This is a genomic window from Pseudoalteromonas sp. MMG013, from assembly GCF_018100885.1.
In the GTDB taxonomy this organism is placed as follows: Bacteria; Pseudomonadota; Gammaproteobacteria; order Enterobacterales; family Alteromonadaceae; genus Pseudoalteromonas; species Pseudoalteromonas aurantia.
Genome location: NZ_JAGJEE010000002.1, coordinates 1 through 112,471 on the forward strand (window position 1 = coordinate 1; position 112,471 = coordinate 112,471).

Sequence of the window (112,471 nt, forward strand, 5' to 3'; positions counted from 1 at the left end):
GTTTTTTATTTTTGTGTCCTAACCGCCCACCACCGAACTTCTTACCCAACCTTGATCGCCTTCTTTAATGACCCACACATGCTCGGCAGCAATAGACGCCCCCCCCAAAGAAAATTTCCGCTGGCGGTCCCATTGCACTTGAACTTGGTCTCCGGTATTGAGGTTAGTTATTATCTGGTTCACATTTGCGTCTTCACGCATGTTGCAGTTCTTCCGTATTTGACCAGAATTCAAGTGGTTAAATTTATTCCAGTGCCTAGCCAACGGAATCATCGCTTCATATTTAGTATGGTAGTCTCCTGTGACCTTTTTAGTAGTTCTACCCCAAAAGCGACACAAAGCATCGACAACAGAAAGAGCGTCCCCTTGTGATATCCCCCCAACCCAGCGGAGAAACCATAACAGCACAGATGTAGATGCAGATGGACCAGATTTTGTCGGATAGTTCCCTGCAAGTGCATGTAGTTCCAGGGTACTTCCTTGTTCGAAGGTATGGTTTGGTCCTCGCGCAGCTTTACCTTGTTTCCCAAACAGCTCAGAGCTCTTTGTAGTCCCTTCCACTATCCGTTTCCGTTCATATTTCCCCCTCGCGTGTTCATTTCCATTTACATCTTCTATGGTGTCATTCTTCCAGTTCAAGGCGTAATCCATCAACATCGCAGCCGTATCTGAAGCACTAGAGGAGTCCCATGAGTTCAGTACTTGTGTTACAGATTTATCTTTGGCCCAGGCAACCTTGTCATAAAAAAACACATCTCGACCGCGCCCGTTTAAAACTATGTTTTCGTTGTTCACACGTGTCCGTACAAGCCCCAGTACATGTTTAACTCTCTTCCGAACGGATTCTATATCCATACGTTTCGTCATTAAATCATCTATCTGATTGCGACGATCTTTTAACTGTATCACCTCTAAGTTTTTTCGAACCTTGGATGAGTATTTATAATTTTTTAACTTTATAAAACTCGTACTACCTCTGGAACCGCAATTTGTTATAACCTTAATTCCTTTACGCTCAGTCTTCTGAGGAACGAATTTAGCAACCGCCCTACTTTTATTTTCTCTTGATTTCTCTACTTGTTCATACATATCTCAAACCTTCATAAATTGTATTTTATTAATTTTTACAGGCTTTCTTTTATCACCTATAATAACCCAGCAAAGGCACTGTGGACTTTGTCTCGACTATCTCATTAACATTCACAGACCCATCAACACTCCATTAAGCCGTCGATGAACCATTACTTTCAATTCACCACCTTACCCAGCAGTAAACCCATCCCCTCCATACCATCCCAATAACTCTCTAACCTCACGCCCAAGCGCACTGTTAAAGCCTTGCTGTAGACTGGCTGGCATGTTCAAAATTACGCCCCCGCTTACCCAACGTTTAACATACTGTGCGATACCTTTAATTGGGGTACCTTGCTAATAAAGCTGCCGCAGCTTGCTAAAGTGGTTTGCCCAAGTTTTCCAAGCGAGTGTTAAATTCCTCTTTGGCTTAGGGGTTATCTTGTATCCCACAAAATTGTCTGGAACAATTCTAAACAGCGAAGCTGACTCGAAGGGCGTAGGGCAGGATGCCCGGAGTAAAAACCCAAGCCCTTCATTTTTGATTCTCCCTATATAGGTTTTAAATGGATGGTTAGTTTGCTTAACCACTTTTAAGCAGGCATTCATGAGTTTTACAGCCACTCGTAACTGATATCGTATTTTGCATAATATTAACCAGTCATCCATGTAACGGTAGTAACGCCGACCACGTGGTTTGCAGAATTTCGCCAGTGTGTTACCCATTTCTTGAAAGTAAATCAGCCCCTATCCTCACCTACCCCTGCCCACCTAAACGAACCGCCATCTCACCCCAGTCTGTCGCTTGTTGCTCCAGTTTAGGGTCGTCATTGACCGCCACGCCGTTCACTTTGGTGGTAGGTTTTACCATCCCAAGCGCTTGCTGGGCTATGTGCCCCAGTTCATGGGGGAGGTGCTTTTCTTGCCGTGGTGATAAGTAAATGTCCTTGCCCTGCGCATAGGCATGCGCTTGCACCAGCGCGGGTTTAGGCGAGTTATAGTGCACTTGCACATTGGCTAGATTCACCCCGGTGAGTTTTTCCATGCCGCGTTTTAGCCGTGGTGGTAACCCTTGTGTATGTGGGCGAGTGAGTCCTTTCACAAAGCGATGCATTTTACGCTGCATTAAGGGGGTGGCCGTTGTGCTGGGCAAGGCCCTGTGTACTGCGTATTTTGCTTGAGTTAACCACATAATTCGTGTTCGCTATTGTTAATAAGAAGCCGTTTGATGTGAATACTATAGGCAAGATCCAGTGCATGTGATTGGTATTTTTTGTGGAGGTGTTTGGTATATTTTGCTTTTTTATTATGCTGTGAATTGATATGGACCCTGACCTACGTCAGGGAGACGAAATTAGAGATGAGGTAGCTGGGAGACGGTAACAAAATTAGCAGAAGTTGCATGAAATAAAAGACGAATAATGGTGACTTTAATTTGTATGGGCCCTGACCTGCGTCAGGGAGACAAAATTTAGGGCAGGGAGACAAAATTTAGGGCAGGGAGACGAAATTTAGGGCAGGGAGACGAATTGAGGCTTTAGGTGAATTAGGGATTGGGGGAGTAAAGTGCTGGGTTAGTTTATGTGGGCCCTGACCTGCGTCAGGGAGGCAAAATTAGGGTGGGGGATGAAGTCATATGAAGCGGCTGTTATCGGGTCAATATGAATGTGAGTATGGGTGATGATGTCGATAATAAAGATAAAAAACCGCCTTACTCGATTGGGTGAGCAAGGCGGTTTTTGGTGTTAACTGAATAACACGTTGCTGGGCATTAACCCATAGGGGGTTGTTCGTACTCGGTTGCTGCAACGGCTTGGGTTGCTCGTTGCTCAGCCTCCACAGGTGAGTTGTACTCAGCTTCACCTTGTAGTTGCTCAGCGGTTGCGTTGATGGCATTGACAACCGCATTGGTGGCAACTTGCTCGGCTTGTTCCGGTGTGTTGGTAGCATAGCCAGTACTTTGCTCTGCTACTAACTTGTCGGTATATTCAACGGCGTTCGTTGCTTGTTGCTCTTCTTGATCTACAGTGCGCTCTATTGGTTGGCTCATTACGGTATTTCCTTGTTGGTTGGTTAAAAATAACTAAATAAAAAAACCTATGCTAGGTTGGCTTCATCACTTTGGTGCTAAGGGCGAGAAGGGCCCTTCCACCCAGACTTCATTGTGACTGAATAAATCAGTGAGCTGCTGCGCCCGTGAACATGCAAGCTCTGCAAAAGACGTCTCCCAAATATTTCGATGCGATTTTACTTTAATCACTTTATGTTGGTCGGCTAACCAGTCAATCGCTAAAAATACGCTCTTTTCTATCGATTTTTGTCCATAATGCGCATCTTGACCTGATAGGAATACCAGCTGACGTTTGTCCTGTTGCGTGAGGTGCGACTCCCCAACACAGTACCTAATGCATGACCTAAACCACATGGGAAATGCCCGAACTGCCGCGATTGCTTCATCGGAAGGATTGTTGGCGTTTTCTAGTGGCTGCTTTATTACATCATGAACAAGAGCGGGGAGTTGTTTCACGCCGTGTTGCCAGCTATTTAACGCGTCTATTGCAAAGCTGCGATATCCATTGGGTGGAATCTCAGATAGCGGGTGAGCAGGGCTTGTTCCAGTGTTGGGTGTGTTTGTATTTGTTTCCAGAACAGTGTTTTTATGCTGACTTTTGGACTTTGCGCTGTGTGTGTGGGTATAAAATGACAGCAGTTGCGCACTAAATGCACGCCTTGCATTTACCAATGCTGGGCGATTAAGGCCATAGCTGTCAATGCTTAGTTCGCCACGGCTTAAGTGTATTTGGGTTTGGTGATCGAGTGTTGCAAACCAAGATGAAAAATCGCGCTCTTTGGCGGTATCACAAAGTATACCCGTGTAGGCTTGCATGGGGATCACATCCGGTTGTGACCAAATCAACTGCTCAACCTCTGGCGCGGTTAATTGACGGGTTGCCATTAAAAAAGCGGCTACTTTGTCATAGCTATATGCTTGACCGGTAAATGGGTTAAAGCGAATATAGTCACGTGGCTTGTCATGGTAAGGGCTGACCAGTAAAGGATGCTCATTTTCAATAGTAACTTTAGGAAATCGAGGGCCAGTTACAGGGAAAAGCCCAACTTTGTGTTGTTCATTACACGCACTGCACACATAAAGTAAATTCTCTTGCTCGTAGGCCAGGGCATAGTAAGGTGAACATCGAGATTGGATAACTTGTTTATCAATTGCGGCGTTATCAAGGAGGTCTACCGGTCTAAAGTGGCCAATTTCACCGCACTGTGTGGCGGCTAATGGGCTCTCACAGAGCGCGCAGCATCCGTGTGATAATTGCGCAAAATGCGCTTTAATGGTGTTACTGGCAAATAGCGCAGGGTCAAACGCAGCATAATTGAACCCCAACTCGAGGTCATCTTGGCTATCAGGCTGTACCGCTTGACTGTCGTAGCTTTTTGGCCGCGTGAGCATTCGCTCGGTGATAAAAATTAAGTTATCGACCAAATCACGGGCATAGCCTTCTTTAATCAGTAGAGCACGATCTTTTTCTGTGAGAGTGTGATACTTTGGTGCGCTTTCTAAGCGCGACATGAGCGCGCGCATTTGTTTCACTGCGGCCTGCTTTTTGACGTCTTCATCGGCAGAGCATTCGACGCTTGAAAATTCAATGGCTATCATAGTTTAGCCCTGCGCTTGATTAGGTTGTGGGTCTTGGTTATGCGCCTCATGAGATGCTACTTTTTTTGCGACAGACGCTTCATAGTGTTTGCTCTGTGCTAATAATTGTTGCTGCATCTGTTTAATCGCGTCATCCATGGTTTGTTGCGCAGCCTGAGCAGCCTCTAATGCCGCGGTTTGTTGTGTCGTGAAAGAGGGCGTTAAAATATTGCCTGTCGACTCATTTTCTGGCTGCGGCGTTGTTTTACCTAGGGTATAAGTATCGTGCTCAGGCCCCCCTTGGTTAAGTCCTAGTTGGCTGCTACGAACTGGTTCTTGCAGTTGTTCAAATTGTTGTAATTGTTGACGAGAATGCTCTATCAACGCAGTTGATTGTTGTAAAGAGCTATCAATTGTATGCTGTGCATTGGCCAGCATAGTATCTATCCCTGCAAGTAAGTCATTCAACCCTGCTGGCATCGCAGTATTGACTAATTGATCTAAATTATTTTGCATGGCGGTTGATGTGCTTTTTGCTGTGAGTTTATTATCAGTCGGGGTAGCCATTATGCAGCTCCTTTAGGCGTGTTAGAGGCAGTGTTGGCTGGGGGAGTGGTTGGCTTTTTTGAGGGCCTATCACTGTCGATACTTAAGCAGCCATCTGCGTCGACACTCATTGCTACCGTGCGGTCAGTTAATTCAAGTACGTAATATTTCGCCAACCCGGCTTGCCCAACAAATTGTTCGCTGGCGAGTGTTTTGGCCAGCAGTTTTTGTAATGTCGTTATATATAGTTTGGCTTGCGCGACAAGCTCACTGGAGTCTGATAAGTCGATGTGCAACATCATGCAGAGTAACCCAGCAGATACACTGGCAAAACCAAGGGCGTTATCTGCTTCTTGCCATTGCACAATGGCGCGATTTAAGGTGTTTTCGTCTAGTTCAAAGGTAACGGTTGGACAGTTTAAATTGGCAAGCGCCAATGGCATGAGTTGCGTAACCACGGTATCTATGGGAGGCGTTTTAGCTGTGTTGCGTTGCTGCCACATTAAGTGGATACAGTAGTAATGTGCAAATTCACAGAGATTTTGCGCTTGGCTTAACGCCCAGTGGCAGGCATTTCGTATTTGAGTATTGGAGCTTGAAAAGGTTTTTTCACAATACGCTAACGTGCGTTGCAACGTGATCTGACCTTGAAAATCAGCGGCCCATACAATTGAGTTGTCATGCAAATTGTTACGTTTATAAAAAGCATTAACGGCACTAAAGTCGTGCCTATTGAGTAAATGGTACTTTTGTAACAATTGCCGGTGTTTTTCCATCGACAGGTTATTTTCATCGCGATTCATACCATATGACAAATCTCGGAGGTCATTGGTACTTAAATCTAACAGTTTTTTTATGTCTGCAACGAGCTCTGCATTGGGTAATAAAACGAGTGACGAATTGCGAATGCCCAGTGCAAGCTGCTCTACAAAGCTGTCGGCTGAATTAAAGCTGAAGTTCTCATCTTGATTACTAAGTAGCGTTTCAAACGCACTGTCACCGTCGGGGATCAACTGGATTAATGTTTGAACCTTATCAGGTAATTGCTCTAACGCTTTGACTTCACTCTGGTTTATCATAATCGTCATAATATACTCTCTGTTTTATTCTAACTATTTGATGAAGGCGGCGTGTTGGTACCGGTTGGAAACTGATTCAACAATGAACCAGCATTGGTACCCACCGTTTTAAAGTTATCAGCCCCATCTTTTACCATGGTATTGGCGGCGGCAATAATTGGGTTATATTTGGCGACATCCCCAGTGGCTAACATTTGCGCCATGGCAACGCCCATTGCGGTGGTGGCCATAGTATTTATATTACGTAAATTATCGGTCGCGTCTTGTATTGCAATGGCCGAAGATTGCGACACGGCTTGAAAGGCTTTGCCTGCCCCTGATAGCTTTGCGGTTTCACCAGACAATGCATTGTGCTGAATAACCTCCAGTGCATTGACAACTTGTGGGTTAACTTGTGTGGTATTGGACATGGTTAGTTACCTTTTTATCTATATTCACTGAAGTGCGTTTTTTACACACTCAATACCTGTTTTTATTTATCAACGATTTAGGCTAGCTTGTTGCGCTGTCACTTGAACTTGATTTTTTTGTACCGCCTTCACTTGTATTTGAAGGCAATGTGGCCTCGTGTTTTTTAAGCGCGGGCTCAATTTTTTGTACTGCGGTGATTGCATGCGTTAAATCGGCGATCGTCTGTTTTGCATCTGCTTTGAGCTTTTTTTCAGGCAGTGGTTTTGGTAATTCAATGTTTAGCATTTTTGCACAACTGGCAGTGGCAGCGGCGGATGCTGAAGTCTGTGCATTTTGCTGCGCTGTAATGGCGTTAAACATAGACATACCTAAGGTTTCTGTACCCGTTATATCGAGCATGCCCATAGATTGCGCCGCGGCTCCGCCGGTGAGTAATGCATTCAGTTGTGTAATTGAATCTGTTATTTGGTCGTTGACTGTGCTCATCTTTATAGTCCTTACTGGTTTATTTCTTGAGATTGACGTTAACCTTTAGCCGCTTGTGCAGCACCTGCTGATACCATCAGTACACAGCACTGTGTTACCGCCGCGTTCTGAGTTAACTGCGCATTTTTGTCATTACTCACGGCATTTTCCATTAATAAGGCGATGGAATTAGCCATTGCGATGGCTGCTATGTCTACGGAATAGAGTGACTCGGTCATTATGTAGCCCCTTCAGAGTAAGTGTTTATCGCAGTTGGCTAAGGTATTAATATGTTTAAAATGCAGCATTGCCGATTAAAGCTGGGCAATGCTGCGATACTCACTGATTAGCGAAATATCTTATGTGTTGCCGTGGCCGTTGCAGCTGTATCTACGCTAAAGAGTGTATTTACACCTTGAACCAGTGCAGCCTGTGCTGTAATGCCATTGTTCTGTTGCCCAGAAGTAGCGTTATGCGCAGCATTTGACAATGCCTGGCTTGTTGCAATCATAAAATTGCCAGTTGCAAGCGCCGGTGCATCACCGAGTACTTTTGTGTTTACTTGAGATACTGAATCGGTAATTTGACTGTTTACTGCTGTTGGAAATGCCATAGTATTATTCCTTTTTAAAGTTTTAAAATGTAACCATTATGATTACAGGGGTATTTACTGGGGACGAAAAACACCTTAGCTGAAATATTATGAGCCAAGAATTGCTTTTGTCGCCATGCCAGTAGATGCGGTATCAATGGAGTAAAGTAAGCTTACCCCCATTGTGGTGGCGGCTTGCGCCGTAATATTTGCTTGCTGCTGCGCTGTGGTGGCATTGTGGGCCGCGTTAGCAAGGGCTTGTGATGTCGCTTGAAATAAGTTACCCATCGCGACGGAAGGCGCGTCACCCAAAACTTGTACATTTGCTTGTGTTACTGAGTCGGTTATTTGACTGTTCACGGCTGTTGGAAATGCCATAGTAATATCCTATAAGTTAAAATGATTGACCGAGTTATTAACCTAACCCTGCGACTTTATTGCTTGGAGTAAGAATATCTTTGGTTGCGACGCCAGTTGTTGCTGTATCAATTGAGTACAACGTAGTCACCCCCATTGTGGTCGCAGCCTGAGCCGTTACTGACGTTTGCTGTTGTGCCGACGTTGCATTATGTGCAGCGTTTGCCAGTGCTTGTGAAGTAGCTTGAAATAAGTTACCCATTGACATAGCGGGCGCATCACCGAGCACTTTTACATTGGCTTGGGTGACAGAGTCTGTAATTTGGTCGTTCACTGCTGTTGGAAATGCCATAATTAAACCTTTTTGTTTTATGTTAATAATCAAATGAATAAACGTGTTTCTCTTAAGCAATAAAAACCTATTCAGCTTGCCTAAGCACTGAACTCAGTATACGTATTGCACAGATTGGATGATTGGTAAGAACGCGTAAGCTAATTGGTAAAAACAGGGAATAAATAACGGGTCTAAAGTACACGCATTTTGTATTATTCTGACAGAGGAAGTTTAACCATTGAATTACGGTCAAACTTCATCTGCTACTACTTATTGTATATGACTAATGTTTCGCTCTTTGGTCACGGTAAACTCCAGGGCTCACGCCCACCACTGCTTTAAACTTACGAACAAAAAAACTTAAATCAGAAAAGCCAACATCATCGCATACCTCAGTAACTTGGCTGTATGGGTTCTCTTTGAACCGCGCCATAGCGGTTTTGATACGAATACGTAGCAGAGTTTGTTTAAATGATTGACCTACATAACGCTTAAATAAAAACGATAAGTGTGACGGACTGACACATGCACATTCTGCGACCTCGCTTAAGCTCAAGGGTTGTGTGTAGTGTGCTTCTAAGTAATCTAGTGCCCTTTTCAGTGCAGGGTGGGGTTTGTAATGTGCCGTTGCCGCTTCGGTGAGCTGAGGGGCTGTATTGATAGTTTGAAAATCCAGAGTTAATTCACTTTCTAGGTCAGTGTCAGGTTTTGGCAGCTGAGGCTGTAAAGATAGCTGGGTATCACGATTTAGTTCTGTATTTTTTTCAAAATTGGGTGCCATACAAGGAAATACATCGATGAGGGCTTGTGGTGTGATCTCGATGTTGTCGTTAATAAAAGTGAGCTTTTCTAAGCAACGTTTTAACTGCTTTACATTGTCGGGCCAGCTATAGTTATTAAGCAGCGCGATGGTAGACTTTTCTAATTTTAATTGCCCAATACGCAGATCGGTCTTTTGGTAATAACTTATGAGTGGCTCGACATCTCCTTTTCGTTGCGACAAAGAAGGCAACACTAAAGTGAGGCAGTAGTATTGTAGCCACATGAGTGAATCATCAACTTGGCTTGCGTCGGCTCTGGCACATTGGCTGGTTGATGTAATGAGCCTAACTGCATTATTGAGTGGGTTATCAAGTAACCAGTAATCTTTTATCTGTTCAAATTGCGTGCTACTTAGCGCATCAATATTCTTCAGGTAAAGGGTGCCATGACAGGCTTGGTTGAGTAATGAATCAAGTTCATTTCTGATATTCTCAGGTGCCCACAATTTACAACATGAAATTACCAGTTTGCCGTGTTGGTGTGGCGAATATTGGTGTATTTGTTGTACTGCAAGTGACTTACCAGTCCCTGAGTTTCCGGTAATATGGATGGGAATGGTTGAACAAGCTAGTTTCTCAATATCTTGTTTTAGTTTAAAAAGTGCATCACTTTTGCCAATCCACGGGGTTATGTTGGGTGTAACTTTCAACTGTACAGACATGATTTTTCCTTTCATTGAATGTAGGGTAAACATGCGCAGGCAAAAATTTTGCTTATGTGACTGCGCATACTATTTGCTTCAACGAAAAGATATTTTTTTATCGCTTTTTATATTGGCTCAGATCCGGCTCACTTGTGTTATTTGACCTTTTTACACAGAGTTTTTAGCAAATTGAGTATGGTGATTTTTTATGCTCTCCCAAATTAACGGATGTGAGAAACGATATTGATCGGACTCGCGTATGACTAATCCGCTGGCTAACATTTTTTGGGCCAAACACAGTGGTGCACGTATGTGTTGTTTCTGTGTAAATTGACTTAATTGGCTGGCATTAAAATGAAATCCTTGTAAAGCTGAGAATTGGAATAACTCTGCGAGCTCTGCTGGCATATCAGTTAATGTATTGTCTATAAATCGCTGTAATTCAGTGGGAGGGCACGTTTGAGAATGAGGAGACAAGAGTAATTGCTGTAAAAAAGCGGGGTTGCCAGCAGCGCGCTCTATCGCCATTTTTACTCTGGTCTGATATTTCGCAATAGATAATCCTCTTTTGGCGAGATAATGTTTAGCTAAGCGAGTTTGGGCGTCTAGGTTGAGTTGTTTTAACGGCATGGTGTGAGCAAGAGACAGCCACCCTGGGACTGAAGTAAATAGACCTTTTGGCTGGGCAGTAATAATAAATAAGATAGGCTGGGCGTACTCTTCTTCGGTAAATAAACGTAGGAATTGCACTTGTGTATAAGTTAAATGATGTACATCATCGAAGGTGACCAGTGCAATATGTTTGTGAGCAGCGTAACGTATTAAATCATTGGCAATCTGTTTATCTATTTTATTTATTTGCAGCGGTGTTTGTTTTTCTAGCGTGTTATGTTGATTTTGATTGAGTGAAATCGCCAGTAATTGCAAAGTCCTTACATAGCTCAAAGAAGAGCTTACCACTAAATTTACTTTTTCTTTTATCACTACCTCAGTGGCTGTATGGTCAATTTTTAAAAGTTGTTTAATTAAATTAGCGATAGAAAATTTGAGTTTATGGGGGGGGCAATTATGGGGCTGGCCAAACGCTAAATCGTATTTTCCCGCAGCTTTAACACATTCAATAAAGTGGTGAAGTAAATGGGTTTTTCCAGAACCAGTTATACCATAAATGTAAATAGTTTTGGCGCGATGTTGGCTTTCAACATAATTTAGTAATGAATGTAATTGATGAAGTTCCCATTCTCTACCTAAACAAGGTTCTACTGACTGGCTTATTAAGTGCGTGTACAACCAAGCAGGTATAGGTGAATTAGGCAGTAATACATCAATACTGACTTGAAAGAAGCGCGCAAATATCGACAGTGTTCTATAGAGTATTTTTTCTCCAGCTTCGGCTCTTTTTATTGAAGAAACCGAAATTGGCAGTCTTTTATCTATACATTCTTGAGCCAACTGTTCTTGACTTAAAGCTTTTTTTTCTCAGTAACTGTAGTGCGTGCGCATTAATATTGATGCGCCCATTCGTGAACGTTTCCATTAGGTTACTCCTTATAACGCTGTAGTGTTTTTATTAAAATGGCGATAATTAATCGCTCAATAGTGAAAGTTTTTTGGAATTATAAGTTTACTTTTTTGTTAATGTTTTTAATATTACAGTGTATTACGCAGCGTGCTTTACCTTATTTTATTGTCATTTTAATGACAGCATTGAAAAGCGTGCCGGAATATATTGTGGATATGAATATCGCGATTGAGCAACTAGCAATGGTTCCGTTAGATAAGCTAATCTTAAGGCTTTTATGTTTAGTTAATTACTCAGCCAGTATCAATAGCAATGGTCGTATTGTTAAATAAAGTATGCTCGCGTGGAATACCTTATTGTTGTACTTTTTTAGAGCGTGCCATTAGTATGTACTAGTGTGTTAATGTGCTTAGCACAATATTTCCTATGTCTTCATGGGGCCCATTTTGATAGCCTGATATTTTTACATTTAACTTATATATTTCACTAATGGAGAACGTGATGTCTGGTGAAACTGACTTAAAAAAACTAATCGCAAGCATGGAGCCGTCTTTAGACAATGAGTGCTATATATTTGCGACGTTAGAAAAATGGGATTATGCGCTTTTGGCTCAGCTCATGCCGGTGAGCACTTTTCAAGAAAAAGAGGGGTTAACGGTTGTTTTAACAAAAGATAAAGCAAACGAGTATGATATTGCATACTCGAGTGTTTTTAAATGTATTACTTTGGCGGTACATTCGAGTTTAGAGGCGGTTGGCTTAACAGCGGCTATAGCAGCAAAGCTCACTGAAGTGCATGTTAGCGCGAACGTGATTGCGGCGTATTATCATGACCATGTATTTGTGGGTGAGCAACATGCAGACAAAGCGTTAGCGGCTTTACTGTCATTAGTGCAAGAAGGGAGATGATGTATTGCTGTCTTTATTTTTATATATTTAACTATTTAAATGTGTGGTTTTTTGTAGTAGGTTAAATACTCAAAATAAATATAAGGATAATTCCAAATGAAAATAACACTTAATAAAAGAAACTTAAAATCTCTATCACAAAAGCCACTTGATACAGCTGCAACAAAAGATGTTGCTGGTGGATTTGGGATAACAGGGCCTTGCTCCGCAAGTCGATGTCAACCTAATAAATAAACGTTTTTATGTGAGAGTTGTATACTCTCACTTTCTATCGCTTCTCTTTCACAGGGAAAGATCACTCCAACCTATCTAATTAGATAAAAACGTTCTTTCTATATAATAAAGACTCATAATTTTAGTATCTTTTTAATACTACTGCTCAGATTGGGTGCTACTTGATTTATAAGAATCGAATGTTCAATATTTTCTCTGGTTAACCTTTCTTCATGTGCTTTGTAGGCTGAGATTATGAGATTTTTATAATCATGAAACTCAATAATGTATATTGTTTTAAAGTATGCTTTTATTCGCTTTAACAAAGCGATTAAACCTTGTTCAGAGTAGGCGTTAAAGTTAAAGGTGATTTGCCCTTTAGCCGCGAGTGTTTGACTAATTTTATGCCAAAACTTGTCGTGTTGTAAGAAGTCACTTTTTTGGTCTTTATGGATGATATCTAATAAGATCACATCAAATTGCAAGCTTGTTTCGTCGATATACTGTTGAGCACAGCCAATGTGCAATGTCGATGGTGTAAATTCAAAGTGTGCTTGTGCACAATGGGCAACGGCTGCATTGTGTTCCACACTGACGAGCGTATCTAACGTAAAGCGCGTACTATTTGCTAAATGATTCAGTGCTCGTTCAATGGCAGCAGTGCCCAAACCAAGATTAAGAACTCTATAGCTAGGCTGAGGTGCCAATACAAACAATAACAAGGCCTGTCCGACAGGAGCAATAATATGTGATGGATTTGCTAGGCTCATAATGCCCTGTATTAAACCATCTGAAAACGTGAGCCATCGGTAGGAGTGATTTTCATACACAAACAGACTTAACTCTTGTGCATGGTGGCTGGCTTTTAGGTTTTCGTCTGTACTTTCTTGCTCTAAATCATACATTAAATTTTTGCAATATAGGCTTAATCGATGCGGGAATTATGAGCTATTAAACATGTTTTGTCATGCTGATGATGCGTGTTTATGAATGTGTTGATTACGTGTTGTTGTAAACAAAATCCCCTATATTTCTATGGCTTATGGTGCTTTCCCTCTGCATTTCATGCCTAAAAGTACGCTGAGTACGCCATTTACTTGAGTGTTTTATATAGTTTTTTACACTTTTGAATTTCATCTTACACACAGTTACAGAAACCTTAAAGATCCACACTCATATTTTAATTATTGTAATAACCTGTTTTATTTTTAGGGGTTCAAGATGAAGGTTGAGTCGGTTGTTAAGTCGTCTGTTTGTAGTTTGATAAATATTCACGAAAGTGAATTGCATGAGAATACTTTGCTATTTGGCCAATACGCGGAGTTAGATTCTATGGGGGTGGTGATGCTGTTAATGGAGTTTGAAGAAAAGCTCAATTTGAATACCAGTAATATAGAGTTATCAGCGGAGTTGTTTGAGTCATTTGGTTCATTAGTGACAGGTGTAAAATGTGCTATTGGTGAAAAAGTAAATTAATATGAAGCATTTTATTGCCAGTAACTTAATCACTTTTATTGTTTTTTTATTGAAGTTACTCAAGCGAGATACTCGAAAAAGCATTGTTTTTTGGTTAGCTGAAAAAATTATCATGGGATTTGAAAAAACCAAATACAGAGCATTGAGTAACTTGCGTGTCGCATACCCATACAATACCGATGAAGAAAACCTGCGTATCGCGGTGAGGTCATATCAAAATATTGCCTTTGGTGTTGTAGAGTGCTTTTGGTTGCAAGAATTAGAACAGCAAATTGATATTGTATGTGATGCGCAAACACTGGATATATTATCTCGAGAAGGCGGGGTGAGTATCGCAACAATGCATACAAGTTGCTTCGAGCTTGTGCCATTTGCAATACAGCACTTAACTGGTAATGTCACGACACTCTCTAAAATTCCTAAATTTCTATCAAAAGCCAAATCCATTTATCACTCTGCCAATATTGATGTCATCGATAAGCACGACAGCAACCCAATTATTGCACTTTTGAAGGCATCACGTGATAACAGAGCAGTATGTTTGCACTCAGATCATTATGCACAAGAGACCCCAGTGTCATTTTTTGGTTGTAAAACTCAAGCACCAACAGGCGCTGCTTTAATTTCTTCATATGGAAAAATGCCAATACTGATGTGTTACACCGTACTCAAAGATAACAATCGATATGATGTGGTGATTGAACGTTTTGTTGATGGCTACGTTGATAATAATAAAGAAGAAATATCGCTTACCATGGGGAAACTATATCAACGCTTTGAAGAGGTTATATATAAACATCCCGAGCAATGGTATTGGTCATATAACCGGTTTAGGCCTTAGTACATGGGATCAGCAATGCACAATGTAAATGCTCTAATCAATGTGGCAACTGCCGCAGAAGATAAAAATGTGAGTGTGCGATTATATCATTATTTGATGACGCAAAAATGGGTTGTCTTTATTGGAATATGCGCGCTGATATTATTTAGTTTAGTGGATGCAGGGATGATTTATTTTATTAAACCGCTTATTGATGATGGTCTTAATCAATCAAACCCTAATACACTCATTCAAGGAGCCTACTTAACTGTTGCGATATTTGCTGTTCGTGGTGTCGCAAGTTTTGTGTCTAACTATTGTATTTCTTATGCTGGATCAAATGTGACGTATGCGATACGTCAGCAGGTATTTGAAAGGGTACAGTGTTTTTCTATGAGTGTGTTTAATTCGTACTCAAAAGGCACGTTGATCTCTAAGATCACTTATGACGCTGAGCAACTATCAGAAGCGTTTTTAACAGCCATTATTACAGTGATCAGAGAGGGTATTATTGTCATGGTCTTGTTAGCCATGATGCTATATGCGAGTTGGCAGCTTTCATTAATTTTCCTGATCATTGGACCGCTGATCGCACTTATTATAAATATTGTGAGTAAACGTTTTCGTAAAGTGAGCAAACAATTGCAAGATGGTATGGGCGGTTTGGCTAAAGTATCAGATCAAGCATTTAGTGCACATCAAGAAATATTAGTTTTCAATGCAACAGCGCGCGTTAATCAAGATTTTCTAAAAGTAAATAACCATACTCGCCAGCAAACAATGAAACTGGCGGCGGTATCCGCCATCAGTAACCCAGTGATCCAGCTGATAGGGGCCGGTGCAATTGCGATAATCTTGGTCTTTGCGAGTATTGAGTCAATACTTGTTGAGCTGAGCGCAGGCACATTCACAATGATGCTGCTAGCGATGGGATCATTATTGAAACCCTTAAAGCAATTAACCGTCGTGAATCAAAAATTACAAAAAGGGTTCGTTGCGGCACGTAGCTTGTTTACATTACTCGATACACAGGTTGAGCATGATGATGGCAATTTACCTCTGCTCAAATGCAGTCATGAGGTCGCATTTCGACATCTTAACTTCAGCTATGGGAGTCATTCGAGTTTGCATGTTGAAGGGGTATCAGTTGTATTTGAAGCGGGTAAAGTATCCGCGGTGGTGGGTGGTTCTGGTTCAGGAAAAACAACAGTAGCAAATTTGATTTTACGTTTATACCAAGCTCCAGAAAAGTCCATTTTTATTGATGATGTAGCCATTGAGCGCTATTCGCTGCTTTCTCTACGACAAAGTATTGCTTATGTGTCGCAAAATGTCACTTTAATTGATGATACGGTGGAAAATAACCTGCTTTTTGGTTGTGATAAAGCTGTGACTCAACAAGCAATGCATGCTGCGATAGAGTCAGCGAATGTGCATGAGTTTTTGCACACGTTACCAAATGGTTTACAAAGTCAGATTGGTGAAAATGGGTCACAGTTATCGGGTGGCCAACGACAACGGATAGCCATTGCGCGTGCGTTACTTAAACAATCAGAGATTTTAATTCTTGATGAAGCGACGTCTGCATTAGATAACCACTCAGAGCATTTAGTACAGGTTGCACTTAAGCGCTTAATGGTTGGTAAAACCGTGATTGTGATTGCGCACCGGCTCTCCACAATTGTTGATGCAGATAAGATTTTTGTTATGGATAAAGGTCAAATTATTGCTCAAGTGATCCAATGTACGAAAACTATATAGCTAATTGTGCGATAACTGCGGGATTATCCGAGAATGTACGGGACTGAGTGAGACACTATTTCAAAATGATTTGCATATATTCAAAATGAGCGGCGCTTTAAAATTTGCGCCGCTTTTTTGTTTTGTTAGTTAATAGAAGGAACTGCTACAGCCTTTTGGGCTTCAGGATTTTCACTATATGCAGTTTGCGTTTCTTTGCCTGCATCGATCAAAATTTGCATAGCGCCAACAACATCATCAAATGACTCACAGCCACACTTACTTAAAAAAGCAGCTATATAATGTGGGGCCATTTCTTCAGCTATATTACTCTTCATTATTTACCTCATTCATAAGATCCCATATCACTCTATATAAGGGTGGTGTTTCTGGTTTATCTGGAGCTATTGATGGACCGCCATTTCGGCCCCAGTTTGCTGCTTGTTTTTGCGGTGTCACTTGCTCTTCTATATATATGAGTTTTCCAAGCTCATATCCCACCAATAGCGCTGTACATAAAGCTAGTAACAAAAGCCATTTGTTTAGCGTGATCTCATCGTCGTTTTTTAGCATAGTGACGGCCCTTTATCATTTGGCCCTTGCCCTTTTTCACTATCAAAAAGATCACCTTGAACCTCATCACGTTTAACCTTTGTCATTGTACGAACAACGGTATAGATCCACTGTACAGAGCAGCCGAACTTTTTTGATAATTCAACATGATTATCACCTGTAAACTCAGCCCATATTTGATTGCTCAGCATAATTGCATCTATAGAGCGACCTTTGCAGACGTAAACAACTTCGCCACCAAATGTATGACGTATAGATTCAACAACCTTTCTGCCAATGTCTAAAGCCTCTTTTTCGCCAACACTCTCATTTACCCCACATGTGACTAATTCAAGAATAGTCAGTAACATTCCATCACCACGAACTGTTACATTGCCATATTGGTTAGCCATTTTTCACGCCCTCATATTTTCCGAGCATTTGGCCCGTAAAGTTAAGAGCTGCTTCTAATTGATCAACGTTACAGCCTTCAAACTTACCAACGAAACAGAATACAAAACGCTTAGCGCTGAATAGCTCTTCATCGCGCAGCGGTAGCTGTTTTAAATCTGGTGCTAGCTCGTTCATATCTTTTGCCATACAACGTACATACCAGCTTTTTAACTGCTCAATTAGTGCATGAACCATGGATGCGCGTAACCACTCAAGACGTTCAATTGCTACGTTTTTATTCATGCGTTTAGCCTGGGCTTTACTCCAATTAAGTAGTGCAGCTTCTGAACCGTCGCGTAAATAACCACGGTGGCTCATTGCTATCCACACTTGGCGCAGCTTATCTAGGGGCGTTTTATCCTCTGGATCCATATCACGAGTCATTGGCGAGTTGCGAACTTTACCGCGCTTTTTAGTCACCACTTTAAAACCTTTGTCTTTCATGTGAGACAACACTTTGTTTAGATCACCTACACTCATATCTTTGCAGCTATCTTTTTTAGTCAGTTCAACTAAAACTTGACGATACAAATCTTCGTCCCAGCCTAAACTCGTTTTGCCTACATGTATTAATTGGATCAGCTTTGATTTTGAATGATACATAGCGCCACCTATAGAGATTTACTAACCAATGGGATTTGAATCCACTTGCCTAGCTCATTTCGTTCATGAAACAACACGTAAGTTTTCGTGCTTGATAATATAAAAGCATCATCAATTGCTTTCATGGCCTCGGCCCATTCGTCTGACTCGTGACTGTAACGGTATTTACTACGTAGATTCATAATTTTAGCTTTACTATATTGGCCCTCTTTGTTTGTTTCGAATGCTTCTTGCGCAATATCTTTAATGAGCTGAGCTTCTGCACCAACGTGATCTAGTAGCTCATTCACAACACCATTAATGAGTTCTTTTGCGACCAAAATTTCAGGGCCAAAACTTACATCATCAGCAACCCCCACTTTTATACGGCTTTTTCCATCAAACGACGTCAACGTAATATTACCTTTAGTCCCTCCAATCTCAACGTTGTAGCTATGGGCCATATCTGCAATAAAATCATTAACTCGCGTAAACACTCCACGCTTAAAATCATCATGCTCAGCGCTTAACTGTTTTGCACGCTGTACAAGCTCTAATACCAATGTATTTTGTGCTTTATCGTTGTCGCTTACTTTATTAGCGGGGACTTTGTAACCACTTCTATTTGTATAAAATTCTTGTTCCATCATTTCACCTACTGCATTGAAATTTTTTGTTGAGATTTGCCATTAACTGGCCGATTAATTGAATGCTTTTTACCTGCTCTCATACCATCGCTAACAGCACTACCTGTATTCGCTTTTTTACCTCTTTGCATTGCTTTCGTTGTAGTCAAATCTGGGTAGTGTTTTGCCTTGTATGTTTCAACTAATGCAGACTCGCTTTCACTCAATGCAAAATCTTTAACTTGCTGGCTAACGCCATATATCCAACCCAAGGCAAACTTGTCACCCCTTGCCACTTTTGTTACTCGCTTGCACTGTTTAGGCTGCTTTTTAACGTAATCTCTGCGCTCAATTTTTAATTTCGCAAACAGTACTTCCCAGCAATAACCAGCTAGCTCAGGCTGTGGCGATACCCCAATAAATCGAACGTCACTACCCGTAAAACTGCGTGATATAACCACTTCAACGCCAAACGCCCGCTGTATTAAATCGAGTAAACCAGCTTGATAATTCACGATGCGATTAACGCCAAATGCAAAACGCTGCTCATCAATATTGCTCATGCCCACATCTTCAGCACTAATACGGTGCTTATTCATAAGCGCTTGAGCTGATCGCATCGCGGCTGCGGCCTCGTTCTCATTCGTTGCAGACTTAGCCAGCGCTAAGCATTGCTTAATTTTCCTTAAAATTCGTTTATCCACGGGGCACCACCTGTTGAACGTTATAAAACTTAACTGAATGACACTTAGGACAAGCCTGTCTCTCTACACCATTTATCACCACTTGTGCTTTGTCGGACTCATTACCGACCCAACCACAATGATGGTTGCTACACGAGTAACCAGGTTCGGGCTTTTCAATCGTAAACTCGCGTTGCTTCTTGCCGAACACATGGCCCCATTGTTTAACGTCAACCGCATGATGCCGTGTAAGCATGTCTTGTATTCTGCTATCGTCGGCCAATAATGCTTCGGCGTCTGCCTTGGGTAACGTGACTTGTTTTGTGATCTTGACGCTAGCAACGCCAGTCAATGTGATATCTACATGTTCCATAGTGCTATACCTTATGTACAAATTTTTCGTCTATGTGCTTATCGCCAATATAAGCGGCCATATTAAGCGTGTGAGCTAGCCATACATTTATGGCTAGTGGGTACGTTTGGTCTAAGTTCTCATCATCAAAGCCAACGCCTTTACCAACCTTGCCATAGCACTTGCCACGTATTGCGCTCAATGCGTCTTCTGTGAAAATTTTCATAGGGTCAACACCAATGCGAATGAATTTATGTTTCATATAATCAATTGCGTTTAACCCAAGCGGCCTCATTCGAATGTCATCTACTCGCATATTAAATTCGCGCATCGCGTGAGTTTTTACTTTTGTCATCAACTCTGGTTGACCAAATAACACAATGCCAATAACACGTTTAAACCCCGCCGTTGTTTCCCATAAACATTTGAGTTCACGTATAACATCAGTAGTAAGATCTTGCCCTTGGTCGATAATCAATAAATGTTTATGACCACTACGGCTTCTTTCAATCAGAGTCTTTTCAATTTCATCGTCTCTGTCTTCGCTATTATTTGGCACTTTTATGCCAAGCTCTCGGCATATTGCTCTCGACACACCATCAGATGTTACTTTTTTCTTATTCATACGCTTAGGTGATATCACGGTGATTTCTGAAAACTCTTCTCGTACTCTATGTTCGAACAAGCGTCGGATCATTGATTTACCACTGCCTACCTCACCTGTCACTGTCACCATCGAATTCGCACGTGCAGCCGCAATGAGCTCTTCAATTGTCTGCAAGTGTGAATCTACTAAGAAGAAGTCATCTTCACATTCAAACTCATCAATAAACGGGTCTCGTCTGATCTTAAAAAACCTCTTCGTTTCTGGTTTAAGTACAGGCTTTAACATTTCATCTTCCTCACTTTGTGCGTGTTTTGGCTTTGGCTCATTCCAACCAAACAAACCCATTAAGTGGTCGTCAGTTGCGCCGTGCGCCCGTAAATAATCAATAATGTGTTGTTCTATGTCGGCCCGTTTACACTGTTTTGGCCACTCGTTTTGTGTTTTTAAACGGCTCAGGCTGGTTGTGCTAAATTTGAGTCCTTTGGCCGCTAGTGCCCTTACAACTTGGGCTTGTTTTATGCTCAGTACATCAAATACAACGCTGAGCTTGGTTTGTTTTTTCACGGATTATCTCGCCATTTTTAGCACTGGGGTTTCCGCTATCCCGTTGTGCAACTGCTCCAATACGTTATTTAATTCCGTTTCAACAACTACTAGGCTTTGCAGCCATTCAACTTCTGTTGGTCTTAATGCGCGGCCCAATCGCTCGGCAACAATTATGCGCAGGTCTATTTCATCGAGTACCTTGCCTTTACGCTTAGGTGCTTGAGTAATTTGCTTAGCCACAGGACTATCTGGTGTAATCGTTTCGCCCTTGGGCGCAATGCGCGTTTCGTGCTCAACGTTCTTAAGGTGCGAATGGGCAACCAACTTGCCGTTGAACGGCGCGGCTTTGGTTTTTTTAGCTTTCGCTATGTCTTCATCGCTCATGTTGGGGTATGCCAGCCTGTCTGCTGCTTTCACTGCGTTTTGCGTGGCATTATCAGCTTGGCTTGCATAGCGTTCGCCAATCACCGGTGCATCAATGCGGAACCCTGCAACATCAAATTTCAATGGTTTAACCTGGTGATACACCACATCATCGAGGGGGGTTTTAATACCCACCATCAAATCAGGTGACTCGCCCACAATCACAGGGCTCACCTCTATGGTCATGCCATTTAAAATGTGCTCAAGAGCCGATACGTCGTAAATCAACTGAGACTTAGTTATGGGGTGGCGATAAGTCACGGTTAAATCACCTTTTACCTTGCGCGTCTCACCTTCTTTGGTGAGCAGCAAGCGGCAAATTTGCTCGTCAGGCAACTGGCGTAAACGCTGTCTATATTCAGGCTGGTAAATCATTAGCCATGCGTCTAAACGCGGCATTTTATGTCGAGAATGAAAACATTTTTGGCCTTTAATTTTGTTTGCATTATAGGCTTCTTGCCATGCCCAAGCTGTCGCATTTAGCTCGTCTACACTGCTCACAGGCTCCATCAGCAAGCGGCTTTCAAACTGGGTTTCAACCAAGTCGTTACCGTTTTCAACGCTGCCTTTTGCGCGTGGGCTTCCCGCTTTATGCTCTTCACATTTAACTTGCAAACTCTTCAGCACATTCTTAATTGCTTTAGAGCTGTTGGCAGAGCCTTTATCCCATACCAGCATTTCAGGCACGCCCATGAATGCCGAACCATCATGAACAGACCAACACCACATCAGAAAATCAAACAAGTTAGCAGTGGTTTCGCCAGCCGCCTGATAATACTTAACACGCACAGCACCGCTAAAGTGATCAGTGAGCACGTAACGCCACACCCGTAAGTTTTTTATGCTGTCTAAATTGTCGGGTTTGTTCGCATAAAAATGGCTTTCGTCCATGTATGACTGGCGATACCCTTTTACTTTTCGGTTTTTGCGTTCAGGTGGGTAATAAAGCAAACAATAACTGGGGTCTACTTGGTGTACATGATTCGGCCCTAAGCTACGCAATTGCGTGTGTGGAGTCGCTTTATCCAACATATGAATACTTGCATTGTGGCGAGCTAGTACACGGCTGATCTGGCTAGGGCTAACGCTATCGTAACCATTTGCAGCTAAAATAGACTTAGCAACTGGCACATGCATAGTGCGCTTGCCATTGGCCCTCACAGACTGATTAAGTAAAGACACCATAACTTCTAGTGACTCGTCACTCATGCTTGTACTACCTGCATCACTGCGCTTAGCTTTGCCACTTTCCCAACCTAAGCTTTTTAGCCTGCGGTAAAGCGCATCTTTACTTAACCCCAGCGTTTTACAGGCTTCTTCACGTATCGTCCCCTTTTGCCCATGTCCTGCGTTGTCTAGCTGTTGTGCCCAATATTCTATGGAGAGTGCATTCATTCGATCACCTCCGTAGCTTCAAAGCCCATTTCGGCCAGCCATTCACCGCTGGGCTTGGCGTCATCTAAACCACCATAAGTGCGGTATAGTTCATTCCATACATGCGCAAGTTGAGTTAGTAAAATTTTGCTGTCGGCATACATTGCAGATTTAGCAGCGTCGTAGGTTTTGTCGTCCATCGTGATCGTTTCAAGTTGCTCACTCAGCACCAGCATTTGGTTGCAACCTTCGCGGATCTGGTTTTGGGTTTTAGCCAGTGCTTCAAAAAAGCTTTTTGCTTCACCTTTCCATTTTTCAGCGCTGAATTTTTTGCTATCTAAGTCAGCTTTTAACTCAATGATCGTGCTTTCTTTTGACGTTGCACTATCACGCGACACTTTCAGCATTCGCTCTGTTGCATCTAGCTCTTGTGCAAGTTTGTCTTTGTCTTTTTTGTGTTTGGTTTTTAGCACGTCGATGAGTTCTTGAAGTGTTTCTTTATCTCCTGTTTCAACGGCTTCAGACTCAATCACAAGTTGCTGTTCACCTTCATCCAATTGACGGACAGCTCTTAAATCTTTATACGCTAAACCCATTTTTTGCGCGGATTCAAAAAACTGTTCTCCGAAATGACGTAAGTTCAATATACGCTCATCTACATGCTGCCTACTTTCTCCCACGATATGATCACAAACATCCGCCCAAGTGCTGATGGTCAGCAGTTTCCCCTCAGGTGTGTAAATAGTTATCCCCTTGTATTTTTTAGATTTCTTTACCTCATCTAATATCTTCAATTCGCTGACGGTCAGCATTTTTGATGCAAAATTAAAAGCTTGAGCACGACCTAGCTGCATTAAAACTTCTTGCATATCGGCCATTTCAGACTGTTGCTGTACTTTCAAATCAATCATGTCTGTTACGCTTAAATCACCCATAACATCACCTTATTAACCCATAGTTATTACGCTCAATTTGCAATGCACTCAGTGCCGTCGTAAACGTATGTGCAACGGTATTGCTGATTTGCACAGGCTTTTTATGCAATCGCCAACGGTTTTGGTTTGTGCTTAAACGCTCAGCCCAGCCCGCTTGCTCTAAGTTAGTGAGCACGCGAGTCATATCAGAGGCTAAACATTCAAGTTCAGCGGCGAGTTTGCCTGATTCAACGCCCTCGACCTCATGGCCTGCCATGAGTTCAATAACTTTCAATACGCGCTGTACTTGAGGTGAAATATATTTGCTGTTTCTGTCGCTGTTATTAGTCATACAGCCTCCTTTACGTTGTCGCTCATGAAGCTGTCAACGCACTCAGGGCATACGCTTTCAAAGCTAAATTGTTCTGCTTCTATTGCACGCCAGCCCACTCTGTTTGCCGCGTGTAACCACTCTGTTTTAGTAATATTCACTTCGCTGGCGCGTTCTTCACGCTTACAACACATACACTTAACATTGGGCAATTTTTCAACTGAGTGAATGTGGCTAAGCAACATAGGTTTTGCTAATACACTCATACAGCCCCCCCGTACGACTGCGTAGCCAACACTAAAAGTTGCTCAGCACTCATTAATTGCTTAGCTGCATAGCGTGAACAAACCGCATTAATATTGTTGCTTTTTTGCTCTGAAAACCGTTTTTTGGGCGCAACTTGGTCTTTGATATGTTTCATAAGAGTTCCTTATTTATGCAGTGAAGTTATTTCGCTGGGGTGTTGTGATGAGGAAGATATAGCAGCTTGCTCTAATATTTGTGCAAACATATTTTCTGACTGTTTCAACATTTGCTGTGCTTGTAGTGCAAGCTCTGCTGCACTGACCATTGATAACCCTCGGCCATCAACTGGACTAAAATCAATCGGCGCTAATAACGCACTAAAAGGCTCAACTGATCGTGTTGCCCAGCAAAACGCGGGTAAATATTCAGCGGGCATTTTGGTTGGTGCACTGGCACTAAACCACTTACTAAAAATATCTTTAGTGATCATCTTTTCACCGCCAAGGGCTTCGTTCATACGATCTATAACCATTGGGCGAGAAAATGGCCCATTGTCTACAGCGCGCTTTAACGCAGCTAACAAAGCGAATGTGAGATCACACTTTGGTGCATCGTCACTTTTTAACATACTGGTCTCCACTATGTGTTTAGGAGTTAACATTTACTGCCACCTTTTTGTATTTTTTGTTCCTGTTTTAGGCTGGCAAAAGTGCTGGCAAAAATTGCCAGTAGATTTGCCATGACGTTTGCAACGCTCGGGTTTATGCTGTGTTTAAAAGATAACTGGGGTGGCACTTCATTTAATCCCTTAACAACAGTGCTAACACATAAACAAACGAGAGAACGAGGAATAAACATAATGAATAACGACCTTAACCAATCAGTAGATACGCTCTTTGATTCAGTTGCCGCTATAAACTCCTTTATTACAGCGCTGGCCGAGGTGCTTACTCCGAGTCTTGCAGAAGCCATGGTGCCTACTCTTGATCTTTCAATTGATGAGATGGAACAAGACCCTCAGGTGAACCAGAGTGCTCTGCTGTTGTTGAACGGGTGGCGCAATCACCTTGCACAGCGTTCGCGTGCCAAATTGAACGTGCGACGACTGACGACAGTATCGACTTGCCATTAGCGCGGCGGCTTGAAGCAAAGACCGATTCCATCATTGTTGCTGTTGGGGTTTGTGTTGGGTTGAATAAGTTCATGGTCATAACTCCTAAGATGCTAGTAATTGACGAATTTCAGAAACAGCGGCACTTTTCTCTTTGAGTGTGGGCCGCTTAATGATCCCTTCATGGTTCGGGAATACTTCTGCTAAGGGTTTATTTATGACCCTTGAAATACAATCGGCAATTTTTAACGATTTGGAATGACCATTTATTGTGTGAGAAACCGCAGCTAATTTAACGTCCAGAGCCTCAGCTATCATAGATAGTGTGTAGCCCTCGGCTGCAATTGCTTGTTTAATTTCCTTTGCTTTCATAGTAAAGTACCCTTTGGTTAACCTTTTGTATGGTTTTGGCGAACGTTGCAAAAGGTTTGTTTAAGTTGAGTTTAGTATAGGGTTCAAATGTGAACCCTGTCAATAAGTTTCCCACATATGAACCATTATTTAGTTAAAGAAAGAGAACGCTTAGAGCTTCAGCAAAAGCAAGTCTATGATTCTATTGGTGTTGGAAAGTCAACATATTACAGATGGGAGAGTGGAAACCCGATACCGTCAGATAAGCTGGCTGATTTAGCGCGTCTGGGGTTTGATGTTAATTATGTAGTTACAGGACAAAGGCTTAGTAAAAGTGAAGATAGCGTAACATGCTTTACACAAGACAATTTAAAAAAGGCAATTAGCTCGTTTATTTACAACACGGCCGAATTAGGTCTATTAACGAAAGCACCTAATACAAATGTGTCATCTCTAGTCGATATGGCTGTCTATAGCTTATATAAAGAAATTGGGCAGGATTATTTACCTGTCAAAGTTGCTGAAACCGATTTAAAAGCGAAGTAATTAATTATCATCCAAAGGTAGTTTAATTAAATTTGCGGAGCTACCTTGTAGGCTGCTTTCACATAATGCATTGAACTCTTCAGCTTCTTTCTTCCAATCTACTAGTGCGATATATTTCAAGAATTGATCATTAATGTCATCAATTCTGTTTCTTTTTCTTAGTAACATATACGCTTTAGCCCCTAATCCCTCAGCTTCAAATGCATCAGCAAGAGCATAATCTTTCGGCCCTCCCCGTAATCTAAACGCGGAATGTAGAAGTGCCCCGATTAATACAAGCAATAACGCGAAATATAAAGCACTAAACATTTTGATTCCTTTGACTTAATTTATTTTTCCATATGAAAATTAGTAAAGGCATTGTTATTATCACTGTAATTGCGATATTGCCCGTATTTATACCGACTGTATAAAGTTGTGTTAAATGATGAGTGCCAAAAAGATCTAACTCGAAATGTCTTATTGTTTGTAATAACGCTAATAATGAGTACGCAACCATTATGCTTAATGAAGTAAATCCGATACTTATTTTATGTCTCCAATGGACAAAAAAGATCACGAAAATGCAAAGAACATCTAATGTTGCCCAAGTCGCATACCAATAAATAAGGTTGTCATCTGAGCTTGATACAAATTCATTTAGAAAAGGCTCAATCCTAAGATTGATAAATTGTGATAGAACCCAGACTACAGCTGCAATATAGTACGAACGAGAACCTATTTTTATACCATACATCACCATTGGTGCGATGACAGAAACCAACCATATCCATGTATTTATCTCGTGCAACTTATTTTCGTAGTCTGGAAACATCTTTACAACTCAACTCATTAAGGCATTTTTCTTTGAAAAAAATAAGATGGGTAAGTTGGTGCAACAGCCCTAGGTTTATTACCAGGATCATTACCACTGCCATTCCCACCCGATACTAAACTCAATAGCTGATCTGGCAAGGTTGTCGTCAAATTATTCTTTATGTTTTTTTTCATACTTAAAAGTCCTCTAAATTTGGAGCTTGAAGCTTACCACTTTAAATGTACTTATCTTTTAAACTAGATTAAAAAAAACATCTAATGAGTTAGATTCCTTGCTAAACCCACATTATTAATTAACAACAATATAACACTTGGGTTAATGTTTTGTATAGTATGGTTAATGCGTTTTGTAAAAAAATGCAAAAAATTATCTATTAAGCTAAAAACCTAAGTAATTTTTTAACCCAGGTTAAAATACACTCTCTACAGCATTCGGCATTCTGTTAACAAACAGATTGGAGCCGAGACTAATGCTGACACATCAACAACTAGAGCACTACAAACAACAACCCGAAATTGCAGCCGCACTAATTGGCTACAGCGATGCGTTTTGCCGCAGTGTGTTAACAATTTTGTATTTAGAGGGCGGCCTGCGCGATGACGGCGGTATTAACAATATTGCGTCAGACCGTGGCGGCTTAACCAAATTTGGCATTAGCCAGCGCGCATACCCGCAAACCGATATAGCAAATTTAAAAATTGGCACGGCCATTCGCTACTTCTACCGAGATTATTGGGAACCAATGCATTGTGACGAGCTAAACGCAGGTGTTGCACTCATGCTGCTTGACGGCACAGTGCAGCATGGCTTAAACGGCATGACACGCATTGTGCAGCGTACCGTTGATGCTGAGGTTGATGGTGTGTTTGGTTCACGCACACTTAAAAAGTGCCACGCTATTTTGCCTAACCTATTCATTAGCCAATTGATCAGCCGTCGTGGCTACCGCTACGCCCGCATTTGCTTAGACGACCCAACCCAACAGCCCAACCTGCGCGGCTGGATGAACCGCCTAGGCCACATTACCGAGCGCAGCTATGCGGGTTTATATCATGGGGTGTAACTGGGAATGGAGTTTAAACCAAGGCCGAATTAAGCGCTTAAATGCTGAGGTTTTGGCACGTAAAAACGGCCAACCGTTTGATGCTCAAAAGATACCGCTACATAGCCATGACGGCACCATGCAATCAAAATTTGCTCATGGATGGCACTCGGTAACTGAAACCGACATACGCCGAAAACTCAGCCCCGACAATACATACATAGATGTGCGCCGTAGGTTAGCTGAAAAATTTGGTGAACGTGATGAATAACTGGGTGGGCTTAGGCACAGTGCTTGGCAACTTGCTTGATGATGTTTTTACGTCTGACGAAGAGAAGATGCAGCTAAACAATGAGCTAAAGCGCATCGACAATTTAATTGTCAGCGAGCGTTTGCAGCTCGAAAGCAAAGTGATTGAGCTACAGGGCAAAGTGCTTGCCGCACAATCTCAAATTATAACCGCTGAAGCCAAGGGCGAAAGCGCATTACAACGCTGCTGGCGACCCATCACCATGCTCACGTTCTTAGTGCTCATTATATGTGACTCATTCGGTTTGCTCGCGTTTCGGCTCAGCGAGCAAGCGTGGGAACTGTTGCAGCTCGGCATTGGTGGTTATGTCGTTGGCCGAACCATTGAGAAGACCGCTCCCAGCGTTAAAAGCATGGCGACTTCAGCAATTCACAACATAAGGAAACCAAGCAATGGATGAAGCCGACAGAGCCCAAAAAATCATTGAAGAGTCATTGCAGCGCAAGCTCGATGAACATAGCAAAAAGTTTGCGGGCCCTGACATTGATTTAGACGAATGCGAGGAATGCGGTGCTGAGATACCAGCCGCGAGAAAAGCCGCAATTCATAACTGTACAACATGCGTTCATTGCCAAGAGCTGATAGAGCGCGAACAAAGATTATTTAGGACGTAATCATGTATGAGCTTTTTCAGAAGTGGCAAACAGTCATTGTGTGGGCGCTCGGTGTGATGGGTGTATTCATCATGGCATTTTTGTATGTGCGATTCCCTTCGCGCAAAGAGTTTAATAGTTACAAAGTCACCGCACAGCAGCAAGTAAGCGACACGCAAAGCAATGTACAAGAACAACTCAGCAAACACAAAACAGAGTTACACGAGCAACTAGGCGCTCATAAAAATGAGCTGCAAGAGCAACTAGCAGAAGTTAGACGCGGCGTTAGCGATGATGTACGCGAGCTTGAACGGCGCATTGAAAAAATGCCCACAAGTGATGACTTACACGACCTCGAATTAAAAATTGAACGACTAAACACCAACATTGAATCGGTAAAGCCTGGGCTGAGTAATGTGCAAAAGCTCACTGACTTGCTGATGGAAAACGAACTAAGAGAGAAACGTAATGAGTGAAATATTAATAACCCTGTTTGCCCTAATTGGCGCAGGTTTTGGGCTAGGTATTGGGGCTTATTTTGGCGTTACCGTCGTCAGCGTAATAGGCACTTTAATCGAATTTATTTCTTACAAAATAAATAACAGCATCATTAAACTCAGAGGTAAACACAATGCCAATTCTTGATGTACAAGCTGAACACCAACGGATCAGCATATTAATAGCGCTTAAAGAGTCGTCAGACTACGGCGCAAATACAAGCATGTTACGCGACGTGCTTAAACGCTTTGGCCTTGGGTGTAGCCTCGACCAACTTAAAACCCTGCTTAACTGGCTAGAGCAAAACGGCTACGTTAAAAATGAAAAGCTCAGTGAAAATACATGGGTTGCACGCATTACTAGCGCAGGCGTTGAGGTTGCTGAGGGCTCAAGCACTGTGCCTGGTATTAAACGCCCCGCACCTCGGAGCCTGTGACTATGGATAAAGTCAGGCGTAGCAAACCCAGCAAAGTTGACGAGTTGCCCGAAGACATTAAAAAAACGCTAGATGAGATGTTGCGTGATAGTGGCAATTCTCAAGCTGATATTTTGATCGCAATTAATCAACAGATCCTCGATGCGGGGTTAGATGAAGAAGCCACCATTTCACGCTCTGGCCTAAGTCGTCATGCACAAAAAACGGAGGCCATAGGTAAACGATTACGAGAACTGCGAGCAACAACGCAAGCATTGACAGCAGAGCTTGGCGACAAGCCCACTGGCGACACAACCAAAATGATCTTAGAGATGGGTCGTTCTCAGTTATTTAGTGCCATGCAAAAGCAAATGCTCAACCCTGATGAAGATGACGACGTTGACATAGGCATGATTAAAGATGCCATGCTAGCCGCTCAGCGACTTGAGTCTACAGCCATGGCAGCACACAAACGTGAAAAAGACATACGTAAAGCATTCGCTGAAGAAGCGGCCAATGCAGTTGAAGAAAGCGCTATCCAAGCGGGCCTAACAGAGGAAGGTGCTCAGCTCATTAAAAATCAAATCTTAGGGATAGCGTAATGGCTGCCAAAGTTAATCAAGCGCAATTAGCAAAAGTTGAAGAGCAAACGTTAGTTGCAGAGATTGCGCTATCTGACTTACAAAAAAAGTTAGAGCAATGCGACGAGTATGAAAAGAGATTCGGACTGCCTCTTTATATTCCCTTTGATCCTAAAGAGCTGTTGCTTGGTTATCAAAAGCGTTGGATTGCCGATCAGTCCCCACTCAAAATTGCTGAAAAGAGCCGACGCACAGGTATTACATGGGCAGAAGCCGCAGATGCAGTATTAGAAGCCAGTAAAAGTAAAGAAGCCCAAGGCACTAACCATTTTTATGTGGGCTCTAATAAAGAGATGGCACGTGAATTTATTGAAGCTGCCGCCATGTGGGCCAAAGCATTTGATAAAGTGGCAGGCGACATTCAAGAAGAGATCTTTATTGATGACGGCCAAGATGGCAAAGAGATTTTAACGTTTGTTGTTTACTTTGCCAGTGGGTTTAAAATTCAAGCTCTCAGCTCTAACCCTGCAAACTTGCGTGGTATGCAAGGTAACGTAACCATTGATGAAGCCGCATTCCATGAGCGTTTAGCTGAAGTACTAAAAGCAGCACTTGCACTTACTATGTGGGGCGCTAAAGTGCGTTTGATCAGCACACATAACGGTGTAGATAATCTATTCAACGAACTAATCAAAGATAGCCGAGCAGGTAAAAAGCGTTATTCAGTGCATACCATCACGATCTCTGATGCCTGCAAAGAAGGGCTATATCAGCGTATTTGCCAGCGCCAAAAAAAGCAGTGGACGCGCGACACTGAGAGCAAATGGATTGATGACTTAATCAACGATACGGCAAGCGTGGAAGATGCCCGGGAAGAATACTTTTGTGAGCCTAAAAAAGGTGGCGGTACTTACATAGCCCGTGTGCTGATTGAAGCGGCGATGAAAAAAGGCATACCCATCATTAGTTATGATGCGCCTGACGACTTCATTACATGGACTGAGCAAGCCCAGCGCTCAGAGATAGACGCATGGATAAAAGAACATCTTGATCCGCTTCTAGAAAAACTCAACCCTGAGTTTAATCACGCATTTGGTGAAGACTTTGCAAGGCGCGGAGATTTAACCGTATTTGTACCATTAGAAATTGCGTTTGATTTATATAAGCGTGTGCCATTCTTAGTTGAGCTAACTAACCTCACTTACGACATGCAGCGCCATGTAATGCTGCACTTAACCACGCGCTTGCCTCGTTTGATAGGCTTGGCATTTGATGCAACAGGTAATGGTGGTTATTTGGCTGAAGCCGCAGCACTGCACTTTGGCACAGAAATGGTTGAACAGGTGATGCTTAACGACAATTGGTATCGTGAGTGGATGCCAAAACTTAAAGCCGAATTTGAAGATCAAAATCTAGATATCCCCAAACACCAAGACATACTCGGTGATATGCAAAAAATCAGTGTTCGCAACGGCACGCCAAAAATTGATAAGGGTTCAGACAAGGGCAGTGACGGCAGACAGCGCCACGGTGATTTTGCCGTAGGTATTGCTATGGCAAACCGTGCAAGCTGGATGGATGGCAGCGCCATTGAGTATACACCTCTACCCAGCAGCAATGGCGCTTATGATCCTGACAACGATGACGAATACGAATTAGACGCGCTGGAAGCCAGCGGAGGATGCTATTAAATGGCTCAATCAAAAATTGTAGATATTCACGGCCAGCATTTTGAGCTGGATTTAGACGAGCAGCAAACTGACGATAACGCCCGCGTTCAGCAGTTGATGAAGCGCTACAGCGACCACCCAACGCAAGGGCTAACACCGCAAAAGTTAACGCGCTCAATGCGTCGTGTTGAACAAGGCGACTTGGCAGCGTTGGCTGACTTAGCAACAGACATGGAAGACAAAGACAGCCATTTAATTGCAGAACTAGGCAAACGCCGCCGCGCGGTTCGCTCACTCCCTTGGATAATAAAACCACCGCGCAATGCAACGGAGCAAGAGAAAAAAGATGCAGCGCTAATTACTGAGATTTTAGAGGATGCAACATGGTTTAACGACTTGTTGTTTGATCTCACTGACGGTGTTTTAAAATCATTCAGTGCGTGCGAACTGCAATGGGAGTTCTACGAGAAAACCCATGTTATTAGCGCCGCCAATTTTAGAGAGCAAGGCTTGTTCCAAACTGCGCTTGATAACCGCAACGAACTACGATTACGTAGTGACGATCCTAATGGTATTGTGCTCAACCCGTTTGGCTGGGTAACGCATGTTAGCCGCAGCAAAAGTGGCTATCTACATCGAGCAGGATTAACGTCTAACCTTGCTTGGCCGCACTTATTTAAAAATTACAGCATACGTGACTTAGCCGAGTTTTTAGAGATATACGGGCTACCATCAAAGATTGGTAAATACCCCGCAGGCGCAAGCACCAAAGAGAAAGCCACATTGATGCGGGCAGTTTTATCAATAGGCCACAATGCAGGCGGCATAATCCCGCGCGGAATGGAGATTGATTTTAAAGAAGCGGCCAAGGGCCAAGCCGACCCGTTTTTAAACTTTGTTGCGTGGTGTGAAAAAACACAAAGTAAAGCATTGCTCGGTGGCACGTTGACAGGCCAAGCAGACGGCGCAACGTCTACCAACGCACTGGGCCGTGTGCATCAAGATGTAATGGACGACATTATAGAAAGTGATGCAATGGAGCTGGCAGCAACAATCACCCGCGATATTGTTTACCCATTGTTTGCGCTCAATGGCAGCTCATATAATGGCCCGCGGCGAGCACCACGCTTTGAGTTTGATTTGAGCGAAGCGGAAGACATAAAACTATACGCCGAGAGCGTACCAAAATTGGTTGATGTGGGTATGCCGATACCAGTTCGTTATATGCAAGATAAGCTGCAAATACCCGCCCCAGAAAAAGACGAGCCTGTTTTAACACGTGTGAGTGCGACACCCGCAGAGCCAGCGGCACTTAAAACCGCTGCACTCAAAACAACTGAGCGTAATGAACCTGAAGATGACTTGGCTGCAATTGAAGAGCAACTACGCACGGTTGCTGGGCCATTGATAGACACGCTCATAGAGCCAGTTAAACAGGCGGTTTTAAAAGCGCAAAGTTTAGAGCAGTTGCGCGATTCAATTATTGATTTGGCTGGCGAACTAGACACAACAGAACTTGGCGCACAAATGCAATTAGCCATAGCGGCTAGTACGCTATTAGGTCGCATGGAGGTCAACGATGGTCGTTGAGTACGGTGCGCTGCCATTTACCGAAGCGATCCAGTTTTTTAGGGATAAACTCAGCCTACCAAGCGATAGCTGGGATGAAATATGGCAAGAGGCACACGACCACGGTTTTATTATCGCTGGGGCCATTGAAGAAGATTTGATCGAGAGCCTGCGCGAAGCGGTAGACAAAGCGATTGCTGATGGCATTAGCTTAAAAGAGTTTCAAGCCCAGTTTGTTGAGATTGTCAAAAAAGCTGGCTGGGACTACAACGGCACACCGAGCTGGCGCAGCCATGTGATTTACGAGACTAATTTGCGTCAGTCGTACAACGCAGGGCGCTGGCAGCAACTGCAAGCTGTAAAGGAGACTCGCCCGTACTGGATGTATCGCCATGGCGACAGCGAGAACCCGCGTGAATTGCATTTGAGATGGCACACGCTCGTTTTACCAGCGGATGACCCATGGTGGCGTGAGCACTATCCCAGCAATGGCTGGGGGTGTAAATGCAGAGTATTTGCAGTGAATGACCGTGACTTGAAACGCTTAGGCTTGCCTGTTGGCACCGCCCCCAACGATGGCACATACGACTGGGTAAACAAAAAAACAGGTGAAGTACATATTGTACCACTGGGTATCGACCCTGGTTTTGACTATGCACCAGGTGCAATTAAACCAAGTGAGCGACTAGCGCAAATACGGAGCGAGCAATGAGCGGCGTTAAACTCAATATTAATTTTGACAGTAAGCATGTAGCCCGCGAACTCAACGAACTAGTTGATAGCGTGCAAGACCGCACAGCGCTACACCGCGACATTGGCGAGTACATGCAGCTATCTACCGCTGAGCGTTTTGCAAAAGAGCAAGCGCCAGACGGCACACCATGGGAGCCGCTGAAAGAGTCCACCAAAAAGCGTAAAACTAAAAACCGTAATAGCATTTTACGTGAGAATGATTTTTTACGTGACACCCTCGCGTATGACGCTAGTAGTGATGCCATGGAGTTTGGTTCTAATCGAGTACAAGCCGCATTGATGCAATGGGGTGGCACCGATGACATGGCACCAGGGCCAGCAGCAGTAGAAGCCCGCGCGTTTGTGGGTGTGAGTAATGACGATGAGGACGAGATTATGCAACTCGCCGATGATTTTTTAATGCCCGCTGTGCGCCACTAGAGCGCACTCAGCACGTTTATAGCTGCGATGGTGTGACTCAAGCAGAGATAATGGCGTTAAACCCGTTTCGGAACGTTTCTAAGTTGGCTAATAATATTTTTGAGACTACAGTTATTACTAATCAGACTAAAAGAACTTTTTGAAGGATAATTAAAAGGACAGGTGTTCAATGAAGAAACCAACTGGTGTAAGCCGAAGAATTCATCAATCCTTTAAGCATCTTCAAGAAAATGATTTTGAAGGGTCTCTAGTTAATTTATTTCCAGCCTTAGATAAAACCGCCAAGCGCAGGCGTGCGAAAGATGGTGTTGCTAGACGAATTAAAGCGTTCCTTGAAGAAGAGATGCCGCTAATATCAATAATTGCTATGGGGTGCTACATGCCAGTTAACTGTAATGGTAATAGGCTGTCAGACGTTTTATATAAATTCGGACGAACATCAATTGCACATGAAGGGGAATTAGATTCTAGACTTGAGATTAGCGCTAATGAAGATATCGTAATCAATGCGAATAAATGGCACTTACCAAGTGGCTTTATTTTGGGTATGGGCGTTGCGGTTATCACCGCCCCAGAAAATATCGATGAGTTTATTGAAATGCCATTTTCAATAGAAATATATGGAAAAAGGTTTAATACCTCTGAACTATGGGGAAACTCACCTCTGATAAAAGACCATATAGCAAACCACATTAAAAGCACTGAAATTTTCAAGTAAGTACGCATAATAAGAAGGCCGCGTTCACGGCCTTTTTTGGTTTTGTTAAAGTCTATAGAAGTCTTTATTCGTCCAACCAATTACCCCTTTGCACGTGCCTTCAAGTACCTGTACTTTGACAAAATTAGTTATACCGTTTTGATATTCACCTAACAATTTAACGCGCGCGTTTGCTTCTACATTATTACAACCTTTTACTCTTGCCCCCATTATTTCTGGCTTGTAAAGCATTGGAGACGCTCCACCTGATGTATGAATTAAACGTGGTCCTTTCTTGGGGTCAGATGCATTTTTTTCTTGCCATCCTGATTGCACTGAACTTTGCATTATCATTTTAAAAACAGTAAGTTTGCAACTATTACTATCACGCATTGCATCGGCCAGCTGAACTTGATTAACCCCAACCCACTCTTCAGCAACATATTGTGCATTCGCATTGCCATTAAGTTTCGCAAGTTTTTTCAGTACCCCCCCTAAGTTAGCCTTTAGATCTCCTTGTATTTCCAACTTGTGATTACTGCCATATGATTGAGGTGACTGGCAGATCTGGTTTGCGGTTTGTACTGCTAAATTAGCAACATCATGCTCAGCTGTTCGTGCGTAAGATAAGTCAGATAGACAAAGTAGCGAGCAAGCATAGAAAAACGTTCTTTTCATAAAAATCCTTTCAGTAGTTTATTAATTTGCGTTAACAAACATATCAGCAATTACATTTAGAAAAAAACACAACCATTTAATTTTTTAATCCAGTTTAAAATACATTTCCCGCGCTAAATCTGATACTGACCCCACGAACTAACACATGGTGTCAGCAATGCATAACCACAAAAACAAACCTGTCGTCAAACAGCAAGTGAAGTGCGCCCGCGCTATGGATGGCGCTCGTATGGCAGTTTTGTCAGCTCAATATAATGGTGCTGTTGGCACGGCAGTTTGTAAAATCTCTGGCATTGAGATTGACGAACACGGCGTAAGCCCCCGCGTACAAGTGTTGCCAGATGGATTTTTTAGTGCTGGCGATGGCCGCCCGCAAGACACCGAGCATAAAGCATGGCTGATGGATCAAGCTGCTTGGGCGTTGCTAAAGCACCATTTAGATGAGCGCACCAACGACCTACATTTTGACTACGAACACCAAACCATTTTTGCTGAAAGTAACGGCAAAGAAGCCCCCGCCGCAGGCTGGATCAAACCCGTTGCATTTGAATATGTGCCAGGGCAAGGCGTTTACGCGCTCAATGTTAAATGGAACGACAAGGCTGCGGCTTACCTGCGCAAAGACGAATACCGCTTTGTTAGCCCTGTATTTGATTACGGCTTTGATGGTCGCCCCATAAAGTTTAGACATTTCGCATTAACCAACGACCCAGGCTTGGACGGTATGGCTAAGGTCGTAGCACTAAAAACTGAAACAACTGGAGAAAACCCCATGAATGAAGCGATGCAACTGCTCGCGTTGCTTGGCGTAACGGTGGCCGAAGGCCAAGAGCCAACAGCAGAGCAATTTACTACCGCAACAACAGCACTTAAGGCAATGCAAGCTAAGGCTGAAGAAACAGCGACTTTGACGACTCAGTTAAGTGATGCCAACAACCAAGTTGCGGCATTAAAAGCCGCAGGCGGCAACGGTCAAGTTGACTTAACCAAGTGGGTACCGCGCGCTGACTATGACGCATTAGCAACCGAAACAGCAGCACTGCGTACTGAAAACAGCACGCTATCTATTGAACAGCAAATTGAAAAAGCCCATGAAGAGGGCCGAATTTCAAACGCTGAAACCAACTACTTTAAACAGCTTGGCGAACAACAAGGTTCAGCTGTCCTGAAGACTCAGCTAGATGCACGCACACCGATTGCAGCGCTAAAAAGTCAACAAACGACTACCACGCAAACGCCGCCGAAAGGCCAAGGTAATGATGAACTAGACAGTGCTGATTTGGCAGTGCTCAAAGCGTCGGGCCTCGATGTTGAAGCATTCAAAAAACAAAAAGGAGCGCAGTAATGAGCGCAATAGCAACTCGTGATGGTCGCTTTCGTGGCTACCCATTGGCAGGCGGTGAAAAACTCATCGCAAACAAGCCTGCAATTTTGAGCAGTGGATTATTGGTTTCAGTTGGTGCCGTTGGCATATGTGCCGGCGTTATGCGCGAAACCGTGGATAACAGCCAAGGTGTTGATAAAGCGGTCCGTGGCTCGGTTGAAATTGGCGAGCACATGTTCCCGAACAGTGGCGATATTAACGAAGCCCATGTGACACAAACCGCATTTTTTGTTGATGCAACCAGCAACCTTTCTATTGATTCAGCAACCAATACCCGCTCAACGGCTGGGACTATCACCGAAGTGGATAGTCGAGGCGTTTGGGTTAATTTAGGAGTTTAACATGGACATTACAGCAGACGTCGTTCGTTCAATTTACACGGGTGTACAGACCTCATTTCAACAAGGCCGTGCGCTATACACACCTACTTGGTCAAACATTGCCACTGAAGTATCGTCAACAACGGCCACTGAAGATTATGGATGGATGGGTGAGTTCTCAAAACTACGAGAGTGGATCGGTGACCGTGAAGTCAACAAGATGGAATTACACACCTACTCACTTAGAAACAAAAAGTTCGAAGGCACTGAAGGGATTTCAAAAGATTACATCGAAGACAATAGGCTAGGTGGCGTTTTCAAAAAATTTGAAGATATGGGTTATGCCGCTTCATCTCACCCTGACGAATTGGTCTACGAGTGCCTAGCAAATGGTACAAAGAACCTCTGCTACGACGGCCAACCATTTTTTGATGCTGAACACCCTATGGGTGACGGTAACAACAAAACATTGGTCTCTAATATTCAAGATGGTTCAGGTGTGCCTTGGTACTTGATGGATGCAAGACGCCCACTAAAGCCGCTTATTTTCCAAAAACGCCGAGATTACAAACTGACAGCAAAAACGGATGACGGCACGTCTGACCGCGTATTTATGGCCGACGAATATTTGTATGGTGTTGATGCTCGTGTAAATGCTGGTTACGGATTCTGGCAACAAGCATTTATGTCTAAAGCCGAACTCACCGCCGACAACTTCAATGCGGCATTTAAGCAAATGAGGCAGCTGAAAAGTGACAAAGGCCGTCCTCTTGGTATTAAGCCCAATCTTCTAGTTGTTGGTGCTGAGCACTTAGCAGCAGCAAATCAGCTTATCAAAGCAATGCAAAAAGCAGGCGGCGCAAGCAACACCAATTACAACCAGGTGCAAGTTCTTGATTCTGAGTGGTTGGACTAAGCCCAAATACATGGGGCTTAGCCCCCTCTTTTAAAAAGGTAGGAGCATGTTATGGAAACTCGTTTACCGTCTGTCACGGTACATAATCCGCGTCAGCAACATTATCACAGAGCTGGTTTTAAGTTTAAGTCGGGTAAAACCGAATTATCACCGGAGCAACTTACAAAGGAAGCACTGGCGATATTACGTGCTGATCCCCACATTCGCGTCACGGAAAGTTCGGCAACTCAGTTTACTCACGAAGGGTGCAGTTTGGACACATCGAGTGTGGGTGATGATTTGATTATTGATTGTTCAGGTGCACCTGAAGAGCTGGCCCACATCATCGCCGCTATTCATGCGTTGAACGCCGAAACACCACTAACCAAGCCGCCCAAAGTTGCAGACCTCGCGTGCGAAGTTGACGGTGTTGAAGGGCTAGTAACCCCAACCGCTGAGCAACGCGACGCCGCATGGAAGCTTTATCAGGAAAACAAACCAACGGTTGAGGCTGAATGATATGTACTGCACGCGCGATGATTTGATAGCACGGTTTGGTGAGTCTGAGTTAGTTGCGCTCACCGCAGAACGTGGCGAACAGGCGATAAACGAAACCCGTTTAACCAATGCGATTAACAGTGTGAACGAAGTGATTGATGCACATGTTGCCATGCGCTATCCACTACCGCTGCCAACTGTGCCAGGCATTTTAAAAGGCATTGCTGTCAACATTGTGCGTGCAGACATAGACAAACGCCCAGCGGAGCGTGTGACTGATGATAAAAAGTCAGCGATGCAGTTACTGAGCAAAATCAGCAAAGGTGAACTGAGTTTAGGATTAGAAACCAGCGAGCCTGCACCTCAAGCCTTGGATTTGGCCGAAATGCATTCGGCAGGCTCAGTGTTTGGGCGCGATGAAACAGGTGGCTGGATATGAGTTTATCAGCCTACTTGCGCGCAGTCCGCGACAAGCTCGACTCAACATTTCCAGGTTTACGCGAGTGTGAACTGCACCCAGGTACGGTAAATAGCGCTGAGTTGGATCGCATTGGCACAAAAACGCCGAGCATGTTGGTCACGCTCGGGTATGTTGAACCGCCAGAGTACATTCACGAGGGTTACGACCGCGCAATTATTCCCATGGTTTACATCATTACGGGGGGTAACGCAGACCAACAGTTAGAAGATGCCATTAATTATGTTGATGGTATTACCCAGCTCATTGAGGGCGAGGGTTTTGGTTACGAACTGGCACACCGTGCGTCTGACGTTGCCGCTAAAAACCTGTTTACCACCGCAACTGGCCGACACGCCACGAGTTTATGGGTGGTGCGCTGGCGTCAACTGGTGCGCTATGTGGAACCCCAAGCACCAGCAGAGCCAGTACCAACTGATTTATATGTGGGCATCACACCCGAAGTCGGTGCGGCGCATGAGCAAGACTATACGCAGGTGACGCCATGAGTTTTGAAGTAGCAGAATTGATGCGCCGTTTTGCCAATATGCTCATGTTGGGCACGATTGAAGAAGTGGACCATGACACACAAAAAGTGCGTGTTAAAGTCGGTGAATTAGTCACTGGCTGGCTGCCATGGCCCGCAGAGCTTGGGCGTAATTTTATTCGTTGGCGTCCGCTCAAGCCTGGCATTCAATGTTTGATTGCTTGCCCTGCGGGTGAGCCGACACAGGCCGTGATTATTCAATTGTTGTACACAACCGAGTTTCATTCCCCAAGTATCAGCGAGCACATGGACGTGCTCACTTTTAACGATGGCACACAGATTCAGTACGACAGTGAAAACAGCGAACTCGATGTGAACTGCGCTAAAGACGTGACCCTTAATATTGCGGGCAATGTCACTGCCCATGTTGTGGGTGATGTGGTTGCGACTGTGGATGGCTCAACCAGTTTTACCAGCGCCGGTGATTTTAACATTGAAGCTGGCGGCAACTTTAATGTGAAAGCCGCACAAACCAACATCGACAGCCCAGTGACACAAACGGGCGGCGATATGACGTCTGACGGTATATCAGCCCAAAAACACTTACATGCAGGCATTACGGCAGGACCAGGTAAAACAGGAGCGCCCGAATGATGAATGCAAACACAGGCCATGTAATTAGTGCCAAAGACCATTTAAAACAAAGTATTCGCGACATTCTCACAACCCCGCTGGGTAGCCGTGTAATGCGCCCTGATTATGGCTCAAAGCTACCACGATTAGTGGATGCGCCAAGTAACAACCAAACCCTCGTCGAAATTTATGCCGCCGTTGCTGGCGCGCTCAGACAATGGGAGCCGCGCTACAAACTCACTCGTGTAAAAGTAGCCAGCCACGGCAAAGGCCAAACGATGATTGATTTAGAAGGTATGTATTTAGTTGATGGCAAACCATTGATGTTAGAAGGGCTGATTGTATGAGTATCACCAATTTTTCAGCGATTGATTTAGACAAATTACCGCCGCCAAACATCATTGAACCACTCTCGTTTGAGCAGATTAAAAACGAGATGTTGAACGAGTATAAAGCTCGCTATGCAGACGCTGAAATCACACTGGCGAGTGAACCCGCAGTTAAACTCATTGAGGTATTTGCGTACCGAGAACTGATGGTACGTCAGCGCATCAACGAAGGTGCTGAAGCCGTGTTATTGGCAAAGGCCACCGACGTGGAGCTGGACTATTTAGGCACGCGTTTTGGTGTAGAACGCCAGCTCATTGATGCGGGTGACGCTGAGGCTAACCCACCCATTCCACCCACGTTTGAAACCAATGAACGGTATAGAGAGCGTATTCAACTGGCACTCGAAGGGTTTAGCACCGCAGGCCCCATCGGCGGCTATGTATTTCATGCACTCAAAGCCAGCCCACTCGTTAAAGACGTTGCAGTGGATGCACCGCAGTTTACCGTTGCGCAACTGACTGAAGAACAACGCGATCAACTCCCTGCAGGGACTGCCATATTGCAATGCACGTATGACGCGGGATTGAGCGACCCACAACCAGGTGATGTGGCGATTACCGTGTTATCAACTGAAGGTGTTGGCGCACCAAGCACCGAGCTAAACGCCGCAGTGATGGCCGCACTCAGCGCCGATGATGTGCGCCCACTCACAGATCATGTGCGATTGCGTGCAACTGAAATCACAGAATATGAGCTAAGCGCGACGTTACATTTATATCCTGGTCCCGATGCTGAAAGTGTGCGCGCTCAAGCCCAAGAAAGCGCACAAAGTTGGGTGAATGAAAATCATAAATTGGGCCGAGATATAACATTATCAGGGCTGTATGCCGCCCTACATTTACCAGGTGTGCAACGTGTTGAATTACATTCACCAAGCAATGATTTGGTGATGCTCGGTCATCAAGCCGCGTATTGTACAAACGTCGCTGTATTAGTTGGGAGCCGTAATGTCTGAGCAATTACTACCGCGCACAAGCAGTAAAAACGAAAAAGCGTTAGAGCAGTCCAGTGCCCGGGTAAATGACGTGCCCGTAAGAATTGGCGATTTATGGTCAGCGGAGCGATGCCCCGAACATTTATTGCCATGGTTGGCCCACGCACTCAGCGTGGATGAATGGGACAGCACATGGCCTGAAGCCATTAAACGCCGCGTTATCGCACAAAGCATTCCAATGCATCGAATCAAAGGCACAGCGGGTGCAGTTAAAAGCGCATTGGCGGCACTTAATGCCCATATTGAGCTTGAGGAGTGGTGGCAACATGGCGGTGTACCGCACACTGCAAAACTCATTGCATTGGTACGTCATAACTTAAACCAAACTGGCGATTCACTGCTTACACCAGCGCTGCAAGCGCAACTATGGCGCATTGTTGCGGCGATGAAGCCAACGAGAAGCCACATTGATTTTAATGTGGGTGTGCAGATGGACCAGCCAATGTCTATCACCTCTGCAACAACAAGCTGTAATGTACAGCGCATGGATTTTGCGGGTGGGCCTGATAACTCGCTGCACACCAGCGGCCACGTAATTCAGTCAGCGCACAGCAACATTGCCAATAGTCGAGCCGAGTTAACTGGCGCGCCAGACAACACACTACACACTAGCACCCATGTTGTGCAATCCGCTGCAAGCAACATAGCTAACGCCCGTGCGCAGTTGACAGGCGCACCCGATAACACGCTACCTAACGGTTCACACGTTATTGCGGCGAGCCTAAACACTACATGTATTCAAACAAATAGGATGGTATGCCAATGAGCGACTATACACCCATCATCACCCAAGCTGGCATTAATGCCGCCGCGAATGCCAAAGACTCGGGTATTCACATCAATATTAGCCACATTGCTGTGGGCACCGTGGGCTATACGCCAACGCGTGACCAAACTGCATTACGTAACGAACGTGACCGCTCGCCAGTCGTGAGCGTAGCCGATGCAGGCCCAGGGCAAATACATATCACCGCAGAGTTTAAAAGTGCCAGTGAATACCCTGTACGTGAAGTGGGCTTTTTTCTAGAAGACGGCACGCTATTCGCGGCCTGGTCACACCCCGACAACACGTTGTTTTATCAAACACCGCTGAGCACCGTCATTCAAGGTTTTGACTTGGTGCTGAGCGCGGTGCCTGTATCAGCAATTGATGTAACCACTACAGGCGATATCAACATGTTTTACGGCGCTGAGTTTATTGCCATGTGCGACGCACAAACTCGCATCGCAACAGCGCAAATTCAATCGAATCACAGAGAAATTTTACTCAACGACAGACTAATGACATTAGGAGTTTAAAAATGCCAACGTTAGAACAATCCGTGGCTCAATTACAGCAAACTAACGCAGAGTTAGTCAGTGCAAGTAGTGAGCTGACAAACGAGGTCGCATCTAAAATCAGTGGGATTAATGCACGTGTATCATCAGCGATTCAACAACTTACATACAGTGTCACACATCAATTCGATGCGCACATTGTTCGTGAGTTTCATATTTCTGACGCACATAGTGACGACAGTGAAACAAATAATATTCGCACGATTACGGAGGCACTGCGACGCACTCCGGCCACAGGAATTTGTATTGTGCGTTGCAGTGGAAACGTATCAATCGACAATGCAATATATGTAACAAATAAATCATTACACATCATTTTTTCAAACAACATAGATTCGCTGATACAAAATACTGAAACAGCAGGCTTCAGACAATCAGGTCGCTCTGAAATTCTGATTGTGAAAGGTCGCATTATAACTGCGATGGGCACTGGCACAGACGTCAGCGCGTCATTTTTCAAAAATCATAACATGACTACACCGACACTGATGATTTATGAAAGTGACGTTGAATTGGGTGATTGCAATATCGCGACTCTAGGACACTCAGCAAATGCGTTAATATCATTCTCAGTGAGTAGAACAACACTAAAACGTAGAGTTGGTTCAACCAGAAATGCCCTATTGTTACATATTGCAACAGGTTGTGCGCAGATTTCCGCAGATACGATAACAAACGAGACAGGAACGCCGTTTGTTGCTTTATTTGGCGGTATTTTATCCGCAACGAACAGCGCGCCGTACAACGTTATTTCAAACATTAAATTCAAACAGGAGACGTCAGCATGATTAACTTTGAGTACAACGGTGTTGAATACATTAATTACGACACTAACTCAGCAGAGTTTAGAAAAATACCGCCAGCTGCGCAGGACATAGCAAAACAACGTGAGCAGGAGAACGATCAATGAGCAACTATTTACACGGCGTGCAGGTCATTGAATTAAACGATGGTCCACGCCCAATCCAAGTAGCATCCACTTCAGTCATTGGCATTGTCGGCACAGCCCCCGATGCTGACGCCACAACATTCCCACTGAACACACCCACATTAATTGCGGGTAGCAGATTGGAAGCGGGCAAACTTGATATGACAAACGATGGTAAAGGCACGTTGCCCCAAGCACTCGATGCTATTTTTGACCAGTGTGGCGCAATTGTCGTTGTTATCCGCGTGCCTGAAGGCGCAAGCACCGCTGAAACGCAATCCAATGTGATTGGTGGTGTTGATGCGGCAACACAGCAATACACAGGTCTACAAGCTTTACGTGCGGCTAAAAGCTCACTCGGTGTTAAACCCCGCATTTTGATTGCACCAGGGTTTGACCATATTGAAGCTGTGATAACAGAAATGGTCAGCATTGCTGACAAGCTACGGGCGATGGTTTACGCCAGCGGCCCTGATACGTCTGATGCAGATGCCATCACTCTGCGTAACAAGTTTGGTTCTAAGCGCCTGTATCTGTGCGACCCGTGGGTGCGCGTGTGGGACACGGCGAGTAATGGAGAAATCAGCCAGCCCAACAGCGCTAGAGTCGCAGGCGTGCGAGCCAAAGTCGACAACCAGCAAGGATTCTGGCATTCAATCAGTAATAAGTTGGTCAACGGAATGGTCGGCACCACGCGTAATATTGATTTTGAGCTGGGTGATGAGGCAAGCCGCGCTAATCTGCTTAACAAAGAGCATGTAGGCACCATCATTAATGAGAAAGGCTACCGCGTTTGGGGGCCACGTAACTGCTCAGCCGATCCAAAATGGATTTACGAATGTGTAGCACGCACAGCCGATATTATTAACGACTCGCTATTGGCCGCGCATCTATGGGCTGTTGATAAGGGTGTATCGGGCGAAACCTATTTCAAAGAAGTGGTCGAAGGTGTTAACGCGTTTCTACGTCATTTAAAAACAATCGGCGCGATCGTAAATGGCTCATGCTGGGCCGATCCAGAACTCAACACACCGAGCCAGATCGCCCAAGGTAAAACGTATTTCGATTTTGACTTTACCCCTGTGTACCCCGCTGAGTCGATCACATTCCGTTCTCGAATGACCGACAAATATTTAGAGGAGATTTTCTGATGTCACTCCAACTACCACACACTTTAAAAGGTTTTAGCGCATTTGTTGACGGTGCTGGTTACGCAGGGAAATGCCCATCACTGAAACTGCCAAATCTGTCACGTATAACAGAAGAGTATACAAGTGGCGGACTCGACGGCCCAATCTCTATGGATATGGGTCAAGACAAATTGCAGCTTGAAGATTTCACTTTGTCTGAACCCAACCCTGATATTTTAAAAACGTATGGCACGCTAGATATAAACGGCGTAAAGATGCGCTTTAAAGGAGCATACAAAGCAGAAAATGAAGCGTCAGAGAAGCCGTTAGAGGTCACGGTTCAAGGTCGATGGACTGAAATTGATATGGGGTCGTTCGAGCGCGGTAAACCAGGCGAAATGAAGTTAAAAGCGGACTTAACTTATTACAAACTTGTTTATGCTGGCGAAACGTTAATAGAGATAGATTTGTTGAATAGTGTACAAATCATCGGCGGTAAAGACATGCTCGCAGCACGTCGCGCAATTTTGGAGATTTAACATGAAAACTAAACCTAAACACACCTATTGGACGGTTACAACCGTGGTTAGTGAGGGCAAAGCCTATGAAGCTGACGAGTCATTGAGCTTGACAGCCCGCCAAGCGGCGAATTGGTTGGCGGCTGGCAAGATAACAGACCAGCAACCTACAGCCAAAAAGACAAGTAAATCAACAGAGAGTAAATAATGATGACAACAGAAATTACCCTAGATCACCCAATTGAACACAATGGCGAAATGATCAATACGCTACATATGCGCAGGCCTAAAGTGAAAGACATGATGCGCGTTCAGCAGCTCAATGCGGCAAAAACTGCCGAACAAAGAGAGGCCAAGATGTTCATAAATTTATGTGAGATTACGCCCGAATTTTTAGAAGAAATGGACATGGCGGATTACTTCAAACTACAGCAGGCATACAGCGGTTTTTTGCCATCAAGGAGTCAACTGCAAGAAAACTAGTGTTGACGTTGGCACATGTTACTGGTGGTGGGATGGAGCCATATTTGCAGATGACATGTGAAGAGTTGTTGGAGTGGAATGAAGCATTGAAACAGCTAATGCAAGAATCGAAGTAACAATATTCAATGCAAAAATAAGCAAGCCAAAGCCCAGCGCAAAAACAAACCCAATAATGGGGGCACCTATGATGGCCCCCATCACACCCACAGACAGTAAGAAATATAAAGCGCTGATACTCACACTGAAAACATACAGCGTTTTGAAGTTGAGCAAATTAACCAAATAGGTTTGGGCATAAGTTATGACAGTAGGTAGAGATTTAGCAGTTTCAGTTGTCATTGGTGCGGCACTCGCTGGCTCGTTCAAAACAGTCATTGGTCAAAGTGTAAACCAATTTAATCAGCTCGGCGACACAATCAACAAAGTTGAGAGTCAAACAAGCCAACTCACAGGATTTAAAACACTCAACACTAAATTACAACGTGCGCATGAAAACGTTGAGCAAACACAGCAGTCACTAAAGAAGTACCAAAACGAATTAAACCAGGTTAAAAAAGCGCACGGCTCACTTGCACACAGTGTAAAGCAAGCCAGCCAAGATGTTGATAAATCAGAAACACGTTATAAGAGTGCGCAAACAGCACTTGAGCAGTTAAAACGAGAATACGGCCAAGCCAAAGAAAAATCAGCAGCAATGCGCTCAGCGATTGTTTTTTCAAATCAAGCCGTAAAACAAGCGAAAGCTGAGTTTACACAAGCTAAAACTGCACTGAAAAGTGCTACTTCTGAACTCAATAAAAGTGCAGAAAGCAACAAAAAGCTAAAAGACCAAATAGCGCAAACGAACAGACAATTAAACAAACATGTTGAGCAGGTTAATAACTCGCAACGGGCACTGAATGAACACCGTAAAGCGATGAATGCAAACGGTGTCAGCGCTGGGAAGTTAACAAAGAAACAGGCTAAGCTAGGTGACACACTTACTCATCTAAAAGCCCAATACCGCGAAATGAATACAGTGATGCGCCAGCATCAATCTGTGCTCGAAAAACGCGGACACTACCGTTCACAAGCACTCGATGCCGTCGCATTAGGCGGCGCTATGATCACCCCTATTGCTGCGGCGGTTAAATTTGAATCCGTGATGGCGGATGTTCGTAAAGTCGTTAATTTTGAAAGCCCCGCAGGCTTTGCACAAATGGGCCAAGACATACTGAGGCTCAGTACATATATACCGATGGCCGCCGATGGGCTAGGCGATATTGTTGCCGCAGCAGGCCAAGCAGGTATAGCAAGAGAAGAGCTACTCACATTCGCGCAAGATGCGGCCATGATGGGCGTAGCGTTTGATATATCGGGCAAGGAAGCTGGGTCGGCAATGACTGGGCTACGTTCTATCTTCAAGCTAAACCAAAGCCAAGTTGTACAGTTGGGTGACGCGTACAACCATATTAGTAACAATATGGATGCCACGGCACGAGATATGCTGAATATCTCAAACCGTGCGGGCAGCATGGGCAAACTTTTTGGCCTTACAGGTCAGCAAATCGGTGCATTGGGCGCTACGTTCTTAGAGCTAAAAACCCCACCTGAGATTGCAGCAACAGGCATAAATGCCTTGTTACTCAAACTAAAAACAGCAGACAAGCAAGGTAAGAAATTTAGCAACGCGCTCAGTACAATGGGCTTAAGTGCTGAAGGGTTAAAAGCGTCGATAGAGCAAGATGCACAAGGCGCTTTACTCTCGTTTCTGGAGACAGTAAAGCAAAGCGATGATATCACTGGCACACTCGCTGATTTGTTTGGTGCCGAATACTCTGATGATATGGCAAAGCTTGTCGATGGTCTGGACGGTTATAAAAAGGCCCTTAGCCTAATAGGCCAAGAGAGTAAGTATGCGGGCTCAATGCAAAGTGAATTTAAGACCCGCTCGGAAACAACAGCCAATAGCCTAACTCTATTTAAAAACCAACTAAATCGATTGGGTGTAACAGTTGGTTCAGTCTTATTGCCACCACTCAATGCAGTATTGGGTGTTTTAGGTAGCGTGATTAATACCGTTGCTACTGTTGCGCACACATTCCCAACGGCCACAAAAGTAGTGGTTGGGCTAACAATGGGCTTAGCACTATTAAAAGTGGGGTCAATCGCAGGCGGCTATGCGATGACGTTCTTGCAAGGTGGCGCGCTGAATGTGAGCAAAGCGCTGAAAAGCATGGGTATAGCGACAACACTTAATACATTAAAGTTAAACGGGTTTAATGCAAGCGTTGCGGCAACAACGGCAAGTACCACGGCACTTGGTGCCGCATCCGGCGCTACATCATTCGCAACAAAAATAAGTACCCTAGGCGCTACGTTAACCGCGTTTAGTACAGTGACATTACCCGCTGTTGTTGTTGGGATCAGAGCTATGGGCGTAGCGCTAATGACAACCCCCATTGGTTGGGCTGTCATGGCGATTACTGCGGGTGCAACCCTCATCTATAAATACTGGCAACCAATATCATCATTTATGGGGGGCGTGTGGGATGGCTTTGTAACATCCATAAAGCCTGTGATCACCAGCCTCGCACCTGTTGGAAAACTGTTTGGCTGGGTCGGTGATAAGATTGGCTCACTCATCGGTTGGATCGGTGGTCTATTTACGCCTGTAAATCTGGCGAGTGAAAAGTTAGAAAGTTTTGCTAGCACGGGGCAAACAATTGGTAGTGTGTTTGGTGGATTGGTAAATGTAGTAACAGCACCTTTTCGGGGCGCAATGTGGTTTATTGATAAAACGCTATCAAGTATAGGTAAACTTGGTGATGCGGTTGGCGGTTTAGGCAGTTGGTTAGGCTTTGGTGATGATGAAAGTTCAGAACCAAACAAATCCGTAATCGATTTAGTTAAACCTGTTGCACTGGCAAGCACGTTGGCTGTGACGCCTGCGATAGCAGATATTGCTGAGTCACCAAATACCAAGCAACCAGTATTACAGCAATTAAAGCCTGCACAAGCATTGCAACCAAGCGCATTAACACAATCGGTCGTTCAAGAATTAACCCGTGTTGATGCACCGACGTTGCCTGAAGCCAAAGGCGAGGTGCGATATCAAGGGCGTGTTGAACTTGAACCACTGCCAACGGTAAATGCGCCGACATTAACCCAGCCAGTTGTGCAGCATTTAGAGCCAGTGCAAACCGCTCAACCAAGCGTATTAACCCAATCGGTCAACCAAGAGTTAAGTCGCATCGATGAGCCAAAGTTACCTGAAGCCAACGGCGAGGCGCGATACCAAGGCCGCGTTGACCTTGAGCCACTGCCGACGATAAAAACATCGACATTAACCCAGCCAGTTGTGCAACAGTTACAACCAGTGCAAACAGCTCAACCAAGCGCATTAACCCAATCGGTCAAGCGCATCGATGCACCGACGTTGCCAGAAGCCAACGGCGAGGCGCGATATCAAGGGCGTGTTGAACTTGAGCCACTGCCGACGGTAAACACGTCGACATTAACCCAGCCAGTTGTACAGCAGTTACAACCAGTGCAAACGGCCCAACCAAGCGCATTAACCCAATCGGTCAACCAAGAATTAAAGCGCATCGATGCGCCGACGTTGCCAGAAGCCAACGGCGAGGCGCGATATCAAGGGCGTGTTGAACTTGAGCCACTGCCGACGGTAAACACATCGACATTAACCCAGCCAGTTGTACAGCAGTTACAACCAGTGCAATCGGCCCAACCAAGCGCATTAACCCAATCGGTCAATCAAGAGTTAAATCGCATCGATGCGCCAAAGTTACCTGAAGCTAAGGGCGAAGCCAGATACCGAGGCCGTGTTGAATTTGAGCCTCTACCGACGATGACATTAACCCAGCCAGTTGTGCAGCAGTTAGAGCCAGTGCAAGCGGCTGAGCCTAGCGTACTAACACAATCGGTCAATCAAGAATTGACTCGTATCAATACGCCAACGTTGCCTGAAGCTAGCGGCGAGGCTCAATATCAAGGCCGTGTTGAACTACCCACATTAACGGAAGTTAAAACAACGCTACTAAATAGCCAGCAGCCCCTGCGTGACACGCAAAAAAGCCAATACACGGAGTACAACACTTGGCATGTGACAATTCATCAAGCCCCAGGGGAAGACGACAAAGCACTGGTTGATAAATTGATGCGTGAGATTGATAGACGCAAGGCACAAAATCAAAGGGGTAAAATGTATGACGTCTGATGTGATGATGGCACTAGGTAGCTATCGATTCGCGGTGCCCACTGCCGCTTATTCCGAATTTAAGCGCGTTGTTGACTATCGCTGGCAACAACAAGACAGAATAGGCAGAAATCCAGCGATGCAATATGTGGGACCTGGTTCAGAAGAACTCACATTCACGGGGACTATTTACCCTCACTTTAATGGAGGACTAAAACAAGTTGACTCAATGCGTACTGAAGCCGCCAAAGGTATACCACTATTGCTAGTCGATGGGTTGGGGTTTGTTCTGGGTGACTTTGTGATCACGAGAATAGAAGAAAGCATGACCGACATAAGAAAGTCTGGCATTGCTGAAAAGATCGAATTCAACTTATCGTTAAAGTTCTATGGGGGTGATGATGAAGTATAGAACCAAAGACGGTGATCGTATTGATACGATTTGCGCTGCTTACTATGGTCACTTGAATGGCACAGTTGAAGCGGTATATAAAGCTAATCCAAATCTGGCTGGTTTACCGCCAATCTTGCATGTTGGGATCGTTATTGAGTTGCCTGAATTGGCTCCCCAGCAAAAACCAAGTAACTCGATCAAACTATGGGATTAAAAATGACGCCAATATATCATGTGATTACTGACGGCCAAGACATAACAAACAAAATAGCTGTTCGGTTGCTGTCATTAACCCTAGTTGATGAGCGCGGTTTAGATTCTGACACACTAACAATTAAGCTAGATGACCGTGACAACAAAATAGCGCTACCAAAGCAAGGTGCTGAGTTAAAAGTGATGTTGGGCATTGGGAAAGCCTCTAGTGATAAAGGTATTTATACTGTGGATGAAGTGATCTTAACTGGCCCACCTGACACACTAGAGATACGATGCAAAGCGGCTGATATGCGCGCATCCTTGAAAGAGCGCAAGACAAAGAGTTGGGATAAGGAAACGTTAGGCGCAATACTGGAATCACTTGCAGGCAATCACGGCTTAACACCATCTATTGCACCTGAGTTCTCAAGCATTGCCATTGAACACATAGATCAGACAAATGAAAGCGACCTGCACCTAATCACTCGGCTAGCAAAGGAGTATGATGCAGTTGGAAAGGTGGCAGCTTCACACCTATTGTTTACCACTAAAGGCGCATCAAAATCAGCAAGTGGTAAACAATTGCCACGAACAGTGGTAAAGAAAACCCAAGTAAGCGACTTTCAAGTGGTAATAGCGGACAGAGGCAAGTACCAAAGTGCGCAAGCATACTGGCATGAGCTCACAACAGGTGAGCGTATCTCTGTAACTGTTGGAGCTGAACCGCCGTTACTATCTATAAAGGACATATATAATGAAGAAGCTGACGCTAAGCGTGCGGCCCAAGCAAAACTTGATGCACTTAGGCGAGGTACGTCTAGTGGCAGCATCACAATGCCATGCACTGACAAAGTGCTAGATATTATGGCCGAGGGTACTTTAGTTCTTGAAGGCTTTAGAGAAGGTGTTGCAGGTGAATGGGTAGTTACTCGATCACAATACGATTTATCTAGTTCAGGTCTAGTGGTCTCAGTGGACTTTGAGACCCCTAAATAGCTTTTATTATTTGCAAAGGGTTTTCATATATTCAAAATTGCAAAATTCGCAGTTTTCGCACAATTCACGTTAAGTTTTCGCGCGCGGCATCACTCAAGGAACGCATCAGAATTTACTGCACGGCTCAGTGCATTATCAATCACTTTTCAATAAAAAATCAACGGTGTAAACCAGATATATGTTATTACATGAATTAATTGAAACACAGGCAAAGCTCAAGCCTGACGCGCCGGCTCTTGGGTGTAAAAATAGCTGGGTAAATTATCAAACTCTTTCGAATTCAGTTGATCACGTTGCTTGCTTTTTAGCTTCGATAATGGACTCTACACAAGAGAGAGTTGCTATTTATACAACCAAGTCAGTAAGTTGTGTGAGTAGTATATTTGGGGTGAGTAAAGCGGGCGGTGTGGCCGTCGTGATCAACCCTATTTTGAAAAAACCGCAAGTTGAGCAAATTGTCGCAGATTGCGCTGCAACGGTGTTGATCACCAGCGTATCGCGTTATCAACAATTAGACTTAGTGCAGTTACCGAGTATTAAGCACGTTGTGTTGGTTGATGGGAGTATGGGAAATACGGATGCTCAGGTGCATCACTGGCATACAATTCAGTCTTTGGATATAACCGATTTAAGAGCTGATTTACCACAGATGATAGCAACAGACTTAGCGGCTGTTTTTTATACATCGGGAAGTACAGGGCGAGCTAAGGGGGTGGTGTTAACACATCAAAATTTAGTTATTGGTGCTCAGAGCGTGGTGGCTTACCTTCCGACTAAAGCAAATGACAAACTGCTGGCTGTGCTCCCTCTGAGCTTTGACTATGGTTTTAGTCAGTTGACAATCGCGTTTTTGACGGGGGCGAGCTGTTATCTTCAAGATTACTTATTTGTTAAAGATATCGTAGATGCAGTCCGTGATCACCAGCTCACATCAATGGCGTTAGTGCCGCCACTTTGGGTGCAATTGGCAAAAGGAGACTGGCAAGCACAAGAGCTAATGTCATTACGATATTTCTGTAATACGGGCGGGGCTATGCCGAGTGCCGTATTAACGCAATTGCGGCAGCGTATTCCTCATGCATTACCTTATATGATGTTTGGTTTAACAGAAGCATTTCGCTCATGCTATTTACCGCCAGAGCATCTTGATGAGCGGCCAACTTCCTTTGGTAAAGCCATTCCAAATGCGCGAATTCAAGTGATTAATGAACAAGGAAATGAATGTGCGCCGTTTGAACATGGAGAGTTAGTGCATAGTGGTGTTTTGGTAAGCCAAGGTTATTGGAATGATCCCGATAAAACGCAGGCACGTTTTAAACGAGCACCCGTGTGTTTGGCGCAGCGGATGCTGCCACAGTGGGCGGTTTGGTCTGGTGATATTGTCTATCAAGATCACGAAGGGTTTTTCTATTTTGTGTCACGTAAAGATGACTTAATAAAGACCTCTGGATATCGTGTTAGCCCTCAAGAAGTTGAAGAGGTCGTTTATACCTGTGATCACGTGAGCGAAGTGGTGGTGATTGGTGTGCCCCATTCTGAGTTAGGTCAAGCGATTGTCGCCATCGTTAATAGTACGGTGCAAACCGCAAGTCACCTAAGTGCAATGATCCAACACTGTCGAGCACAGCTCCCCATTTATATGGTGCCAAAAAGATTTATATATACCGAGCAGTTACCAAAAAATAGCAATGGTAAATTTGATAGAAACCACTGGCATACACTGTATGGGCGTTTATTTCAGGAGCAATATTGAAAATGGTAGGGTTAAGTAGAGTGCATCATGTTGTTGAAAACAATCAGTTGCAGGTTGCGGGGCTGGCGATTGAAGACGCCATTAAGATAGCAGGTGGTACACCATGCTACATTTATGATGGACAGCAAGTTGTTAATAATATTAAGAATTTAAAGCGATGGTTGCCGAGCAAGGTGAAGCTTCATTATGCAATAAAGGCAAACCCTTTCCCTTCGTTAATTACTCGCATGGCAACAGTGATAGACGGTTTTGATGTTGCATCTCATCAGGAGATGTTACTGGCTTTAGCATCTGGGCTGAAAAGTCACGCAGTCAGTATTGCAGGACCCGGCAAAAGTGATACAGATCTGAGCGCTGCTATCTGCGCGGGTGTCACAATTAACGTTGAATCAAAATTTGAACTAACTCGCCTACATGCGTTAAGTGAGACGCTAAAAAAGCGAGCAAAAGTCGCGTTGCGTATTAATCCTGCTTTTGAGTTAAAGCAATCAGGTATGAAAATGAGTGGTGGAGCAAAGCAGTTTGGTATTGATGAAGAACAAGTCTTGGGTGTACTGGACTATATTAACTCTGACTATATTGATTTTAAAGGGTTTCACATATTTTCAGGCTCTCAAAATTTAAGTGAAGCAGCGATCATAGAATGTCACAACCAAACGTTTGAACTGATAAGCCGGTTGTTAAATGATACGCCTTTTAAAGCATCACATATTAATATCGGGGGAGGCTTTGGGGTTGCTTATTTTGAGCATGAATCGCCTCTAAACTTAGCGCCTATCATCGATAATTTACAGGTGCTACTGACGACATATGCAGCGGTTTTAAAAGGGGTCGATATTCACCTTGAATTAGGTCGCTATTTAGTGGCAGATGCCGGTATATACTTAACGAGAGTTGTTGATAAGAAGGTCTCTAGAGGCACTACATTTTTAGTCGTTGATGGAGGGATGCATCATCATTTGGCAAACTCAGGGAATTTAGGGCAAGTAATAAGAAAGAATTACCCTGTATGTGTTGCCAACCGTTACCAACATAACAACCAAGAACAAGTAGATATCGTTGGCCCTTTATGTACACCTTTAGATATTGTTGCAGCAAAAGTTCATTTACCAACTTGTCAACCCAATGATATTATTGCAGTTATGCAATCGGGTGCGTACGGTGCTTCAGCAAGTCCGCAAAGCTTCCTCAGTCAGCCAACATTACGAGAGGTGCTATTGTAACGTCAGTACCCCCAATGTTTAAAAAGGAATAATAAAGTGTCTATGCGTCGAGTATTGAGAGATAAAATTATACAAGTGTGTAATAAAAAAATAGCACAAAAAGGCGAGGAGGTTGGGGTGTCATTCTATGCTTTTTTCGCAAATAAAAATGATGATCCTGCGCTGTTAATGGAAGCGGCGACTTGGTGGATCCAAATACATGAATTGGATCATTTTGAGAAAGCGGTACGGATATTAGCATTAGTCGAAGCCGAATAGGAGGATATAAAAGGATTCTGTTGATACGGGTTTCTCATTTTCGCGACATAAAATAGCGCCAAGTTAGGCGCTTACTTATGTATATCGGCTGATATTCATCGTGCCTTTTAAATTTCCTAAATTTTATTTCCACCCATAAAAACAATAGCTTGAAGAGTTTTTTTATAATGATTTACAATTGTTTTTTATCTATTTGTTATTTCTTTGGATTTCTTCGGTTTGATTTTATTAGTGAACTTTCTGGCTAAGGAAGCCTCGCTTTTAATAATAATTAACTTAATTTGACGAAGGAAGTCTTATGAAAAACAAACTTGCCCTTTTAACATGTGCAGTATCTGCCGCTTTAGCATTTCAAGCCAGCGCGACCACAGACCGTGACTATGACAATCGATGGATTGATTTAAAGTACGATCCGTTGGTGCAATATCAGTGGAACCTGCTTAACGATGGCACGCGAGCTGGCACAGTTGCCGGAGTAGATTTAAATTTATGGCAAACTCATATTTGGGGGCACTTAGGCCAAGACGTCAAAGTTGCTGTCATTGATACTGGTGTTGAGCTATCTCATCCTGATTTAGCTGACAACGTTATTATCGACCCAAATACCAATGAAAATGTGTCTGGTTCTCATGGCACTATGGTGGGTGGTATTATCGCTGCGGTTATGAATGATATTGGGGCACGGGGTGTTGCGCCAAGCTCAAAAGTCATTTCTTATGCCAATTTTGGTGGAGCTGTAGATAGCCATGCACAGTGGAAACTAAGTCATGGAGACGATGGTGACATCAATGCACACACGATTGCGGATGAAATTCGCATATTTAATCAAAGCTATGGTGTGAGCCAAGCAATCAGTATTCCTTATGAATACTCTCAAACAATTTCAGCTGCATCGGGTGAACAGGTACTCTTAATTGATCAAGCTGATCGGATGCGTGTTTTAGAGCAAGTTTCTACCAGTCATATTCTAGACCCAAGAGAAGCCACATTTGTGAAGTCTGCAGGGAATGGCTATACGGGTACGCGTGTGCATGCTTTTGGCGATAATGGGCTTATTTTTAAGGGACATAGTATCCCTAGTAACAATAATTTTGGTTTGCCGTGGCATAATTCGAATGTAGACTTTGAACAAGCTAATTATTGGAATCTGACGGTCAGTGCGCTAAATGCGGATGGTAAATTATCTTCATACTCTTCTGTTGGGAGTAATGTATTTTTGACCGCACCAGGAGGGAATGACCAAGGGACACCGGGTCACGTTACGCCTACGCTGAGTTGTGAATTACTTAAGCTTCGCGGTGAATTAGATAACAATGTGTTTAACCGTATAGCGTGTGACAATGTGGAGGCGATTGATACTTTATACGCAATATCAGAAAAGTATAGAGCCAACTATGGTAAAGACTTTATGTTATTAGCGCATTTACAGGAAAATGATACACAGGTTTCAGCACAAGATAAGCAAGCTATTTCAGCGGCATTTGCGGCTAATGCGGGTCATTTAGACTACTTGATTCTATTGCAAAATCGTAATCCTACTATTTCTATTGTGGGTTATATGGCAAGCCGAGCTGAATATAGTTATAGCATGAATGGAACTTCTTCCGCGGCACCAAATACATCAGGCGCAATCGCGCTTTTGATCTCCGCAGCAGAACAACAAAATCATTCACTATCTGCTCGTGATATCCGCCATTTACTGGCAAGAACAGCCACTAAGGTAGACCCTTATTACCAAGATATTTTAGTGGGTGATGTTGTGGGGCTAGAAGGGTGGTCACAGAATAATGCCCAAGAGAAAGTCAGCTATTCACCATATTATGGTTTTGGTTTAATTGATGTTGATAAAGCCGCTGAACTTATTCGTCGTTATGCGATCACCGATTTACCCTCAGCGTTAATAATGACGCCATGGCATGGTCTTGAGACGGCAAAAAATATCGTTATTTCAGATGATGCACAAACGGTAACAGACACAGTAACAATTGCTGATGACTTATTTGTTGAAGCGGTTCAAATTCGCTTAGATGTTGATCATACACGGATCTCAGATCTGAAGGTTGAACTGGAATCACCCAGTGGCACGCGTAGTATCTTAATGTCACCACATAATAATTTGGTTGGCCGCGCTATTTCTCAATCACAAGGCATCGATGTAGCAGAAGATGTGTTATATCAGGGATACAATGATCACTTGATGTTAAGTTATAAATTCTGGAATGAAAAGTCTAACGCAGTCAATGGTGAATGGAAACTGCACGTGACCGATGTAAGTAATACAGATCGTAACTTTAGTCTAAGACAAAGCAACGGTGAAACCGTGACAATTAATAATAAGAATAATGCTGTATCAGGCATATTAAAAGGGTGGTCACTGCGGGTAATTGGCCATAAAGAGAAGGTAACGAAGAAAAAATCCCTATAGTGATTATAAATAACCTCAGGTTTGGATAAGGCTTTTGGAATAGGAAATATTGTTGTAAACAAACTTACGTCCAATCCAATGATGATATTTTGTTCAATCTCAAGGCGCTTTTATGCAGTAATAGCGGGCTATTACAAATGAAAGCAACGCCGAGAGTGAGATAAATAGCTTTATTGGGCAAATTCACTTACCCAGAGCTGAGGTTAAATTAGATAAATAAGACGATTGCTATTATGGGTCATCATGAGTTGGTGACCCATATTTTGTTACGATGCAGAATGTGATTAAATCAAGCGATGAGATTTACCTTTGACTTTATACAGGAAGTTTGGCAAATGATAGCTTAGTTATGTGCCTTATTACTTTTGAGCAGTGTGATCGTTGATATATACACTTTATGCATGACGCTTCACTAAATTGCATACTTTTTTGTAACCACTCACTTACACTATGCACGGCTTGTCGACTTTGCGCATGACGGGACAGCCTAAGTGCGTAACTATAACCGGTCAACTTTGACTATTTAGCGACGGGGTGCAACCATTGCTGCGCTACTGTTGAACTTGCAGCTTAATAAATCCCTGCCTTGATCGGTCTGTGTCGCTTGTAAGACGTATTGCTTCTGGGTAAATAATGTGGCATTAAACTCTAGGTAGTTGTATTGAGCGCGCCAATCAAATTTTGCCAAACTTGGGTTATCTTGCCATTGCGTCACAAATAGATTTGTTGGCGTGTGTGAATGGCTATCGTTATGGTTTATCGCGCAATAAATTTGCTGCAGATATTCAGTGGCTTAAGAGTGTCATGAGCTTGCTGATAAACGCCATACGCATTCTTTGTTGATTGCTTACAGTCAGCTTGAGAGAATATGAACGCCGCTCTAGATGCATCAGACACAGAAAAACCAATACGGGTGAAAGTACCCGCATTGGTAAAGCGGTTATCTTTCTAATAAGATTTGTTGTTTTATCCAAGTTCCAGCTTCTTTGAGCTGTCTGTCAGAAAAATTACCCGTACTGCAAGTGTTTTGTTTCCATACTGCTCCACTGCGTGGGTCGTCAGAGTAGTTCCAATTAATCCAACTGATTTTTTTCCGTTTCATCAAATTAATATACGCTTGTGCGCGTTCGAAATCATTGTCGCCATCTCCCGTATAAAGCTGAGTTCCCCACTCTGTGACGAAAACCGGTAATACATCCGATGCTGTATCAAGTGCTTCGAGGTAAGCGTCAAAATGTGAGGCTGCATAAAAATGGAAGGTGTACATGATATTGTCGAAAGAGAGTGGCTTTTGAATAACCTCTTGTACAGACCCGCCATCAGAGATGCCAAATGTGGCCCAGCCGTGAGTGCCTACTAATACAACAGCATCACTTTTTATATTGCGAATAATCGGGATAACTTGCTCAGCATAGTTATGAACAGCATCCCATGATACATTGTTAGGCTCGTTGGCAATATCGTAGAGGATGTTATCTCGATGCTTATTCTGTTGTACAACACGACTAAAGAACTCTTTGGCTAGTGCAGTGTTGGCATTAGGGTCTCCAGGAGACAATTGATGCCAATCCACTAAAACATACATTCCTCTGTCACTGGCCATTGCGATCAGTTCATTGACTTGATTAATAAAGCCAGTTTTGTCTGTTTCGAAGCCCCCTTCTTGTACGTATAAACTGAGCCTTACAATATCTGCACGCCATTCATATGCGAGCGTATCGAGTGACTGTGATGTCAGGCATTTATTTAGTCCATACCACTGCAGACCATGGCTACTCATACCACGTAATTGTATAGGGTGATTATTTTTATTACACAGGTGTTTACCACATACGGAGAGCTTACCATGAGTATCAAAAGCACCTTGGATGGGAGTAGTTGGATTTGCACATATGCCTTCATAGCGCCATGACTGGTGCGAGCCAGGTACCGCCTTTGTCCACCAATTGGCCCTATATAGTTTATTTTCATGCTGCATTAAATCTCCAGCATTAGCATGATCGTATTGGCCTGACCAATTTTTAGCGGTCCAATTTGGGTATTCATTGATTGAACTACAGTTAGCGGCGTATGCCTGTTTCATGACGAGCAGTGATGCAAGTATGTAAAGTACGCATGTCGTTTTTGACAGGTTCATTGAAGTGTTCCTCTTTTACATGTTGTGAACCTTAACTCTATGCGGTAGCTAAATAATCGCCTCATAGACTTTGGTCTAGGGGTTGTTGATCTTTGCTGTTCTATTTTTGTTCTTTTTGAGCACGCTTTATCGCGGCGCTTAATATGTGGCCTAATAATCTAAGCGAATATTAAGCAACAAAGAGAAAGGGTTACTCAAAAGAGCAGGTAGGCAGCGCTTGATTGGCTTTTCTACTATGTTATCGGCTGACTCACATGGAATAACCATGCTACGCAGCCTCGGCCTTGTATAAAACCCAATCAAACGGCTGCAAAAATGAACCTGAAAGATCAACAGCCCCTAGATTTTAGGTAACAAAGAAAAGTTGGGTCATCAAATAATGACCCAAAAAAACATACAAAACTGAAAAATTTGGTGCAGGGGAGACACCTGTATTTGTCGAAAACATTATCGCCTATCTCTGTGACAATTAGATGGCAAATTTAAAGTAGGTAGTGTGATGGATGATCAGTTTATCGAATAGGGGTGTAGTTTTCTGGCGAGTGGATAAAGGAGCAAGCATGGCTGATACATTTGTCTTATTACTTTAAATTTTTATTAATTGAACGTTCAAATAAGTTGTCCCTATTTGTCATATTTATTTCCCATACTGCTTTGCGTTCAGCCATTTAACCTTAAATTAGAAGTTGGGAAATCATGAAAAATACTCTCTCGCTTAACCTGATCACTGCTGCATTATTAACGAGCTTTTCTGCAAGCAGTTTTGCTCAAGGCAATGCTGTTGAAAATAGCTCAGTAGAAGATAACACCATTGAAGAAGTTACTGTCGTTGGACAGAGCGTGTCGTTTGCAAATAACGCCACCACTCAAGAAATGTCAAAACAGCAAGCTGCGATGACCAGTGCATTAGCGATTATTGATAACTTACCCGGTGTTTTAATAAATGAAGGCGATACATTTGGCTCTGATGATTGGTCTACCACGGTATCTATTCGTGGTTTTCAGCTGAGCTTAGATGAGCAGCAAATTGGTATTACGATTGATGGTATTGCCAATGGTAACTCTAATTATGGCGGCGGAGCCAAAGCAAACCGCTATATTGATACAGAAAACCTTGGCACGGTACAAGTATCTCAAGGTACAGCGGATGTCGCGTCTCGTTCAAATGAAGCATTAGGGGGCACACTTAACTTCACAACGATAGACCCGACAAAAGATGCAGGCTTAACTCTTTCATTCACCAACGGGGACTTCGAAGCACAGAAGTATTTTGCGCGCTATCAAACAGGGGAAGTATTTGACAATACCTATGCTTGGGTGAGTATATCTAGTTCGAGTAATTCAGATTGGGTACAACAAGTGGCAAATAGTGAGCGAGACCATATCGCGGCTAAAGTGCTACACAGCAATGGTCCATTAAGCGTTAAAGCATATGCATCTTATGATGATGTAAAAGAAGCGAATTACCAAAGGATCAGCGCAGAACAATTCGCAATAGACCCTACATGGGATAGGTTAACTGACTCAATAACAGGTACTCCCTATGTAGATCAAGTTTTTCGTAATGGCTGGCAAACGTTAAGGGAAAATACCTTTGGTTATGTTCAAGCAAACTATGAAGCGCGTAACTGGGAATTGTCCGGCAATGTTTATTATCACCATAATGAAGGGCGTGGTGACTGGATCCCGCCTTACCTTGAAGATATTTCGGCTGATGGCTTTAATCAACCTCATAGCGAGATCACATCTGATAAATCGTACACTGGGGGTAGCTCTAATGGTCGAATATATTTTGTCGACAAAGCTGGCCGACAACTTAGTCCGATTTCAGGATGTGAGTCGAGCATTACTTTTCCATATGGTGGCGCTGGGGCAGAGTATGATCCAGCTTGTTATCAAGCAGGTGCAATACCAGTGGGCTCATATCGCCATACTCATTATGGTAAAGACCGCTTAGGGTTCAACGCTGATTTTAGCTTTTACGGCAAGCTAGCTGATATGGACAATACGGTTCGAGCTGGAATATGGTACGAAGATTACCAGCGTCAAGAGTGGCGAGACTGGCATAAAAGAATTGATGCACGAGTGAGCGTAAACTTCGATAGTACGCCGTATTGGATACAGTACAACAGAGAATTCAATGTGGATACAACCATGTTCTATATTGAAAATGAATTGGACTTTAAAGTTGCAAGAGTGCGCGTTGGCGCGAAAAAGTTCTTAGTCGACCTTGAAGGTATTAACCTATTTGATGGGAGTAAAAACACCTCGATTGAGTCGGATTCAGAAACTTTATTGTCTGCAGGCATCGTGGCACCGACCCCTATTGAAGGCTTAGAGCTTTTTGCAGGGTATGCAGAAAACTTTGCTGCAATTAAAGATACCGTTTTGGAAAGAGATGCATCCGCATTGGATGAAATTGAGCCTGAGACGGCAGAGAATATTGACTTAGGCTTGCGTTATAGCTCAGATAAACTCAACGCCAGTGTGACATATTATGATGTTACTTTTGAAAACCGTTTAAATTTTATTGCGCCAGACTCACCTGATGGTATTAATTATTCGATAGGTAATAATGGTTCGTTTGAGAATGTCGGTGGTATTGAATCGAATGGGTTTGAAGCTTCTGCGACATGGTACATGACCAATGAATGGGGAATGTATACGTCATATACCTATAACGACTCAACGTACACAGGCGGGTTAAGTACTTTCCCACAAGGGAACACAGTGTTTGGTTCAGCGGAAAACTTAGCTGTTATCTCATTTGATTGGAGCAAAGGTAGTTATTTTGCTGGTTTATCAACAAAGTGGGTTGGAGATCGTTGGATGGATGCGGCAAATACTAAGAAAATTGATGCATATACAGTATCTGATTTTTATGCAGGTGTTGCGATTGATGCACCGATATCAGGGATTAAAGCCATGGAATTACGCTTTACCTTAAACAACGTTACGGATAAAAGTTACTTAGGAGGCGTGGCGAATCAGTCTGCATGGATAGGTGCTCCTCGTACAGCTGCAGTGAACTTTAAAGCTGAATTTTAACCTTTCGCTTGTATCAAAAGGCACATTGACTGTGCCTTTTTTTATTGTGCATGCTTGACATTAATACGCCTAACATTGAGAACGACGGGTTTTTATCGTATCTCATAAAACAAATTCATACTTTAACTCAAGTTCTCGTTTTTGATTAGACGAGTGGTTATTTGCTTATGTAGCAAAGTCATTTTATGCTAAGCCTATATCAATAACGAGGCGACAACATGACTCATCACCATATTAATTACATTGAAATGGCTGCGTGTGATTTAGCGAAAACAGAACATTTTTTTTCTCGTGTTTTTAACTGGCAGTTTGAGCATTTCGGGCCAGATTACCGGGCATTTAGCAGCTCAGGCTTGGCTGGTGGGTTTTATAAGTCAGAGTTAAGAGCCTGCACAAAATTAGGGAGTGCATTAGTGGTTATTTATAGTGTAAACCTGGAGCAGTCTTTACAAGATGTTGAGCTAGCGGGCGGTGAAATATGTGAGGCTATTTTTAGCTTTCCAGGAGGTCGACGTTTTCACTTTATTGAACCAAGTGGTAATGAATTAGCCGTATGGTCTGACCTATGAGTTTGATATAAATTTGGTATACTATTGGTAAATAACACTTTTTATTGGGTATATTGTAATCAAAACCATACTAACCGCTATTATTCTATCAGCCAGCTCAGTATTAACAACGACCTTGGTTGAGGCTCGCCAGATTTATGCCGATTTACCAGATAGTATTGATAAGCACGCGAAATATGTGTTTTATTCTCACGGTTACATTGTTGAGGGAACAAATCCTAAGCCAGTGGATACTCGATTTGGCTGGGGAGTATATGACTTTCCGGCAATCAAGGACGCGTTGTCAGACCCTAGCTATCATTTAATTGCGCACCATCGAAGCAAAAATACGGACCCGTTTGAGTATGCATACACACTGAATGGGCAAGTTCGAACTTTGGTTGAGCAGGGAGTAAAGCCAAGTAACATTACCATTATGGGGTTTTCTCGGGGGGCGTTTATTACCGGAGTTGCGTCTGATAAGTTGTCTGATTTAGGCGTTAATACGATAATTCTTGCAGGGTGTGGTCGTTTAGTTTGGAAAAAGCACACGGATGTTAAAGTGTATGGCCACGTGTTATCTATTTATGAAAAAACGGACAAATCTAATAGTTGCAGTGCATTAGCAGAAAAAAGTACGTCCGTAAAATCATTTACCGAGCTTGAAATTAACACCGGTCTGAGTCATGGCGCTTTTTATCGGCCGAGGCCAGAGTGGGTCACTCCTGTAAAGGCATGGATTAAGTCGCAACGTTAACAACACTGAAAACAGCATGGCTGACTTCCCATCTTTGATGGGAATTTTAGTTTAATATGTGGTGTGTATGTTCTATTTTTGAATAGGTTATTTCTCCAAAAGTATTAGGGGTTGTTGATCTTCCAGGTTCATTTTTGCAGCAGTTTGATTGGGTTTTATACAAGGCAGAGGCTGCGTAGCATGGTTATTCCATAGCCGATAACATAGTAGAAAAGCCAATCAAGCGCTGCCTACCGGTTCTTTCGCGAAGCCCTTTCTCTTTGTTGCTTAATATTCACTTAGATTACTAGGCCACATATTAAGCGCCGCGATAAAAGCATACTCAAAGAGAACAAAAATAGAACAGAAAAGATCAACAGCCTAGGCAATGCCTACATCCAGCTTGCTAAACCACTCTAAAAACTCATTCACCATCTCGCCTTTAAAAATACGACCATGTTGAGGTGCCATCATATTAATCTCAAGCTCTCGAACCCTCGCAACCCAGTTGTTTTTTGCGCGATTTGAAGGCATCCATCGGCGATGGAAGTACTCCATATACTTGATGTGCTGTGCGAAATTTTCAACGAATAATGGCACGTCACCATGCTCTAAAGAAGCGCCAATGTCTCCGCTCATTAAGATCTTTGCCTGGGGGTCGTAAACATTAAAATTGCCCGATGAGTGCAGGTAATGTGCAGGAATAAACTTTAGCGTCGCAGTGCCAAGCTTAATCTCGCCGCCTTCGTCTTTGATTGGCATATATTGGATGTTTTCCATACCAAAGTGACGTATGAACCCTTCCCAAAGCCATGGAGCATATAGCTTAGCGTTGGGCACTGTTTTATCCCATAAACCTAGCGAAGAAATGATGTCTGGGTCTTGATGGGATGCAAATAACGTGGTGATATTTTCTAGTTTTACATGGTGTAAAACTCCAGCAAGCATTGGCGAAAATAATTCAATGCCACCTGGATCTAGAATAATTGCTTCTTCAGCGCTTTTAATTAGGTATTGATTCGTGTCTATTATTTTTTCAGGTTTCGCAGGGTCTCGGCCTAGGACTAGCCACTGATGAGATTCTTCTGAATATAACTCGTTTGATTTCAACGCAGAGCTCCTCGTAATTTATATATTTCTTGTAGGTTATCATTGACGGCTTTTTTTATTTTTTTAGCGGCTTCAGCAATGAAGTCAGACACTGACTCTAGACTATGACTAAATTCTCCGGCATTAGAGGCTTCAACTCGACTGGTGACCGCTATGTATTCGGCACTACGCATTTGTTTTTGAATGTCTTCAAAGTAGCTTTCGAGCGAAAAAATAGCCTGCTCTAAATTGCGCGTTTTTTGCTTTAAGTCCATTAAACTTTGTTGTTGCAAGGTGATAACGCATTTGTGCGCAGAAGTACTTTGTGCTTTTGTTAATTGGTATTGATAGTCAGTACAGCGAACCACGGCTAATGCCAATGTAAACAGTTGATTTGAAAGTTTAGATATCTCAGAAGTGGTGCGAATTGTTTGTTCAGAAAACTCGTCGATAAAGTTTGTTATTGGTTTAAAGCCGTATGCCGCATCACCGGCTCTCAATGCGACGACTCGAGCGTTCTTTGCCGTCAAAGAAAGGTTTTTTGCCTGACTTAAAATCATATCTAAATTTGTAATGATATTAGCAACTCGCACAAAATTATTCATTGCTGATGTGGCTTGCTGAGAATTGATCATTGTATGACTCGGTTGTTGCAATTTTTACAGCATAGATAACTTTTATTTTATTTCCCAATTTATTGCCTATAAAACATGGTGTATATAGTGCTTTATCTTGTTGGAAACTTGATTAATTTTGCTCTGTCGCCAATAGTTTTAGTAGGCAATGAACAGAGTAATGGCTTATTGAGTTGATAAGCATTGGGCAAGTAGCCGACTAAGGTTTACGTGGATGAAACGGCATATATTTTGGGCGATAGGTTACTTAGTAATCGCTGTACTATTTATATTATACGGGCCCCCTCAACGAGTATGGGCTAGTCTTTGGGGCGCGGACCTTTGGTTAATTGCGGGGTTCATGACACTTCAGTACGGGAGTTGGTGGAAAACATCCACGCTTGCGTTAGCATTTACCTTTTTAGGTTACGTTGCTTTTGACTTCGTGAGTGTTGACGCATTCATTGTGTTGACGTTAAATATTTTTGAAGCTTATTTCATTGCTTTTTTCTTTAAACAACATTTTCAATTTCAACAAACAGTTAACCAGCCTAGTTATTTGGTAATGTGCTTAGTAAAGTTTGTGTTTCTCCCTTCATTAATACTAGGTGTAGCCGGTACCCAGTTGATTCCTGTGTTTTCAAACATGAGTGCACAGCGAGTGTTAATGGAGTGGTTTGAAGGGTCCGTTGTCACATTAGTAGTAGGTTTGCCAGTGGTTTTGTTATGTACGCAAAATGATAAATTAAAGTGGTCGTCTATCTATAATTTGCGTGACCTTGCATGGGGCGTGTCAGTGGCAGCTATTGCTATATGTTCCGCTTATATCTCTTGGGCGATGTTTGCAGTATTTACTGTAATTTTGTTGGCACTATGCGCTGTTTTTCGTGGTTTTAAAGCACTGAGTTTGGCGGGACTTATCTTAGCTGTCGTAATAGCTGTTGCGTTTAGTCATGGAGATTTATTAACTAAAGCCGAAAGTGGCACCAAATTGACAGTCTTGGTTACTATGCTTTTGGGCTATTGTAATGCTTTGATAATTTGCATGTATGATTTATCAAATAAATGCTCGTTCACACATATGCGCGCGCTGGATAGTCATTATCAACATACTTTTGAACAAAGCCCTGTCATGTTAGTTACGCTCGATGATGAAGGTAGAATCTTACATATTAGTGATGGGTTTATATGCAACCTTGAATACCGGCGTGAACAACTTCTAAATAAACCAATTACAGATTTTATGACGGATCATTCTGCGAGCTTAATTCATCACCGCGGATTGCAAGGAAACACTCAGTTTTCGATTGAAGAAATTGTCTTAGTGACCAGCCGAAATCAACAGGTGGTGTGTTTATTAGAAGCGGAGGTTTTTAGCGACCATGAAGGTGGTGGGCACACATTATGTTTCTTTCAAGATATGTCAGAGCGGCAAAAGCTGGCCGAAGCGCTATCAAAAGAGAAGGAGCTGCTAGAAGTGACGTTAAGTTCAATTGGAGATGGTGTTATTTGCACTGATGTAGATAGTAATGTGACTTATATGAATCCTGTTGCAGAAGCTATTTTGGCAAAGCTAACAGCTGAGGTTGCTGGGCAGCCATTTCAAGAAGTAATGCCACTTTTTAACGAAGATACATTACAGCCGATAGAAAACTTGACTGATTATTGTATGGGTAACCATCAAACATTAGGGTTACCAGAGCTTACGTGTGTTAAAAACCACTTAGGACTAACATTTGCAATCCAAGATTCTATTTCGCCCATTTACGGTAAAAGTGGCAAAATAATGGGATCTGTGATGGTTTTTCAAGATGTGACTGAGTCACGAATGATGTCGCGTAAAATGAATCATTTGGCTCATCACGACGCATTAACTGGATTGCCTAATCGATTGTTATTGCAAGATCGGTTAATTCAAGCATGTAAACGAGCCCGGCGCTGTAAACATCAATTCGCGTTGGTGTTTATTGATCTCGATAAGTTTAAGAAAATTAATGATTCGTTGGGTCATGATTATGGCGACTTGTTACTGAAGCAAGTATCAGAGCGGCTTGCTGGGTGTGTAAGAGCATGCGATACCGTGTCACGTATGGGGGGAGATGAGTTTGTATTATTGCTCGATGCCATTGAAGACAAACGCCATGTACGTAAAGTGATTAAAAAAGTACTGTCGAGCACGACAGGAGAATATGAGCTTAAAGGTATTCAATTAACAGTGTCTTTAAGCGCTGGTATTGCGATATACCCTGACGATGGTGATAATGCGGAAACACTGATGAAGCATGCCGATACAGCTATGTATAGGGCTAAGAAAGTCGCTAAGACTGATTTTCAATTCTATAGCGCAAAACTAGATCATGAAGCCGAATTGCGTGTGGAGATAGAAAGTGCAATTCATACGAGCATTGAAAAAGGCGAGTTTATTCCTTATTACCAACCTATTGTAAGTGCGAAAACATTTGAGCTTGAAAAGTTAGAAATGTTGGCTAGATGGCAACAACAAGATCAGTTGCTCGACCCAGTTCACTTTATTGCTATTGCGGAAGATGCCAATTTGATTAGCAAGCTCAGCCTACAATTGCTGAAGAAATCATTTCCACAATTTGCTCAATGGTTGTTAATTAAACCAGGCTTAATTTTAAGCATTAATATATCAGTTTTACAGCTCAGTGAAACACACTTTGTAAAGGAACTGCTTGATACAGCTGCTAAATATAATGTTCCGCCGACAAATTTAGAAATTGAAATCACTGAGTCGGCACTGGTATCAAATGTTGACGCGATGAAAAAAACATTACTGGAATTACAAAAATACGGCTTTGCAATTGCGATTGATGATTTTGGTACGGGGTTTTCTAGTTTGAGCTATTTGAAACATCTTAACTTTGACACAATAAAAATAGATGAATCATTTGTTGCAGACATCAGTGGCAGTAAGAAAAATGCTGATTTAGCGATGGTCATTGTTAATATGGCGAAAAGCCTTCAAGTCAATAGTGTTGCAGAAGGGGTAGAAAATGCGATGCAAGCGAAAGCGCTGACAGCATGCGGGTGCGAGCAGCTACAAGGCTATTTTTTCTCAGAACCGATTGATGCACAGGCAATGACCCATATGATTGAGCATGGGCAAGTATTTAGTACAATACATAAAGATAATTAGGTTAAATAGGGCGCGTCAATTTAGAAACCTATGAATTTCCTTCACCGTATAATTTGTCTGTTTTTACATGGCTGTTCGGTCTAGCAGACACGTATTTTCTCAATTATTTTGTGCAATACGCCACAGTACTTTGCTCGGGTCAAGTAAACAAAACTCTGTCATGCCCCAAGGTTGTGTGACAATAGGGGTTACTTTGCAGTTAAATTCTTGCTCTAAATTAAGAGTGAGAATATGCTCATGCCATGCATTCACGTCAGCAACCTGTAAATGCATCATATAATTCTCGCAATGCTGAGGTTCATAGAAATCTTGCAGTAAAAACGTATATGTTTGGTAACGAAAGAAAGCAATGCCTGCGTCTTGAGATTTGAGCTCAAACCCTAACCTTTTATAAAATTGTATTGATACGTCAAAATCTTTAGCTGGAATAAATGGTTTGAGTGATATGACATTTAAATTAAGCATAATTGTTCGAGTATGTTGTGACATTTTCTTATAGACGTTTACCACTATTAGCAATTTAGTCCGAAGTATCCGCTGTTTAGCGTGCAAATTGTCAACGTTAAGTATTAACTCAGAGCCAGCGTTATCATGTGGTCGTTATAAGTACGCTAAATTATGGTTAAGTTACTTGGCTAGAACGCAACTTCATGATAGTTTTTCGCAAAAATTAATTAAGAGAAATACGATGCCAAAGGCCAGTGAAATAAAAAAACATGCAGCGATAGAATATAACAGTCGCGTTATGATCGTCAGAGATATTGAACGTTCAGTACCACAAGGACGCTCTGGCGGCAGTTTATACCGAATGCGCATGTATGATGTTGTAACAGGCGGTAAAGTTGATGAAACGTTTAAAGCAGATGAAATGCTGACGCTTGCCGATTTAATTCGCCGTCCAGTGATGTTTTCTTACATTGACGGTGATGAATATATATTTATGGATGAAGAAGATTATACGCCATATAATTTGAATAAATCTTCGATTGAAGAGCAAGTGCTATTTGTTTCAGAGGATACCAAAGGGTTACTTGCGGTCATTGTTGAAGGCAGCCCAGTTTCAATCGATTTACCATCAAGTGTTGAACTGGTTATCGAAGACACTTCACCTTCAATTAAGGGCGCTTCAGCGAGTGCGCGCACCAAACCTGCGACCATGAGTACAGGCTTAATCGTACAAGTTCCTGAGCACATTTCAAATGGAGATCGCATTAAAATTAATACCGACGAAAAGAAATTTATGGGTCGTGCTGATAACTAATACAAAGGTTAAAAGTGAGATGCCTTAGCGTATCTCTCTTTTAACTATGACGTTTTGTTTTAGAAAGGAATTACGTATGACGAGCAAATGGCTAAGCATCAGTAATGCGCATGCCAAGAAAACCCTTATTTGTTTTCCATATGCAGGTGGTGGGGTTAATATATATGCTGGATGGCAAAAGTTACTGCCAGATGATGTTCGTTTGGTTATTGTACAACCGCCAGGCCGAGGTGGGCATTTTGGTGAACCAGCCATAGATGATATGGAGCAGTTAATTAGTGCGTTACAGGTGCATTTGGATCCCTACATGCAGGGTGATTATGTACTGTATGGTCATAGTTTAGGTAGTCGTGTTGCTTTTGAACTTTTACGTCAAGCATTAAAGCGAGGATTGCCGTGCGCGAAGCACTTTTTTGCATCAGGCAGTGCAAGTCCAAGTTATTGCGGAAATAGAAAAGCAATTTACGATTTACCTTCAGCCGAATTTAGGGCTGAGTTGGCGAGTCTGAATGGCACACCGAAAGAAATCTTAGAGCATAGCGAATTGATGGATTTGTTTGAGCCAATGTTACGCGCAGACTTTAAACTCGCTGACACTTATGGATACCATAAAGCACTGATATTACCATGCGCAGTGAGTGTTTTTGCGGGTACACAAGACCCTATACTTGAAGAACATACACGCCATTGGTTAACTTTTTTTGAGCAAGGTGAGTTTTCGTGGTTTGAAGGTGGACACTTTTTCATCAATGATTATACAGATGAGATTGTTGAGAAAGTTGGCGATAGGCTAGCTTCTATAACATAAAGCTTGAAAGTTGTAGCCTGAAAAAGGGCGTTAATTTTAGCGTATATTGTTGAATTATCTTAAACATCTGCTAACGTTGAATTGACTATAATAGCAACGAAAAGGAAAGTCATGAAAATCAAGCTAACGATCAAAAAGAAAAACCTAAAGGGTTTGTCGGATAATAACCACGCTATTTTTCACCAGCAAACACCGAACATAGTGGGTGGTAGAATGGACCCGCCATCTTTTGGTTGTGATACAGGCTACTTAGTATGTGGTGGTGATTCAATTATTCAGCGTAAGTAGTGCTTAGACTTTAAGCATAATAAGGCAGCGCAGTTAACAGTGCTGCCTTTTATATTTCTACTTATTACAACGTTGCCGAGGTTAGGCGTTAGACAATGCTTGCTTGGCAACTTGTAAGCTGGGTAGACTACCGACGTTTTGTAAAATATGCGCTTTGATTTGGTACGTTTGTGCCAATTGTGCTTCGGTCAAAACTTCATCTGGTTTACCATAAGCCACTACGCGTCCGTTTTCTAACATGGTAATGCTATCAGCAAAACTAGCCGCAAGTGCTAAATCATGTACGACAGCCAACACACCAGCCCCTTTGTTGGCAATATCTCTGGCTAATTGCATAACCTGATATTGATGGTACAAATCTAGACTTGCGGTTGGTTCATCAATGAGTAAGTAGCACGGCTCTTGATTTTCTAATGCTGGCAATAGTTGACATAACACACGTGCAAATTGCACTCGTTGCTTCTCTCCACCAGATAACTGTGTAAATGGTTTATTGATCAAATGCGACACGTTTAACGTATTAATGGCTTGTTTAGAATAAGCTTGTAATGTGGTAAAAGGTGTTGAATCGGCATGTACAAAATGAGACATATCGACAATTTCTTGTACTGTAAATGGGAAGTCACAATCATAGTTTTGCGTCAGAACGGCGCGCATGCGAGCGAACTGTTTAGCGTCATATTCATGGTAGTTTAGCTGTTGATATTCGACTTGCCCAGCCGTCAGTGGTATATCACCACATAGTGACTTTAACAGTGTTGATTTACCAGCTCCATTAGGGCCCAAGATGACAGTCAGTTGCCCGCAGTTTAACGTTAAGTTAGCGTCATGAAGTAACGTATTCTTTGCTACTTTTACGGTAATATTTTTAGCTTCTATCATGCTAAAACCCTCTCGATTTATAGGTTTTTAGTAACATAACTAAGAAAAAAGGCCCGCCAATGGCGCTGGTGATTAAGCCAATAGGCAGTTCAGAGGGCAATATGAGAGTACGAGCAAGAATATCCGCAAGGCTTAACAATATTGCGCCACCTAATATTGAAGCCGGCATGAGATAGCGATGATCAGGACCCATAATTAAGCGCATGATATGAGGCACTATAAACCCCACGAAGCCAATCATTCCAGTAAGGGCGACTGCTGAGCCGGTACACAATGCAGTATAAATAAATGCCTTTTTTTTCAAGGCGACAACATTAACTCCTAAGTGTTTTGCTTGTTGTTCACCAAGCAAGTAAATATTGAGTGGCTTGGCCATTTTAGTTAATAACACACAACATATACAGATGATGATTAATGACGGTAAGATCATTTCAAAACTGTTGCCAGCGAGCGACCCCATACTCCAAAAGGTTAAATCGCGTAATTCAGCATCACTACTTATTAAGGTTAAAATGCCTATTAAAGCCCCAACAATGGCATTTACGGCTATTCCAGCGAGTAATAAGCTGATAATAGTAAACTGGTTGCCTTGACTAGATAGGCGATAAATCATTGCACAAATTATTAAGCAACCCAAAAATGCACCTATGGGGACAGCGTATATACCATATGTGTCACTAAAGCTACTGAGTAAGGTATTGCCCAATACGATGGTGGCAATGGCACCTAGTGCGGCACCACTGGTTATGCCAATTAAACCAGGATCCGCGAGGGGGTTTCTAAATATTGCCTGCATGGCGGCTCCACTAGCACCTAGTCCAGCACCAACCGCCATAGCGAGTAACAATCGTGGTAGTCGAATTTCCCAGATAACAGCATGTTGTAGGGAATCAGATCCGACATTATTTAAAATATGTATCAACTGACTGAACGCGATGTTTACCCCGCCAGTGGCGAGTGCCGTCAAACAAACGACCATACATAGACATAATAAACCGATCAGAAAAAGGCGTTTTACCGACTGAGCAGGCATAAATAATTGGCTAAGGGCTAACACTATAGTGCCTTACTGTTATGAGACGTTTGCGCTGCGCGTAATTGGTAGCCGGCTGGGTAGGTCACATTAGCATGAATAGCCTTGGCAAGTTCGACAACAGCTTGAGGCGTTCTTGGACTCATGCCTAATAGGTAAGAACCATCAAATGTAAACACCTGTTTGTTTTTAACCGCGTTAGAATATTTAAAGTGCGTAATTTTAGATACATCTATGGATTTGTTGGCGCCATGTCGGCCCATGGTAACAATGATATCTGGGTTCATTGCCATTGCAGACTCCGTAGATAGAGGTTTCCAACCAGTGAAGTGAGCGCCGGCTATATTATGGCCTCCAGCTGCGGTGATCACCTCATGTGCCGATGTACCAGCGCCAGAAACAAGTGGTTGTCCGGCTTTTAAGCTTAAGACAAACAGTACGTTAGGTTTTAATTGAGTTTGCGACAAAATGTGCTTAAGCGCCTGGCGATCTGCTTGAATATAGGTATTAAGCATTTGGCCTTTTTGTTCGACATTAAGTAATTTTGCAATTTGACTAATTTTGGTTTCAATACCATGAAAGTTATCATTATTAGAGAAAATATGCGTTTTAAGACCCGTATCTTGCAGCTGCTTTACTACTTTATCAGGACCCGTATCAGCTTCGCCGAGTAGTAAGTCTGGGTTTAAAGATAATACCCCTTCAACATTGATGTTACGTACATAACCGACCTGCGCTTTTTTTGTTGCTATTGCAGGGAAAACACTGGTGCTGTCTACGCCGATAATACGATCTTGCTCGCCTAATGCATAAATAATTTCAGTGATTGAACCGCCTGAAACGACCACCCGCTGATAATTCTGAGCGGCGGCTATTGAGGGGAATAAAATGAATAAACTAACGAAGTAAATACAAAAAACAGAATAACAAGACCAAGCTTTAACTTTCATAACAATTCCAAAGTTGCTATTATAATAATGAGAATAATAACAGTTATCATTATCAGTAATCAACATGAAGATCTTAACCTGTACCAGTATTTCCGTTATAGCGCATAGCTTATTATGGTTAGTAACGCCCTCTCAAAGCATGCAATTTGATGGCGGGGATAACGCCAAATTAATTGCATTAAAAGTTAAAATACAACAGGTTGCGACTTACTCGCTCGTAAAGCAACCGACCGAGTCAGGTTCAGAAGCCGACTTAAATAAAACCATATTTAATGGTGAGAAAAATAAATTAGCCTTACAAGAGCAAGCCGTAATTGCAAAGGCGTTACCTGCTAAGCAGTCCGTAGAGCGAGTCGCTAAGATAGACCACCAGCCAGTTCATCCCGTCGTTGATGCCGTAGCGCCGACAGATGTATCGATAGAGCCACCAGAGCAGAAAAAAATAGATGAAGATACCGTTACTGAGGTTGAAGCGACAGCGATTCAACTTGCGGCGCAGCATAGTGCGAGTAATGCTCCCATTAATGTTACTCAATTGCCGCTTTTTAAAATGCCAAGACCTGCATTGAAATATCCGTTGCGAGCTAAACGCCGAGGCCAGCAAGGCGTCACTATTGTCTCTATTGAATTAGATGAATACGGGGCTATTGTCGCTGTTGCGTTGGTCAAAAGCAGTGGTTTTTCAGTACTAGATAAAGCAGCTCTGAATAATGTAAAACAATGGCAATTTCACGCTGTAGAGCGCTACGGACATGCCGTAAAAGCAAAATTCACTGTGCCTGTCGAATTTAGCCTCACAAGTTAATTTTATCAACTGGAGTAAGTACTATGAATGAAATAATTACGCAGCTAGGAATGATGCAATGGCCATTTCTTGTTTTGTCATCAGTGGCACTGACACTGATTTTAGAAAGAGGGTGGGTGCTGATCGAAGGCGTTTGGCGATTGGCGAGCATTAAAACATCTTTACGGGAAATACAGGCAACTCCCGAACGATTACAACTTCATATTCAGAAACAAGTTGCTCGGTGGCGGAAGCGTTTATCATTGATCAGCCTAATAGGCATGCTAAGTCCACTCATGGGGCTTTTCGGAACTGTTTGGGGATTAGTTGTGATGTTTAAAGGCATTGCAGATACGCAACAAGCGGTTACGCCTGCACTATTGGCTGATGGGTTATGGGGGGCAATGTATTCAACGGTCGTTGGATTAGCCATTGCAATGCCTTGCATTGTTTTCAATGGGGTTTGCCAAGCATTGGTTGAGCATATGCAAACAGAATTGACTTTGTTTGCTAATGAGCAAATTGTTACTACGCAGGCGCAACATGCTTGAATTACCAAAACCCTCAGAGAATGCGTTAGTCCCAGACTTAACAGCGTTGTTGGATGTGTTATTTATTGTACTGGTTTTTTTGCTTTTAAGTGTCGCAGTCCAAGTTAATGTGATGGAAGTGTCATTACCTGATGCTGGAGATAATGGTAGTGCTGTGTTAGAGCAAACGCCAGTAGTACTAAGTCTCATGTATCACGACAATCATGTTAGCTATGCACTAAACGATCAGCCTTTTAGCACCCAAGAAACTTTAATGCAGGCAGTTAAGCACATAGAGTACGTAAGCCCAGTATTTATTGCTGTTGATAAGCATGTGCCTAGTGAGGCTCTGGTGCAACTATTAGCCAACCTTAGCCAAGAAAATCGATCTATTGCGAATATATTAATTGAACGCAAATAAAAATAGTTATCATTATTATTTTGTTGTGATATATTGCGCGCCATAAGTTAAAACCGCGCATCTTTCAGTATGGAGTTAACACCAATGCTTTCGCATTGGTGAAGGAACTGAGTTAAATGGGGCACTGAAGAGCACGGTTTGTTTTTGCTATTAATATTTAATCAGGAGTACCCCATGCGTTTATCAAAAATTAGTTTGTGCTTGGCAACATTTTCCCTTCCTCTGATGGCACACGCTAATACTCAAAATACCAATGATGCTGCTATCGTGACATCGTTAGATGCGGTAACGGTAACGGCTACGCGCACTGAAAAAACCGTGTTGCAATCAGCACAAGCTGTTAATGTCATTTCGAGTGAGCAAATAGAGAAGCAATTAGAAAGTAGCTTATTTAACACCTTGGATATGATCCCAAATGTCAGTGCAAATGGTGGCCCTAGAAATGGTGGTCAAAAGTTCAATATTCGAGGTTTTAGTGATGCTGAAGATGTGTTGGTAACCGTCGATGGCATGGTACAAACATTTGAAAAATATCGAATGGGAAGCTTGTTCACTGATTCTGAATTGTATAGAACGGTTAGTATTAAACGCGGCACGAGTACAGTATTGCATGGTGGTGGTGCATTAGGTGGCGTTGTACAGCTTGAGCTCAAAGATGCAGCCGATTTTTTACGTGATGGAGAAACCGCTGGAGCGAAGGTGAAATTGGGTTACGATAGCAATAACGAACAAAAAAATGGTTCTGTATTTGCTTTTGCAAGACCAACAGAAACGCTAGATTTACTTGCAGCAGTAGTCAAACGAGACAGTGATGATTTTGAACTATCTAATGGTGAAATGTTAGATAATTCAGGGATTGAAAATAGTTCGGTATTACTTAAAGGTGAATACTTCCTTACAGATGACTCTCTATTAGGTGTGACTTACACAACCACACAGGATGCACAACGAACTGAGTTTAATACAACGGATGCTGGCGCATGGGGAACGGTTTATCGAGAAGTCGATCAAACTGCGGCAAACTTAAGTTATGAACTGATGCCAAGTGATAACCCTTACTTAGATTTAACTGCAAAGCTAGGGTTCACAACAAGTCAGGTAACAGAGACTGACGGTGAGGGCATGTTGAAAGATTTTGTCGGTATAAAATCGACATATGAATATAACATTACGACGTTAGATGTAATGAACACATCAAAAGTGGCTGGTCATGCGTTGACTTATGGCGTGCAATATACCGACAAAGAACGTATTGGCGAAAAAACAGCACTGCCCTGTGAGCGTATTAACTTTGAGACCTATGCATGTGAGCAATATGGCACGGTTGCCCAAACAGGTGAAATGACTTCTCAGCCTGGCGGTGACCAAGTACGTACAGGTGTGTATATTCAAGATGAGTTTAAGCTACAGGATTTGACTGTGATTACCGGCGTTCGTTATGAGCGTTATGAAACAAATCCAACAGCCAGTTTTTCGGCAAAGTTCAATGATTTAGATACGAATGTTACGCACAGTGATTGGGCTCCTTCAATTAGCCTTAATTACCAAGTAACGCCTGAACTGGCAATATTTGTGAATCGACAGTCAGGCTTTAGGGCGCCGCTTATTGATGAATTATACGATCAATATGGCGGTCGTCAAAGTGCACTTAATTTAGACATTGAGTACAGTGATAATAGTGAGTTAGGGATGACATATAGCGTTGATAATGTCCTAAACAACACTGACACTTTAAATCTACGAGTAATGTATTTTGATATTAGTGTTGACGATGAAATTACTTCACTAACCAGCGAAACGCAAAACCCAATGCCCAATCCAAGATACGCCAATCGTGCAAGTAACGACAGAGACGGATTTGAACTTGAACTCAATTATGCGAACCAATATTTATATTCGAACCTAACGTACAGCACGATTGACGGGGAAGATAATACAGGTAAAGCGCTTTGGTATTTACCGGCAGATAAATTAAGTGTGGATACTGGGTTTTCAATGCTAGACAACACGGTAATGCTTGGGGCAAAAATTGTTCATACTAGCAACCGAGATGTTGAAAGTTATAACCGCAGTACGCGTCAGTATGGTGTTGTAAAGCATCAAAGCCATACATTGTGGGACTTATATGCCAGCTGGGATGTAACACAAGACGTAAACTTGCGTTTAGCGATTGATAACGTCTTTGACAAAGAATATACAGTGATTGCGGGTACAGGTGGTGGTATTGGTGATTATGGTGTTGGTCGAAGTGTTAAAACTCAAGTGAGCTGGCGTTTTTAAGGAGGATTTATGAGCACGCTATTAAAGCAGTATCAAAAGCTGATCAGTGATAACCCGAAACTTCGGGCTGTAGAAGCGGCAAAAACATTAGGCGTCAGTGAGGCGCAGTTACTTAATGCGCAGGTTGGCCAAGGGGTTGCGAGATTAGACGATAATCAGATCCCCGCGATTCTGAAAAACTTGAAACGACTTGGTTACATTATGGCGCTAACCCGCAATGGCTCAGTAGTAAATGAAATAAAAGGTGTTTACGACAAGTTATATATTTCTGAGCATCAAGACAAAACGATGGGGATTGCTATTAACCCTGGTGGGATTGACATGCGTTTGTTCATTCATAATTGGCGCAGCGTATTTTCGGTTGAAACGGACAGCTATTCTAGTATTCAGTTTTTTGACGCCTATGGCCAAGCAGTCCATAAAGTGTTTACCACAGCTGAGTCAGATTTGAATGCCTTTTTGAATTTACGAGAACGGTTTAAATTAACAGAGGCTCTGGATTTTAGTGTCGACAATGCCACGGAACAAGTTAACGAAGCAGATAGGGCTCAGTGGCATATACCAAGTGAGCAACAAACGTTAGCATTTACACAAGCTTGGTCAGATTTAAATGATGTGCACCACTTCCCTAATTTACTTAGGGAGTTTAAGCTCGCTCGGCTACAGGCATTAGAGCTTGCTGGCGAGCCTTGGAGTGCCGAGGTGATACATAATGTTTTGGAAACGGTCTTGACACAAGCCAGAGATAAGCGCATGGAAATAATGGCATTTGTAGGAAATCACGGTGCAGTGCAGATTTTCTCCGGTACAGTGCAAAACTTAAAACAAGTAGGTCCGTGGTTCAATGTACTTGATGAACGCTTTAACCTCCATGTGAAAATAGAACAGATTAGTCGTGCGTTTGTTGTACGAAAACCGACGGATAATGGCAACACCATCGTGTCATCTATTGAATTCTTTGATAAAATGAATAACACGGTACTGACGTTGTTTGGTCGTCGCGCAGAGGGAAATACACAGAGTTCAGAGTGGCAAGCTTTGTGTGATAAATTAATACAAAACAAGCGTGAAATTGCCTAGATAAAATGTTTTTCGTATGCATATAGCATATAAGTAAAGATGTAAAAGCCAGTATGATACTGGCTTTTTTCATTATTCGCCTTAAAAATAACCAACGGCAAATGAGTACCTATCGGTTACTTTAGGGTTTAAACGGCGTTGGTTTGCTCAATACGGAAAATGCTTATTTATTGAGCTTTATTGTTGTTTTTCTGATGTTTGTTGTTTTATTTTTCGCTTTATTTGGTGATTTAGATGTTAAATGTAATGGAAAGTTCATGTACCTTGATGGTAAAAAGCATTGACTTAGAGTTGCATATCTATACTATTAGGTATAGACAAAAAATATGTCAGTGTTTATAAATCTCCATTACGTTGTTGTATAAGTCTAACTTGTAGTACCGTCCTGAAGTTTTTAAGTACCGTCTAGTTTTTGCTCTATGCGCCCATATGGGCATAGTTATAATTTTTTCAGGATATCAGATATGTCTAATACAGTAACTGGCACAGTTAAGTGGTTTAACGAGTCTAAAGGTTTTGGTTTCATCGAACAGGAAAATGGCCCAGACGTTTTTGCTCACTTCAGCGCTATCAAAGGTGACGGATTCCGTACGCTAGCTGAAGGCCAACGTGTTGAGTTCACTCTAGCTACTGGCCAAAAAGGTCCACAAGCAGAGAACATTACGCTGCTTTAAGCGATAAATGCTGAGAAAAAAAAGCAAGCAGAGGCTTGCTTTTTTTGTGCCTAGCGATAAATGCCCAGTATATATGATGTGATATAAGAGGGAGAGCTTTGTGTCATTTACCAGTTAAAGGGCGAAGAATACTTCCCAGATTATTATCTTTTAACGCGTCAGACAAAAACATTGCGAGGGTATCTCGATAGCAAATTGGTCGGGTAACACGTTCAATCGCGCTTGCCCCAATTGAAGAATGGATATGGATCATCCTGCGTTATGACGGCGCATATATATGCTTGCTTAGCCTCACTCATCATCGTCTGTAATCGATTTACCGACGATAGAAGGTAGCTCTGGGTATCGTTTTTCACAGTGTTTTATTGTGACATGACGCGTTTGTATTCCTTTGAATTTTGCATTGTTTTATGGGCTGCTCTCAGTGCCCGCACAATACTCATAGGTGTTGTAACGCTGGCTGCTAAGTAACCGTTTAGCGTTAACTCAGGGACTTCATAAATAAATCTAAAACTGTCGCCCGGTAACCCAAATGAGCTTGCCAGTGGCGCTAGGTAACGGGCATCGTCTAAAATAATATCGACTTTTTTCGCCATCAATAATTTGTAAGACTGAGCTATGTCTGCTGTCAATATGTAGTCAAACCCGTGAGATTTCAATACAAGTTCTGAAATATCACCTCTTTGTAATGCAAGCCTGTAGGGGATCGCTTGAGCTAGGCTTGCTATTTTTACGTCAGTTCGTTCTTTAAGACTTACAAAACCTAATTTAAAAAGCGCTACAGGCCCAATCCAGTGAAACAGTGGCTCTCTTTCAGTTGTTCTGGCCATACTGTAAATGAGTGTATTGGGATGTTTTTTTGCTAGTAGATAGGCGCGAGCCCAAGGATACATGGTAAATTGTGCATCTATTTGAGCATGTTTTAAAATCTTTTTTACTAATTCAGTACTAGTGCCTGCTACTTCATCGTTTTGTAAGATTTGATTGGGTGGAGAAAGCTCAGTAACAACGTTTAAGCTAATAGTATTGGCATGAGTTTTCCCCAACATGTATTGAGGCATCAATACTAATGCGAAGAGTAAGCATTTTATCATTCACCCTCCTTTTGAGAATTGTAATTTAATTTGTAAGCTATTCCCTAAAGTGTAGCAAACATCGCTATGGTCGCGAATTTACCTATATTCACCATATTTATAAAGACTATTCGATGTTTTGTCGACAATCTGTGGTTTTGAATGTTGACGTAAACGTAAACTGGATCTATATTATCTGCCCATAAGCATCACCAATGAACTTCAAAAGGCAGCAATGGCCATTTTTAAAGAGCAAGCAGTAACAGCATCTGATAAAGCATTCTTTCGGTTGAGAAAAGAAATTGTTGATGGGGTTATCCCAGCGGGCTCTAAGTTGAGTGAAATGGAATTGTCGACAAACTATGCGGTGAGCCGTGCTGTTGTGCGTGAAGCAATTAACCGCCTTGAAGCATGTCATTTAGTTGAGCGTAAAGCGAACGTTGGTGCGCGGGTGGTTTCTTTAACTCCCGACGGGCTAATAGAACTCTATCAAGTACGTGAGTCGCTTGAAGGGATGGCAGCAAGGCTTGCTGCACAAAATATGTCAGAAGAGGAAATTTTAGATTTAAATACCCTGCTGAATAGTCAATCCGATGAAGTGAAAACTGCCGAGCTCTATTATCAAGAAGCGGGTGACCTAGATTTTCATTATCGTATTATTCAAGGTAGCAAAAACGCGTATTTAATCTCAATGTTAGTAAATGGTTTATATCATTTGGTGCGCATGTATCGAGTTCAGTTGGGGATGGCTGGTCCGAGAGTAACGAGCGCATTTGATGAGCATAAAAGCATAGTAAAGGCGATAAGTCTTCGAGACTCAGAGTTGGCAGAAATGCTAATGCGTCGGCATATTATGTATTCAAAAAATAATATAAAAGCAAAACTTCAATCATAAGATTAAGCTAAGAGAGAACATCATGAGCACAGGATTCAAAAGCCCAGGAAAGACTTTTCGAGACGCACTGACTGCCAACCAGCCATTGCAAATTGTCGGTACTATTAATGCCTACAGTGCGATTATGGCTAAGCAGATTGGCCATCAAGCAATCTATTTATCGGGTGGCGGTGTAGCGAATGCTTCTTATGGCTTGCCTGATTTAGGTATGACGTCATTAAATGATGTGATTGTTGATGTTCAGCGTATTACAGCTGCATGTGACTTACCTTTAATGGTAGATATTGACACGGGTTGGGGTGGTGCATTCAACATCGCAAAAACCATTAAAGATATGGAAAAAGCAGGTGCAGCCGCTGTACATATGGAAGATCAAGTTGCGCAAAAGCGCTGTGGTCACCGACCGAATAAAGAAATTGTTTCGACCGAAGAAATGGTAGATAGAATTACAGCTGCGGTAGATGCTCGAACCGATCCAGACTTTTTTATTATGGCGCGCACAGATTCATTTGCACAAGAAGGGCTTGAGGCTGCTATTGAGAGAGCAAAAGCTTATGTGGCCGCAGGTGCCGATGGTATTTTTGCTGAAGCGGTAAAAACAGAGGCTCATTACCGCGCATTCAGTGAAGCGCTTGATGTACCAATTTTGGCGAATATTACCGAGTTTGGTCAAACAGAATTATGGAATAAAGAAGAGTTAGGCCAATGGGGTGTGGACATGGTGCTATATCCACTTAGCGCCTTTCGGGCAATGAACAAAGCAGCCGAAAACGTTTACCAATCAATTTTATCAGATGGCGATCAAAAAGCTGTCATCGATACCATGCAAACTCGTATGGATTTATATGATTACCTTGGTTATCACGTGTATGAGCAAAAACTCGATTCACTGTTCGCTGAAGGTAAAAATAAATAGTAATAGATATTTTTATTAAGGGCCTGTAGATACAGGTCCGTAAAACAGAAAAATTATACAAAATAACTATCAATACCCAGCAGGTTAAAAATTTCAGGAGAAAATACCATGGCAAAAGTACTCAGTGGTGCTGGCCTTCGCGGTCAAGTAGCAGGGAAAACAGCATTATCAACAGTAGGTGTGTCAGGATCAGGCTTAACGTATCGCGGCTATGATGTAAAAGACTTAGCGCAAAACTGTGATTTTGAAGAAGTTGCACATCTTATTTTAAAAGGTCATCTTCCAACACAAGCGGAACTAGACAGCTATAAAAATACACTACGTTCGATGCGTGGTTTACCTGTTGCGTTAAAAGAAGTGTTAGAACGCATTCCAGCTGATGCACACCCAATGGATGTGTTAAGAACAGGTTGTTCAATGCTTGGCAATTTAGAAGGTGAATCTAGCTTTGATATTCAAGGTCAAGTCACTGACCGCATGTTGGCGTGTTTCCCGAGTATCATTTGTTACTGGTATCGCTTTAGCCACGATGGGGTGCGTGTCGAAGTTGAAACCGATGATGATTCAATCGGTGGACATTTCTTACATATGCTGCATGGTAAAAAGCCAAACGAACTGCATGAACGTGTGATGCATGTTTCACTTATTCTTTACGCAGAACATGAGTTTAACGCGTCAACATTCACTGCACGAGTGTGCGCGTCAACGTTATCTGATATGCATTCATGTGTAACGGGAGCAATTGGATCATTACGTGGTCCACTGCATGGCGGAGCGAATGAAGCAGCAATGGAAATGATTGAAGGCTTTACGTCTGCTGATCATGCCGAAGAAGAAATGATGGGTAAATTGGCTCGTAAAGAGAAGATCATGGGCTTTGGGCATGCAATTTATTCTGAGTCAGATCCGCGCAATGAAATTATTAAGCAATGGTCAGAGAAATTGGCCAACGAAGTGGGAGATACTGTGTTATATGCGGCTTCTGAGCGCTGTGAAGCCGTGATGTGGCGTGAGAAAAAGTTGTTTTGTAATGCAGATTTTTTCCATGCATCAGCTTATAACTTCATGGGTATTCCAACTAAATTGTTTACGCCTATTTTTGTGATGTCTCGATTGACAGGTTGGGCTGCACACGTCATGGAACAACGTGCAGACAATCGTATTATTCGTCCATCTGCAGATTACACCGGTGAAGATTTACGTCCAGTAACTCCGATTGCTGAACGTTAATTTGCACGCTTGATACTTTTGGCAAAACACCTACTCTGGTGTTTTGCCTCTTTGCTTTAGAACCGTCACCTTATTTTGCCTGTGGATGTAGTTATGAACACAAAATTCCGTAAACTGTTGCCAAATAGCCAGTTAAGCTTTTACGATACGCGCGAAGCTATTGAGTCGCTAAAACCTGGCGCATACGATACGCTGCCTTACACTTCTCGCGTATTGGCCGAAAACCTTGTACGTCGTTGTGAACCTGAAAAGCTAGATGCGAGCTTGACGCAAATTATTGAACGTCGTCGCGATTTAGATTTCCCGTGGTTTCCTGCACGTGTGGTGTGCCATGATATTTTAGGTCAAACAGCTTTGGTTGATTTAGCCGGTTTACGAGATGCAATTGCCGCCAAAGGGGGAGATCCTTCAAAGGTAAATCCGGTTGTACCTACGCAGCTTATTGTTGATCATTCACTGGCTGTAGAGCATCCGGGTTTTGAAGAAGATGCATTTGAGAAAAATCGTGCAATCGAAGATCGTCGCAATGAAGACCGCTTTCACTTTATAAATTGGACAAAAACGGCATTTAAAAATGTTGATGTGATCCAGCCGGGTAACGGCATCATGCATCAGATCAATTTAGAAAAAATGTCGCCAGTGGTACATGCGCGAGATGGTGTTGCTTTTCCTGATACGTTGGTTGGCACAGATAGCCATACGCCGCACGTTGATGCATTGGGTGTTATCGCCGTAGGGGTCGGTGGCTTAGAAGCAGAAAGTGTGATGCTTGGACGTGCTTCTTACATGCGTTTACCTGACATTGTGGGCGTTGAGCTCATGGGTAAAGCACAACCGGGGATCACAGCCACAGATATTGTACTGGCGATCACTGAGTTTTTGCGTGCTGAAAAAGTGGTGGGAGCCTATCTTGAATTTTACGGTGAAGGGGCTGCCAGTTTAACCCTTGGCGATCGAGCGACCATTTCTAATATGACACCTGAATATGGTGCAACCGCAGCGATGTTTTATATCGACCAGCAGACTATTGATTACTTAAAAATCACAGGGCGCGATGATGAACAAGTTCAACTGGTAGAAAATTACGCTAAGCACACCGGTTTGTGGGCTGATAGTTTAGAAAGTGCTGAATATGAGCGGGTTTTAAAATTTGACTTGTCAGCGGTTGGGCGCAATATCGCCGGGCCTTCCAATCCGCATAAACGGGTAGCCACCGCTGATCTTGCTAAAACAGGAATTGCCGGTAAGGTTGAGCAAGAAGAGGGTAAAATGCCCGATGGGGCAGTGATCATTGCTGCTATTACAAGCTGTACAAATACCAGTAACCCACGCAATGTTATTGCAGCTGGATTATTAGCGCGTAATGCAAATGCGAAAGGCTTGGTACGTAAACCTTGGGTTAAGTCATCGTTGGCACCGGGCTCCAAAGCTGTAAAGTTGTATTTAGAAGACTCAGAGTTACTCCCTGAGCTTGAACAGCTTGGTTTTGGTATTGTCGCGTTTGCTTGTACCACCTGTAATGGGATGAGTGGGGCCCTTGACCCGAAGATTCAACAAGAAGTTATTGATCGAGATTTATATTCAACAGCTGTATTGTCGGGGAATCGTAACTTTGATGGCCGTATTCACCCCTATGCAAAACAAGCATTTTTAGCATCCCCTCCTTTGGTGGTGGCTTATGCCATTGCAGGTACTATCCGCTTTGATATTGAAAAAGATGTACTTGGACATGAGCAAGATGGCACGCCTATCACTTTGAAAGACTTGTGGCCAAGTGATGAAGAGATTGATGCAGTTATTGCGAAAAGTGTAAAGCCAGAGCATTTCCGTCAAGTGTATGAGCCGATGTTTGATTTAACAGTCGATTACGGTGAAGACAATGATCCATTGTATGACTGGCGCAAAATGAGTACTTACATTCGCCGCCCGCCTTATTGGGAAGGTGCATTAGCTGCTGAGCGCACCATGAAAGGCATGCGTCCGCTTGCCGTGCTAGGTGACAATATTACAACTGACCACTTATCACCTTCAAATGCCATTATGGCAAGCAGTGCCGCAGGTGAATATTTGACAAAAATGGGCTTACCAGAAGAAGACTTTAACTCATACGCGACACACCGTGGTGACCATTTAACGGCGCAGCGCGCAACGTTTGCCAACCCTAAGTTATTCAATGAAATGGTACGTGATGATAACGGTGAAATAATACAAGGTTCATTAGCACGCATTGAACCGCAAGGGCAGCAAACACGCATGTGGGAAGCGATTGAAACCTACATGGAACGTAAACAGCCTTTGATCATTGTGGCGGGTGCTGATTATGGACAAGGCTCATCACGAGACTGGGCAGCCAAAGGGGTTCGCCTAGCGGGTGTGGAAGTGATTGCCGCTGAAGGGTTTGAGCGTATTCACCGTACCAACTTGATTGGTATGGGTGTATTACCCCTTGAATTTGCTGCGGGTACAACCCGTAAAACGTTATCGATTGACGGCACCGAAACATATGATGTTGAGGGTGATACAAGCCCTGGTGCAACGTTAACGCTTATTATCCATCGCGCAAATGGTGAACGTGTTGAAGTACCGATGCTGTGCCGGTTAGATACGGCAGAAGAAGTGTCGATTTATGCAGCAGGTGGTGTATTACAGCGTTTCGCGAAAGATTTCTTAGAAGCAAATACGTAGTTTTTACCATGTGAGCACGACGGTCTAGGCTTGAAATACGATGATTTTTTCAGGTCTAACTTCTTTTAGTCATGATATGTAATGGGCTTTTATGCAACAAAAGCTCTACCAAGGAATTCTGATGTCTTATAAACCACAAATCAAAATACCCGCAACCTATATGCGTGGTGGGACAAGTAAAGGGGTGTTTTTCAATTTAACTGATTTACCTGAAGCAGCCCAACACGCAGGCCCACAAAGAGATCAATTACTGTTGCGTGTGATTGGCAGTCCAGACCCTTATGCCAAACAAACAGACGGTATGGGGGGAGCAACATCCAGTACCAGTAAAACGGTGATTTTATCCAAAAGTAGTCAGCCAGATCATGACGTAGACTATCTGTTTGGTCAGGTTGCGATAGACAAACCTTTTATAGATTGGAGCGGTAACTGCGGTAACTTAACTGCTGCTGTGGGGTCGTTCGCTATCAGCAATGGTTTAGTGGATGCACAGCGGATCCCTGAAAATGGCATTGCGATTGTGCGTATTTGGCAAGCCAATATTCAAAAGACCATTGTCGCCCATGTGCCGATCACCAATAATGAAGTGCAAGAAACCGGAGACTTTGAACTCGATGGTGTGACATTCCCAGCAGCAGAAGTGGTGGTGGAGTTTATGGATCCGGCGGCGGGTGGCGGTGCAATGTTTCCATCAGGGAACTTGGTTGACACTTTGGAGGTGCCAAATATAGGCCGCTTTAGTGTGACGATGATCAATGCCGGGATCCCGACTTTATTCTTTAATGCTGAAGACTTAGGCTATGAAGGAACAGAGTTACAAGAAGCGATTAATAATGATGAGCAAGCGCTTCAACGCTTTGAGACCATTCGCGCCTATGGCGCAGTTAAAATGGGATTAATTAGTGATATTGAAGAGGCTGTAACTCGACAGCACACGCCAAAGATTGCATTTGTCAGTCATGCCAAAAGTTATACTTCATCAAGTGGAAAGCCGATTGGTAGTAATAATATTGATGTGTGTGTCCGTGCATTATCAATGGGTAAATTACATCACGCCATGATGGGGACTGCGGCGGTCGCCATTGCTACAGCGGCGGCGATACCTGGCACTTTGGTGAATAGTGCAGCAGGAAGTATTGCACGAGACAGTGTGACGTTTGGTCATCCCTCGGGCACTTTAAAAGTAGGTGCCGTGGCCCGTGAGGTGAATGGCCAGTGGCAAGCAAAAAGTGCAGTAATGAGTCGTAGTGCTCGTGTATTGATGGAAGGCAATGTAAGAGTACCGCACAGCGATTAGTGTCTTTATCAATCAAAATAAAAAAAGCCCTACTGGGCTTTTTTACTTTAATAATTTCATTTTTAGGGTGAATATGCATGGAATCAATAATATCACTCGTGCTTACTACTGCATTGCTTTTAGGCTCTCCAGGCCCTGCGCCGTTGGCATTAGCTGGGGTTGGTGCTAGTTTCGGCTTTAAGCGTGGTATGGGTTTTTTAAGCGGTATATTGTGTGGGTTGTTGGTGGTGATCATTGCTGTTGCCTGTGGGCTGGGTACTTTATTTATGGCTTATCCAACCGCCAGACTATTTTGTCAAACAGTCGGTATTGCGTATTTATGCTATGTGGCATACAAAATCGCGTCGGCACAAGGGGGGATTTCAGGGTTACATGGTCCAGCCCCAAGCTTTAAAGACGGGTTTATTTTAAATTTGATCAACCCTAAGGCATATGCCGCTTTTTTAGCGATTTTTGCTAATAATATACTGGTACTTGAAGACCCTTTCGTTAGCGTAATTGCAACGGGTGTCGTGTGTTTTGTTGTTGCTGTAATCGTGGATGGTCTGTGGATGGCTATTGGAGGAAGCCTACGTCCATTTTTTTCTAAACCAGTTCAGGCAAAGTGGTTACGGTGGACTTTTTCAGCCGCGTTATTAGCGAGTATCATCATAACCGCCATTCAGTAAGTATGCTGAATATGGAAAATGATGTGTTTGTGGCTTTTACTCCGAAATATGAGTGAGTAGCTGAGTTTCAACATTGAGATTAGGCACTCAGATCTTTGTTCGTTAAGTAAAGATTAATAAGCTGTTGCAAGGCTTGTGTGTCTATGGGCTTGGCTAAATGGGCATTCATGCCGATACTTAAGTATGTATTGATATCAGATTCCATAACATTAGCTGTGAGTGCAATGATTGGTAGTTCTTTGCTATTGAAATGGTGTCTGATTTCTTTTGTTGCAGCAATTCCATCCATGACCGGCATTTGAATATCCATGAGTACCAAATCAAACGGTTGTGATAATACTGCATCTATGGCTTGTTGACCGTCCGCTACCATTTCTGGTGTTAACCCCATTTGTTCCAATAAACGTTTGCTAACGAGCTGATTAATCGGGTTATCTTCAACTAGCAACACTTTGTAGCAATTCAACTTTGCACGATTTTCCTCAGGATTATGATAAACCTGATGCTCGGGTTTATCATTATGGATCTGAGAGTTTGGTTCGGTAATAAGTTTATTTAATCGGGACGGATTCAGTTCACTGTGTAATAGCGGTAAGTGTAATTCAGAGAACCTTTTATCGAAAATATCTGTTCGGCTATCGGTTATTTGATATAAGCATGTTGTTACAGAGGGGGTTATTTCTATCGTTTCTTGGAGAAGTTTGGCTTGAATAAATGCAATGGCAGGATTTAGCCCGTTAAGCAGCTTTTTGAAGTGCGTAATGTCTTGCGCAAGATGCACATCATAACGCCAATACAAGAGTTGTTTTTGTAGGGACTTACCCGTTGGAGTATCAGGGTAAAGTAACACACAGCTTTTCTGTGAGTGCGCTTCAGTGGGCATGGGATTTGGCAGTGTCAGAGGTAAAGAAAATTGGAAAACCGTTCCGCTGCCATGCTTACTTTTTACTCTTATGTTGCCACCCATAAGAATGGCGAGTTGTTTCGAAATAGCAAGGCCAAGGCCCGTGCCACCAAATTTTCGTGATGTTGACATTTGTGCTTGTGTAAAGCGTTTAAAAAGCGTACTTTTTTGTGCTTGAGTAATTCCGATCCCGGTATCAATCACTTTGAATAGAATATGCGCGTGCCGTTTTTTGGATATAGTGACTTTTACATCTAACTTCACAAAGCCAGTGTGGGTAAATTTAATGGCATTGTTTAATAAATTCAATAAAACCTGATTGATGCGTCCTTCATCACCATTAAAATGATCATAGCCATGATCATTGATTGTAAAAATCAAATCCAGCCCTTTATCTGTAGCAGACTTAAGTAATAGGTTTTTTAAGTGGTTGAGCACATTTGATAAGCGGAAATCACGAAGTTCAATATCAAGCTTATTTTCTTCTATTTTTGAATAATCTAAAATGTCATTGATGATCCGTAACAAGTTTTTAGTAGAGTAATCGAGCATACCTAAATGAGATTTAATTTTACTTACATCAGTTTCTTTTAAGCAGATTTCACTCAACCCTAAAATACCGTTCATAGGTGTGCGAATTTCATGAGACATATTAGACAGGAATTGACTTTTTGCGATTGATGCTTGTTCTGCTTGGTGCGAACGATATCGTAGCAAGTTGTTTATTTTTCTAAAAATAACGCTCAGCAGTAAGATGAAAAGTAGTGCGACCACAAGAATAAAATAAATGATCTGTTTATTACGCTTCTCTAGGTTTTTGCTAATCCTAATTTTTTTTATTACGATATCTTGAATGAGTGTTTGTTGTGTTAGCTTTAATATTGCATCATTAACCACATGCTGATTAGAAATTAAAAACAGTATATGTTTGTTGAGTTGTTGCCATTTCTGTTGATTAGGGTACGCACTGGCTAGTGTCTTTGTGTGTTTGTTTAAATACAGTTCAACTGATTGTTGGTTAGTAATTGATGGTTTATTATAAAATGAAAGAATTTTACCAAATAAGATATTGGACGCATTGTTTTTGTTCGTATTTTGTTGAGCCTGCGCGATGATTTTTCGAGATGTTTTTAAGACACTTACAATTTGTAAGTACTGGGATATGGTATGACTTAAGCCGTACCAGTTATTGACAATTTCGGTGTCTATAATGGGAGATAACATGAGTTTATCGACGGTAAGCTGTCGAGTCGCTTGCTTGTCAAAATAGGTTACCGTGTCGTTATTAATGAGTAAAGTCTCTATAATTAGTTCATTGAGAGCGGGTTCGAGTTGGGCGTAAATATCACGTTCTGCATAGCTGTGCTTTTGTAAAGCAAGGTCATCAACTGTGGTAATAGAAACCGCTAAAATGAAAATTAGAATGATAATTTCGAGCGCATATTCACGGAGTATCATGGTCAACTCCTTCACTGCTAAAAGCGTGTAATAATGAGACGATATCTTGTTGGGTTTGGGCTGATAGTTCAGTTCCCAGTTGTATTTTAGCCATAATAGTGACCGCTTCATCTAATGTTGCAACCGAGCCATTATGAAAATACGGAGCGGTTAAAGCGACGTTGCGTAAACTTGGAACTTTAAAAATATGCTTATCATTGGGGTTCTTGGTTACATTGTAACGGCCTAGATCTTTTTTTAATACACCATGTATTTCGTCAATACGGCCTAGCTTTTGATACATGTTACCACCAATATTCCTGCCTTGATGGCAGCTTATGCACCCCAATTCCTGAAAAGCATTCCAACCTCTCTTTTGTTGTGCCGTTAATGCATTCAAGTTACCTAAAATGAAGCGGTCGAATGCGGAGTTGGGTGTAATCAAGCTTGATTGATAAATGGTAATGGCTTTACTTATGTTGTGCTGCGTAATGTCGTTTTCATTAAGATCTTTAAAGGCTTGTTTAATCTTTGGCTCATTATTGAGTTTGCCGATTATTTGTTGCCAGTTGCTGTTCATTTCAACCGGGCTATGAATAGGCCCTGCAACTTGCTCAAATAGATCTGTGCTTCTGCCATCCCAAAATTGTCGAAAATTAAATACCGCGTTGAGTACCGTAGGAGAATTACGTTCACCAAGCGCATTGTTAACTCCAGTTGAAAGTGCGAAGCCATCGTCACCGCCATAATCAACAAGGTGGCATGATGCGCAAGAAACAGTGTTATCGTCAGATAATAACTTACTATTAAACAGCGATTTGCCTAACTGTACCCAGGCTTGATCAAAGTTCGCTTTCGCCGGTATTGGTTGAATAGGCCCGTTAACGGTGATAAATTCAAAGTGAGGTTTATTAGAGGTTGGTGTTAATTTTGCGTTAGAATCATTTGCTAACTTTAACCACGCATACCCCGCGATAATCAATACAGTGACAATAGCCATATAAGCCATATGCTGTGCATAATTATTTTTCACTTTTCAGCAAACCCTTTGCCTATGATCTTCTGCTACTAAGTGTAGTCATCTTTTTATTTTAAAGGGGAATTAAAAATAAGATTTAGCTATTTGCAACGAAATAGTTTAGGACGTTCACTACCTGAGCGCATTGAGTTAGAGTGCTTGTAAAATAGGCTTGATCCGAATCTGTTTTATATGGAAAAATCACGTATGTTTATTATTCAATCGTACTCATTTGTTGGTAAACTAGCGGTAAAAAATGTTGTACGTCATCACTTAGGTGCCATTTGAATTATTTAGCTCATCTTTATTTTGCCCAAGAAAATGCGCATTCTTGTTTTGGCAACTTGCTTGGCGATTTTTGTAAAGGCGTAAATATTGAATGCATTGAAAAACCAGTCAAATTAGGGTTAGATAATCATCGGTTGGTTGATGCATTCACTGACAACCATATTGCAGTGAAAGCGGCAAAGCAATGCTTTACACCAAAGAGGCGACGTTTTTCAGGGGTTGTTTTAGATGTACTGTTTGATCACTTTTTGATAAAGCATTGGACATCATACAGTGATGTGTCGTTAAGTGAATTTAAACATTCTCGATATGCCTACTTGATTGAAGCAACGCCTAATATGCCAAATCATATGTCTCACGTTATAACACGCATGGTGGCAGAAGATTGGTTTTCACGATATGAGCAACTCACCTCCTTAAGTGACGTGTTGGATAGCATTGCGCTGCGGATCCGATTTTCTAACCAGTTTGAAGGGAGTATTGAAGAAATTATTGAGAATTATGAGTATTTTAATGATGTTTTCCTGCATTTTTTCCCAGATTTACTTCGCTATGTCACAGAAAAGAGCATCGAAAAACCAACGCAGTATTAGGGGGTGTTGATCTTTGCTGTTCTATTTTTGTTCTCTTTGAGCATGCTTTTATCGCGGCGCTTAAATGTGGCCTAGTAATCTAAGCGAATATTAAGCAACAAAGAGAAAGGGGTGCTCAAAAGAACTGGTAGGCAGCGCTTGATTGGCTTTTCTACTATGTTATCGGCTGTCTCACATGGAATAACCATGCTACGCACCCTCTGCTTTGTATAAAATCCAATCAAACTGCTGCAAAAACGAACCTGAAAGATCAACAGCCCCTAACGTCGCTGGTTTTCAATATGCTTTATTTTTGTCAAGTTAATTACCATTCCCACTGCGTGGTGTATTTGCTGAATTCGGCATTGACTCACGCATACGTTTTTCTCTTTCCATTTCAGCGAGTGTTTGATCTCTAATCAGTTTGGCTTGACGATATCCAGCGAGAAATTCTTTTCGTAATTCTAAAGGGCAAATTGAGTCTGATGTCAGACCGCTTTCACCGATTTTAAATCCATTATCAAAGGTACAGTACTCAATGAGACCATCACTATAGCCATCAACGAAAATAGGTTGTGCAAGTGCAGCTTGTTGTGAGTTACATATTTTTTTAATTTGGTCAAAGACCCTGATACTTTCGCCTTTCATGGCTGAAGAGTAACCTAATTTCTTCCAGTTTTGGGTGCCACATTGTTCTGCTGTGATAAAGGTTTCAGTGCTACTGCAGGCACTTAAGAATAAGGTTAATAAAATTATTGGGTATCGCATTTTTTCTTCCTTAGAGTTGGGTTTTGTTATTAGCTCTTACGAGGCTTTCAATGATTTCAATTTGGGCTTTGATCCCTGGTGTATCAGGATATTTTTGACTGACGTCTATGAGTAACAGATGAGCGGATTTAATGTTGTTGGTATTGATATATATTTGTGCTCTGCCGAGCATTGCAGCTAAGTTTGTGGATTCAAACGCTTGTGCTCTTAAATAAAGAGATTCAGCATCGACAAATTGTTTTATTGTCATTAAGAAATGAGCGTATTGAATGAGCGCTGAGGCATTGTTGTTATCAAAATCCAAAGCATCATTGAAATATTTTATGGCTTTATCAACCTGATTTTTTTGTGCATAAATAGCCGCTCTATATAATGATAATGCACTTTTGTCGACATCAGAAGTGTTGGTTTTGATAAGGTATCGACTAAGAATACGTTCGCTTTCAGAAAAGAGCTTAGCTCGGTTTAACCAATATAAATATTCTTTGATCACATCAATCGGCACGTCATTTTCTTTGATGTTTTTATCAATTAACGTAATTGCTCTTTGAAAACTCTGAGTACGAAGGTGCAGTTGGACGGTTGTTTGTAAATTCTGTTGCGATACATCACCTAATAGCAGGCTATATTCAAGAGAAGTTAGTGCACTATCAAAGTCTTTAGTCTCTAGTTCTATTGCCGCCTTTGTCAGCCAAAATGATTGTTGTTTCGGGTGTTTTTTGATCAACTCATTAAGCAATGCAAGCGCACTCGGGAACATTTTTGATTCTAATAATGCGGTTAACAGACCTTGTTGCCAATCAGGGTTTCTCGGCTCTAATGTAAGCGCTTTTTGATAAGCGTAAATAGCAGAGAAAGCCCCGTCAAGTTGCAAATTTAAATACCCTAATTGACCATGGATCAAAGCACTTGAAGAGCCTAAAGATATGGCTATTGAAAAATGTTTTTGTGCTTTATTAAGTTGTTGAGTAATGAGATACAATTGCCCTAAATCTTCATGCACACGAACAAATTGAGGTTTTCTCTTTAACACACTTAGATAAGTGGCTTCTGCTTTATCGTATGCTTTAATGGTAAAGTATACTTGCGCTTTGAGTGTCAACAAGGCGGGGCTAAGCTCAATATCATAATATGTATCTAGTTTGTTTGAGACAGCTTGAAAATCTTTGTTTGCCAGCAAGGCTTTTAATTCTTCAGCAAGCTCGTATTCCTCAGGTGCAAGCGTGGATTCGCGTTCTGAATATACCTCATTAAATGCAGGTATGACGAAGCGCACAGGATCTAATTCCACGGTGAGTTGGGTTTTAGTTGCGAACACAGGTTCATGAAATAGAGAGAAAGTAAGCGCAAGTATTATCGTTATTATGTGTTTCATATGATTATCCGTAATTAAAGTTAATACCATAGAAATATACGGCTTGAACGGGCCGACCTTCTTTCTTTGGGATCTCAAAACGCGCGTGCCTTACCCACTCTCTAATTGTATCGACCATTTCGGGGTAAACAGCATCGACGATTTTTTTTATATAGGGTTTACCGGTTTGATCGATGATTAACTCTACTTTTGTTTCAATTCTTTTATTACCGTACTTTCGGATGGATTTTGGCGGTTTAATATATTGTTGACGGACGACAATAGGAACCCGGTCTAAATGTTCAACTTGGAGCATCGGAATACTGGACGAAAATGTATCGATGATTTTAAACTCTTTTAAGTCGAGCTCAGGTCGCTTTAAATCACTGACCTTAGGCATAGCCATGGTTGGTGTGTCGCTATATTGCATAGCTACATTGCCTGTGAGTCCAACAACGTTTAAAGCTGCGGTGCTACTGCTTGATTGCTGTGTTTCTAGTATTGGCGGCGGTGGCGGTGGCGGCGGCAATGTTGCAACATCGATTTTAGTATGAATTACGGTTTCTTTTGGGGCCGTTGCAACGCCTTTGATCAGTAACATGATAATAAATAATGTCGCGACACAGAGCAAAGCGCAGGCTCCGATGAACATACGTATTAAAGGCAGTTTATAGCGTTTCATGCTGATTTATTCCCCTGCAACGGTAGCGAGGTTAATATTATTGATACCAGCTAGTTTTGCTTGATCTATCACGCTGACAAGCAATTCAGTGGTAACCGTTTTATCAGCTTGAATTATAAGCGGGCGAGGATCTTTATCGTTGATGTGCCCAAGCGTTGACCTTATTCCTGCAACCCCTATATTTGTGCCACTGTACATCACCTGTCCATCAGAGGTGATAGCAAGAAGCAATACGGTCTTTTGTAAGTTCTGGCTAGAAACTGCGGTTGGTTTGTCGACCTCTACACCTGTCTCTTTAACAAATACAGTTGTAACAATGAAGAATATCAGGAGTATAAATACCACGTCGAGTAAAGGTGCAAGATCGATATCTTGGCTTTCTTGTTCAGTTGTCCGAGCGTCTAATGAAGATTTCATTTTAGCACCATGATTGACTTTTTATATTGAGATGAGAGGTATTGTCGTAACACTACAGCGGGAACGGCTAGTATTAGCCCTAATTGAGTGGTTAATAGTGCGTCTGATATGCCTCCAGACATAATTTCATTTTGGCTAAGACCATGATTAGCAGAAATATAATTAAACGTAGTGAGTAGCCCATTGATTGTACCCAATAATCCAAGTAAGGGGAGTGCTGCGATGAGTGTTGATATCGGTTTACTCCAATAACTCACTCTGGCCAACCACAGCGTGCTAGGGTGACGTACTAATAGTAGTTCAATCAATAAACAGTATGACACCACAGCAACACCAAGCAGCGCTAAAATGACAGGGTTAGTGAGTATGTCAATATAATTACTGCTCATTTTTAAGCTCATTAGAGTTAAACTCAACTTTACTTAATTTGGTTGCAATTGCTTCCAAGCGTATGTCAAAACTTTTAGACTTCTTATTCAGTAACGCACTGGCTATGAGTGCAGGAATAGCAACGATGAGACCTAATTCAGTAGTGATAAGTGCTTGTGAGATGCCTCCAGATACAACCGAGGCATCACCTGAACCAAACACATTCATCATCATGAAAGTGTGTATCATACCAGATACAGTGCCAAGTAATCCTAGCAGTGGCGCAACAGCTGCACACGTCGTAATAATACCTAAGTACTTCTCATTGCGATATTTTTGATCTTTTAATTGCGCTATTAGTGAGTCATCGCGCTTTTGAGATATGGGCGTAGATTGTGCTATTTCAACGAGCGACTTTTGAATCGGTGCTAATGTGGTAACGTATGTTTGTAGCCTTGTTGAATCTTGTTGATGGATATAGGTTTCTATCTTATCGACCATTTCGTTTGCCAACTTGGGTAAACGTAAGAATTGTTGTGCTTTAAACAGTGCAGTCATCAATGCGAAAAAAGCAAATAAAAGTATAGGATATGCCCAAATACCCCCTTTTTGAATATAGGCTGATATTGAAAGCTGCTGTTGATTTAATTTATCTGCATTACCTAGTGTGGGGTCAAAGTGGAGTTCTGTCTGACCTTGAGCGCGTAACTGAGATAAACTGCTAAATAAAGTACCGTTATCATTCAGTGTATTTGTCGAAATACGCAATAGCGCATTATCGTCATTTATGAACCCTGCGCTACTTTCATTTACAGCAACAGAAATAGGGCCAAGGGCCAAGGTTTCGAACTGTTGTAATTGGCTACTATTGTCAATGATTTGCTTTGTTTTCCATGAAGGAGAAAGCTTTTTTTCCAGAAACGCTTTTACTTGTTCAAATTGTATTATGTTGTTGCTATCAGCAAGGGGGGACTGGGTTTGACTTGCAAAGCTTTGCACAAGTTGCTGCTGATAATTTTGTTGTGCTTGCCATGCTTGAACGCGTGACTTTAATGTTTCTAAGCTAAGTAGCTGTTCATCCTCTGCGCGTTGAATGTTCGCTGCTTTTTGACGTAGTGTTTTAATTTTACTTAATTTTTCTTGAATCTGTTTTGCTAGTATATGATGCTCATTATTAATATCTTGTTGTACTTTATGAAGTTGTGATTGTGCAGTATCGATACGTTTCAAAATCTCATCTGACAGAATGTCATTGGCAAAACAGTTGGCGCTGCTGAAAAGCATTAACATGGCAAGGTGCTTTATCATTATAAACTCCCCTGGTCGTTGTTAAGTAATGCCAGAGGCAATTGCACATATTTTGCTTGGGTTGGCGTACGAATAATCGTGGCAACTTGGGCTATTTGGTCCGCTGAAATGGGGGAGGTAAGTAATTCTTGGGCTTCGTTATTGTGCCACCACCGCCAACCATTTTTATTACTTTGGCCATAACCATAAAATTGCTTATCAGCAGAAATGTACCAGCCGTGACTAAGGCCTAAGTAAATTTGATCTACTAATATTTGCTGTGTTCCCCCACTTGTGGGGATATTTAATAGCCCTGTGTGCAATGCGACTCGATTGTTGAAATCATCAGCTTGTTTGAGGAGCTTAGTTATACTCTCTAAACGATTTGAGTTGTCTTTGTTAGCTTCTAAAGTGGGTAATTCAGCAGCCCATAGAGTTTGTACGGGGGCTGGTAGTGTTGGCTTTGTGCGATTGAGGTGCGAAATAATAGCCTGAATATTTATTGTTGATTTAGCTTGATGTTGCTCTAACTTGGTTTGTTCCTCAACAAGTTCAATACGCCGTTCGCTCACTTTGGTACTATTGTTTTTTGAAAATTCAATAAGCTTTTCAAGTGCTTCTTGCTCTTTGTTAAGTAAAGAAAGTTGTTGTTCCAAAGTGACTTTTCGTATTTTCCAGTTGCTTTGAATACTGCCAATTTGTTGCTCTAGGTTCAACCATTGCTGTAATACTTCTTGAGTATCACTTTTTTCGTAAGCGAAACTGTATGATGACATCGCTGTCATTAAGAGTGCAATCCTAAACATGGTGTTCCTTATTATTATTCTCAGCGCGGTTCGACACATAATCGTTTTAATAATCAGTATTATTAAATGGTGCTTTATAAGAAGTCAATAACCATTTTTAGTACCATAGTATAATGAATAAGCGACTTTTATCAGAACAATCACTTTACTACTTACCTTTTAAATGAAAGTGTGGTTAATATTAAATCATTTGGTTTTTTTAGACTCTAAGCTTTTTTCCCTACATAAACGCCAAACATATCTTTCAATAACATCCAGAGATTACACGTGTGTAAAAAGGGGTAATTAATTTCTTCAGTATGGGGGGAGTACTCTATTTATTACCGTCGATGTGGATGGTTACCACTGAGTTACAGTGACCATCTGATTAGAGTTTTATTTAAATAATGTATAATGGAAAAGCGTAAATGGGAAAATCACCTTGTTGATTATTTGTATAAATTAAAGTTGAGTTTCGACTCTAATTTAATTTTTTCATTTGTTGATAGGTCGATAATAAAAAGCAGTTAGCTCTGATTTTTAAACGTGGTGCACTTCAGACTTGAATCTGCGGTGACAATATCTGTATAGAGGTATTCCTATTGTGAAATCTCATCTATAGGTTTTATGAAATCCAATTGGATATTCCACTTCTATAATAAGTGAGGTACAAAACCTCACTTATTTGTGTATTAGAAACGTACAATTGTGGAAACGGCTTCTTCTGTTGCTGTTTGAATAGAGAGTTTTATTTCTCTGTTTTGCCAATCAATGTCTAGCATTCCATAGTTACTACCGGATTTATTGATTAAGTGATGGTCACTGGTTGTCATTTGATTGACATTTTGACTCACGGTACCGACTCGGCCTGTTGGAATAGTGTCGCCTGTTGCTGCGCAGAACCCCCAGTGCTGATTGGTGCCGTTGCCATCGTTATCCAGTTGCGTATAACACCAGGGCTTTTCGCGACCTTCACTAGTACAGCCACGATATGTTTTTCCTGCATGTTTCGCTGGAAACTGACATTGCTGCGTGTAATTATTATCGCCTTTAGCGTCGGCATAAATAGGAAGACGTAATGGATTTTCAATGTGATATGGCCAACTTTGTCCAAAACCTGATGCGGTGATTTCGTAGACTGTTGTCGCTTTACCATGTTCATGACTGGCTGGTATATTTTTTTGAAGTAATTCGCCCCAATGTTGGTCACCAGATAAAAAGATGACGGCCTTGGTTTTACCAGAATTTATTGATTTTTGCACCAAACGTAGTAGGCGCTCTCTTTGCGCAGGCATTTCAGCCCAAGATTCATAGCTTGTTCCTGACATATTGGTTTCACCGAGGGATGAAATCGCATTATCAAATGTTGTGCCTTCTGCATATGCACAGTATTTAGATTTGGGCCTGCCTTGATACAAGGGAGGAAGTACTTGAATGCCACTGGCAATTAACTTTATTTGCGATGGTTTTGCTAATTCATTTTCCAACCATTGCCACTGCGCCATGCCTAAAATAGTGCTACTTGAGCCTTCACATTCACCGTAACTACTAAATGTTGGTGAACGGAAGTATCGGGCATCTAATGTGATAACGTGTGTTTGTTCTCCAGGTTGTCCTAACATTTTCGCTTCATAAATACCGGCTTGTGTTGTATGGCGGGGATCGTCTGCTGGAACATCGAAATGACGTAAGTAAGCGGCTTGAGACTGCGCTCTTTTTGGATAGTGCTTTCCTTCATTATTTAGGCCAAAATCATGGTCATCCCATGTGGCCATGGTTGGAATTTTCGCAGCTAAAAATTGTTGGTAATCTGAATTAAGTTTTTTATCATCATACTTCTGACGCATTTTGCTCATATCAGTCGTATCCGCGTAAATATTATCTCCCAGCCATAAATACAGATCGGGTTTGTGGCCTATTAGGCGAGCAAGGGCATCAGGCATATCGCCTTGTGTTTTGAAACACGAGCCCAAAGCAATACGATCTAACCGTTTACTTTGCTGTGGGTGGGTATGAGAGAGTAATTGTGCCGGTGGCGTGCGTTCACACTCTTCCCAGTTTTTTTCATCAGTGTAGCACCAAGGTGTTGTATGGTTGCGAGATGAACATCCATAAAACTGCTCTCCCATATAAGACGATGGGGATCTGCATGATGTTCCTGATATAGTAGTAAACTTGGGAATGGTCTCGACGCGGACATTCCCCCAACTAGCGCCATCGATAGGCTTTTTCAAGTAGCACCATTGGCTGCCGGTGTTATTTTTGTTTGTTGTGCCTTGATAGTCAGCGCCGAGATAATTAAAACTTGGCTTGCACTCGTTGTAATGAACTTCAGGTTCAGCGTGCACTGTTGTTGATAGCAGGCCAATAAACCAATAATTGATTATTTTCATATTAGAGTCTCAAACTTAAAGCGCATCATCATAAAGAGAATAGATGAAAGTTTTTTTTCAAATTTTTTTCAATATGAATATTTTGATGAATTTAGAGTTACTATAAAATTAGCTAAAGAGAAGTATTGATTGCTATATCTGTTCTATGTTGTTCTAAGGTGATTTACTGCTGTGCTTGAGGTGTATAAATCAGCCCGAAGATTAGCCTATATAATGGTAGTGCGCTGAGTGTTTCATCACATGTTCTTTGTATTTATATATGCGGAAATTTTCAATGGAGTTGTAAGTGTATGAGTATTACATTGAAGTCTGAGATGCAAGCTTTGACTTTCGTTGAAAAATATAACGGGTGACGAACAGTGTAATTAATCACAGCGGGTTTTATATTTAAATTAAGGCCTGATGGTGATATCCATCAATAAGGGAAAGGTGTCACTAGGGAGCTGTATATGGCCCATTGTGTTCTTCAATTTTAGTGATAGTTTTGTTACGTTAATGTCCTTGCTGGAGGTTGTGAGCGGTGCTTTCGAGAATTGCTTCAATGGTGCATGGTTGAAAATTTCATATACGGTAGTAATTTTACCTAGATTGCACATATACTTTGTAACAAAGCAATATTTTTAAGGGAGGTTTTTAGTTAATTTATCTTTATTTCCGGTAACGTGTGACGCTGGCGAGCGTCACTAAATCGAAGTTATTAATTCTGACTATTTCTATTCCAATTAAAAGTATAATTTAATGCGTGACACCTGTTATTTATAATGCAGTTGCGGCACCTTTTTCTATTTTAGTAGGCTCATGTTATAGAGCTTTAAATGCCAGCATAGATAAGTTAGGTTATTGAAACTTAGCTAGGGGGATGTCAGAAGAGCGATATGAAGACCGTGTTTTTGACCTATGTATGGACTATAAGTTATAAGCTTAGGAAATGATAAAGTGTACATTTTGACTTTATATTATTGATTTTTGCTCTGTACTAAGCGTTCTAGTACTGCTATTGAGTCTAAATATATTTGCTTTGACTGCTCGGTATGGCCGCCCATTGCCGTAGATATTTTAAATGTTTCTCGCATATCATTAAGTAAGTCATGCTTTTGGTTAAGGTCTTCGTTCATAGATGTTGGCGCGCCTATAGCCATCATTTGACCTGTGCCAATAAAGCCCCCGTCATATAGGTCTTTAGAGAGTGAGCGCATATCTTTAGCTGTAATACTGTGCACATCATACTTATTGGCAATTTCTTGCCACTTTCCCTGTGCTTGCCTACCAGCATCACTAATTGAAACTTGATCCGATTTACCAGCCGATGTTGTTGTTTGACTACTTGCTGCAATTGGCTTCTGAGATTGTGTTGTATATGAGTGGTTTACATAACTAGTTTGATTGACAATCATTGGTAACTCCTTCCGTGCTAGTGTTTTCAAGATATTATCAAGTGACAATACAAGCAATTTAGGTGCCACCATTACATAATTTTAACAACTGGGCATGTATTGAAGCATTGAGTGCTGTTTGATGAGTATGCCAGACAAGATATCTTGATATCGCAACTTTAGAAGGGAGTTATTATTAAGCTTTGAGTCTGTTGGGGTTTGTTGATGAGGAGGGAAAAAGTACCGACAGCTTTGCTATCGATACTTGTCCATGTGAACACTTAAATTAGTCGAACACTATCTGCGTAGTTCGAGCTAATTTAACTAGACTGGATCTGAGTCGTCAACAAGTTCATTGATACATGTTTTTACTGCCATTCGCGTGGCTTTTTTTCCTTCAAAATAGACTGTAAACTCATCTAAAGTGACATCGCTACTAGTGTCAGAGTCCATTGCAGTGAAAGTATCTGTTCTATGTGTTGTCATTGCTGATGTGATTTCTGATAAGCTTAGACCACCGTTTACATCAGTATCTAATGCTGAAAATTTGTCTTCAGGTGATGCGAATTTATCGACATCAGGTACCGTTATGCTGTTGTCTCCACTGGCATCTTTAGCGTCTTGAACACATTGTACAATAGCTGCAGCATAAGTTGATAAATCTGTTTGGTTGCGCTTTTTAGTCAAAAATTCGCTTAACTCAATTTCAGAGCTCGTATCGGTATCTGCTTTATCGAGTTTTTTCTGTGCGCGACTATCAATGTTTGCAAGTAGCTCATCCAAAGTAATGGTGGTACTTTCGTCTACATCGATGCGTGCAAACATGATTTCAGGGGTTTTCTTTTTACTTTTACCACCTTTACGTGCGTCTACAGGGTTACTGAGCGTAAGCGCGGTTAATGCAGTGCCGATTAATGCGATGTTGATGATTGAAAGTTTCATAGTCATTCTCTTTTTAGTAGATTCAAAGGTTACAACGGTTAAGTCAGTGAATGGTTGACAAAGTTACCGTAAAAAAACTGTTTATTTTTAACTGTATGAAATAAAGGCAATTTTATTTTTCGGAACGCATCTACCAATTGTCTCGTGTTGGTTAAATCTAAAATGAAGGGTAAATGTGCAAAAAATGTGACTCAGTTTGTCAACCATCAAATTTCTGATACGTTTAATAGAATGAGGATCAGTAATGTGTAGGTGGTAATATTCATAAAGCAACAGAGTTAGCGGTGGCTAAAGGAAATAATGGTGATTGCAAATATGGGTGAAACACCTGGCCAAATGTCGTTAAATAGCTTTCTAATGGTGGTTGAGAAAAAAGCGTATAATATGGCGCTTATCTCTTTGGCAAATCATGCTGAAGCGCTAGATATTGTGCAAGATGCGATGTTAAAGTTTACTACTAATTATCACTGTAAACCACAAGAGCAGTGGAAACCGCTGTTTTACCGCATAGTACAAAATTTAATTATGGATTGGCATAGGAAGCAAAAGGTGCGTCGAATTATGACTTTTTGGCGTGAAGAAGACGGGACGCCGGAACCTTGGCTGGCTTCACTTGCCGATTGCCCTGAGCAAAGTGCGCAACAGAAACAACAGAGTGAATATGTGCTGGCAATGTTAAATGAGTTACCAGTGAAGCAGCAGCAGTGCTTTTTATTGCGCGCTTGGGAAGGGTTATCGGTTAAAGAGACGGCTCAGATAATGAAGTGTTCGCAAGGAACAATTAAGACCCACTTCTCTAGAGCGAGTGCAAAACTGAAAGTAGGTATTGAGGTAGGAAATGAGTGATAGACCATTAGCACAGCATGAACAACAGATATGCAATGTGTTGGATCAGAAACTAAATGATACTGATGACTTGACAGCATCTCAGCTCGCAAAGATGCGACTAAAAGCCATCGAAGCAAGCACTGATGTACAGCACCAGCCAATGAAGGTTCAATTAAAGTATGCTTCGGCATTTGCGATTGTACTGATGATTGGAGGAGGATTTTTATCTAATTTGTTAATAGAGTCGCCGATGGCAGTCACGAGTATCCCAACAGCAATGTTACACGCAAATGATATGCTGCCATCGGAGGATATTGCCATGTTAGAAGATATCGAATTTGTGCAATGGTTAGCAAATAGTGACTATGAGCTATAAAATAGCATGGGTGGTGATGTTAAGCGCTTCCAGCTTACTGAGTGCGAATGAAACTAATGAGCACAAGGTTACTGAATTGAAAAAGCAAGATACTGGCGCCGTATCTAAAGGCGCTATTTCGGTAGAATTTTTACTATATTTATCTGATTTAACACTAGTTAATGGTGATATCGTTGGGCCTTTAGATATGACAAAAGTGCAGGAAGCCGATACGCATGAAAATACAGAGAAACGCGTTGAAGCAGAGAGTAAACAGCCATTGAAAGTAAAGGAGGAGGTAAAATGAGAATCATTTTTTTGGTCTTTTTAGCTGTTTGTTTTACCTGTATGAGTGTGGATGCACAGCAAAGCTGGGAGACTTTGAGTAAAGCGCACAAGCAAGTGTTGGTTAATGTTAAGGAGCAATGGGCTGAGCTGGATACTGGCAAACAGCAGCAGCTTATGAGAGGTGCTGACCGTTGGTTAAGCATGAATGAACAGCAACGTACAAGTAGTACTAAACAATTTGAACAGTGGCGAAGCTTGCCTAAAGAACAACAACAAAAATTGCAGATTCAATATGATAAATTCAAAAAGTTGCCAGCCACGCAACAAAAAAAGCTACGCGATGTGCATAAAAAGTTTAATAAGTTGCCAAAAGCGCAGCAGCGTGCGCTTCGAGATAAGTTTCGACAAACGAAGCAGAGAAAGCAAAGAGCAATACAGCGAAAACGTATAAGAAAAGGCGGGGGCTGACATACCAATAGGGAATGACACTAAAACTGATAGCCAAGGCCTATAGACAAATCATTGCCAGAGGAGTCACTTGAAAAGTCTTGGCTGAATGACACATCTATTGTCCAAAATTCACCCAGCAGCAATATAGTGTAAAAACGTGCTTGTCCATAGCTATCAGTACTCAGGTGATCAGTAATGCCAATGTTTGTTCTTGAATTAGTTCGACGTGTATTGCCCTGACGTATAGGGTCGGTGTTTAGCGCGGTTATATTGTTGTCTTTTACTAGTTGGTGCCAACTGACCTGAACACCATAGATAAGTGCGTTATGTTGACCCAATTTAGCATAGCGAGACGCATCAAGCGCGATAGAGGCGAACGTTGTGTCAATTTCTTGAATGGTACGTGCGCTTCGAGTTTTTGGGAGAGTGATAGATTCATCACTTTCCCATTTATTGCTTTGTATTGTTGTGGATACATTGTAATAAAAAGATCCCATTTCTGTACCCCAGCCAAGGGTACCTGTGTAACTATAAGCGCGGTTTTTTTGTTCCAAAGCGTTGCACTTGCGCGCCGTATTCTGTATCTGAATATTATCTTGCCAGTGATCGTAAAAAACAGACCCATACCAGGCATCATCGAAATAGTAAGTAAAGGCAATGCCATATGTATCAACCTCAATATCTGCCTGGAGAGATTCAGTGATCTGGGTGTTTTGTGTCCATAAACCGTAATTGAACGAGATGGTATGTTTTGCTGTGACGTCAAATGAGGCAAGTGCATTCACCCCAATAGGGTCAAAATCAACATGTTGTTGGCGAAATGGTATCGTGTGTTTTACTTGTGAAGCGCTAAGATAAATATCACTTGCAAGTACTTGTTGTATATTAAATAAAAAAATGGTGACCGTGAGATAAATCCATACTTTAATTATCGGCATTTGCGTTCTGTATTTTCTTATTGAGTAATGAATATTAGCGGAGTTTGAAAAAATGCTGAAGTTTTTGTTATATATATCGCTTAATGTTCGCATGTTTGGCGTGTTAAATGCTAGTGTGTTGGCTATTAGTACAAGGAATGACGTATGTCTTAGCATTGTTTTTTGGCTATTCGCCGTAAAGTCATTGTTTGGTGTTGAGTCATACAACTTTTTACAGTTTTATGCGTGACCAGTCCCTGTTCTTTGTATAACTTTCAGTTTTTATATTTAATGAGCTTTTTATGTCTTCCAATAAAATTAATTTGTCACTGGTTCTGTCGGCTTCTGCGTTGGCTGTTGTTGTGTATGGTACGTTTTTTAAACAAGGAGCCTCGGAGGTTAGCGTTATAAATGCAGCGTCCGATCATGAAAACACTCAGCAATGGGGGACAGGGTCTGACAATGATGATGTTGATACGGAAATATTGGAACTACGTCGTTATATTTTAGATTTGGAAGAGCGCATAAATAATATTCAGTATAGTCAAAAAGAGACAGGCATTGTCGCAGGTGTATCTGGGAACTTTGCTGACGCGGTATTAGAAGTATTGGAAAATAAAGAGCAAAAAGAACGTGAAAAACTTCGTGAGCAAAACCCGATGTATGGGTTCTACGAAGATTTACCAGAAGATTATGAAATCAGAATTAAAACAGATCCAGAGTATGCGCGACAAGTTGGTAAGGATCTCAAACGACAGATCATCGATGAGAACTTACCGGTTATGGATAGACTTGCAGCTATGAGCCAGTTACAGATGACAATGTTTATGCTTAATAAGACGGAAATGCCAGAATATGATTATGAAGCTGTTGATGCTATTTTGAAAATTAGTAAAAACAGCAGTGATGATAAAGTTAAAATTCAAGCACTTGAGGTGGTCGCACATACACCTGTTGCTGATTCAAGGGTGTCGGATAGCTTTGTCACTATGTTAGAGAAAGAACAAAATGATTATATCAGAAGTATGGCAGCGGAAGGGCTTGTGGCTCAATATTATAAAGCGCAAAGCAAACAGCCTGAATACAGTAAGAAAGTAGCGGAAGATATTTTAGCACTTTATGACAATGCGCCTGATGCGAAATTGAAACAGTTATTAGAAAGCATTATAGGCGATGAGAGAATGCTTGAAGAATTAAGAAATTCAGCTAACCCATAATGTTTGCTTAAGCTCTGTTGCACAGCATAACATCATGTAATATTACATGATGTTATGCTCACATTACTTGATCAGGTAAGTACAAATAGCTTTCTTTGTTTAATGTCCAAGCGAGATCTTTTGACGTTTTGGTTGAGCATGTTTTTTGCTTCAATACATCGCTTTGTTTAATACTATCAAAAGAAAAAAGTTGTATTGAAATGAGTGGCATGCCACCAATACATTCGCAAACAAACACCAAGTATGCTGATTTAAAGTCTTTTTTTTGCTCCGCTTTACTCATTCGTAGTGTTTCTTTTTCTATACTATGAATAATGGCGGGGGCGAAGGCGAGTTCTTGACCTGAGACATTAATTCCTAACAGTGTTTCAAATAATTTCGGGTGGTTATTTTGACGCAAATCTTGGTGGTTTATTGTCAACTCAATATTTGATGTTTGCACAAAGTAACCCGTTTTATTAATTAACGTTGATAATGCGTGATAATTAAATGCGGAGTATGGCTTTCCTGTTGCAGGGTTCGGTGTTGTCGAAAGTGTTTTCATCATTGCCGAGAATAAACTGACTGCTTTAAAAAATTGCAACTGTACGGCACTCGGTAATGGTTTTCTTGGATCATGATGTGTGGAAAACAAGATATGACCAGTTGCATTAAAGTAAGTATAACGGGGCAGCGTGGTGCAAAGCTGGGTATTGGCTGATGTTTCACGGCTTTTACGGCTAAATAGGCTAAACCATTTCAAAAATAATATGCTCCATCAATTAAAGGCTTAGCCATAAGTGGACTAAGCCTCAAAAAGTATACTTTATGAAGTTGCTATGTTAAATGTTTCAGCACTTTGAGCAACGACATTACCCGACTTATCAAGTACTTCTATAGTAGAAACCGTTGCTTGTGTACCTGACACGGTGAAGTTAATTGAATCAGTACCCCAATTAGCAGCAGTGATCACACCGTCACCATCTGCAAACCTTAACTTTCCAGCCTCTACTGGTAAAAACTGACCTTGGATTTGGTAGGTTGTACCCGTAGAAAGTGCTGAACCAGATTCAATGATGGAGAATGTTTTAGCATCAACGATGTCATTTATTGTCGGTGTTTGTGTCAGCAAGCCACTTAACCAGTTGATTAACTCTAAGTAGTCAGGATCAGAGTTGATGGCATCTAAGTCCCCTGCATATGATTTAATGAACGATGGGGTAACAAACATATAAGTATCTTTATGTAGTGTCCACGTTGTTGAGATTGAAGACTCACTAAAACAAGGACCTAATTTAAGTTGCTGCTTATTTTGCTCGCAATCTGCATAGACGACAATGGCACTCACTATAGGCATACCTAGTAAGTATTCACACACAAAAACGATGTTACCTACTTTACTGCTTGAGTGGCTTTTAGAACCCGATATATTTAGGCCCTCTTTACCAATTGAAGAGACCATGGCTGAGGCAAAGCTCATTTCGCCGGCGCCAGTTGCTAAACCTAGTAGTGATTCGATAAGCTCCTTACTAAAATCAGCACCGAAACTTTTTGTTTCGTATTTTACATCCTCTTCAGTAACATGAACAAAGAGCCCTGAGCCACTAATGATATTTTGTAGGGCTTCGTAGTTATATAGAGAATATGGCTTTTTAGTTGCTGGGTTTTTTGTGGTTGTTATTGCGCGTGACATGCCTGCAAAAAATACAGATACTTCGGCAAACACCTTTTGAACGGACTCAGATAAAGGGGTGCTAGCGTCTATGGTACTAGACATCATGATATTCCCAGTTTCGTTGAAAACATAATATTTCTTTGCTTCAACATTGTTAGGGTTTTTGACTGCTTGCTTTAGAGGGACTGTTTGAGTGTTTGTTGCCATGATACTTCCTTATTATTAAAGTCTACGGATATATAGTTGAACATGAGACAAAATACCACCTAGTTGCATTGGCACATGCCATGCAATTTCGGCCCATTAATTGTTGTTACACAATAATGATTGTCTAAGACGACGGTAATCGCTTTGAGCGGGCAAGTACTTGCTCAAAGTTCAATGATGACCAATTAACAACGAGTGTAGTAATAATAAGCAAATAATGTAATTACAGTGCATTACAAATAAATAGTAGGGAAAGAATAAGAGGGCGTTTTCTGCAGAGCGGCTGTTGTTACTCTGGAGATTCTGATTCATTGACTACTTCGTGTTGCGCTTCTCTTTCAGCTTTCGAAATGTAACGCGGTTTATTACTTTTATGTAGTTTTGCATTGGCGCGCTTGTCTTTTTTCTTTAGTTTTTCGTATATCTTTTTTTTACGGTTCATTGGTGGCTCCTCAATAACAGCCCGCCATTGTATTGCGAATGCATTCACAATGGAAATAATACGATAAAAATTCTCACTGTTAGTTCCTTTTTTACGTTTTTATGTTTTTATTTTGTGTTTTTTGTTATTTATTTTTTACTATAAGTTGCTGTAAATTCGAATAATTGCAAATATTAACATGACAGCGATGTCTTTTCCTGTTGCTGAATTGTGACCTCAGTGTTATGTTTAGTTCCCCTTTCGGGGCTTAATTCTAGGGGAAATAATGAATCATAAAAAAAATATCATTGCAGCAGCCGTGCTTTCTGCAACGTGTGCGGCAAACGCGAACACAGCACCAACACAAGAACTCATAAAAAAAGATCCGCTGACTTACCAACAGTGGCATCTACAAAATACAGGTCAAACTGGTTTTTCATTATCAGCAGGGCAAGTTGGTGAAGATTTAAATGTCGACTTTTCTGACCGAATGGGCATTAAAGGTCGAGGTATTACAGTCTCAGTGATTGATACTGGTGTTGAAATTTCTCACCCAGATCTCGTAAACAATGTTGTAGCCGGTTCTAAAAATTTAATTGATGGTACTGATTCACCAACCGATACCCATGGTCATGGTACTGCTGTTGCGGGTTTAATTGCAGCGGAAGAAGGTAATGGTCTGGGTGGACGAGGTGTTTCACCATATGCAAATTTAGTCGGATTTAACTTTTTAGATGAGCAGTCTATCCAATCTTGGATGATATCTCATGGACTAAATGAAGATTTCCGTGCATTAGATCGCTTTACAGATCCACGTGTATTTAACCAAAGCTACGGCAGCACACCGTCAGCACCGGTCAATGGCAAGTTAGAAAACAATCCGCGTTTTGCGTTAGAAGAGCAAGTAATGCAAGATATTACGTTGGACAGTCATTGGGGACGTGGTGCTGTTTATGTAAAATCAGCGGGTAACTCATTCAGAAGTTATTCGACCTACATTCAAGGTACCCGATTCTTAGTATTACCATATGAAAATAACCAGTTTTTCAATAACCAAGGGTTACCATTTCATGACGCCAATATTACTTTGGGTAATACGACCAATTGGAACCTTGTGGTGTCAGCATTAAATGCAGATGGTAAGTTATCGTCATATTCATCGGCCGGTGCGAATGTTTTCTTGTCAGCACCAGGTGGTGAATATGGTCAAGATAAGCCCGCGATGGTGACGGTGGATTTAACCGGTTGTGACAAAGGCGGTAACGTAGCTGGTGAACACAAAAATGTCCTACATGGTGGCTCAGAGCTTGATCCAAATTGTGACTATCGTGGTACTATGAATGGGACATCATCAGCAGCACCAAATACCTCTGGCGCGGTTGCAACGGTCATGTCGGCTAACCCTGCGCTAGATTCTCGTACGGTTCGCCATTTACTCGCTTCTACAGCACGTAAAACTGACCCAACACATAATGGTGTGACCATTAATTTTGAATCGGCAACAGGCGAGCAAGTGAGCTATGATGCGATTCCTGCGTGGCAAACAAATGCGGCTGGGTATCACTTTCATAACTTCTATGGCTTAGGGGCAGTCAATGTCGATGATGCTGTTTATAAAGCGTTATTTACAGGTGTGTCTTTACCTAAGTTGCAAACACTTGATTGGCAGCGACAAGAAGCGAACGTGACTATTCCTGATGCAAGTTTGGCAGGCGCACAGAGCACAACCGCTGTTGAAGAAAATCTAACGGTTGAAGCGGTACAATTGAAACTGAACATTGACCACGAACGTTTACGCGATATTGCGATAGAGTTAACGTCACCATCGGGTACTCGCAGTGTGGTCCTAAGTGCTCGTACCGGTTTCTTAAATGGCACAGATGGCGGGTTTACAGACGCAATTATGCTAAGCCACCATTTTTACGGTGAGCAGTCGCAAGGTAATTGGACAATTAAAGTAATAGATACAGATAAAGGCACAAGTAACACGCTAATTTATAATCAAAACATTGGCTTATTTGGGACAAATAATGCAAATAACAGTGTAGATGGCGTATTAAAAGATTGGTCTTTAAGAATTTATGGTCACTAAGGGGTCGATGCATATGAAACAACTATTAGTAATGGCTGCTTTGACAGCATCTTCAGTGGCAATCGCAAACACTGATGTGACAA

132 protein-coding genes (1 of these 132 cut by a window edge) are annotated in these 112,471 nt (G+C 42.2%); 72 read left to right on the forward strand and 60 right to left on the reverse strand.

The window, feature by feature from the left end; genetic code table 11:
* Window positions 1-18: 18 nt before the first annotated feature.
* From J8L98_RS01950 to J8L98_RS02015, 14 genes are all read right to left on the reverse strand, one after another.
* Window positions 19-1,089 carry a hypothetical protein gene (locus J8L98_RS01950; RefSeq protein ID WP_210995050.1) on the reverse strand — a complete coding sequence of 357 codons (1,071 nt, stop codon included), beginning with the start codon at window positions 1,087-1,089 and terminating at the stop codon, window positions 19-21.
* A gap of 739 nt (window positions 1,090-1,828) precedes the next feature.
* Window positions 1,829-2,224 (reverse strand): DUF4157 domain-containing protein, encoded by a 396-nt coding sequence (locus J8L98_RS01955; protein ID WP_247682399.1) that lies wholly within the window; start codon window positions 2,222-2,224, stop codon window positions 1,829-1,831.
* Between the two features lie 618 nt (window positions 2,225-2,842).
* Window positions 2,843-3,121 carry a hypothetical protein gene (locus J8L98_RS01960; protein ID WP_210995052.1) on the reverse strand — a complete coding sequence of 93 codons (279 nt, stop codon included), beginning with the start codon at window positions 3,119-3,121 and terminating at the stop codon, window positions 2,843-2,845.
* A 66-nt stretch (window positions 3,122-3,187) separates the two neighbouring features.
* The gene (locus J8L98_RS01965) at window positions 3,188-4,741 is read right to left on the reverse strand and encodes a hypothetical protein (protein WP_210995053.1); all 1,554 of its coding nucleotides are present in this window, start codon (window positions 4,739-4,741) and stop codon (window positions 3,188-3,190) included.
* A 3-nt stretch (window positions 4,742-4,744) separates the two neighbouring features.
* Complete coding sequence (locus J8L98_RS01970) at window positions 4,745-5,287, reverse strand: hypothetical protein (RefSeq protein ID WP_210995054.1); 543 nt, start codon at window positions 5,285-5,287, stop codon at window positions 4,745-4,747.
* On the reverse strand, window positions 5,287-6,354 hold the full coding sequence (locus tag J8L98_RS01975; RefSeq protein WP_210995055.1) for a hypothetical protein: 1,068 nt from the start codon (window positions 6,352-6,354) through the stop codon (window positions 5,287-5,289). Before J8L98_RS01975 ends, J8L98_RS01970 begins: the two co-directional genes overlap by 1 nt.
* Before the next feature lie 20 nt (window positions 6,355-6,374).
* Complete coding sequence (locus J8L98_RS01980; RefSeq protein ID WP_210995056.1) at window positions 6,375-6,755, reverse strand: hypothetical protein; 381 nt, start codon at window positions 6,753-6,755, stop codon at window positions 6,375-6,377.
* Window positions 6,756-6,837: 82 nt separating this feature from the next.
* Entirely contained in the window at window positions 6,838-7,242 is a 405-nt protein-coding gene (locus tag J8L98_RS01985) for a RebB family R body protein (protein ID WP_210995057.1), read from the reverse strand.
* A 38-nt stretch (window positions 7,243-7,280) separates the two neighbouring features.
* Window positions 7,281-7,460: a RebB family R body protein gene (locus J8L98_RS01990; RefSeq protein ID WP_210995058.1), complete on the reverse strand. Its 180-nt coding sequence runs from the start codon at window positions 7,458-7,460 to the stop codon at window positions 7,281-7,283.
* A gap of 107 nt (window positions 7,461-7,567) precedes the next feature.
* The gene (locus J8L98_RS01995) at window positions 7,568-7,834 is read right to left on the reverse strand and encodes a RebB family R body protein (RefSeq protein WP_010366139.1); all 267 of its coding nucleotides are present in this window, start codon (window positions 7,832-7,834) and stop codon (window positions 7,568-7,570) included.
* An 87-nt stretch (window positions 7,835-7,921) separates the two neighbouring features.
* Window positions 7,922-8,191, reverse strand: a complete 270-nt coding sequence (locus J8L98_RS02000; RefSeq protein WP_010366137.1) for a RebB family R body protein — start codon at window positions 8,189-8,191, stop codon at window positions 7,922-7,924.
* 37 nt (window positions 8,192-8,228) lie between these two features.
* Window positions 8,229-8,522 carry a RebB family R body protein gene (locus tag J8L98_RS02005; protein ID WP_010366135.1) on the reverse strand — a complete coding sequence of 98 codons (294 nt, stop codon included), beginning with the start codon at window positions 8,520-8,522 and terminating at the stop codon, window positions 8,229-8,231.
* Window positions 8,523-8,787: 265 nt separating this feature from the next.
* Entirely contained in the window at window positions 8,788-9,987 is a 1,200-nt protein-coding gene (locus J8L98_RS02010) for an AraC family transcriptional regulator (protein ID WP_210995059.1), read from the reverse strand.
* Between the two features lie 150 nt (window positions 9,988-10,137).
* Window positions 10,138-11,421, reverse strand: a complete 1,284-nt coding sequence (locus tag J8L98_RS02015; RefSeq protein WP_210995060.1) for an ATP-binding protein — start codon at window positions 11,419-11,421, stop codon at window positions 10,138-10,140.
* Window positions 11,422-11,607: 186 nt separating this feature from the next.
* On the opposite strand from J8L98_RS02015, the gene J8L98_RS02020 reads away from it, so the two are divergent.
* From J8L98_RS02020 to J8L98_RS02030, 3 genes are all read left to right on the forward strand, one after another.
* Entirely contained in the window at window positions 11,608-11,823 is a 216-nt protein-coding gene (locus J8L98_RS02020; protein ID WP_210995061.1) for a hypothetical protein, read from the forward strand.
* Between the two features lie 169 nt (window positions 11,824-11,992).
* On the forward strand, window positions 11,993-12,400 hold the full coding sequence (locus J8L98_RS02025) for an ACT domain-containing protein (protein WP_210995062.1): 408 nt from the start codon (window positions 11,993-11,995) through the stop codon (window positions 12,398-12,400).
* Window positions 12,401-12,496: 96 nt separating this feature from the next.
* A complete protein-coding gene (locus J8L98_RS02030; RefSeq protein ID WP_192509634.1) occupies window positions 12,497-12,634 on the forward strand; it encodes a hypothetical protein in 138 nt (45 codons plus the stop codon).
* Between the two features lie 113 nt (window positions 12,635-12,747).
* Here the strand turns inward: J8L98_RS02030 and J8L98_RS02035 are convergent, their stop codons facing one another.
* A complete protein-coding gene (locus J8L98_RS02035; RefSeq protein WP_210995064.1) occupies window positions 12,748-13,518 on the reverse strand; it encodes a hypothetical protein in 771 nt (256 codons plus the stop codon).
* 316 nt (window positions 13,519-13,834) lie between these two features.
* Here J8L98_RS02035 and J8L98_RS02040 point away from each other — a divergent pair, with 316 nt between their 5' ends.
* From J8L98_RS02040 to J8L98_RS02050, 3 genes are read left to right on the forward strand one after another with little or no spacing between them, the layout of a single operon-like run.
* The gene (locus tag J8L98_RS02040) at window positions 13,835-14,089 is read left to right on the forward strand and encodes a hypothetical protein (protein WP_192509636.1); all 255 of its coding nucleotides are present in this window, start codon (window positions 13,835-13,837) and stop codon (window positions 14,087-14,089) included.
* 1 nt (window position 14,090) lies between these two features.
* Entirely contained in the window at window positions 14,091-14,930 is an 840-nt protein-coding gene (locus tag J8L98_RS02045; protein ID WP_210995065.1) for a lysophospholipid acyltransferase family protein, read from the forward strand.
* A 15-nt stretch (window positions 14,931-14,945) separates the two neighbouring features.
* Window positions 14,946-16,670: an ABC transporter transmembrane domain-containing protein gene (locus J8L98_RS02050; protein WP_210995067.1), complete on the forward strand. Its 1,725-nt coding sequence runs from the start codon at window positions 14,946-14,948 to the stop codon at window positions 16,668-16,670.
* Window positions 16,671-16,795: 125 nt separating this feature from the next.
* Here J8L98_RS02050 and J8L98_RS02055 read toward each other — a convergent pair whose 3' ends face one another.
* The 17 genes from J8L98_RS02055 to J8L98_RS02135 are packed head-to-tail and all read right to left on the reverse strand — an operon-like array spanning window position 16,796 to window position 25,821.
* Window positions 16,796-16,987, reverse strand: coding sequence for a hypothetical protein (locus J8L98_RS02055; protein WP_210995068.1), 192 nt, complete (start codon window positions 16,985-16,987; stop codon window positions 16,796-16,798).
* Entirely contained in the window at window positions 16,977-17,222 is a 246-nt protein-coding gene (locus tag J8L98_RS02060; protein ID WP_210995070.1) for a hypothetical protein, read from the reverse strand. The genes J8L98_RS02055 and J8L98_RS02060 overlap by 11 nt, the downstream gene beginning before the upstream one ends.
* Window positions 17,216-17,614: a Mor transcription activator family protein gene (locus tag J8L98_RS02065; protein ID WP_210995071.1), complete on the reverse strand. Its 399-nt coding sequence runs from the start codon at window positions 17,612-17,614 to the stop codon at window positions 17,216-17,218. Before J8L98_RS02065 ends, J8L98_RS02060 begins: the two co-directional genes overlap by 7 nt.
* Entirely contained in the window at window positions 17,607-18,257 is a 651-nt protein-coding gene (locus tag J8L98_RS02070; RefSeq protein ID WP_210995073.1) for a regulatory protein GemA, read from the reverse strand. Before J8L98_RS02070 ends, J8L98_RS02065 begins: the two co-directional genes overlap by 8 nt.
* Window positions 18,258-18,265: 8 nt before the next feature.
* Window positions 18,266-18,883: a DUF3164 family protein gene (locus tag J8L98_RS02075; RefSeq protein ID WP_247682400.1), complete on the reverse strand. Its 618-nt coding sequence runs from the start codon at window positions 18,881-18,883 to the stop codon at window positions 18,266-18,268.
* Window positions 18,884-18,891: 8 nt separating this feature from the next.
* Entirely contained in the window at window positions 18,892-19,566 is a 675-nt protein-coding gene (locus J8L98_RS02080; RefSeq protein WP_210995076.1) for a DUF2786 domain-containing protein, read from the reverse strand.
* Window positions 19,559-19,918 (reverse strand): hypothetical protein, encoded by a 360-nt coding sequence (locus J8L98_RS02085; RefSeq protein ID WP_210995077.1) that lies wholly within the window; start codon window positions 19,916-19,918, stop codon window positions 19,559-19,561. Before J8L98_RS02085 ends, J8L98_RS02080 begins: the two co-directional genes overlap by 8 nt.
* A 4-nt stretch (window positions 19,919-19,922) precedes the next feature.
* Window positions 19,923-21,068 carry an AAA family ATPase gene (locus J8L98_RS25135; RefSeq protein WP_210995078.1) on the reverse strand — a complete coding sequence of 382 codons (1,146 nt, stop codon included), beginning with the start codon at window positions 21,066-21,068 and terminating at the stop codon, window positions 19,923-19,925.
* A 3-nt stretch (window positions 21,069-21,071) separates the two neighbouring features.
* On the reverse strand, window positions 21,072-22,868 hold the full coding sequence (locus tag J8L98_RS02095) for a DDE-type integrase/transposase/recombinase (protein ID WP_210995079.1): 1,797 nt from the start codon (window positions 22,866-22,868) through the stop codon (window positions 21,072-21,074).
* Window positions 22,865-23,782, reverse strand: a complete 918-nt coding sequence (locus tag J8L98_RS02100; RefSeq protein ID WP_210995080.1) for a hypothetical protein — start codon at window positions 23,780-23,782, stop codon at window positions 22,865-22,867. Before J8L98_RS02100 ends, J8L98_RS02095 begins: the two co-directional genes overlap by 4 nt.
* Before the next feature lie 4 nt (window positions 23,783-23,786).
* Window positions 23,787-24,113 (reverse strand): hypothetical protein, encoded by a 327-nt coding sequence (locus tag J8L98_RS02105; RefSeq protein ID WP_210995081.1) that lies wholly within the window; start codon window positions 24,111-24,113, stop codon window positions 23,787-23,789.
* The gene (locus tag J8L98_RS02110) at window positions 24,110-24,358 is read right to left on the reverse strand and encodes a hypothetical protein (protein ID WP_210995082.1); all 249 of its coding nucleotides are present in this window, start codon (window positions 24,356-24,358) and stop codon (window positions 24,110-24,112) included. The genes J8L98_RS02105 and J8L98_RS02110 overlap by 4 nt, the downstream gene beginning before the upstream one ends.
* Window positions 24,355-24,513 (reverse strand): hypothetical protein, encoded by a 159-nt coding sequence (locus tag J8L98_RS02115; RefSeq protein ID WP_210995083.1) that lies wholly within the window; start codon window positions 24,511-24,513, stop codon window positions 24,355-24,357. Before J8L98_RS02115 ends, J8L98_RS02110 begins: the two co-directional genes overlap by 4 nt.
* 9 nt (window positions 24,514-24,522) lie before the next feature.
* Complete coding sequence (locus tag J8L98_RS02120; protein WP_210995084.1) at window positions 24,523-24,999, reverse strand: hypothetical protein; 477 nt, start codon at window positions 24,997-24,999, stop codon at window positions 24,523-24,525.
* Window positions 24,993-25,310 carry a hypothetical protein gene (locus J8L98_RS02125; RefSeq protein WP_210995085.1) on the reverse strand — a complete coding sequence of 106 codons (318 nt, stop codon included), beginning with the start codon at window positions 25,308-25,310 and terminating at the stop codon, window positions 24,993-24,995. Before J8L98_RS02125 ends, J8L98_RS02120 begins: the two co-directional genes overlap by 7 nt.
* Window positions 25,311-25,315: 5 nt before the next feature.
* A complete protein-coding gene (locus J8L98_RS02130) occupies window positions 25,316-25,543 on the reverse strand; it encodes a hypothetical protein (protein ID WP_210995086.1) in 228 nt (75 codons plus the stop codon).
* A gap of 11 nt (window positions 25,544-25,554) precedes the next feature.
* Window positions 25,555-25,821, reverse strand: coding sequence for a DNA-binding protein (locus tag J8L98_RS02135; RefSeq protein ID WP_210995087.1), 267 nt, complete (start codon window positions 25,819-25,821; stop codon window positions 25,555-25,557).
* A gap of 117 nt (window positions 25,822-25,938) precedes the next feature.
* Here J8L98_RS02135 and J8L98_RS02140 point away from each other — a divergent pair, with 117 nt between their 5' ends.
* Window positions 25,939-26,346: a helix-turn-helix transcriptional regulator gene (locus J8L98_RS02140; RefSeq protein ID WP_210995088.1), complete on the forward strand. Its 408-nt coding sequence runs from the start codon at window positions 25,939-25,941 to the stop codon at window positions 26,344-26,346.
* Here the strand turns inward: J8L98_RS02140 and J8L98_RS02145 are convergent, their stop codons facing one another.
* Both J8L98_RS02145 and J8L98_RS02150 read right to left on the reverse strand, forming a co-directional pair.
* Window positions 26,347-26,655, reverse strand: coding sequence for a hypothetical protein (locus J8L98_RS02145; RefSeq protein WP_210995089.1), 309 nt, complete (start codon window positions 26,653-26,655; stop codon window positions 26,347-26,349).
* A gap of 522 nt (window positions 26,656-27,177) precedes the next feature.
* A complete protein-coding gene (locus tag J8L98_RS02150) occupies window positions 27,178-27,336 on the reverse strand; it encodes a hypothetical protein (protein WP_210995090.1) in 159 nt (52 codons plus the stop codon).
* 296 nt (window positions 27,337-27,632) lie between these two features.
* Here J8L98_RS02150 and J8L98_RS02155 point away from each other — a divergent pair, with 296 nt between their 5' ends.
* The 13 genes from J8L98_RS02155 (at window position 27,633) to J8L98_RS02215 (ending at window position 35,732) form a co-directional block, all read left to right on the forward strand.
* On the forward strand, window positions 27,633-28,226 hold the full coding sequence (locus tag J8L98_RS02155; RefSeq protein ID WP_210995091.1) for a glycosyl hydrolase 108 family protein: 594 nt from the start codon (window positions 27,633-27,635) through the stop codon (window positions 28,224-28,226).
* Window positions 28,216-28,476 (forward strand): hypothetical protein, encoded by a 261-nt coding sequence (locus J8L98_RS02160; protein WP_210995092.1) that lies wholly within the window; start codon window positions 28,216-28,218, stop codon window positions 28,474-28,476. The genes J8L98_RS02155 and J8L98_RS02160 overlap by 11 nt, the downstream gene beginning before the upstream one ends.
* A complete protein-coding gene (locus J8L98_RS02165; protein WP_210995093.1) occupies window positions 28,469-28,915 on the forward strand; it encodes a 3TM-type holin in 447 nt (148 codons plus the stop codon). The genes J8L98_RS02160 and J8L98_RS02165 overlap by 8 nt, the downstream gene beginning before the upstream one ends.
* Entirely contained in the window at window positions 28,908-29,129 is a 222-nt protein-coding gene (locus tag J8L98_RS02170; protein ID WP_210995094.1) for a TraR/DksA C4-type zinc finger protein, read from the forward strand. Before J8L98_RS02165 ends, J8L98_RS02170 begins: the two co-directional genes overlap by 8 nt.
* A 2-nt stretch (window positions 29,130-29,131) precedes the next feature.
* Window positions 29,132-29,584, forward strand: coding sequence for a DUF2730 family protein (locus tag J8L98_RS02175; protein ID WP_063875339.1), 453 nt, complete (start codon window positions 29,132-29,134; stop codon window positions 29,582-29,584).
* Window positions 29,577-29,753, forward strand: a complete 177-nt coding sequence (locus J8L98_RS02180; protein ID WP_210995095.1) for a hypothetical protein — start codon at window positions 29,577-29,579, stop codon at window positions 29,751-29,753. The genes J8L98_RS02175 and J8L98_RS02180 overlap by 8 nt, the downstream gene beginning before the upstream one ends.
* Complete coding sequence (locus J8L98_RS02185; RefSeq protein ID WP_210995096.1) at window positions 29,740-30,042, forward strand: hypothetical protein; 303 nt, start codon at window positions 29,740-29,742, stop codon at window positions 30,040-30,042. Before J8L98_RS02180 ends, J8L98_RS02185 begins: the two co-directional genes overlap by 14 nt.
* A 2-nt stretch (window positions 30,043-30,044) precedes the next feature.
* Complete coding sequence (locus J8L98_RS02190; protein ID WP_210995097.1) at window positions 30,045-30,623, forward strand: DUF3486 family protein; 579 nt, start codon at window positions 30,045-30,047, stop codon at window positions 30,621-30,623.
* The gene (locus tag J8L98_RS02195) at window positions 30,623-32,293 is read left to right on the forward strand and encodes a terminase family protein (RefSeq protein ID WP_210995098.1); all 1,671 of its coding nucleotides are present in this window, start codon (window positions 30,623-30,625) and stop codon (window positions 32,291-32,293) included. The genes J8L98_RS02190 and J8L98_RS02195 overlap by 1 nt, the downstream gene beginning before the upstream one ends.
* The gene (locus J8L98_RS02200; RefSeq protein ID WP_210995099.1) at window positions 32,294-33,862 is read left to right on the forward strand and encodes a DUF935 domain-containing protein; all 1,569 of its coding nucleotides are present in this window, start codon (window positions 32,294-32,296) and stop codon (window positions 33,860-33,862) included. It abuts the gene before it with no gap.
* Window positions 33,852-34,553: a phage minor head protein gene (locus J8L98_RS02205; RefSeq protein WP_210995100.1), complete on the forward strand. Its 702-nt coding sequence runs from the start codon at window positions 33,852-33,854 to the stop codon at window positions 34,551-34,553. Before J8L98_RS02200 ends, J8L98_RS02205 begins: the two co-directional genes overlap by 11 nt.
* Window positions 34,550-35,014, forward strand: coding sequence for a phage virion morphogenesis protein (locus J8L98_RS02210; RefSeq protein WP_210995101.1), 465 nt, complete (start codon window positions 34,550-34,552; stop codon window positions 35,012-35,014). The genes J8L98_RS02205 and J8L98_RS02210 overlap by 4 nt, the downstream gene beginning before the upstream one ends.
* A 169-nt stretch (window positions 35,015-35,183) precedes the next feature.
* Window positions 35,184-35,732: a hypothetical protein gene (locus J8L98_RS02215; RefSeq protein WP_210995102.1), complete on the forward strand. Its 549-nt coding sequence runs from the start codon at window positions 35,184-35,186 to the stop codon at window positions 35,730-35,732.
* Between the two features lie 45 nt (window positions 35,733-35,777).
* Here J8L98_RS02215 and J8L98_RS02220 read toward each other — a convergent pair whose 3' ends face one another.
* The gene (locus tag J8L98_RS02220) at window positions 35,778-36,389 is read right to left on the reverse strand and encodes a hypothetical protein (protein WP_210995103.1); all 612 of its coding nucleotides are present in this window, start codon (window positions 36,387-36,389) and stop codon (window positions 35,778-35,780) included.
* Between the two features lie 157 nt (window positions 36,390-36,546).
* On the opposite strand from J8L98_RS02220, the gene J8L98_RS02225 reads away from it, so the two are divergent.
* From J8L98_RS02225 to J8L98_RS02340, 25 genes are all read left to right on the forward strand, one after another.
* Entirely contained in the window at window positions 36,547-37,734 is a 1,188-nt protein-coding gene (locus J8L98_RS02225) for a phage protease (RefSeq protein ID WP_210995104.1), read from the forward strand.
* Window positions 37,734-38,114 (forward strand): hypothetical protein, encoded by a 381-nt coding sequence (locus J8L98_RS02230; protein WP_210995105.1) that lies wholly within the window; start codon window positions 37,734-37,736, stop codon window positions 38,112-38,114. Before J8L98_RS02225 ends, J8L98_RS02230 begins: the two co-directional genes overlap by 1 nt.
* 1 nt (window position 38,115) lies before the next feature.
* On the forward strand, window positions 38,116-39,009 hold the full coding sequence (locus J8L98_RS02235) for a Mu-like prophage major head subunit gpT family protein (RefSeq protein WP_210995106.1): 894 nt from the start codon (window positions 38,116-38,118) through the stop codon (window positions 39,007-39,009).
* A 51-nt stretch (window positions 39,010-39,060) separates the two neighbouring features.
* Entirely contained in the window at window positions 39,061-39,507 is a 447-nt protein-coding gene (locus J8L98_RS02240; RefSeq protein ID WP_210995107.1) for an HI1506-related protein, read from the forward strand.
* A gap of 1 nt (window position 39,508) precedes the next feature.
* Window positions 39,509-39,925 carry a DUF1320 domain-containing protein gene (locus tag J8L98_RS02245; protein WP_210995108.1) on the forward strand — a complete coding sequence of 139 codons (417 nt, stop codon included), beginning with the start codon at window positions 39,509-39,511 and terminating at the stop codon, window positions 39,923-39,925.
* Window positions 39,922-40,452 carry a hypothetical protein gene (locus tag J8L98_RS02250; RefSeq protein ID WP_210995109.1) on the forward strand — a complete coding sequence of 177 codons (531 nt, stop codon included), beginning with the start codon at window positions 39,922-39,924 and terminating at the stop codon, window positions 40,450-40,452. The genes J8L98_RS02245 and J8L98_RS02250 overlap by 4 nt, the downstream gene beginning before the upstream one ends.
* Entirely contained in the window at window positions 40,449-41,084 is a 636-nt protein-coding gene (locus tag J8L98_RS02255) for a phage baseplate assembly protein V (RefSeq protein WP_210995110.1), read from the forward strand. Before J8L98_RS02250 ends, J8L98_RS02255 begins: the two co-directional genes overlap by 4 nt.
* Window positions 41,081-41,410: a GPW/gp25 family protein gene (locus tag J8L98_RS02260; RefSeq protein ID WP_210995111.1), complete on the forward strand. Its 330-nt coding sequence runs from the start codon at window positions 41,081-41,083 to the stop codon at window positions 41,408-41,410. Before J8L98_RS02255 ends, J8L98_RS02260 begins: the two co-directional genes overlap by 4 nt.
* On the forward strand, window positions 41,407-42,408 hold the full coding sequence (locus J8L98_RS02265; protein ID WP_210995112.1) for a baseplate J/gp47 family protein: 1,002 nt from the start codon (window positions 41,407-41,409) through the stop codon (window positions 42,406-42,408). The genes J8L98_RS02260 and J8L98_RS02265 overlap by 4 nt, the downstream gene beginning before the upstream one ends.
* The gene (locus J8L98_RS02270) at window positions 42,401-43,213 is read left to right on the forward strand and encodes a phage tail protein I (RefSeq protein WP_210995113.1); all 813 of its coding nucleotides are present in this window, start codon (window positions 42,401-42,403) and stop codon (window positions 43,211-43,213) included. The genes J8L98_RS02265 and J8L98_RS02270 overlap by 8 nt, the downstream gene beginning before the upstream one ends.
* Window positions 43,210-43,746, forward strand: coding sequence for a phage tail protein (locus J8L98_RS02275; RefSeq protein ID WP_210995114.1), 537 nt, complete (start codon window positions 43,210-43,212; stop codon window positions 43,744-43,746). Before J8L98_RS02270 ends, J8L98_RS02275 begins: the two co-directional genes overlap by 4 nt.
* A 2-nt stretch (window positions 43,747-43,748) precedes the next feature.
* Window positions 43,749-44,573: a hypothetical protein gene (locus J8L98_RS02280; protein WP_210995115.1), complete on the forward strand. Its 825-nt coding sequence runs from the start codon at window positions 43,749-43,751 to the stop codon at window positions 44,571-44,573.
* Window positions 44,570-44,695 carry a hypothetical protein gene (locus tag J8L98_RS25000; RefSeq protein WP_282098743.1) on the forward strand — a complete coding sequence of 42 codons (126 nt, stop codon included), beginning with the start codon at window positions 44,570-44,572 and terminating at the stop codon, window positions 44,693-44,695. The genes J8L98_RS02280 and J8L98_RS25000 overlap by 4 nt, the downstream gene beginning before the upstream one ends.
* On the forward strand, window positions 44,692-45,864 hold the full coding sequence (locus J8L98_RS02285; protein WP_210995116.1) for a phage tail sheath subtilisin-like domain-containing protein: 1,173 nt from the start codon (window positions 44,692-44,694) through the stop codon (window positions 45,862-45,864). The genes J8L98_RS25000 and J8L98_RS02285 overlap by 4 nt, the downstream gene beginning before the upstream one ends.
* On the forward strand, window positions 45,864-46,382 hold the full coding sequence (locus tag J8L98_RS02290) for a phage major tail tube protein (protein WP_210995117.1): 519 nt from the start codon (window positions 45,864-45,866) through the stop codon (window positions 46,380-46,382). Before J8L98_RS02285 ends, J8L98_RS02290 begins: the two co-directional genes overlap by 1 nt.
* Before the next feature lies 1 nt (window position 46,383).
* Window positions 46,384-46,569: a hypothetical protein gene (locus J8L98_RS02295; protein WP_210995118.1), complete on the forward strand. Its 186-nt coding sequence runs from the start codon at window positions 46,384-46,386 to the stop codon at window positions 46,567-46,569.
* Window positions 46,569-46,844: a phage tail assembly protein gene (locus tag J8L98_RS02300; protein WP_081251196.1), complete on the forward strand. Its 276-nt coding sequence runs from the start codon at window positions 46,569-46,571 to the stop codon at window positions 46,842-46,844. The genes J8L98_RS02295 and J8L98_RS02300 overlap by 1 nt, the downstream gene beginning before the upstream one ends.
* Before the next feature lie 301 nt (window positions 46,845-47,145).
* Entirely contained in the window at window positions 47,146-51,060 is a 3,915-nt protein-coding gene (locus J8L98_RS02305) for a phage tail tape measure protein (protein ID WP_210995119.1), read from the forward strand.
* The gene (locus J8L98_RS02310; protein WP_063876623.1) at window positions 51,050-51,451 is read left to right on the forward strand and encodes a phage tail protein; all 402 of its coding nucleotides are present in this window, start codon (window positions 51,050-51,052) and stop codon (window positions 51,449-51,451) included. The genes J8L98_RS02305 and J8L98_RS02310 overlap by 11 nt, the downstream gene beginning before the upstream one ends.
* The gene (locus J8L98_RS02315; protein WP_210995120.1) at window positions 51,441-51,647 is read left to right on the forward strand and encodes a tail protein X; all 207 of its coding nucleotides are present in this window, start codon (window positions 51,441-51,443) and stop codon (window positions 51,645-51,647) included. The genes J8L98_RS02310 and J8L98_RS02315 overlap by 11 nt, the downstream gene beginning before the upstream one ends.
* A gap of 2 nt (window positions 51,648-51,649) precedes the next feature.
* Window positions 51,650-52,624 carry a contractile injection system protein, VgrG/Pvc8 family gene (locus tag J8L98_RS02320; protein WP_210995121.1) on the forward strand — a complete coding sequence of 325 codons (975 nt, stop codon included), beginning with the start codon at window positions 51,650-51,652 and terminating at the stop codon, window positions 52,622-52,624.
* 178 nt (window positions 52,625-52,802) lie between these two features.
* Window positions 52,803-54,377 carry an acyl-CoA ligase (AMP-forming), exosortase A system-associated gene (locus J8L98_RS02325; RefSeq protein ID WP_210995122.1) on the forward strand — a complete coding sequence of 525 codons (1,575 nt, stop codon included), beginning with the start codon at window positions 52,803-52,805 and terminating at the stop codon, window positions 54,375-54,377.
* 2 nt (window positions 54,378-54,379) lie between these two features.
* A complete protein-coding gene (locus tag J8L98_RS02330) occupies window positions 54,380-55,600 on the forward strand; it encodes a pyridoxal-dependent decarboxylase, exosortase A system-associated (protein ID WP_210995123.1) in 1,221 nt (406 codons plus the stop codon).
* Window positions 55,601-55,642: 42 nt separating this feature from the next.
* The gene (locus J8L98_RS02335) at window positions 55,643-55,858 is read left to right on the forward strand and encodes a DUF6500 family protein (RefSeq protein ID WP_192510155.1); all 216 of its coding nucleotides are present in this window, start codon (window positions 55,643-55,645) and stop codon (window positions 55,856-55,858) included.
* A gap of 298 nt (window positions 55,859-56,156) precedes the next feature.
* Window positions 56,157-58,283, forward strand: a complete 2,127-nt coding sequence (locus J8L98_RS02340) for a S8 family serine peptidase (protein ID WP_210995124.1) — start codon at window positions 56,157-56,159, stop codon at window positions 58,281-58,283.
* 523 nt (window positions 58,284-58,806) lie between these two features.
* Here the strand turns inward: J8L98_RS02340 and J8L98_RS02345 are convergent.
* Window positions 58,807-58,998, reverse strand: coding sequence for a hypothetical protein (locus J8L98_RS02345; protein WP_210995125.1), 192 nt, complete (start codon window positions 58,996-58,998; stop codon window positions 58,807-58,809).
* 225 nt (window positions 58,999-59,223) lie between these two features.
* Window positions 59,224-60,420, reverse strand: a complete 1,197-nt coding sequence (locus J8L98_RS02350; RefSeq protein WP_210995126.1) for a cellulase family glycosylhydrolase — start codon at window positions 60,418-60,420, stop codon at window positions 59,224-59,226.
* Between the two features lie 696 nt (window positions 60,421-61,116).
* On the opposite strand from J8L98_RS02350, the gene J8L98_RS02355 reads away from it, so the two are divergent.
* The 3 genes from J8L98_RS02355 (at window position 61,117) to J8L98_RS02365 (ending at window position 64,773) form a co-directional block, all read left to right on the forward strand.
* On the forward strand, window positions 61,117-63,468 hold the full coding sequence (locus J8L98_RS02355) for a TonB-dependent receptor (RefSeq protein WP_210995127.1): 2,352 nt from the start codon (window positions 61,117-61,119) through the stop codon (window positions 63,466-63,468).
* Window positions 63,469-63,686: 218 nt separating this feature from the next.
* Window positions 63,687-64,037 carry a VOC family protein gene (locus J8L98_RS02360; protein ID WP_192509645.1) on the forward strand — a complete coding sequence of 117 codons (351 nt, stop codon included), beginning with the start codon at window positions 63,687-63,689 and terminating at the stop codon, window positions 64,035-64,037.
* Window positions 64,038-64,152: 115 nt separating this feature from the next.
* Window positions 64,153-64,773, forward strand: a complete 621-nt coding sequence (locus J8L98_RS02365) for an alpha/beta hydrolase (RefSeq protein WP_247671028.1) — start codon at window positions 64,153-64,155, stop codon at window positions 64,771-64,773.
* Between the two features lie 360 nt (window positions 64,774-65,133).
* Here the strand turns inward: J8L98_RS02365 and J8L98_RS02370 are convergent, their stop codons facing one another.
* Window positions 65,134-65,862, reverse strand: coding sequence for an MBL fold metallo-hydrolase (locus J8L98_RS02370; RefSeq protein ID WP_192509646.1), 729 nt, complete (start codon window positions 65,860-65,862; stop codon window positions 65,134-65,136).
* A complete protein-coding gene (locus tag J8L98_RS02375; RefSeq protein WP_192509647.1) occupies window positions 65,859-66,476 on the reverse strand; it encodes a chemotaxis protein in 618 nt (205 codons plus the stop codon). Before J8L98_RS02375 ends, J8L98_RS02370 begins: the two co-directional genes overlap by 4 nt.
* A gap of 340 nt (window positions 66,477-66,816) precedes the next feature.
* On the opposite strand from J8L98_RS02375, the gene J8L98_RS02380 reads away from it, so the two are divergent.
* A complete protein-coding gene (locus J8L98_RS02380) occupies window positions 66,817-69,615 on the forward strand; it encodes an EAL domain-containing protein (protein ID WP_210995128.1) in 2,799 nt (932 codons plus the stop codon).
* 99 nt (window positions 69,616-69,714) lie between these two features.
* On the opposite strand, the gene J8L98_RS02385 is transcribed toward J8L98_RS02380, so the two are convergent.
* On the reverse strand, window positions 69,715-70,080 hold the full coding sequence (locus J8L98_RS02385; protein ID WP_192509656.1) for a VOC family protein: 366 nt from the start codon (window positions 70,078-70,080) through the stop codon (window positions 69,715-69,717).
* Window positions 70,081-70,303: 223 nt separating this feature from the next.
* Between J8L98_RS02385 and yeiP the strand changes: the two genes are divergently transcribed.
* The 3 genes from yeiP (at window position 70,304) to J8L98_RS02400 (ending at window position 71,972) form a co-directional block, all read left to right on the forward strand.
* A complete protein-coding gene (yeiP, locus tag J8L98_RS02390) occupies window positions 70,304-70,876 on the forward strand; it encodes an elongation factor P-like protein YeiP (protein ID WP_210995325.1) in 573 nt (190 codons plus the stop codon).
* A 76-nt stretch (window positions 70,877-70,952) separates the two neighbouring features.
* Window positions 70,953-71,684 carry an alpha/beta fold hydrolase gene (locus tag J8L98_RS02395; protein WP_192509658.1) on the forward strand — a complete coding sequence of 244 codons (732 nt, stop codon included), beginning with the start codon at window positions 70,953-70,955 and terminating at the stop codon, window positions 71,682-71,684.
* 111 nt (window positions 71,685-71,795) lie between these two features.
* On the forward strand, window positions 71,796-71,972 hold the full coding sequence (locus J8L98_RS02400; protein WP_192509659.1) for a hypothetical protein: 177 nt from the start codon (window positions 71,796-71,798) through the stop codon (window positions 71,970-71,972).
* A gap of 81 nt (window positions 71,973-72,053) precedes the next feature.
* On the opposite strand, the gene J8L98_RS02405 is transcribed toward J8L98_RS02400, so the two are convergent.
* From J8L98_RS02405 to J8L98_RS02415, 3 genes are read right to left on the reverse strand one after another with little or no spacing between them, the layout of a single operon-like run.
* The gene (locus J8L98_RS02405; RefSeq protein WP_210995129.1) at window positions 72,054-72,854 is read right to left on the reverse strand and encodes a heme ABC transporter ATP-binding protein; all 801 of its coding nucleotides are present in this window, start codon (window positions 72,852-72,854) and stop codon (window positions 72,054-72,056) included.
* A gap of 1 nt (window position 72,855) precedes the next feature.
* Window positions 72,856-73,911 carry an iron ABC transporter permease gene (locus J8L98_RS02410; protein ID WP_210995130.1) on the reverse strand — a complete coding sequence of 352 codons (1,056 nt, stop codon included), beginning with the start codon at window positions 73,909-73,911 and terminating at the stop codon, window positions 72,856-72,858.
* Window positions 73,911-74,837 carry an ABC transporter substrate-binding protein gene (locus tag J8L98_RS02415; protein ID WP_210995131.1) on the reverse strand — a complete coding sequence of 309 codons (927 nt, stop codon included), beginning with the start codon at window positions 74,835-74,837 and terminating at the stop codon, window positions 73,911-73,913. Before J8L98_RS02415 ends, J8L98_RS02410 begins: the two co-directional genes overlap by 1 nt.
* A 64-nt stretch (window positions 74,838-74,901) precedes the next feature.
* Here J8L98_RS02415 and J8L98_RS02420 point away from each other — a divergent pair, with 64 nt between their 5' ends.
* The 6 genes from J8L98_RS02420 to J8L98_RS02445 all read left to right on the forward strand — a co-directional run bounded on the left by J8L98_RS02420 (window position 74,902) and on the right by J8L98_RS02445 (window position 80,606).
* Complete coding sequence (locus J8L98_RS02420; RefSeq protein ID WP_210995132.1) at window positions 74,902-75,642, forward strand: energy transducer TonB; 741 nt, start codon at window positions 74,902-74,904, stop codon at window positions 75,640-75,642.
* Between the two features lie 23 nt (window positions 75,643-75,665).
* Complete coding sequence (locus J8L98_RS02425) at window positions 75,666-76,172, forward strand: MotA/TolQ/ExbB proton channel family protein (protein WP_192509664.1); 507 nt, start codon at window positions 75,666-75,668, stop codon at window positions 76,170-76,172.
* The gene (locus J8L98_RS02430; RefSeq protein ID WP_210995133.1) at window positions 76,165-76,572 is read left to right on the forward strand and encodes a biopolymer transporter ExbD; all 408 of its coding nucleotides are present in this window, start codon (window positions 76,165-76,167) and stop codon (window positions 76,570-76,572) included. The genes J8L98_RS02425 and J8L98_RS02430 overlap by 8 nt, the downstream gene beginning before the upstream one ends.
* A gap of 174 nt (window positions 76,573-76,746) precedes the next feature.
* Window positions 76,747-78,852, forward strand: coding sequence for a TonB-dependent receptor (locus J8L98_RS02435; RefSeq protein WP_210995134.1), 2,106 nt, complete (start codon window positions 76,747-76,749; stop codon window positions 78,850-78,852).
* Between the two features lie 9 nt (window positions 78,853-78,861).
* Window positions 78,862-79,932, forward strand: a complete 1,071-nt coding sequence (locus J8L98_RS02440; RefSeq protein ID WP_210995135.1) for a ChuX/HutX family heme-like substrate-binding protein — start codon at window positions 78,862-78,864, stop codon at window positions 79,930-79,932.
* Between the two features lie 464 nt (window positions 79,933-80,396).
* Window positions 80,397-80,606 carry a cold-shock protein gene (locus tag J8L98_RS02445; protein ID WP_192509668.1) on the forward strand — a complete coding sequence of 70 codons (210 nt, stop codon included), beginning with the start codon at window positions 80,397-80,399 and terminating at the stop codon, window positions 80,604-80,606.
* 362 nt (window positions 80,607-80,968) lie between these two features.
* Here the strand turns inward: J8L98_RS02445 and J8L98_RS02450 are convergent, their stop codons facing one another.
* Complete coding sequence (locus J8L98_RS02450; protein WP_247682401.1) at window positions 80,969-81,700, reverse strand: transporter substrate-binding domain-containing protein; 732 nt, start codon at window positions 81,698-81,700, stop codon at window positions 80,969-80,971.
* Between the two features lie 214 nt (window positions 81,701-81,914).
* Between J8L98_RS02450 and J8L98_RS02455 the strand changes: the two genes are divergently transcribed.
* The 6 genes from J8L98_RS02455 to J8L98_RS02480 all read left to right on the forward strand — a co-directional run bounded on the left by J8L98_RS02455 (window position 81,915) and on the right by J8L98_RS02480 (window position 89,370).
* Window positions 81,915-82,574: a GntR family transcriptional regulator gene (locus J8L98_RS02455; protein ID WP_210995136.1), complete on the forward strand. Its 660-nt coding sequence runs from the start codon at window positions 81,915-81,917 to the stop codon at window positions 82,572-82,574.
* A 22-nt stretch (window positions 82,575-82,596) separates the two neighbouring features.
* Window positions 82,597-83,490 carry a methylisocitrate lyase gene (gene prpB, locus J8L98_RS02460; RefSeq protein WP_210995137.1) on the forward strand — a complete coding sequence of 298 codons (894 nt, stop codon included), beginning with the start codon at window positions 82,597-82,599 and terminating at the stop codon, window positions 83,488-83,490.
* A gap of 108 nt (window positions 83,491-83,598) precedes the next feature.
* Window positions 83,599-84,720, forward strand: coding sequence for a 2-methylcitrate synthase (gene prpC, locus J8L98_RS02465; protein WP_192509672.1), 1,122 nt, complete (start codon window positions 83,599-83,601; stop codon window positions 84,718-84,720).
* Between the two features lie 93 nt (window positions 84,721-84,813).
* A complete protein-coding gene (gene acnD, locus J8L98_RS02470) occupies window positions 84,814-87,405 on the forward strand; it encodes a Fe/S-dependent 2-methylisocitrate dehydratase AcnD (RefSeq protein ID WP_210995138.1) in 2,592 nt (863 codons plus the stop codon).
* A gap of 121 nt (window positions 87,406-87,526) precedes the next feature.
* Window positions 87,527-88,702, forward strand: a complete 1,176-nt coding sequence (gene prpF / locus J8L98_RS02475; RefSeq protein ID WP_210995139.1) for a 2-methylaconitate cis-trans isomerase PrpF — start codon at window positions 87,527-87,529, stop codon at window positions 88,700-88,702.
* Between the two features lie 77 nt (window positions 88,703-88,779).
* On the forward strand, window positions 88,780-89,370 hold the full coding sequence (locus J8L98_RS02480) for a LysE family translocator (protein WP_210995140.1): 591 nt from the start codon (window positions 88,780-88,782) through the stop codon (window positions 89,368-89,370).
* A gap of 79 nt (window positions 89,371-89,449) precedes the next feature.
* Here J8L98_RS02480 and J8L98_RS02485 read toward each other — a convergent pair whose 3' ends face one another.
* Complete coding sequence (locus J8L98_RS02485) at window positions 89,450-91,732, reverse strand: ATP-binding protein (RefSeq protein ID WP_210995141.1); 2,283 nt, start codon at window positions 91,730-91,732, stop codon at window positions 89,450-89,452.
* Window positions 91,719-92,744 carry a cytochrome c peroxidase gene (locus J8L98_RS02490; protein ID WP_210995142.1) on the reverse strand — a complete coding sequence of 342 codons (1,026 nt, stop codon included), beginning with the start codon at window positions 92,742-92,744 and terminating at the stop codon, window positions 91,719-91,721. The genes J8L98_RS02485 and J8L98_RS02490 overlap by 14 nt, the downstream gene beginning before the upstream one ends.
* A gap of 269 nt (window positions 92,745-93,013) precedes the next feature.
* On the opposite strand from J8L98_RS02490, the gene J8L98_RS02495 reads away from it, so the two are divergent.
* Window positions 93,014-93,610, forward strand: a complete 597-nt coding sequence (locus J8L98_RS02495) for an ACP phosphodiesterase (protein WP_210995143.1) — start codon at window positions 93,014-93,016, stop codon at window positions 93,608-93,610.
* A 300-nt stretch (window positions 93,611-93,910) separates the two neighbouring features.
* Here the strand turns inward: J8L98_RS02495 and J8L98_RS02500 are convergent, their stop codons facing one another.
* The 10 genes from J8L98_RS02500 to J8L98_RS02545 all read right to left on the reverse strand — a co-directional run bounded on the left by J8L98_RS02500 (window position 93,911) and on the right by J8L98_RS02545 (window position 103,959).
* Window positions 93,911-94,357, reverse strand: coding sequence for a DUF2799 domain-containing protein (locus J8L98_RS02500; protein ID WP_210995144.1), 447 nt, complete (start codon window positions 94,355-94,357; stop codon window positions 93,911-93,913).
* Between the two features lie 10 nt (window positions 94,358-94,367).
* Complete coding sequence (locus J8L98_RS02505; RefSeq protein WP_210995145.1) at window positions 94,368-95,732, reverse strand: tetratricopeptide repeat protein; 1,365 nt, start codon at window positions 95,730-95,732, stop codon at window positions 94,368-94,370.
* 4 nt (window positions 95,733-95,736) lie between these two features.
* Entirely contained in the window at window positions 95,737-96,393 is a 657-nt protein-coding gene (locus J8L98_RS02510) for a hypothetical protein (RefSeq protein WP_192509681.1), read from the reverse strand.
* 6 nt (window positions 96,394-96,399) lie between these two features.
* A complete protein-coding gene (locus tag J8L98_RS02515) occupies window positions 96,400-96,810 on the reverse strand; it encodes a biopolymer transporter ExbD (RefSeq protein WP_192509682.1) in 411 nt (136 codons plus the stop codon).
* Window positions 96,807-97,199, reverse strand: a complete 393-nt coding sequence (locus tag J8L98_RS02520; protein ID WP_247682402.1) for a MotA/TolQ/ExbB proton channel family protein — start codon at window positions 97,197-97,199, stop codon at window positions 96,807-96,809. Before J8L98_RS02520 ends, J8L98_RS02515 begins: the two co-directional genes overlap by 4 nt.
* A complete protein-coding gene (locus J8L98_RS02525) occupies window positions 97,189-98,487 on the reverse strand; it encodes a MotA/TolQ/ExbB proton channel family protein (RefSeq protein WP_210995147.1) in 1,299 nt (432 codons plus the stop codon). The genes J8L98_RS02520 and J8L98_RS02525 overlap by 11 nt, the downstream gene beginning before the upstream one ends.
* The gene (locus tag J8L98_RS02530) at window positions 98,487-99,272 is read right to left on the reverse strand and encodes a DUF3450 family protein (RefSeq protein WP_192509685.1); all 786 of its coding nucleotides are present in this window, start codon (window positions 99,270-99,272) and stop codon (window positions 98,487-98,489) included. The genes J8L98_RS02525 and J8L98_RS02530 overlap by 1 nt, the downstream gene beginning before the upstream one ends.
* A gap of 671 nt (window positions 99,273-99,943) precedes the next feature.
* Window positions 99,944-101,644: an alkaline phosphatase D family protein gene (locus tag J8L98_RS02535; RefSeq protein WP_210995148.1), complete on the reverse strand. Its 1,701-nt coding sequence runs from the start codon at window positions 101,642-101,644 to the stop codon at window positions 99,944-99,946.
* 956 nt (window positions 101,645-102,600) lie between these two features.
* Window positions 102,601-103,038 (reverse strand): hypothetical protein, encoded by a 438-nt coding sequence (locus J8L98_RS02540; protein ID WP_210995149.1) that lies wholly within the window; start codon window positions 103,036-103,038, stop codon window positions 102,601-102,603.
* Between the two features lie 303 nt (window positions 103,039-103,341).
* Complete coding sequence (locus J8L98_RS02545; protein WP_210995150.1) at window positions 103,342-103,959, reverse strand: hypothetical protein; 618 nt, start codon at window positions 103,957-103,959, stop codon at window positions 103,342-103,344.
* 300 nt (window positions 103,960-104,259) lie between these two features.
* Here J8L98_RS02545 and J8L98_RS02550 point away from each other — a divergent pair, with 300 nt between their 5' ends.
* Genes J8L98_RS02550 through J8L98_RS02565 form a run of 4 tightly spaced genes read left to right on the forward strand, consistent with a single transcriptional unit; the run spans window position 104,260 to window position 105,898 of the window.
* Window positions 104,260-104,805: an RNA polymerase sigma factor gene (locus J8L98_RS02550; RefSeq protein ID WP_210995151.1), complete on the forward strand. Its 546-nt coding sequence runs from the start codon at window positions 104,260-104,262 to the stop codon at window positions 104,803-104,805.
* Window positions 104,798-105,163: a hypothetical protein gene (locus J8L98_RS02555; protein WP_210995152.1), complete on the forward strand. Its 366-nt coding sequence runs from the start codon at window positions 104,798-104,800 to the stop codon at window positions 105,161-105,163. The genes J8L98_RS02550 and J8L98_RS02555 overlap by 8 nt, the downstream gene beginning before the upstream one ends.
* Window positions 105,153-105,449: a hypothetical protein gene (locus J8L98_RS02560; RefSeq protein WP_210995153.1), complete on the forward strand. Its 297-nt coding sequence runs from the start codon at window positions 105,153-105,155 to the stop codon at window positions 105,447-105,449. The genes J8L98_RS02555 and J8L98_RS02560 overlap by 11 nt, the downstream gene beginning before the upstream one ends.
* A complete protein-coding gene (locus J8L98_RS02565; RefSeq protein ID WP_210995154.1) occupies window positions 105,446-105,898 on the forward strand; it encodes a DUF3106 domain-containing protein in 453 nt (150 codons plus the stop codon). The genes J8L98_RS02560 and J8L98_RS02565 overlap by 4 nt, the downstream gene beginning before the upstream one ends.
* Before the next feature lie 20 nt (window positions 105,899-105,918).
* Here J8L98_RS02565 and J8L98_RS02570 read toward each other — a convergent pair whose 3' ends face one another.
* Window positions 105,919-106,818 carry a hypothetical protein gene (locus tag J8L98_RS02570; protein ID WP_210995155.1) on the reverse strand — a complete coding sequence of 300 codons (900 nt, stop codon included), beginning with the start codon at window positions 106,816-106,818 and terminating at the stop codon, window positions 105,919-105,921.
* 281 nt (window positions 106,819-107,099) lie between these two features.
* Here J8L98_RS02570 and J8L98_RS02575 point away from each other — a divergent pair, with 281 nt between their 5' ends.
* On the forward strand, window positions 107,100-108,014 hold the full coding sequence (locus J8L98_RS02575) for a hypothetical protein (RefSeq protein ID WP_210995156.1): 915 nt from the start codon (window positions 107,100-107,102) through the stop codon (window positions 108,012-108,014).
* 58 nt (window positions 108,015-108,072) lie between these two features.
* Here the strand turns inward: J8L98_RS02575 and J8L98_RS02580 are convergent, their stop codons facing one another.
* From J8L98_RS02580 to J8L98_RS02590, 3 genes are all read right to left on the reverse strand, one after another.
* A complete protein-coding gene (locus J8L98_RS02580; RefSeq protein WP_210995157.1) occupies window positions 108,073-108,756 on the reverse strand; it encodes a hypothetical protein in 684 nt (227 codons plus the stop codon).
* Window positions 108,757-108,819: 63 nt separating this feature from the next.
* Entirely contained in the window at window positions 108,820-109,875 is a 1,056-nt protein-coding gene (locus J8L98_RS02585; RefSeq protein ID WP_210995158.1) for a hypothetical protein, read from the reverse strand.
* A 289-nt stretch (window positions 109,876-110,164) separates the two neighbouring features.
* Entirely contained in the window at window positions 110,165-110,317 is a 153-nt protein-coding gene (locus J8L98_RS02590) for a DUF2986 domain-containing protein (protein WP_192509696.1), read from the reverse strand.
* A gap of 265 nt (window positions 110,318-110,582) precedes the next feature.
* Between J8L98_RS02590 and J8L98_RS02595 the strand changes: the two genes are divergently transcribed.
* Both J8L98_RS02595 and J8L98_RS02600 read left to right on the forward strand, forming a co-directional pair.
* Window positions 110,583-112,388 carry a S8 family peptidase gene (locus J8L98_RS02595; RefSeq protein WP_210995159.1) on the forward strand — a complete coding sequence of 602 codons (1,806 nt, stop codon included), beginning with the start codon at window positions 110,583-110,585 and terminating at the stop codon, window positions 112,386-112,388.
* 13 nt (window positions 112,389-112,401) lie between these two features.
* Window positions 112,402-112,471, forward strand: the 5' portion of a protein-coding gene (locus tag J8L98_RS02600) for a hypothetical protein (protein ID WP_210995160.1). The gene runs 356 nt beyond the window's last position; 70 of the gene's 426 nt are visible here — the first part of the coding sequence; it begins with the start codon at window positions 112,402-112,404; the stop codon falls past the right edge of the window.

Bases quoted from the DNA above. Each gene is read 5' to 3' on its own strand.
- J8L98_RS01950 (WP_210995050.1), bottom strand. From the start codon at position 1,089: ATGTATGAACAAGTAGAGAAATCAAGAGAAAATAAAAGTAGGGCGGTT.
- J8L98_RS01960 (WP_210995052.1), bottom strand. From the start codon at position 3,121: ATGAGCCAACCAATAGAGCGCACTGTAGATCAAGAAGAGCAACAAGCA.
- J8L98_RS01965 (WP_210995053.1), bottom strand. From the start codon at position 4,741: ATGATAGCCATTGAATTTTCAAGCGTCGAATGCTCTGCCGATGAAGAC.
- J8L98_RS01970 (WP_210995054.1), bottom strand. From the start codon at position 5,287: ATGGCTACCCCGACTGATAATAAACTCACAGCAAAAAGCACATCAACC.
- J8L98_RS01975 (WP_210995055.1), bottom strand. From the start codon at position 6,354: ATGACGATTATGATAAACCAGAGTGAAGTCAAAGCGTTAGAGCAATTA.
- J8L98_RS01980 (WP_210995056.1), bottom strand. From the start codon at position 6,755: ATGTCCAATACCACACAAGTTAACCCACAAGTTGTCAATGCACTGGAG.
- J8L98_RS01985 (WP_210995057.1), bottom strand. From the start codon at position 7,242: ATGAGCACAGTCAACGACCAAATAACAGATTCAATTACACAACTGAAT.
- J8L98_RS01990 (WP_210995058.1), bottom strand. From the start codon at position 7,460: ATGACCGAGTCACTCTATTCCGTAGACATAGCAGCCATCGCAATGGCT.
- J8L98_RS01995 (WP_010366139.1), bottom strand. From the start codon at position 7,834: ATGGCATTTCCAACAGCAGTAAACAGTCAAATTACCGATTCAGTATCT.
- J8L98_RS02000 (WP_010366137.1), bottom strand. From the start codon at position 8,191: ATGGCATTTCCAACAGCCGTGAACAGTCAAATAACCGACTCAGTAACA.
- J8L98_RS02005 (WP_010366135.1), bottom strand. From the start codon at position 8,522: ATGGCATTTCCAACAGCAGTGAACGACCAAATTACAGACTCTGTCACC.
- J8L98_RS02010 (WP_210995059.1), bottom strand. From the start codon at position 9,987: ATGTCTGTACAGTTGAAAGTTACACCCAACATAACCCCGTGGATTGGC.
- J8L98_RS02020 (WP_210995061.1), top strand. From the start codon at position 11,608: ATGTTTTTAATATTACAGTGTATTACGCAGCGTGCTTTACCTTATTTT.
- J8L98_RS02025 (WP_210995062.1), top strand. From the start codon at position 11,993: ATGTCTGGTGAAACTGACTTAAAAAAACTAATCGCAAGCATGGAGCCG.
- J8L98_RS02030 (WP_192509634.1), top strand. From the start codon at position 12,497: ATGAAAATAACACTTAATAAAAGAAACTTAAAATCTCTATCACAAAAG.
- J8L98_RS02035 (WP_210995064.1), bottom strand. From the start codon at position 13,518: ATGTATGATTTAGAGCAAGAAAGTACAGACGAAAACCTAAAAGCCAGC.
- J8L98_RS02040 (WP_192509636.1), top strand. From the start codon at position 13,835: ATGAAGGTTGAGTCGGTTGTTAAGTCGTCTGTTTGTAGTTTGATAAAT.
- J8L98_RS02045 (WP_210995065.1), top strand. From the start codon at position 14,091: ATGAAGCATTTTATTGCCAGTAACTTAATCACTTTTATTGTTTTTTTA.
- J8L98_RS02050 (WP_210995067.1), top strand. From the start codon at position 14,946: ATGCACAATGTAAATGCTCTAATCAATGTGGCAACTGCCGCAGAAGAT.
- J8L98_RS02055 (WP_210995068.1), bottom strand. From the start codon at position 16,987: ATGAAGAGTAATATAGCTGAAGAAATGGCCCCACATTATATAGCTGCT.
- J8L98_RS02060 (WP_210995070.1), bottom strand. From the start codon at position 17,222: ATGCTAAAAAACGACGATGAGATCACGCTAAACAAATGGCTTTTGTTA.
- J8L98_RS02065 (WP_210995071.1), bottom strand. From the start codon at position 17,614: ATGGCTAACCAATATGGCAATGTAACAGTTCGTGGTGATGGAATGTTA.
- J8L98_RS02070 (WP_210995073.1), bottom strand. From the start codon at position 18,257: ATGTATCATTCAAAATCAAAGCTGATCCAATTAATACATGTAGGCAAA.
- J8L98_RS02075 (WP_247682400.1), bottom strand. From the start codon at position 18,883: ATGGAACAAGAATTTTATACAAATAGAAGTGGTTACAAAGTCCCCGCT.
- J8L98_RS02085 (WP_210995077.1), bottom strand. From the start codon at position 19,918: ATGGAACATGTAGATATCACATTGACTGGCGTTGCTAGCGTCAAGATC.
- J8L98_RS02095 (WP_210995079.1), bottom strand. From the start codon at position 22,868: ATGAATGCACTCTCCATAGAATATTGGGCACAACAGCTAGACAACGCA.
- J8L98_RS02100 (WP_210995080.1), bottom strand. From the start codon at position 23,782: ATGGGTGATTTAAGCGTAACAGACATGATTGATTTGAAAGTACAGCAA.
- J8L98_RS02105 (WP_210995081.1), bottom strand. From the start codon at position 24,113: ATGACTAATAACAGCGACAGAAACAGCAAATATATTTCACCTCAAGTA.
- J8L98_RS02110 (WP_210995082.1), bottom strand. From the start codon at position 24,358: ATGAGTGTATTAGCAAAACCTATGTTGCTTAGCCACATTCACTCAGTT.
- J8L98_RS02115 (WP_210995083.1), bottom strand. From the start codon at position 24,513: ATGAAACATATCAAAGACCAAGTTGCGCCCAAAAAACGGTTTTCAGAG.
- J8L98_RS02120 (WP_210995084.1), bottom strand. From the start codon at position 24,999: ATGTTAACTCCTAAACACATAGTGGAGACCAGTATGTTAAAAAGTGAC.
- J8L98_RS02125 (WP_210995085.1), bottom strand. From the start codon at position 25,310: ATGGCTTCTGCAAGACTCGGAGTAAGCACCTCGGCCAGCGCTGTAATA.
- J8L98_RS02130 (WP_210995086.1), bottom strand. From the start codon at position 25,543: ATGAACTTATTCAACCCAACACAAACCCCAACAGCAACAATGATGGAA.
- J8L98_RS02135 (WP_210995087.1), bottom strand. From the start codon at position 25,821: ATGAAAGCAAAGGAAATTAAACAAGCAATTGCAGCCGAGGGCTACACA.
- J8L98_RS02140 (WP_210995088.1), top strand. From the start codon at position 25,939: ATGAACCATTATTTAGTTAAAGAAAGAGAACGCTTAGAGCTTCAGCAA.
- J8L98_RS02145 (WP_210995089.1), bottom strand. From the start codon at position 26,655: ATGTTTAGTGCTTTATATTTCGCGTTATTGCTTGTATTAATCGGGGCA.
- J8L98_RS02150 (WP_210995090.1), bottom strand. From the start codon at position 27,336: ATGAAAAAAAACATAAAGAATAATTTGACGACAACCTTGCCAGATCAG.
- J8L98_RS02155 (WP_210995091.1), top strand. From the start codon at position 27,633: ATGCTGACACATCAACAACTAGAGCACTACAAACAACAACCCGAAATT.
- J8L98_RS02160 (WP_210995092.1), top strand. From the start codon at position 28,216: ATGGGGTGTAACTGGGAATGGAGTTTAAACCAAGGCCGAATTAAGCGC.
- J8L98_RS02165 (WP_210995093.1), top strand. From the start codon at position 28,469: ATGAATAACTGGGTGGGCTTAGGCACAGTGCTTGGCAACTTGCTTGAT.
- J8L98_RS02170 (WP_210995094.1), top strand. From the start codon at position 28,908: ATGGATGAAGCCGACAGAGCCCAAAAAATCATTGAAGAGTCATTGCAG.
- J8L98_RS02175 (WP_063875339.1), top strand. From the start codon at position 29,132: ATGTATGAGCTTTTTCAGAAGTGGCAAACAGTCATTGTGTGGGCGCTC.
- J8L98_RS02180 (WP_210995095.1), top strand. From the start codon at position 29,577: ATGAGTGAAATATTAATAACCCTGTTTGCCCTAATTGGCGCAGGTTTT.
- J8L98_RS02185 (WP_210995096.1), top strand. From the start codon at position 29,740: ATGCCAATTCTTGATGTACAAGCTGAACACCAACGGATCAGCATATTA.
- J8L98_RS02190 (WP_210995097.1), top strand. From the start codon at position 30,045: ATGGATAAAGTCAGGCGTAGCAAACCCAGCAAAGTTGACGAGTTGCCC.
- J8L98_RS02195 (WP_210995098.1), top strand. From the start codon at position 30,623: ATGGCTGCCAAAGTTAATCAAGCGCAATTAGCAAAAGTTGAAGAGCAA.
- J8L98_RS02200 (WP_210995099.1), top strand. From the start codon at position 32,294: ATGGCTCAATCAAAAATTGTAGATATTCACGGCCAGCATTTTGAGCTG.
- J8L98_RS02205 (WP_210995100.1), top strand. From the start codon at position 33,852: ATGGTCGTTGAGTACGGTGCGCTGCCATTTACCGAAGCGATCCAGTTT.
- J8L98_RS02210 (WP_210995101.1), top strand. From the start codon at position 34,550: ATGAGCGGCGTTAAACTCAATATTAATTTTGACAGTAAGCATGTAGCC.
- J8L98_RS02215 (WP_210995102.1), top strand. From the start codon at position 35,184: ATGAAGAAACCAACTGGTGTAAGCCGAAGAATTCATCAATCCTTTAAG.
- J8L98_RS02220 (WP_210995103.1), bottom strand. From the start codon at position 36,389: ATGAAAAGAACGTTTTTCTATGCTTGCTCGCTACTTTGTCTATCTGAC.
- J8L98_RS02225 (WP_210995104.1), top strand. From the start codon at position 36,547: ATGCATAACCACAAAAACAAACCTGTCGTCAAACAGCAAGTGAAGTGC.
- J8L98_RS02230 (WP_210995105.1), top strand. From the start codon at position 37,734: ATGAGCGCAATAGCAACTCGTGATGGTCGCTTTCGTGGCTACCCATTG.
- J8L98_RS02235 (WP_210995106.1), top strand. From the start codon at position 38,116: ATGGACATTACAGCAGACGTCGTTCGTTCAATTTACACGGGTGTACAG.
- J8L98_RS02240 (WP_210995107.1), top strand. From the start codon at position 39,061: ATGGAAACTCGTTTACCGTCTGTCACGGTACATAATCCGCGTCAGCAA.
- J8L98_RS02245 (WP_210995108.1), top strand. From the start codon at position 39,509: ATGTACTGCACGCGCGATGATTTGATAGCACGGTTTGGTGAGTCTGAG.
- J8L98_RS02250 (WP_210995109.1), top strand. From the start codon at position 39,922: ATGAGTTTATCAGCCTACTTGCGCGCAGTCCGCGACAAGCTCGACTCA.
- J8L98_RS02255 (WP_210995110.1), top strand. From the start codon at position 40,449: ATGAGTTTTGAAGTAGCAGAATTGATGCGCCGTTTTGCCAATATGCTC.
- J8L98_RS02260 (WP_210995111.1), top strand. From the start codon at position 41,081: ATGATGAATGCAAACACAGGCCATGTAATTAGTGCCAAAGACCATTTA.
- J8L98_RS02265 (WP_210995112.1), top strand. From the start codon at position 41,407: ATGAGTATCACCAATTTTTCAGCGATTGATTTAGACAAATTACCGCCG.
- J8L98_RS02270 (WP_210995113.1), top strand. From the start codon at position 42,401: ATGTCTGAGCAATTACTACCGCGCACAAGCAGTAAAAACGAAAAAGCG.
- J8L98_RS02275 (WP_210995114.1), top strand. From the start codon at position 43,210: ATGAGCGACTATACACCCATCATCACCCAAGCTGGCATTAATGCCGCC.
- J8L98_RS02280 (WP_210995115.1), top strand. From the start codon at position 43,749: ATGCCAACGTTAGAACAATCCGTGGCTCAATTACAGCAAACTAACGCA.
- J8L98_RS25000 (WP_282098743.1), top strand. From the start codon at position 44,570: ATGATTAACTTTGAGTACAACGGTGTTGAATACATTAATTACGACACT.
- J8L98_RS02285 (WP_210995116.1), top strand. From the start codon at position 44,692: ATGAGCAACTATTTACACGGCGTGCAGGTCATTGAATTAAACGATGGT.
- J8L98_RS02290 (WP_210995117.1), top strand. From the start codon at position 45,864: ATGTCACTCCAACTACCACACACTTTAAAAGGTTTTAGCGCATTTGTT.
- J8L98_RS02295 (WP_210995118.1), top strand. From the start codon at position 46,384: ATGAAAACTAAACCTAAACACACCTATTGGACGGTTACAACCGTGGTT.
- J8L98_RS02300 (WP_081251196.1), top strand. From the start codon at position 46,569: ATGATGACAACAGAAATTACCCTAGATCACCCAATTGAACACAATGGC.
- J8L98_RS02305 (WP_210995119.1), top strand. From the start codon at position 47,146: ATGACAGTAGGTAGAGATTTAGCAGTTTCAGTTGTCATTGGTGCGGCA.
- J8L98_RS02310 (WP_063876623.1), top strand. From the start codon at position 51,050: ATGACGTCTGATGTGATGATGGCACTAGGTAGCTATCGATTCGCGGTG.
- J8L98_RS02315 (WP_210995120.1), top strand. From the start codon at position 51,441: ATGAAGTATAGAACCAAAGACGGTGATCGTATTGATACGATTTGCGCT.
- J8L98_RS02320 (WP_210995121.1), top strand. From the start codon at position 51,650: ATGACGCCAATATATCATGTGATTACTGACGGCCAAGACATAACAAAC.
- J8L98_RS02325 (WP_210995122.1), top strand. From the start codon at position 52,803: ATGTTATTACATGAATTAATTGAAACACAGGCAAAGCTCAAGCCTGAC.
- J8L98_RS02330 (WP_210995123.1), top strand. From the start codon at position 54,380: ATGGTAGGGTTAAGTAGAGTGCATCATGTTGTTGAAAACAATCAGTTG.
- J8L98_RS02335 (WP_192510155.1), top strand. From the start codon at position 55,643: ATGCGTCGAGTATTGAGAGATAAAATTATACAAGTGTGTAATAAAAAA.
- J8L98_RS02340 (WP_210995124.1), top strand. From the start codon at position 56,157: ATGAAAAACAAACTTGCCCTTTTAACATGTGCAGTATCTGCCGCTTTA.
- J8L98_RS02350 (WP_210995126.1), bottom strand. From the start codon at position 60,420: ATGAACCTGTCAAAAACGACATGCGTACTTTACATACTTGCATCACTG.
- J8L98_RS02355 (WP_210995127.1), top strand. From the start codon at position 61,117: ATGAAAAATACTCTCTCGCTTAACCTGATCACTGCTGCATTATTAACG.
- J8L98_RS02360 (WP_192509645.1), top strand. From the start codon at position 63,687: ATGACTCATCACCATATTAATTACATTGAAATGGCTGCGTGTGATTTA.
- J8L98_RS02375 (WP_192509647.1), bottom strand. From the start codon at position 66,476: ATGATCAATTCTCAGCAAGCCACATCAGCAATGAATAATTTTGTGCGA.
- J8L98_RS02380 (WP_210995128.1), top strand. From the start codon at position 66,817: ATGACACTTCAGTACGGGAGTTGGTGGAAAACATCCACGCTTGCGTTA.
- J8L98_RS02385 (WP_192509656.1), bottom strand. From the start codon at position 70,080: ATGCTTAATTTAAATGTCATATCACTCAAACCATTTATTCCAGCTAAA.
- yeiP (WP_210995325.1), top strand. From the start codon at position 70,304: ATGCCAAAGGCCAGTGAAATAAAAAAACATGCAGCGATAGAATATAAC.
- J8L98_RS02395 (WP_192509658.1), top strand. From the start codon at position 70,953: ATGACGAGCAAATGGCTAAGCATCAGTAATGCGCATGCCAAGAAAACC.
- J8L98_RS02400 (WP_192509659.1), top strand. From the start codon at position 71,796: ATGAAAATCAAGCTAACGATCAAAAAGAAAAACCTAAAGGGTTTGTCG.
- J8L98_RS02405 (WP_210995129.1), bottom strand. From the start codon at position 72,854: ATGATAGAAGCTAAAAATATTACCGTAAAAGTAGCAAAGAATACGTTA.
- J8L98_RS02415 (WP_210995131.1), bottom strand. From the start codon at position 74,837: ATGAAAGTTAAAGCTTGGTCTTGTTATTCTGTTTTTTGTATTTACTTC.
- J8L98_RS02420 (WP_210995132.1), top strand. From the start codon at position 74,902: ATGAAGATCTTAACCTGTACCAGTATTTCCGTTATAGCGCATAGCTTA.
- J8L98_RS02425 (WP_192509664.1), top strand. From the start codon at position 75,666: ATGAATGAAATAATTACGCAGCTAGGAATGATGCAATGGCCATTTCTT.
- J8L98_RS02430 (WP_210995133.1), top strand. From the start codon at position 76,165: ATGCTTGAATTACCAAAACCCTCAGAGAATGCGTTAGTCCCAGACTTA.
- J8L98_RS02435 (WP_210995134.1), top strand. From the start codon at position 76,747: ATGCGTTTATCAAAAATTAGTTTGTGCTTGGCAACATTTTCCCTTCCT.
- J8L98_RS02440 (WP_210995135.1), top strand. From the start codon at position 78,862: ATGAGCACGCTATTAAAGCAGTATCAAAAGCTGATCAGTGATAACCCG.
- J8L98_RS02445 (WP_192509668.1), top strand. From the start codon at position 80,397: ATGTCTAATACAGTAACTGGCACAGTTAAGTGGTTTAACGAGTCTAAA.
- J8L98_RS02450 (WP_247682401.1), bottom strand. From the start codon at position 81,700: ATGATAAAATGCTTACTCTTCGCATTAGTATTGATGCCTCAATACATG.
- J8L98_RS02455 (WP_210995136.1), top strand. From the start codon at position 81,915: ATGGCCATTTTTAAAGAGCAAGCAGTAACAGCATCTGATAAAGCATTC.
- prpB (WP_210995137.1), top strand. From the start codon at position 82,597: ATGAGCACAGGATTCAAAAGCCCAGGAAAGACTTTTCGAGACGCACTG.
- prpC (WP_192509672.1), top strand. From the start codon at position 83,599: ATGGCAAAAGTACTCAGTGGTGCTGGCCTTCGCGGTCAAGTAGCAGGG.
- acnD (WP_210995138.1), top strand. From the start codon at position 84,814: ATGAACACAAAATTCCGTAAACTGTTGCCAAATAGCCAGTTAAGCTTT.
- prpF (WP_210995139.1), top strand. From the start codon at position 87,527: ATGTCTTATAAACCACAAATCAAAATACCCGCAACCTATATGCGTGGT.
- J8L98_RS02480 (WP_210995140.1), top strand. From the start codon at position 88,780: ATGGAATCAATAATATCACTCGTGCTTACTACTGCATTGCTTTTAGGC.
- J8L98_RS02485 (WP_210995141.1), bottom strand. From the start codon at position 91,732: ATGATACTCCGTGAATATGCGCTCGAAATTATCATTCTAATTTTCATT.
- J8L98_RS02500 (WP_210995144.1), bottom strand. From the start codon at position 94,357: ATGCGATACCCAATAATTTTATTAACCTTATTCTTAAGTGCCTGCAGT.
- J8L98_RS02505 (WP_210995145.1), bottom strand. From the start codon at position 95,732: ATGAAACACATAATAACGATAATACTTGCGCTTACTTTCTCTCTATTT.
- J8L98_RS02510 (WP_192509681.1), bottom strand. From the start codon at position 96,393: ATGAAACGCTATAAACTGCCTTTAATACGTATGTTCATCGGAGCCTGC.
- J8L98_RS02515 (WP_192509682.1), bottom strand. From the start codon at position 96,810: ATGAAATCTTCATTAGACGCTCGGACAACTGAACAAGAAAGCCAAGAT.
- J8L98_RS02520 (WP_247682402.1), bottom strand. From the start codon at position 97,199: ATGAGCAGTAATTATATTGACATACTCACTAACCCTGTCATTTTAGCG.
- J8L98_RS02525 (WP_210995147.1), bottom strand. From the start codon at position 98,487: ATGATAAAGCACCTTGCCATGTTAATGCTTTTCAGCAGCGCCAACTGT.
- J8L98_RS02530 (WP_192509685.1), bottom strand. From the start codon at position 99,272: ATGTTTAGGATTGCACTCTTAATGACAGCGATGTCATCATACAGTTTC.
- J8L98_RS02535 (WP_210995148.1), bottom strand. From the start codon at position 101,644: ATGAAAATAATCAATTATTGGTTTATTGGCCTGCTATCAACAACAGTG.
- J8L98_RS02540 (WP_210995149.1), bottom strand. From the start codon at position 103,038: ATGATTGTCAATCAAACTAGTTATGTAAACCACTCATATACAACACAA.
- J8L98_RS02545 (WP_210995150.1), bottom strand. From the start codon at position 103,959: ATGAAACTTTCAATCATCAACATCGCATTAATCGGCACTGCATTAACC.
- J8L98_RS02550 (WP_210995151.1), top strand. From the start codon at position 104,260: ATGGTGATTGCAAATATGGGTGAAACACCTGGCCAAATGTCGTTAAAT.
- J8L98_RS02555 (WP_210995152.1), top strand. From the start codon at position 104,798: ATGAGTGATAGACCATTAGCACAGCATGAACAACAGATATGCAATGTG.
- J8L98_RS02560 (WP_210995153.1), top strand. From the start codon at position 105,153: ATGAGCTATAAAATAGCATGGGTGGTGATGTTAAGCGCTTCCAGCTTA.
- J8L98_RS02565 (WP_210995154.1), top strand. From the start codon at position 105,446: ATGAGAATCATTTTTTTGGTCTTTTTAGCTGTTTGTTTTACCTGTATG.
- J8L98_RS02570 (WP_210995155.1), bottom strand. From the start codon at position 106,818: ATGCCGATAATTAAAGTATGGATTTATCTCACGGTCACCATTTTTTTA.
- J8L98_RS02575 (WP_210995156.1), top strand. From the start codon at position 107,100: ATGTCTTCCAATAAAATTAATTTGTCACTGGTTCTGTCGGCTTCTGCG.
- J8L98_RS02585 (WP_210995158.1), bottom strand. From the start codon at position 109,875: ATGGCAACAAACACTCAAACAGTCCCTCTAAAGCAAGCAGTCAAAAAC.
- J8L98_RS02590 (WP_192509696.1), bottom strand. From the start codon at position 110,317: ATGAACCGTAAAAAAAAGATATACGAAAAACTAAAGAAAAAAGACAAG.
- J8L98_RS02595 (WP_210995159.1), top strand. From the start codon at position 110,583: ATGAATCATAAAAAAAATATCATTGCAGCAGCCGTGCTTTCTGCAACG.